Raw genomic sequence first — 112326 nt, forward strand, 5'->3', positions numbered from 1 at the left:
CGAGGCGCTCGACATGGTCGGGCTCGCGGGCAAGGCCGACCGCCTGCCCGGCGAACTCTCCGGCGGTGAACAGCAGCGGGTCGCGCTCGCTCGCGCCTTCGTCAACCGGCCGCTGGTACTGCTGGCCGACGAACCGACCGGCAACCTCGACCCGGAGACCAGCGCAGACATCATGACTTTGCTCGAACGCATCAACCGCACCGGAACCACGGTGGTGATGGCCACCCACGACAACACCATCGTCGACGCCATGCGCCGGCGCGTGGTCGAACTCGATCGCGGGCGCATCGTGCGCGACGACGAGATGGGCGTCTACGGGGTGGGCCGGTAATGCGCGCGGGATTCCTGTTCAGCGAGGTCTTCACCGGCCTACGCCGCAACGTCACCATGACCATCGCCATGATCCTCACCACCGCGGTGTCGCTGACCATGCTGGGCGGCGGTCTGCTGGCGGTGCGCATGGCCGACAAGATCCAGGACTACTACGTCCAGCGCGTCGAGATCCGTTTGTATCTCGACGATCAGGTCTCCAAGACCGATCCGGACTGCACCGGGCAGCCGTGCGCCTCGCTCATGTCGGATCTGAAGAAGCACGACCATGTGGCGAACGTGCAGTTCGTCAACAGCGCGGACGCGGTGAAGGAGGTCAAGGAGACCACCTTCAAGGATCAGCCCGGGCTCGCCGACGAGGTGAGCAAGGACGGGCTGCCCGCCTCGTTCCGGGTGAAGCTCGACGACGTCACCAAGTACCGGTCCATCTACGACGATTTCTCCAAGCGGCCCGGGGTCCAGTCCGTGCTCAATGACATGGACATCGTGGACCGGCTCGTCGGGTTCTTCGTCGGATTGCGCAATGCCGCCTTCGGTTTGGCGGCGCTGCAGGCGCTGGCGGCGCTGCTGTTGATCGCCAACATGGTTCAGGTGGCGGCGCTGGCGCGCAAGACCGAGGTCGGCATCATGCGACTGGTCGGCGCGACGCGCTGGTACACGCAGCTGCCGTTCCTGCTGGAGGCCGTGCTGGCCGCGCTCGTGGGATCCGTACTGGCCGTGGCGGGTTTGTTCGTCGCGCAGCCGCTGGTGATCAATCGGGCGCTGGGCTCGCTGTTCAACGACCAGGTGCTGCCGCGCATCACGGGCGACGACATCGCGGCGGTTGCGATGGTCGTCACACCGATCGGTGTCGGATTCGCCGCTCTGACGGCATATGCCGCGCTGCGGTACTACGTCCGCGAGTGAGTGCGCGAAGTTCGGTCTTTACGGGCCAACGGGGTTCATGCTGTCGGATGGTGTCCGTAGGATTGCGGCCGTGAGCGCGCCGGAGGTCGAATCCGTAACTGTCGGGAACCTGGGTGACGCCGGAAATGATCCGGCGCACCAGGTTTTGCGAAAGACCTTCGGGTACGACAGTTTTCGCGGGCCGCAGCGCGACATCGTCGAGCAGGTGATCGGCGGCGGCGACGCGCTGGTGCTGATGCCCACCGGTGGCGGCAAGTCGCTGTGCTACCAGATTCCGGCGCTGGTGCGGCCGGGCGTGGGCGTGGTGATCTCGCCGCTGATCGCGCTCATGCAGGACCAGGTCGACGCGCTCAATGCCGTCGGCGTGCGCGCGGGCTTCCTGAACTCGACCCAGTTCCCCGACGAACGGCGCACGGTCGAGGCGCAATTCGTGGCCGGCGAGCTGGATGTGCTCTACCTCGCACCGGAGCGCCTGCGGCTCGATTCCACGGCCTCGCTGCTGGACCGGGGCAAGATCTCGGTGTTCGCCATCGACGAGGCGCACTGTGTCTCGCAGTGGGGCCACGACTTCCGGCCCGACTACCTGGGCCTGTCCATGCTGCACGAGCGCTGGCCGGATGTGCCGCGCATCGCGCTCACCGCCACCGCGACCGAGGCCACCCGGAAAGAGATCGCCGAGCGGCTGGATCTCACCCGTGCGAAACACTTCGTGGCCAGCTTCGACCGGCCCAATATCCAGTACCGGATCGAAGGCAAGAATCGGCCGGAGCACCAGCTGCTTTCGTTCATCCAGAACGAGCACGCCGGGGACGCGGGCATCGTGTACTGCCTCTCGCGCAACTCCGTGGAGAAGACCGCCGCCTTCCTGACCGCCAATGGCGTGGAGGCCGTGCCGTACCACGCGGGTCTGGACAACCGCACCCGCGCGACCAACCAGGCGCGGTTCCTGCGCGAGGACGGCCTGGTCGTCGTCGCCACCATCGCCTTCGGCATGGGCATCGACAAACCGGACGTGCGCTTCGTCGCCCACCTGGACCTGCCCAAGTCGGTCGAGGGCTACTACCAGGAGACCGGCCGCGCCGGCCGCGACGGGCAGCCGTCCACCGCGTGGATGGTCTACGGCCTCAGTGACGTTGTGCAGCAACGCAAGATGATCGATTCCTCCGACGGCGACGCCATGCACCGCCGCCAGCTGCAACTGCACCTGGACGCCATGCTCGCGCTCTGCGAGACCGTCCAGTGCCGCCGCGTCCAGCTGCTCGCCTACTTCGGTCAGCAGGGCGAGCGCTGCGGCAACTGTGATACTTGCCTCAACGCCCCCGAGTCCTGGGACGGCACCGTGCCCGCCCAGAAGGTGCTCTCCACCGTCCTGCGCCTCAAGCGCGAACGCGGCCAGAGCTTCGGCGCGGGCCACATCGTCGACATCCTCATCGGCAAGCGCAATCCCAAAGTCGAGCAGCACGCCCACCACGAGCTCAAGGTCTTCGGCATCGGCACCGAACTCCGCGATATCGAATGGCGCGGCGTCATCCGTCAGCTGCTGGCCCAGGGCCTGCTCGCCGTCCACGGCGACTACGGCGTGCTCACCCTCACCGAAGCCAGCAACCAGGTCCTCTTCGAGAAGCGCGAAGTCATGCTCCGCCGCGAGCCCGAACGCGCCAAGGCCGCCCGAACGCCCAAGCCCGCCAAGGCTTCCCGCCTGGCCGCCGCCGACCTCAGCAAGTCCGACACCGACCTGTTCGAAAAGCTCCGCGCCTGGCGCGGAGCCACCGCCAAGGAACAGGGCGTCCCCGCCTACGTCGTCTTCCACGACGCCACCCTGCGCGAAATCGCCACCCGCAAACCCGCCACCCTCGCCGACCTGGCCGGCATCTCCGGCATCGGCGAGAACAAGCGCGCCAAGTACGGCGAGGGCGTACTGGAGGTGATCGCCGCCGCAGGTGGCACCGCGACCCCTGCCGCCCAGGTGGATTCGACGGGCCTCTTCGGTAGCCCGGACGGACCGGCCGAAGCTGGCGCAGGTCGTCCAGCCGCGAAGAGTTCGACGAACGGCCGCCGCTCCGCCGACGCGCGGGGCGAAACATCAAGCCCCGCAGGAGCTTCTGGCAGCGCCGCGGTCTCACCGGCCGTCGGATCGAGATTCGCTGCTGCTTCGAGCCCCACCGCTCGACAGGACGCGAGCGCCGCGCATGGATCCGCCGGGGGATCCACCGCGCCCGAATCGCGGCATACGTCCGGTTCTGGCGCATCCCCCTCCGCGGGCCGCCGTGCGGGTTCCACCCCGCCACCCTCCAATTTCGCTGCGGCCGATGAGATTCCCTGGCCCGACGAAGCCCCGCCGGACTTCGACGACCTGCCCCCGGACTACCAGTAGCACGGATTCCCGCATGGCGTCCGCCCCGTCACGGTCCCGGCCGATATCTCGACATATTCCGGATGTCGCCGACCCTGATCGTTGTGGACGACGGCCCGGGTTGTGTCCGGATGCACCCGATGTTTGCACCCGCGAGATCCTCATCCGAAAGGTCGCCTCATGACAGTCGATATGTCACAAGTCGCGGCGGAGATCCGTGGACATCTGCGGGCCGCTGGATTCCCTGCCGCGGAGGCCGCGGATTCGGCGGTGCTCGCACTGGCCGAGGAGGCGGGCGAGTTCGTGGGGGCTTATCGCCGCTGGTCCGGGAAGGCGCGCCGCACAGGGACATTCGACGAGATGCGGGCCGAGCTGGCGGATGTGGTCATCACGGCGTGGATGGCCGCCGACGCGCTCGGCATCGACCTCGATGCGGCGTTGGCGGACAAGCTCGCGGTGGTTTTCGAGCGCGGCTGGCGCGACCAGCCTACGGCGGGCTGAACAGGCGATTTGGTTGCTGGGCGGCGGCACGATAAGCTTTCGGAGCTGCCGCGGTCGAAGATCGCAGCAAGCGCCCTGGTCCCGTCGTCTAGCGGCCTAGGACGCCGCCCTCTCAAGGCGGTAGCGCGGGTTCAAATCCCGTCGGGACTACTGTGAAAGGCCCTTCAGCGAATGCTGAAGGGCCTTTTCGCTTTTCGGGCGAAGGCTTGCGCCGCTTCGCGATTCGTCAGCGGGTGGTGTAGCCGCCATTGGCGAAGATGGTCTGACCGGTGATCCAGCCGCCGTCGGTGACCAGGAATTCCACCAGCGGGGCAATGTCCTCGATCCGCGTCAGGCGGCCGCCCATGCCCTGCGACTTGTGGAATTCCACCCGCTCCGGAGTCTCCTGGGGGTAGAAGAACGGCGTGTCCATCGGGCCGGGCGCGACATTGTTGACCGAGATGCCGCGGGCCGCGAACTCCTTGGCCGCCGCGCGCGTGAAGTGCTCGACCGGAGCCTTCGCGCCGGCGTAGGTGGAGTAGCCGTCGGTGAACGCCGCGAGCAGCGAGGTGACGACGGTGACGATCCGGCCGCCGTCCGCGAGCCGCTTGCCCGCCTCCTGCAGGAAGAAGTACGCGGCCTTGGCATTGATGTCGAACATCGAATCGTATTCGGCCTCGGTGGTTTCCACGATCGGCTTGCGCAGCACCTTGCCGACGGTGTTGACCGCGATGTCCACCGAGCCGAAAGTCTCGACCGCCGCGTCGAACAGCCGCCCCACGTTCGCGGGAACGGTGAGGTCGGCCTGGAAGGTCGCCGCCTTCGCCCCGGCGCTCTCGATGGCGGCCACGGTCTTCTCGGCGTCGGCCGCGGTGCTCGCGCTGTTGTAGTGCACCAGCACATTCGCGCCGCGCTGGGCCAGCGAGGTGCTGATCAGGCCGCCGAGGTTCTTCGCTCCGGCGGCCACGACCGCCGACTTGCCTGCCAATACGTTGCTCATGGGGTGCCTCCCGCTTGTCGGTCTGTTGCCTTGCCATACCGACGCTAGGAGCGACTGCCACAAATAGAAAACAGAACTTTCGGCAGTATCTACAAATTCTGATTGTCCAGCGAGAGTGTGTCTGGTGCGCTCGCTCGCGGGTCGCCCCCGGTGGTGAGCAGATCGCGGATGGCCGAGCGGGTGTGCGGCAGCCACACCGCCTGCACCGGGGTCAGCGGCGGATCGTCGATCTCGACGATGCGCACCGCGCCGCCCAGCGCGTCGCCGGGAGCCGCGGTGACGAAGGCGACCGCGTCCGGGTAATCGAGGACCGCGGTCGCCGGTGTCGTGCCCTGGATGCGGTTGACGACCAGGGCCGGCTCGAAACCCGCACGGCGACAGGTGCTCACGATGAAATCGGTGTAGTACGACCGGCCCGGCGGAGCCCAGATGATGATCCGCTCGCTGCGCAGATCGCGGATGGTCACCCCGGACCGCCCGGCCAGGCGGTGGTCGCGGGCGACGGCGACCCGCAGCGGGTGATAGGCGATCACCGCGGCCGCCAGCGCCGTCGGCATGGTGATGCCGCGGCGCAGGGCCAGGTCGACACTGCCGTTCGCGACCGCGGGCTCGAGATCCTGGGGGAACATCTCGGCGACGGTGACCGCGACCTCCGGCATCCCGGCACGGACCGGCGCCAGTACGCCGTGCACCTCTTCGGCCGTGATGGCCGGGGTATGCGCGACGACGAACGGCCGTCGCTGCGCGGCCGCCGCGTCCCGGACCTGCCGGGCCAGCACCTGCCCGGCCGCCAGCAATGCCGAGGCCCCGTCGCGCAGTGCCTCGCCCGCGGCGGTGAGCCGGATCTGCCGCCCGGTCCGATCGAACAGCGTCACCCCCAGCTGGGATTCCAGCTTCGCGACCGAGCTGCTGAGCGCCTGCTGACTCAGGTGCAGCTGCTCCGCGGCCCGGCTGAACCCGGAAGATTCCGCGACGCACAGGAATTGCTGCAGTCGCCGCGAGTCCAGCGGCTCCTCGGTCGGTGACATGGCGGGATTGAGCATGCGCGCATGCTACCCGCGCCTACAACCAAAATTTGTGGCCGACGGCGAATCCACCTGCCGAGCGCCGGGTCGTTCTCGACGGCCAGGAATAAATCGGTCGCCCCGGCAATTAAGGTTGAGCGTTATGAAGGAGAAGGGGCGCAAGGTCATCGCCAGCAACAAGAAGGCGAAGCACAACTACTCGATCCTCGAGACCTATGAGGCCGGGGTCGCGCTGGTCGGCACCGAGGTGAAGAGTCTGCGCGAGGGCAAGGCCTCGCTCGTGGACGCCTACGCCTCGATCGACGACGGCGAGGTGTGGCTGCGCGGCCTGCACGTCCCCGAGTACGGGCACGGCACCTGGACCAATCACGCGCCGCGTCGCACCCGCAAGTTGCTGCTGCATCGCCGCGAGATCGACAAGCTGCTCGGCAAGACCAAGGAGTCGAGTCTCACCCTGGTCCCGCTGTCCATGTACTTCTCCGACGGCAAGGTCAAGGTCGAACTGGCCCTCGCCAAGGGTAAGCAGGACTACGACAAGCGACAGGACCTGGCGAAACGCGACGCCGAACGCGAGGTCACCCGCGAGCTCGGCCGTCGCATCAAGGGTATGCGCGGCTGAACACCAGACCCGCCGGTCGACGGCGCGTTAATGGAATGAACCAAGGTTTGTTCGGTGTTAGGATAGGTAGCCCGGTGCGAGCCGGGCAGTTCATCTGAATCGGTGAACACTCTCGGGGCTGAACGGTTTCGACTGCGTACGTTGATTCAGGGGAAGCGTGTCGGTGCAGGCAGGAGACCACCGTATAAGCGTCGCTGTAACCCTATAAGCGCCGATTCTCATCAGCGCGACTACGCTCTCGCTGCCTAAGCAACGAAGCGTGTCTGTCAGCCCGGGTTCGCCCTCGACCCGGTCCCTGGCATCAGCTAGAGGGCTTTACCGTCCGACCCGGTCGCGGGGCCGGACGGGACATCCAACAGCGACTGGGATCGTCATCTCGGCTTGTTCGCGTGACCGAGAGATCCGAGCAGAGACCTAGCGAACTGCACACGGAGAAGCCCTGAAGATGCGGCGGAGGACCCGGGTTCGATTCCCGGCAGCTCCACCGGAAAAGGCCCGGTCCGCCAGGACCGGGCCTTTCTCTATGTCAGCAGTCCGGTTGGAATGGGTAGCAAGTGTGGCGGGTGGGCTGGGGTGATGGGGTGGCGGATTGGGTGGCCCGGGGTGAGGTTTGGGTGGGTGGGGTGGAATCGTCGGTGGAGTGGGGGCCCAAGAAGATGATCAGTAGTAGTGCGCCGCAGCCGAAGACGACGGGGAGGGTGAGGGCTGCCAGGATCAGGTAGATGAGGCGGGGCGCGCGGGCCGGTTGGGGGCGGCGGGGAGCGGTCGGGATCAACGCACGGACGCCGTGGTGAGTTGGGTTACCTCGGCGGGGGTGAGGGTCAGGTCGGCGGAGGCGAGGAGGGCGGGGAGTTGGGCGACGGTGCGGGCGCTGGCTATGGGGGCGGCGATGGCGGGTTGGGCTCGGAGCCAGGACAGGGCCACGGCGGCTACGGGGACGGAGTGGGCGGTGGCGATTTCGTCCAGGGCGGAGAGGACTCGGAGGCCGCGGTCGTCGAGGTAGGCGCGGGCGCCGGCGGCGCGTGGACTCGCGCCCGAGGTGTCGGTGTCGCCGGGGCGGTATTTGCCGGTGAGGAAGCCCATGGCGAGACCGTAGTAGGGGAGTACCGCCAGCTTCTCGGCTACGCACAGGTCGGCGAGTTCGCCCTCGTAGACGGTGCGGTCCATCAGGTTGTACTGGGGCTGCACGACCCGGTATCGGGACAGGCCCTCCCGGTCGGCGATGGCCAGGGCTTCGGCCAGGCGCGGGGCGGTGTGCTGGGATGCGCCGAGGTATCGGACCTTGCCCGCCCGGACCAGTTCGTCGAATGCGCCCAGGGTCTCGGCGAGGGGGACTTCTTTGTCGTCGTGATGCGCGTAGTAGAGGTCGATGTAGTCGGTGCGCAGGCGGCGCAGTGAATCATCGACGGCCGCACGGATATTGGCGGCGCTCAGGCCGGGGCGGGCGGGGGACTTGGCCACCTTGGTGGCGATGTACATCGCGTCCCGGTTGCCGCGCGCGGCCATCCAGTCGCCCAGGATCGTCTCCGATTCGCCGCCGGAATTGCCCGGCACCCACGCGCTGTAGGCGTCGGCGGTGTCGACGAGATTGCCGCCCGCGGCCGCGAACGCGTCGAGTACGGCGAAGGACTGCTCCCGATCCGCGGTCCAGCCGAAGACGTTTCCGCCCAAGCACAGCGGGTAGATATCGAGGTCGGTGGTTCCCAAGAGTGCCATGCCGCCAACCTAGCCCCGGTTCGGCGCGAACGCTCGCCCGTATCCTCGGTCGGTCGGCGGGAAGCTCTCGTTCATCGGGATGGGGTGGATGCGGAATGGGCAGGACCTACTTGTGCCGTGACATCGACGGCGATGTCCATCTGGTTGCGGATGCCGAACTCGTCCAGCGGACATCGGCGTACGTCGTGGCGATGCGGGGCGACGCGGTCCTGCTGGTGCGCGACGGCACCGGCCGCGATGGACGCTGGGACCTCCCCGGCGGCGGTGTCGAGCCGGGGGAGGGGTGGCTCGAGGCTCTGGGCCGAGAGCTGTTGGAAGAGACGGGATTGCGCCTCGTGGGCGAGCCGGCCCATCTCGCCGAGTTCACCGAGTACTTCTTCGACCTGCAGTCGAGGCGGGGCTGGGAGTCGACACGGTGCTACTACATCTGCGATGTCGCCGGTGCTCTCCAGCCCGATGGCAACGGCGCCGATGTCTCCGGATGTAGGTACGTCCCACTGCCGCTCAGCACGATCGAAGTGGGAGCCGTCGCGCGCAAGATGACACAGCTGGCACGTGCAATGCTCCGTCCAGAACCTGATGGGGGCCATGCTCATTCGAACCGGGGACTATTTGACCGTACAGCTCAACTGGCTGCGCGCGTTTGTGACGATTTATCGAGTGGGATCGTTCACGAAGGCCGCCCAGAAATTGGGGATATCGCAGCCCGCGGTCACGCATCAGATCCGCAATCTCGAAAAACACCTCGGGCGAGCGCTGTTCGAGCGCTTGCCCAACGGGGCCCAGCCGACGGCTGCCGCGGATCGGCTGCTGCGGCGATTGCGCGCGGACGAACTGGATCTGGTGCTCTCCACCGTGCGGCCGCGGGAACGGGACATCGCCGCGACACCCTTCGCCGACGAGGAATTCGTGCTGGCCGCCTCGCCCGAACTGGCGGAGAAGATCGGTCCGGCGGTATTGGCGCACCGTGTTCGAGGCCGAGCCGGTCAAGGTGCCGACGATCGTCGTGCCGGGTCTGCGCGGAGGGAGGCGCAACTGTCGGACGAGCTGCGCCTGCTGTGCAGGGCAGGCTGTGGTCCTGAACGCGAGTCGTCAGGCGTCGACCAGTTCCTTGATCGCCAGCTCGGCGAAATTCGGTGCACCGGCATGCCGCGCACCACGCTCGGTGAGCTTGTCCTGCAACAGGAACGGCATCACCTCGGTGAGACTGCCGCCTCCTCGTTATTGGTGAACGACGGAACCTGCTTTCCCGCAATCAGGTACGAGCCATCGCTCAGTACGAAATCTCATAGCCTGCCGCCTCGAAAACCGCTGCCGGATGGGCGACTTCGGGGATATAGAAGCCAGTTCTGCGGCCGGTGTCTCCCAAGGTTTCGTGGCTGGTCAGCGCGAAAAGAACCTTGTCGGTCACGGCCGATCTCCTCAATCGAATTGTGCGCCGGGCAGAATCGAAGCTAGGTGACCGCGCAGACGGCAATCAAATGGGTGATCGCATGTGGTCCATACGAAATCGAATGGGCATATCGGCGTCGGGTTCCGGGTAGAACTGGGCGTACCAGCGGCGGAGGGCCTTGATGCCCTTTTCGTGGGGGAGCAGGACCGGGCGGGGGCGGTGGATCTTGTGGTCCCAGATCGCGAGTTCCTCGCGGACTTCGCCGAAGGCGACCAGACGGAACGCGAGTTTGAGAATCGGTGTCGCGAATGGGATTCGGTTGCGACGGACGTAGTAGAGCATGCGTAGTTCGCTGGTGGTGTCGTCGATCGGGTTGGTGAGGGCGATGGCGGTCATGGTGATCATCGGGCCGGCGGTGCGCACGACCATGACGCCTGGGCCGTACATGAAGACGTCGAAGCTGTTGTCGACCCAGTAGCCGAGCACGGATTTGCGGAAACGGCTGTGGATTTCGGCGCGGGGGCCGTCGGGGATCAGGTCCTGGACCGGGGGCTCGGACTGGCCGTGGATGTGGTGGAAGTGGGATTCGTCGACGATGTTCTCACGCATCTCCTGGATGTGGATGCGCGATCGCAGGGCATCGTCGATGGGACGGGCGTAGGCGCGGTCGGTGGCTTCGGGAATCTCGGGCAGCTCCCACTTCGGTTCTCCCGCACCGAAATAGACGAAGATGAGGCCGCTGTGTTCGCGAACGGGGAAGCCTCCGAGCGTCACCCGCGGCGGACGCGTAGCGAAGGGTGCGGAGGCGCAGACGCCGTCGGCGTCGAAACGCCAACCGTGGAAAGGGCATTCCACCTGTCCGTCCACGACTCGGCCCCCGGCGCCGAGATGCGCGCCGTAATGCGGGCAGTGCGCGTCGCGCACCGTGGCCCGGCCGTCGCTGCCCCGGAACGCGATCAGCGCCCGGCCGAAATAGTGCAGATTCGCGATCTTGCCCGGCCGCAGCTGTGTGCTGCGCAGCAGGGCATACCAGCCCTCGGGCACCATCGGCATCGGATACTGGTCGGCGCGCGGATCGCGCGTCAGCTCGGCGAGGCCGGAGCGATCACGTCGAAAGATCACCCGGGGAACCCTAGCTAGAACCTGTTACAGCGCAATGAACGAGATGCGATATTCACAGCGGGCTCGGCTTCTCCGGCCGCGATCAGTTGGTGCGATTGGCGTAGTCGAGGGGGAGCTTGCCCGGGGCGCGGTCGATGACGGTGTCGTCGTCGGCGTCTCGGGTTTCGAGAAAGGTGATCCGCCCCGTCGAGGCGACCAGGGTCTGGGGATAGGTCGGCCCCTGATCGCGTTCGGCGGTGATCTCGTCGAGGCTGTCCTCGTAACGTCCGAGCGTGCTCTCGGGGTAGTCGAGCATCCACTGCGGATAGCAGATGGTGGTGTGGATCCGGCGCTCGCACAGCCAGGCGATGAGCACGGTGACCGTGCCGGTCGGCTCGACCCAGGCGATCTTGTACATGTCCCCGCTGAGCTGGAGCATCTTCGCCGGCTGCGCGGTGGACCAGCGCCCGAACATCGGCCCCTGCAGGCACCGGAACGCGACGGTCTGCGGATTGCGCACGTAGAGCTCGTACTTCCACCCGTTGTCGTACGCGTAGATCAAGTGCCGCCCCACGATCCCCGACAGGTCACCGGCCATGGCCGGTGCGGCAGCGGCATCCTCGGCGCTCATCGCAAACTCCTCTCGGCCGACCTGCGTCAAGACCCGGGCGTCGTGGCCAGCCTAGCCCCTGACCACGCTTTATCGGTGCAACGCTGCCGCAGGCGGCCGGAGAAGCGAGCCGGTCAGTTCGCGGGAACGCCGTTGAGGAACCCGTCGGCAGCGCCGACCGCCGCACCGACTCCCGCGCCGAGCGCCGCGAACGGCGCCGCGACCATGGCGTAGCCCAGGGCCGCGCCCACGACCGGGACGATGACCAGGCCGATCGGGGCGAACGGGAGACCGGCCACCAGGCCCGCGACCACGCCGATGACCGCGCCCGAGCTCGCGATCGGGGCGGCGGCGGTGGCTCCTACGGCCGCGCCGATCGCCGCGTCACCGAGGACCGCCTTGGCGACATGGGTGGCGTGGGCCGCGTCGAGGCCCGCGGCCTCGAGGGACTGGGTCAGCGCGGATTCGGCTCCCGCGGCGGCGGAGTTGATCTGCTGGGTCTGTTCGGCGGTGAGCCAGACGGGCTGGTCGAGTTGGACTGTGCCGATGCGGATCTGGGAATCGGGGATGTCGGTGGCCGGTTGGACGGCCGCCGGCGGCTCCTCGGCCTGCGCGGGGACGGTGCCGAGCAGGGCGAGGGATAAGGGGAGGGCCGCGGCGACCGCGAACCTGACCGCGCGTCGGGATACGGGACGAACAGGACTGGTGGGCTGATCAGTGCCCATAGGGAACCTCATTCCGAAACATCGATGCCTATCGCATCTGGATTCGAAACCGGAACCCGTTTGGATGCGTCAGCCGCGGCGCATATGCGGACCCGGACCACCCCAGTTGTGATGGCCGTGGTGGCCGTGGTGGATCAGGAGCAGCATGAACGTCAGATAGCAGACGGCGAACAGGACGAACAGCGCACCGCCGATCCACAGCGACAGGATGCCGAGATAGCGGGCACGGCGAGAGGCATACCGCGCGCCGTCGGCATCACCCTCGCTCCACAGCGGAAAAACATTGAGGGCGTGGGTGAATGCCGAGAACGAGAGCGGCCAGAAGAACAGCAGCGACGCCACGGCCCAGCCGATATTGTTGGCCGGGCGGACGGGTGTCGGTGGCTGGACGGTTGCGGGCGCCGGGGTAGTTTCGGGGAGCTCGGTTGTTCGGGGCTCTTCCGGGGTGGCGGCGGGTTCGGGGGTCGTCATGGCGGATTCCTTTTCGAATTGCCTGGTCCGCGAGTTTTCGCGAGCTGTATGGGGTCGATTACGCGCTTGTTGTCTGGTAATCGGCCGTGAACCGCCGGAGAGATTGCTGCGTAGGAGATGCGAGTGATGAGATTCGCCCGTCAGGTTGCTGTTCTCGGTACCGCTTTCGGCTTGTGCTGGTTACCCGCGATCGGGACGGCCGCCGCCGATCCCGTCGTCATTCCCTTTCAGATCAACTCCGCGCCGTACGGGATTCCCGGCGGCAGCTTCGACGCCTTCCCGGCCCGCTGCGCCGCCGTGGTCGGCGAGCAGTCCGGTGCGGTCGTCATCACGGGCGCACAGCCGCAGGGCTGGGGTTGCTCGATCTCCACACCCGTCACCTGGATCAACCTGTCCACGGGCGCGACCGGCAACGCCGTCCTGTCCAACGGCCTGAACGGAATCCCTTCCGCCGCAACGTTGTACACGGGCGTCGGGCAGGTCGCGGTGATGCTGACCCCGGGCGGCACCTACACGCCCGGTTTGGCGACCTTCTACGTGCCGTAATTCGGGGCATTAGTCCATATGACCGGGGTGGTCGTCTTCATAGCCTGAAGGTATGGAGATCGCCGGATACTGCACGCTCTGCAAATCGCGATGCGGCGCTGTCTACACCGTCGAGAACGGCCGCTTGACGGGCGTCCGCCCCGACCCCGAGCATCCCAACGGCAAGTCGATGTGCCCGAAGGGGCGATCGGCCCCGGAGATCGTGCACAGCACGTCCCGGCTCACCACGCCCCTGCGGCGCACCCGCCCCAAGGGGGATCCGGACCCGGGCTGGGAACCCGTCGGCTGGGACGAGGCGCTCGACGAGATCGCCGCCCGGCTGACCGGTATCGCCGCCACCGACGGCCCGGAGGCCGTCGCGTTCGCGCAGGCGACGCCATCGGGCACCGCGGTGGCCGACGGCATGGAGTGGATCGATCGTTTCGTGCACGGATTCGGCAGCCCGAATACCGTTTTCAGCACCGAGATCTGCAACTGGCACAAGGATGTGGCGCACACCTTCACCTTCGGCACCGCCCTGCCGGTGCCGGATTTCGGCGCGACCGATCTGGCGATCCTGTGGGGTTTCAACCCCGCCAAGACCTGGCTGGCCCAGTCCACCGACCTGGCCGAGGCACAGGCCCGGGGCGCGCGGCTGGCCGTGATCGATCCGCGGCGCTCCACCAGCGCGCTGCACGCCGACCATTGGCTGCGGGTGCGGCCGGGCGCGGATGCCGCATTGGCGCTCGGACTCGCCGGGCGGCTGATCGAGCGCGGTGAATTCGACGAGGGATTCGTCCGTGGCTGGAGCAATGCTCCGCTGCTGGTCCGCGCGGACACCGGACGGTTTCTGCGAGCAGCCGAGATCTGGCCCGACGCCACCGGGTACGTGGCCTGGGACGAGTACGACGACGCGCCCGCGGTGTACGACACCCGATTCCCGGCCATGTCCCCGGAACGATTCGCGCTGTACGGAACCCGTCGCGTCGCCACCCGTGCGGGCGTCGTCGACTGCGCTCCCGCCTTCGCGCACTACACGCGCGCCTGCCGGGAGTGGCCGCTGGATCGCGTCGCCCGCGAGACCTGGATCGAGCCCGCCCGCATCGCCGCCCTCGCGGACGCGATCGCGCAGGCCGATTCGGTGTCCTATTACGGCTGGACCGGAATCGGCCAGCACGCCAATGCCGCTCAGACCGAGCGCGCCATCGCCACCCTCTACGCGCTGACCGGATCCTTCGACGCGCTCGGCGGCAATGTCATCCTGCCGCGGCCGCCGGTGAACCCCGTTTCCGCTCGCGCGACGCAACTCGCACCCGAGCAACGCGCGAAAACCCTCGGCTTGGCGCAGCGTCCGCTGGGACCCCCGGCGCAGGGCTGGATCACGGCTCGCGACCTGTGCCGATCCATCCTGGACGGCGAGCCCTACCGAGTTCGTGCCCTCGTCGGATTCGGATCCAATATTCTTCTGTCCCAACCTGATTCGCAACGAACCGCCCGCGCGCTCGCGGCCCTGGACTTCCACGTGCAGGTGGACCTGTTCGAAACCCCCACCGCCCGCTACGCCGACATCCTGCTGCCCGCCAACAGCCCGTGGGAACGGGAAGCCCTGCGGGTCGGCTTCGAAGCGAGCCACCGCGCCCAGGAGCACGTGCAACTGCGGCAGCGGATGGTCGAACCGGTGGGGGAGTCGCGCTCCGATACCGAGATCGTCTTCGCCCTCGCGACCCGCATGGGCATGGGCGAGCTGTTCTTCGACGGCGAGGTCGAGCAGGGCTGGAACCATCAGCTGGAACCGCTGGGACTGACGGTCGCACAGCTGCGCGCACAGCCCGGCGGCGTGCGGTTCCCGTTGGCGCGCGAGTACCGCAAGTACCGCAGCGCCGGTTTCGCCACTCCCACCAACCGCGTCGAGTTCTACAGCGAACGCCTTGCCGCACACGGCTATTCACCGGTACCCGAATTCACCGCGCCCACCGCGCCCGATGCGGCCTTCCCGCTCGTGCTGACCTGTGCCAAGAACGGCTACTTCTGCCACAGTCAGCACCGGCAGGTCAATTCGCTGCGCCGCCGCTCCCCGGAACCGAGCCTGGACATCGCCCCGGCGACGGCCGCCGAACGCGGTATCGCCGAAGGGCAGTGGGTGGTGCTGTCGACCGAACTCGGCACCGTGCGCATGCGGGCCCGCTTCGACGAGTCCTTGGATCCGCGAGTGGTCGTCAGTGAATACGGTTGGTGGCAGGCGAATCCTGACCTGGGCCTGCCCGGCGCGAACCCGATCGGGCCGGACGGAAGCAACTACAACCTGCTCGTGGGCGATGAGGAAGCGGATCCGCTCTCGGGCTCGGTTCCCTTGCGCTCCTTCACCTGTCAGGTCACCGCGGCCGCGGACGACACCTGGCAGGGCACACGCACCTTCACGGTGGCCGCCGCGGAAGCGGTCAGCCCGGGAATCCGCGCCCTGTCCTTGATCCCCGAGGATGGCGCACCGGTGCCGGACTACCGTGCCGGACAGCATCTGACCGTCAGCACGGCGACGAAAAGTGATGTCGCCCGCAGCTATTCGCTCACCGGACCTGCCCGCGCCGAGGGTCGGCCGGGCTACCGGCTCGCGGTCCGCCATGTACCGGGCGGCGTCTTGTCCGGGCATGTCCACGACACCCTCGGAGTGGGTGACCGGCTCGAACTTCGCAGTCCAGCGGGAACTTTCGTCATCCCGACCGACACCGACAACCCGATCGTGATGATGGCGGCCGGTATCGGCATCACCCCGTTCCTCGCCCACTTGGAAACCCTCGCCGCGACCGGTGGCACGACGCCCGAGGTGGTACTGCACTTCGGCGTCCGGAACTCCGCGGACCATCCGTTCCGCGACCGCCTGCGCGACCTCGCGGCCGAGATCGGTCCTCGCCTGCGCATCGTCACCCACTACTCGGCCCCGCTCGCCGGTGATGTGCCGCAACGGGATTACGACATCCACGGCCGCGTCGGCGCCGCCGCCGTCGATACCGGCCTGATCGAACGCCGCGCCCGGTTCTACCTGTGCGGCCCCGCGCCCATGCTCACCACGGTCCGCACCGATCTCCTGTCGCGCGGGGTACCCGCCTGGGAGATCTTCTCCGAACGCTTCACCGCCCCGAATCGGGACTTGGAGGTTCCCGAGAACGCCCGCTACACAGTGCGTTTCACCCGCTCCGACCGTGAACTCACCTGGACGAACGGCGACGGCACGCTACTCGAACTGGCCGAGAAATCCGGCCTGGAGATGCGCAGCGGCTGCCGCGTCGGCCAGTGCGAGAGCTGCCGATGCACCGTGGCCAAGGGCGACGTCGGCCATTTCGTCGACACCGCCCACCTCGAGGACGACGACTGCCTGCCCTGTCAGGCGGTCCCCATCTCCGACCTCGAACTCGATGCCTGAGCGCCTCAGCGCAGATCCTCGGACAGCGCCTCGGCCACTTCGGTGAGCAGCGGCGCGGCCCGCTCGACGAGTTCCTCGGTCATCCGGCCGACCGGACCGGACACCGAGATCGCCAGCCGGGCAGGGGCTTTCGGCACCGCGACCGCGACGCAGCGCACGCCCATCTCCTGCTCGCCCTCGTCCATGGCGTAGCCGGTGCGCGCGGCCTCGGCGAGTTGCGCGGCGAACTCGTCCGGATCGGTGATCGTGCTGTCGGTGTAGCGCGGCATTCCGGTGCGGGCCAGCAGGTTTCGGGTCAGGTCGGGGGGTGAGCCCGCCAGTATCGCCTTGCCGACGGCCGTGCAGTGCGGCAGTGCGCGCCGGCCCACCTCGGTGAACATGCGCATGGAGTGCCGGGACTGCACTTGCGCGACGTAGACGATCTGATCCCCGTCCAGCATGGCCATATTCGCGGATTCGCCGAGCTCGTCGACCAGTCGCTGCAGATGCGGGCGGGCCAGCACCGACAGCATCTGCGAGGAGCTCTCGCCGAGCTTGATCAGCTTGGGCCCCAGCACATATTTGCGTGAGGGCTCCTGATGCAGATAGCCCAGATCCACCAGGGTGCGCACCAACCGGTGAATGGTCGGGAGCGGCAGACCCGACTCCGTGGCGAGCTGGGACAGGCCCATCATGCCGCCCTCGTCGGCCATGAGCTCGAGCAGTCCGAACGCACGCTCGATGGACTGCACGCCTCCGGTGCCCTTGGGCTCTTTTGCTGCGGGCACTTGCCGGTCCTCCCTAGCCGTTTCCGAATGCCGGAATAGTAGCCTGACCCGCATGCGGCTACGCGCGGAGTTCACGACCGAACCGTTCCATGGCGAAGGGGAGGCCCCGCCGCATGCGCTGGCCGCCCTCGAACTCGCCGAATCGGCCGGTCTGGAATGCGATTTCGGTCCGCTGGGCACCTCGGTGTCCGGGGCGGACGACAAACTACTGCCGGTGCTGGGCGAGATCATGGTGACCGCCTTCGCCCACGGCGCGACGAGAGTGACGATGCAGGTCGAGCAGGATGACTGAACGTTCGCCAGGCGAGACGCACCCGGTGCTGGTGACCCTCGCCCCGATTCTGGACAAGACGGGCGGCCGCCTGGTCGCCCCCGAAAACGCCACCGACGACGACATTCCCGTGGTCTGGGAGGGCGAGACGCTGGCCTGCGTGCGCTTCGGCCAGCCCGAACCCGACCCGCTCGGCGGCCTGGAGAAGATCCTGGAGGAGGTCGCGGTGGAGCTCGGCGGCCCGCTGACCGGTCTGCCGCGCGCCGACAAGCAGCGCGCGGTGCGCTTGCTGGAAGAGCGGGGCGCGTTCACCTTCCGCAAGTCCGCGGAGACGGTGGCGGCGGCGCTGGGGGTCACCCGCTTCACGGTCTACAACTACCTGAACCGCGAACGCGCCTAGCCGATCCCAATCGGCCGACAGATATATTTTCAACGGATTGTTGACCGTGCTTTGTGGCGCGTGCCACTGTTCTCGGATAGCGGAATGACCCTTCCGCTATCCGAGAGAGGTTGCGCCAATGGAGACGTTGAAAGAACTCGATTCGACGCCACGCCAAACGGGGGGCTGGGCTAGCTGTGAGTGCTGAATCCACCCCTGCCGGATCCGATTCCACCCCCGCCGCGCCAGACCTGGGCGAGGCGTCCATCTCGGTCGCCTCCGGCACGGTCGCCGAACTCGAGCGGCATCCGGTCGACGTCGTTCCGCCGCCGTTCCAGCTGGTCGCGGGCGGCCTGCAGCACATCGCCGCCATGGTCGCGGGCGTCGTCGCCCCGCCGCTGATCGTCGGCGCGGCGGTCGGTCTGAGTGCGCCCGAGACGGTCATGCTCATCACCGCCAGCCTGTTCACCGCGGGCCTGGCCACCCTGCTGCAGTCGCTGGGCTGGTGGAAGTTCGGTGCGCGGCTGCCACTGATCAACGGCGGCTCGTTCGCCGCGGTCGGCCCGATCCTGGCCATCGCCAAGGAAGCCGCGCCGGGCAAGGCGCTGCCGATCATCTTCGGAGCCACCCTGGTGGCCGGTGTCATGGCGGTCTTCGCGGCCCCGTATTTCTCACGGCTGCACCGGTTCTTCCCGCCCATCGTCGGCGGCACGGTCATCTCGCTCATCGGTCTGTCCCTGCTGCCGGTCGCGCTCGGCTGGATCAGCGGCGCGGGCGAGGGCGCGATGGGCGAGGCGCATGTGCCGATGAAGAACCTGGCCGACGCCGCGTTCGCACTGGTCGTCGTGCTGCTGTGCCATCGATTCCTCAAAGGCTTCGGACGGCAGCTCGCGCTGCTCATCGGGCTCATCGCCGGTTCGCTGCTGGGTTGGCCGCTGGGACTGCTGGACACGGGTCCGGTCGGCCACGCCTCGATCATCGGCTTCGTCCCGCCCTGGCACTTCGGCGCGCCCCAATTCCAGATCGGCGCCATCGTCTCGCTGTGCATCGTCATGCTCGTGGTGATGACCGAGTCCACCGCGACCATGATCGCGCTGGGCGAGATCGTGGAGCGCCCGGTCGACGAGAAGCAGATCGCGGGCGGTCTGCGCGCGGCCGGACTCGGGACCGTGCTGGCCTCGGTCATGGGCGGATTCGCCTGTGGCGCATTCGCTCAGAACGTCGGACTGGTCGCGCTGACCCGCATGTACAGCCGCTACGTGGTGGCCGCCAGCGGCGCGTTCCTGGTCCTGCTGGGCCTGTTCCCGGTGGCCGGCGCGGTGGTCGAGCTGGTGCCCAAGCCCGCGCTCGGCGGGACCGGCCTGGTCCTGTTCGGAACGGTCGCCGCCAGCGGCATCCGCACCCTCGCCAAGGCGGATCTGGGCGACCCGATCAACTCGCTGATCGTCGGTGTCGCGCTGTTCATCGGCATGACCCCGACCGTGGCCCCCTCGTTCTATGCCGGTCTGCCGGGCCCGTTCTCGGTCATCCTGGCCTCGGGCATCAGCGCGGGCTGCCTGACGGCCCTGGTGCTCAACCAGCTCTTCCGATCGCGAACCAGCAATGTTCTGGCAACCGGATCGGTGACCCCGCAGCACTCCTGAACCCCGGTGCTGCGATGATCAGCGGCGGACGTCGATTGCCGGATCGACCGTCCGCCGCTGTCGTCGTTCCGGGCCCAGTTTCAACAGTGCTTGTTGAGTGTCCTGACCAGCAATTTCGGTATATTTTCAACAAAATGTTGACGAACTGTTGTGGCCCGTGACACTCTCTTCTCCAGTGGCGGAATCACCCTTCCGCTATGCGAGAGAGGTAGCGCCAATGGTGACGTTGGTCGAATTCAATTCGACAGCGAGTGAAGAACTCTTGCCGGTCCTGCTGACCTGCTGTGATGCCCCCAGCTGGGCGGACGGCGTGCTGGCGGCCCGGCCCTATGCCGACATCGACGGCCTGCTGGCCCGGGCCGATGAACTGGCGTCCGGTCTCCCGGCCTCCGAGGTGGACCGCGCACTGTCAGCACACCCCCGCATCGGCGATCGGGTACAGGGCAAGGACACCCACTCCGCGTGGTCGCGCCAGGAACAGTCCGGCGTCAGCCAGGACGAATCCGTGGCCGCGCAGCTGCTCGAGGGCAACCTCGCCTACGAGAAGCGCTTCGGCAAGGTCTTCCTGATCTGCGCCACCGGCCTGTCGGCCGAGCAGATCCTCGCGAGCCTCAACGAGCGCCTCACCAACGACGACGAGACCGAAGCGGCCACCGTCGCCGAGGAACTCCGCAAGATCGCCGTACTCCGCCTGCGAAAGGTATTCGACGCGTGAGCACCATTACGACGCACATCCTCGACTCCGCGCTGGGCAAGCCCGCGGCCGGCGTCGAGGTGCGGCTGGAACAGGTCGGCCCGGAAGTCCGGGTCGTGGCCGAAGGCAAGACCGATGACGACGGCCGGATCAAGGATCTGGGCCCCGAGGGTCTCGAGGCCGGTAACTACCGCCTCACCTTCGACATCGAAAGCTATGCCGCCGCAACGAATCAGACCTACTTCTACCCGACGGTCTCGATCACCTTCAAGGTCGCCGGGCAAGCAGGCGAGCACTACCACGTGCCCCTGCTCATGAGCCCCTTCGCCTATTCCACCTACCGAGGAAGCTGAACTCACATGGCAATCAAGCTGGGACAGAACCAGTACGGCAAGGCCGAGAACCGCGTCGTCCGCGTCTACCGCGACACCCCGCGCCACCAGATCCGCGATCTGAACGTCTCGACCTCGCTGCGCGGTGAGTTCTCCGACGCCCACATCACCGGTGACCAGGCCGACGTGCTGCCCACCGACACCCAGAAGAACACCGCCTTCGCCTTCGCCAAGGAGAAGGGCATCCACTCCATCGAGGAGTACGCCCTGACCCTCGCGGATCACTTCATCTCCCGGGCGCCCACCGCCACCGGTGCGCGCATCGAGGTCGAGGAGTACTCCTGGGATCGCATCGAGGTCGACGGCCAGCCGCACGATCACTCGTTCGTGAAGTCCAACCAGGGCATCCGCACCACCGTCGCGAACGTCGACGGCGTCGGCCCGGACCGCGTGGCGCACATCGTCTCCGGCGTGAAGGACCTCGTACTCCTCAAGAGCACCGGCTCGGAGTTCCACGGCTTCTTCAAGGACAAGTACACCACCCTGCAGCCGACCAACGATCGCATCATGGCGACCTCGCTGGTGGCCCAGTGGCGCTACAACCACACCGATGTCGACTGGGACAAGACCTACGACGCCATCCTGAAGGTGCTGCTGCGCCAGTTCGCCGTGGTGCACTCCTACGCGCTGCAGCAGACCCTCTACTCGATGGGCCGCGCGGTGCTCGAGCAGTTCACCGAGGTCGCGGAGATCAAGTTCTCGGCCCCGAACAAGCACCACTTCCTGGTGGACCTGAGCCCCTTCGCCCTGGACAACCCGGGCGAGGTCTTCATCGCCGCCGACCGTCCGTACGGCCTCATCGAGGCCACCGTCGAGCGTGACGACGCGCGCGACGCCGGCAACGCGTGGACCGCCATCCCCGGCTTTTGCTGATCAGCACCGCGCTGAGTTCTTCTTCGTACAGCTAGTAGGAGGTGCGGCTATGGGTGATGACCACAGCCGCGTGGAAGTGACCGTGACTCGTCCAGAGGACCAGCGTTATTCGCTCTGGCAGTCCCTGGTCTACGGAACTCAGCACATCCTGACGATGTACGGCGGTGTGATCGCACCGCCGCTCATCGTGGGAGGTGCGGCCGGGCTCTCGACGGCGGACATGGCCCTGCTGGTGACAGCGGGACTGTTCGTCTCCGGCCTGGCGACACTGCTACAGACCCTGGGCATCGGGCCGGTCGGCTCCAGATTGCCGATCGTGCAGGGTATTTCGTTCGTCAGCGTCTCGACGATGGTCACCATCGCCAGTGAGGGCGGGCTGCGGCCGGTCTTCGGCGCGATCATCGTCGCGGGTGCTATCGGGCTCGTCCTCTCCAGTTTCTTCGCGAAGCTGGTCCGCTTCTTCCCATCCGTGGTGACGGGAACGATCATCACGGTGATCGGACTCTCGTTGCTGCCCACCGCTTTCCGGTGGGCGATGGGCAACAACGCCAAGGCCGCCGATTACGGCTCGATGGGCAATATCGGCTTCGCGGGCCTGACCCTGGTCATCATCCTGGTGATCAGCCGCCTGTTCCAGGGCGCGATCTCGCGACTGTCGATCCTCATCGGCCTGGTGATCGGCACGATCATCGCGGCCATGACCGGCCACACGGACTTCTCCGGAGTCCGCAAGGCCGACATCTTCGCGCTGCCGCCGATCATGCACTTCGGCAGCCCGACCTTCCAGGTCGGCGCGATCGTGTCCATGACCATCGTGATCCTGGTGATCATGGTGGAGACCACCGCCGACGTGCTCGCGATCAGCGAAATCGTCGGTACCGAAGCCGATTCCAAGCGGGTGGCGGCCGGTCTGCGGGCCGATATGCTGTCCTCGGGAGTCGCACCGATCTTCGGCAGCTTCCCGTGCAGCGCTTTCGCGCAGAACGTGGGGCTGGTCGCGCTCACCGGCATCAAGAGCCGATTCGTGGTCGCGACAGGCGGTGTCGTACTGGCGCTGCTGGGCCTGTTCCCCATCGTGGGTGCCGTGGTGGCCGGGATTCCGTATCCCGTCCTCGGCGGCGCGGGCATCGTGTTGTTCGGTTCCGTTGCGGCGAGCGGTATTCGCACGCTGGCCCGGGTCGACTTCACCGACAACCTGAATATGGTCCTGGTGGCCGTAGCGGTCGGGGTGGGCGTGATCCCCATTGCCGCACCGACATTCTGGGACAAGTTCCCGACCGGTATCGGGGTGGTCATGCACTCCGGCATCTCGGCGACAGCCATCGCGGCGATCGTGTTGAACCTGGCGTTCAACGAGATCAAGCGTGGAAACAAGCCCGGCGCTTCGGTGTTCGCGGCGGCCGACGATGCGAAGGACGAACTGGGCGATCGTCTCGAGGACGACATCCGCCGATCGTAGGTCCGCACAGTACTGGCTAGTAGCTCCCGGGACTCCTTGACGGGATTGTTCTGGGAGCATTAGCATTTTCATATCCCAGAAAAACATTTCCGCATTGCGGAAAATAGGGCAGACGCCTGGAAAGACGCAGCTCGAAAGACGCTCTGCGGAAACGACTGGAGGGATTCCATGACTCACTCGCTCAACTACGCCGTGAACTGCTCACTGCTGTTCACCGAGCTGCCGATCCTGGAGCGCGCCGCCGCTTCCAAGGCCGCGGGCTTCGACGCCATCGAATTCTGGTGGCCCTTCGCCGAAGCCGTGCCGTCCGACAAGGACGTGGACGCGTTCGTGGCGTCCGTGCAGGACGCGGGCGTGCAGCTGATCGGCCTCAACTTCTTCGCCGGTGACATGCCCGGCGGCGACCGCGGCCTGGTGTCGTGGCCGGCCCGCGCCGCGGAGTTCAAGGACAACATCGACGTGACCGTCGGCATCGGAGAGCGCTTGGGCATCAAGGCTTTCAATGCGCTGTACGGCAACCGCGTGGACGACGCCACCGCCGAGCAGCAGGACGAGCTGGCCGTGGAGAACCTGGCGGCGGCTGCCATCGCGGCGAACCGCATCGGTGCCACCATCCTGGTCGAGCCCGCTTCCGGTGCTCCCCGCTACCCGCTGCTGAAGGCGGTCGACGGCCTGGCCGTGATCGACAAGGTGCAGGCGGCCTCCGGCGTATCCAACATCGGCCTGCTCGCGGACCTCTACCACCTCGCCGTGAACGGCGATGACGTGGACAAGGTGATCGCCGAGCACACCGCCCGCATCGCGCACGTGCAGATCGCCGACAACCCGGGCCGCAACGAGCCGGGCACCGGCGAGCTGAAGCTTGACGAGCAGCTGACCGCCCTCGAGGCCAACGGCTACCGCGGCTGGGTCGGCCTCGAGTACAAGCCGTCGACCGGCGTCTCCGTCGACTCCTTCGGCTGGCTCCCGCTCGAGCGCCGCGCCGCCAAGTAATCACCGAAGACTTTCCACCACAACGACTTAGGAACTGATCATGAGCAATATCGCTTTCATCGGCCTCGGCATCATGGGCAGCCCGATGGCCGTCCACCTGCAGAACGCCGGCCACACCGTCAAGGGCTTCGACCTGAACCCGTCCAACGCGCAGAAGCTGGTCGACGCCGGCGGCCGCGCCGTCACCTCGATCGCCGACGCCGTGCGCGGCGCGGACGTGGTCGCGGTCATGGTTCCGGACTCCCCGCACGTGCAGGCCGTACTCGCCGGCGAGAAGGGCGTTTTCGAGACCGCCGAGCCCGGCGCGCTGATCATCGACTTCTCCTCCATCCGCCCGGATGTCACCCAGGAGCTGGCCAAGCAGGCCGCCGAGCGTGGCTTCCGCCTGATCGACGCCCCGGTCTCCGGCGGCGAGCCGGGTGCGGTCAACGCCACCCTGTCGATCATGGTCGGCGGTTCGGCCGAGGACTTCGCCTCCGCCAAGCCGTTCCTGGACACCGTCGGCAAGACCGTCGTGCACGTCGGCACCAACGGCGCGGGCCAGACCGTGAAGTCGGCCAACCAGCTCATCGTGGCCACCAACATCCAGGCGCTGGCCGAGGCCGTGGTCTTCCTCGAGGCCTACGGCGTCGACCTGGGCCCGGCCCTGGACGTGCTCGGCGGCGGCCTCGCCGGTTCGGCCGTGCTGAACCAGAAGCGCGACAAGATGGCCAACCGCGAGTTCGCCCCGGGCTTCCGGATCGACCTGCACCACAAGGACATGGGCATCTTCACCACCGCCGCCCGTGAGGCCGGCCTGGTGACCCCGGCCGGTTCGCTGATCGCGCAGCTGGTCGCCTCGGCCCGCGCCAACGGCGACGGCCACCTGGACCACTCTGCACTGCTGCGCGGCGTCGAGCGCCTGAGCGGCAAGCTGGACAAGGAGAACTGACCAATATGGCACGCATGCGTACTGTCGACGCGGCAGTCCTGATCCTGGAAAAGGAAGGGGCCACACAGGCTTTCGGCCTGCCCGGCGCCGCGATCAACCCGTTCTACTCCGCGATGAAGAAGCACGGTGGCATCAAGCACGTGCTGGCCCGCCACGTCGAGGCCGCTTCGCACATGGCCGAGGGCTTCACCCGCGCCAAGGCCGGCAACATCGGTGTCTGCATCGGCACCTCAGGTCCCGCGGGCACTGACATGGTGACCGGTCTGTACTCCGCCTCCGCGGATTCCACTCCGATCCTGTGCATCACGGGCCAGGCCCCGGTCGCGAAGCTCCACAAGGAGGACTTCCAGGCCGTCGACATCGCGTCCATCGCGAAGCCGCTGGCCAAGTGGGCGACCACCGTGCTCGAGCCCGCCCAGGTGCCGGGCGCCTTCCAGAAGGCGTTCTGGCTCATGCGCGAAGGCCGTCCGGGCCCGGTCCTGATCGACCTGCCGATCGACGTGCAGCTGGCCGAGATCGAGTTCGACATCGACACCTACGAGCCGCTGCCGGTCACCCGCCCGGCCGCGACCCCGGCGCAGGCCGCCAAGGTGCTGCAGATGCTGAACGAGGCCAAGCGCCCGCTGATCATCGCCGGTGGCGGCATCATCAACGCCGACGCCTCCGAGCTGCTGGTGAAGTTCGCCGAGCTGACCGGTGTTCCGGTCGTCCCGACCCTGATGGGCTGGGGCACGCTGCCCGACGATCACGAGCTGAACGCGGGCATGGTCGGTCTGCAGACCTCCCACATCTACGGCAACGAGTCGCTGCTGGAGTCGGACTTCGTGCTGGGCATCGGCAACCGGTGGGCCAACCGCCACACCGGCGCGCTCGACGTCTACACCAAGGACCGCACCTTCGTGCACGTCGACATCGAGCCGACCCAGATCGGCCGCGTCTTCGCGCCCGACTACGGCGTCGTCTCCGATGCCGGTGCCGCGCTGGAGCAGTTCATCGCCGTCGCCGAGTCGCTGGACAAGGTCGGCTCGCTGACCGACCACAGCGAGTGGGTCAAGCAGGTGCGCGCCAAGCGCGCCACCGGTCAGCGCAAGACGCACTTCGACAACGTGCCGCTGAAGCCGGCGCGCGTGTACGAGGAGATGAACAAGGCGTTCGGCCCGGACACCCGCTACGTGACCACCATCGGTCTGTCGCAGATCCAGGCGTCGCAGATGCTGCACGTGTACAAGCCGCGGCATTGGATCAACGCCGGTCAGGCCGGTCCGCTGGGCTGGACCCTGCCGGCCGCGCTGGGTGTGGCGACCGCGGTCAAGGACGAGCCGGTCGTGGCCCTGTCCGGTGACTACGACTTCCAGTTCCTGATCGAGGAATTGGCCGTCGGCGCGCAGTTCAACATTCCGTACATCCATGTGCTGGTGAACAACTCGTACCTGGGCCTGATCCGTCAGGCGCAGCGGGCGTTCGAGATGGACTACTACGTCCAGCTGGACTTCGAGAACATCAACTCGCCCGAGGTCAACGGCTACGGCGTGGACCACGTGAAGGTCGCGGAAGGACTGGGCTGCAAGGCGATTCGCGTCTTCAACCCGGAGGACATCGGCCCGGCCTTCGAGAAGGCCAAGTCGCTGATGGCCGAGTACAAGGTGCCGGTCGTGGTCGAGTGCATCCTCGAGCGCGTCACCAACGTGTCCATGGGTGCGGCCGGGATCGACGCGATCACGGAGTTCGAGGAGCTGGCCTCCGCGTTCGCCGACGCCCCGACCGCAACCGTTCCGCTGGACTAGAGGATTCCCATGGCTCGTGTACTGATCGCCTCCGACAAATTCAAGGGCTCGCTGACCGCCGTCCAGGTCGGAGCTGCTGTGCGAGCCGGAATCCGGCGGGCACGCCCCGACGCCTCGGTGTCGGTCGTGCCCGTCGCCGACGGCGGTGACGGCACGGTCGCCGCCGCTCTCGCCGCCGGTTTCGACGCGGTCCCGCTGACCGCGTCGGGTCCGACCGGGGAACCGGTGCTGACCGCCTATGCCCGCCGCGACGACCTCGCGGTCGTCGAGATGGCGGACGTGTCGGGCCTGGTACGGCTGCCGGACGGCCTGCTGCGACCGATGACCGCCACCAGCCGGGGTACCGGCGAGGTGATCGCGGCCGCGGTCGCGGCGGGGTGCCGCCGCATCGTGCTCGGCATCGGCGGCAGCGCCGGAACCGACGGTGGCGCAGGCATGTTGGAGGCGCTCGGCGCTCGCCTGCTGGACGCCGATGGCCGGTCCATCGGCGACGGCGGAGCGGCTCTCACCCGGGTGCACTCCATCGACCTGACCGCGCTGCGGGAGCTGATGGACGGCGTCGAGGTCATCGTGGCCTGCGACGTCGACAATCCGCTCACCGGTCCCACCGGAGCCGCTGCGGTCTACGGGCCGCAGAAGGGCGCCGATCCGGCCCAGGTGGCCGAGCTGGACGCCGCGCTCGGGCAGTGGGCGCAGCGACTGGCCGCGGAACTCGGGTCGGATCGGCGTGAGACGGCGGGCGCCGGCGCCGCGGGGGGCGTCGGATTCGCCGCACTCGCGGTCCTGGGCGCCACGCTGCGCCCGGGCATCGAATTGATGCTGGAGCTGGTCGGTTTCGAGTCGGAGCTGGCCGGAGCGGACCTGGTCATCACCGGTGAGGGCAAGCTCGACGAGCAGACCCTGCACGGCAAGGCCCCGGCCGGTGTGGCGGCGGCGGCACGCGCTGCGGGCGTGCCCGTCGTCGCCGTCTGCGGACGGAACACGCTGCCGGAGGATCGGTTGCGCGACACCGGATTCGCCGCCGCGTACTCGCTGGTGGAGATCGAGCCGGACGAGCAGCGATGCTTCAACGCGGGCGCGATGCTGTTGCAGCAGCTCGGTTTTCGTATCGCCGAGGACTATCTGCCGGGTGTGACCGCCGCGGTGGCCGAACAAGCGGGAGGCGTTTCGTGAAGCTGTTGCGAGTAGGCGCCAAGGGCGCCGAAAAGCCCGCGGCCATCGACGGGCAGGGCGTGCTGCGCGATCTGTCGTCGGTCGCCGCCGAGATCGACGGCGCGCTCCTGGGCGACCCGGCCGCGCTGAGCGTCGTGCAGGCGGCGCTGGCCTCGGGCAAGCTGCCCGAGGTGGATGCCTCCGCCCGCATCGGCGCTCCGATCGCCCGCCCCGGCAAGGTGATCGGTGTCGGGCTCAACTACACCGACCACGCCGCCGCCATCGGCGCGGCGATTCCCGAGCGGCCGGTGGTGTTCCTCAAGCCGGGCACCACGGTCAGCGGACCCTATGACGCCATCGAACTGCCGCGCGGCAGCCAGGCCACCGATCACGAGGTGGAACTGGGCGTGGTGATCGGGCAGCGGTTGCGCGACTGCCCGGATGCCGCCACCGCGCTGGGGGCGGTCGGCGGATATGTCACCGCCAATGACGTCACCGAACGCAATGGCATTGCGGGAGAACCGACCTGGGTGAAGGGCAAGTCCTACGACACCTTCACCCCGATCGGGCCGTGGCTGGTGACGCCGGACGAGATCGCCGCGCCGCAGGAACTGAGCCTGCAGCTGTGGGTGAACGGTGAACGGCGGCAGGCGGGTTCGACCGGGGACATGGTTTCCGGGGTCGGCGAACTGCTGGTGTACCTGAGCTCGCTGATGACGCTGGAACCCGGCGACCTGGTGCTGACCGGCACCCCGGCGGGTGTCGCCGTCAGCCGGCCGGAACCGAAACCGTATCTGCGCGACGGGGATGTCGTGGTCGTGGAGGTCGCCGGATTGGGGCGGCAGCAGACCCTGGCCACCGGCGTGCGCGGGTAGGAATTCCCGAGGGAGGCGTGGCAGGCGCAGCTGGGGTGCCGATACGTCGCCTGCGGGAGTATTCGAACGGCCCGGTCGCTGTGGAGACCGGGCCGTTCGTCCCGTTCCGGCTCGAACTCGTTGTCTAGGACTTGTTGCCGCCCAGGCTGAATCGCACGCCGGTGGGGTCCGTGACGGCGGCCAGCCGGCCATAGGGGGTGTCGTCAGGGGCCACCACGACGCTGCCGCCCAGCTCCGCCACCTTGCGCACGCTGGCGTCGACATCCTCGACACCGAAGTAGACGGTCCAGTAGCCGGGGATGCCGGGCGGCAGGAAGTTGGTCGAGTCCATCACGCCGCCGAGCATGGGGGTGGTGGAATGGATTGTGGTGTAGCGGAATTCGGGGGTGTCGGCGATCGTGAACGGATCCTGCCAGCCGAAGACCTCGCGGTAGAACTTCAGGGCTTCGTCGTAGTTGCGGGTGTGGAGTTCGAACCAGGAGGGCGCGCCGACGTGGTCCGCCCAGTGGCCGTCGCCGACGGTGCCGCGCTGCTCGAAGCCGGTCATGGTGCCGGACTCCCAGACGCCGATGCCCACACCGCCGTTGTCGCCGAACACGGCGAACTTTCCGAGGTCGCCGACGGCCATCGGGGGAACGGCGATCATGCCGCCGTGCGCGGTCACCGCCTGCGCGGTCTTCTCGGCGTCACCGGCCAGGTAGATGGTCCACTGGTTGGGGCCGCCGCTGCCGTCATTGGCCATTCCGCCGGCCACGGCCTTGCCGTCCTTGCGGAAGGTGATGTAGTTGCCGTGCTCCGGCGCGATATCGGCTGTCCAGCCGAACAATTCGCCGTAGAAGGCGATGGCGGCATCGGTGTCGGTGGTGAAGAGGTCGGTCCAGATCGGATCGCCCGGCCGGGTGGTGTAGGACATGGTCACTCCTCGAATAGGCATCTCGGTCCCCGGGAATGCAGACGGGGCGGCATACGGAAATTCATCGGAAGAGCAGACCCCAGCTCAGGGTCCATCCCAACCATACGAAGCCGGTGCAGGTCAGGACGGTAAGAGCGGCCCGGTGGGTTCCCGTCAGCGGGGTTCGGGGGCGGACTGTGGTGAGCGTGGTGACCAGCAACAGGGCGGTGGTCACCAGGGCCAGTAGTTGCAGGCCCAGCCAGGGGAGGGGACGTTCGAACACGATCGGGCCGAGCGCCTGGGCGCTGGTCGCGAAGATCGAGAAGACATACAGAACCGTCGCTAGTGTGGCGAGCAGGCCGGTCGCGGCGAGCCATCGTGGTCCACGACGGGCCGACCGGGCTGTGCGAATCCCCTTGTTCGCGAACGAGATTGCCAGATAGCCGATGAACACGACGACGAGCAGTCCGAGGGCGATGGCCTGGGTTCCCGGCGCGCTCCACCAGCTGTGACCGGGATCGTGGCTGTCGCCGTCCTGCGCGGGCGGTTCGGCGGCCGAGGACGCGGGTGGGGTGCCGTTGGAGACCTGTTGCAGCCAGGTGCTCATGGTGTCGAGGTAGCCGGGGGCGAAATCGCCGCGGGGGATCGGCGGTTCGTAGGACGCGCCGGTGCGGTCGAAGCCGTCGGTGGTGGTGCGGCCGTTGTGGGAACCGTCCACGAAACGAATGGTGACGCTGGGGTCCGCCGTCAGGGCGTCCCGCAGCACCGCGGAGCTCTCCGCGGGGGGTGACTGCACGTCGTGTCGGCCCCAGATCGCGAGAACGGGGATCCGCAGCGTGTGCAGGGCGGGGAGGGGGTCGAAGTCGGCGGCGGGGAAGAATCCGCTCCCATCGATGAGACGGGCGGCTGGGCCGGAGATCGTGGTGGCGAGTGCGGCATCGACCCCTTGGTGTCGTAGCCGATTCGCGAGGTACCAGGTCTGGGTGCGCAAGGGCGTGTAACCCGGTGCTCCGAGGGTGATCAGGAACGCGACGTCGGCCGAGCGTGACGCCGCCAGCGGAGTCACCCATCCGCCTTCGCTGAATCCCCACAGGCCGACTCGATCGGGTCGGACGCCGGGCAGGGTGCGCAGGAGTTCGACCGCGCCGAGGGCGTCGTCTGCCAGCAGGCCCAGGTCGCGGTGGGTCTTCGAGTATCCGTCCGTCCGTTTGTCGTAGGTGAGCACCGTCATGCCCATGGCCGCGAAGGCTTCCGCTTCGCGGCGGTACTCCTGTCGTGGGCCGGGGCCGGATCCGCCGACCAGGACGATGCCGGGGGAGTCGGAATGCGGTGTGGCCGGGGAGATTACGGTGCCGTGCAAGGTGAGGCCGCCGCCTCCGGTGAAGGTGACCTCCTGTCCGGTGGTGTCCGGTGTGGCGGTGGCTGCGGTGGGCGGGATCAGGACAGCGATCAGCATGGCCAGCAGTGCGCAGGGGAGGAGAACCCGCCCGGCTCCGGCCGTCGGTTGGGACTGCATCTTCGGTTGTCTCCGTTATCGGGCCGGATCGATCTCCGGGAAGCTGAACATGCGCAGCAGCACGGACTTCTGGTCGTCGTCGCCTTCCTCGTCGACCGCTTCGAAGCGCTGGACGAGGTCGATGTACGCCTCGAAGAACTCCTCGAACCGCGCTCGATCGACCCTGATCGTGGCCCGGGAGTAGGTGAAAACATCGGCGCGGGAGCCCAATTCGTGGGCATGTCGCTCGAACGACTCGTAGAGGTCCACGACTTCGGCGACATGCTGCCGCGTGATTTCCGCACTGGCCGCACGCATCTCGTCGTCCTGCTCGCTGTACCGCGGCCATCGCCGATCCCTGGGTACCGCCCGCCACCAGCGCTCCTTGCCTGTGGAGAGCTCGGAAACCTCCTCCACGAAGCCATGTTTCGCCATCTGCCGCAGGTGATAACTTGTCAGGCCGGTGCTTTCCCCGAGCTCTTTGGCCAAGCTGGTCGCATTGACCGGCCCACCCCGGAGCTGCTCCTCGATCCGCCGCCGCAGTGGATGCGCCATCAGTCGCAATGCTGCGATGTCGGTCATGAATTCGGTCCGGGGCTCGTCGGCCATGCCCCAACGGTACCGTTGCAAAGATGGTTTGCAAAGAGTCTTTGCAATCCGAGCCCATGTGGCGACAGATTCACGCTTAGCCCTGTCTCGCGGCGAGCGGGTGTAAGTTGGCGTGGATTGCTGTTTGTTTGCTTCGTCGGGTTTTCCGGGTTGCGAGGAGGCTGCGTGGGGTCGGTTATCGATGATGCGCCTTTTACCTCGTTTCATAAGCGGTTGGCGGTGGCTTGTTCGGGTGGGCCGTTGCTCGACGGGTACATCTTGAGCATTGTGGGGACGGCGCTCATCGGGATGACCGCCGAGTTGGACTTGAGCACCGGGGATACGCAGTTGATCGGGGCTGCGGCTCTGGTGGGGATGTTCGTGGGTGGGGCCCTGTTCGGGGTGTTGACGGACAAGATCGGGCGGGAGGTCATGTATACGGCCGACCTTGTGGTCATGGGGGTTTGTTCGATCGCGTCGTTCTGGGCCGAATCCATTTGGCTCATCGTGATTCTGCGGTTCGTCCTCGGGATGGCGGTGTCGGCGGACTATCCGATCGCTACCTCGTTGCTGGGGGAGTGGTTGCCGTTGAAGCAGCGGGGGAAGTTGCTCGGGTTTCAGATCGTGGCCTGGTATGCGGGGTCGGTGCTCGCGTACGTGGTCGGGTATCTGATGCTGACGTTCTTCGGGAACGGAAGCTGGCGTTGGCAACTCGCGAGTGGCGCGGTGTTGTGCGCCTTCTTCCTGGTGATCCGGCAGAGCACGGCTCCCGAGTCGCCTCGGTGGCTGGCTCAGCACGGTAAGGCCGACAAGGCGGCCTCGATGATCGAGAAGTACTTGCAGGTGCGGGTGGATCCGGCTTCATTGGTGGAGGTCGGAGAGGAACCGGCCAAGCATGGATCGCTGCGGGAGTTGTTCGGTCCCGCCTATCGGAAGCGGACCATCTTCTGCTGCGGGTTCTTTCTCTGCCAGGTGGCCGTCCTGTTCGCCATGTTGACCTTCGGGCCGCAGATTCTGGCGGCGTTCGGCATGCCCGCGGGGACCTGGATGGACACGCTCGGGACGGCGTTGATCAGCCTGGTGTTCCTGGTCGGGTGTCTGCCTGCCATGCGGTTGATCGACACGGTGGGGCGGCGGCCGACGATCGTCTGGTGCTTCGGGCTGATGATCATTCCGGTGCTGTTCATCGGGATCTGGCCGGCCATGCCCGCGTTGCTGGCGTTCGCCATGTTGTGTCTCTACGCGTTCTTCTGCGGTGGGCCCAACGTGTTGGACTGGACGTATCCGAATGAGCTGTTCCCCACCCATATTCGCGCTACGGCGGTCGGGTTCGCGACCTCCATCAGCCGGGTGGGGGCGGCGTTGGGGACCTATCTGCTGCCGTGGTCGCTGCATCATCTGGGGATGGGGCCGACATTTCTGTTCGCGGCGGGCCTGACGGCGGTGGGGTTCCTCATCTGTGTGTGGGGTGCCCCGGAGACCAAGGGGGTCCGGTTGGAATCGGCTGCGGCGGTGGCGGTTCCCGTCGGGGTGTCCGGTGCCGAACCGGCATGACAACTGTCATGGCGGGGTCGTGATGGTTGGCAGATTCGGGGCGGGGCCCGCGTCCGTAGCGTCATTCCTGTAGCGATCAACCGATTACAGGAGTTCCGAAAATGGCCGAACACACCACCGTTGTGAACGCGCCGCAGGCGGCGGAGACTCGTCCGAATCTGCTGCGCATGCTGGCTCCGACCGTCCGCGATATCGCGGTGCCGCTGGTCGCCTACTACGCATTGCATGCCGCCGGGTACTCCGACTTCGTCGCCTTGTTCGCCGGTGGGCTCGTCTCGGGGGCCATGGTGATCGTGGAGGTGGTCCGGGCTCGGCGGGTCGATTTCATGTCCGCGCTGATTCTGGCGGGGTTCGCCTTCGGGATCGTCAGCTCGCTGATCAGCGGGGACGCTCGCATGATGATGGCGCGGGACTCGCTCATCACCGCCGTCATCGGCGTGGCCTTCGGGGGTAGCGCGCTGATCGGCAAGCCGCTCACCTACATGGCGGCGCGCAAGGCGTTCTCGGGGAATCCGCAGAAGCTGGCGGAGATGGAGTACAAGTTCGCCAACTTCCCGATGGTTCGGAAGTTCCACAATCGGATCGCGGCCATGTGGGGTGTGGCGCTGATCAGCGAATCGGTGCTGCGGGTGGTGCTCGTCTACCGGCTGCCCATTCACACCATGGCCTGGCTGTCCAGCGTGCTGATGATCAGCGTCACCGCGGCGATGATGGCGATCACGATCCGAATGGTCAAGCGGGTCAAGCGATCCGAGCCTGCCATGGAAGCGGGATACGCTTCGGTGCATGAGTGAGAGTTCGGTTCCGAAAAGCACGCTGACCGGGACCGCGCGGGTCGAAGCGTTCAGCGACGGGGTGATGGCGATAGCCATCACCCTGTTGATTTTGAATATCCAGGTGCCCGAGCATGAGCCCGGGCACCTGCTGCGTTCGTTGGGGCATATCTGGCCCGCCTATCTCGCCTACCTGGCCTCGTTCATGACGATCGGTGTCGTGTGGATGAACCACCACACCTTCTTCGGGCGGCTGCGGCGCATCGACCACGTGCTGCGGTGGTGGAATCTGATGCTGCTGCTGGGGGTTTCGCTGGTTCCTTTTCCGACCATCGTGGTTGCCGACGCGCTCGCACACGGGTCGCATCGGGACGCGGTGGTGGCGGTGGCGCTCTACGGGATCGTCGGGGTGATCATGACCTTGCCGTGGGCTCCGATGTGGTGGCAGCTGGAGCGGCGGCCCGAGATGTTGAAAGCGGGGCTGGGCCCGGACTACGCACGCCGGGAGCGGTGGCGGGCCTGGCCGGGGCTGCTCGTCTATGCGATGACAATCGGGATCGGGTTCCTCTCGCCGATCATCGCTCTGGTGCTGTTTCTGCTGGTGTCGACGTTCTACGGGGTGAACAACAAGGGGTGGAGCTCGCCCAGCGATCCGGATCCGGACGAACAGGACGAAGACTAGACCTTGCCTATTTAAGCGATTGTGATTAACTGCCGGAGTGGACAGCTCGAGCGTGGCCCGCGGGCCGGTGACGCAGATCGCCTGGGTCGTGGCCGACATCGCGGCCGGTGAGAAATTTCTGGGGACGATGCTGGGTATACGTGCCTGGACGCGGATGCCGGACATCCGGTTCGGACCCGAGAACACCAGCTATCGGGGCGAGCCGGCGGACTTCACGGCGCATATCTCCCTGTCCTACAGCGGGGATACGCAGCTCGAGCTCATACAGCCGGTCGCGGGGCGTTCCATCTACACCGAGTTCCTCGAACGCAGCGGTCCCGGACTGCATCACATCTGCCTGGAACCCGAGGACTTCGACCGCGCGGTGGAAGACGCTGCGGCGCAGGGGATCAGCGTGGTGCAGCGCGGCGATATGGGTGGGCAGATGCGGTTCGCCTACCTCGACGGGGCGGCCGCGGGCGTGCCGTACGTCGAGCTTGCCGAGATCGGGCCGAACATGCGGCGCTTCTTCGAACAGATCAAGAAGGATGCACAGTGAGCACAGCGATACCAGAAACCGTTGCGGCGGAATCTGTCACGGACTGGTCCGACGAGGTCGACGTGGTCGTGGCCGGGTTCGGGATCGCGGGCGGGTGCGCCGCGGTCGAGGCGGCGGCCCGCGGGGCCCGCGTGCTGGTGCTGGAACGCGCGGGAGTGGCCGGGGGGACCACCGCGCTGGCGGGCGGGCATTTCTATCTCGGTGGCGGGACGGCCGTGCAGAAGGCCACCGGACACGAGGATTCGGCCGACGAGATGTACAAGTACTTGCTGTCGGTGGCCCGGGATCCGGAACCGGAGAAGATCCGGGCCTACTGTGACGGCAGTGTCGAGCATTTCGACTGGCTGGAGGGGCTGGGGTTCGAGTTCGAGCGGAGTTACTACCCGGAGAAGGCGGTGATTCAGCCGGGCACGCAGGGGCTGATGTACACCGGGAACGAAAAGGTATGGCCCTATCGGGAACAGGCGACGCCCGCGCCGCGCGGGCACAAGGTGCCGGTGCCGGGGGATACGCAGGGCGCGGCCATGATCATCGAATTGCTGGTGAAGCGGGCGGCGGCACTGGGGGTCGAGGTGCGGTACGAGACAGGGGTGACCAATCTGGTTACCGACTCCGCGGGTGCCGTGGTCGGGGTTGCCTGGAAGAACCTCGGGAAAACCGGTGCCGTCCGGGCGAAGTCGGTGGTGCTGGCCGCGGGCGGGTTCGTCATGAACTCCGACATGGTGAGCGAGCACGTGCCGTGGCTGAGCGAGAAGCCGTTCGTGCTCGGCACACCGTTCGACGACGGGCTCGGGCTGCGGCTGGGAGTCTCGGCGGGCGGGGCGACCCGCATGATGGATCAGGCGTTCGTGACCGCGCCGGTGTATCCGCCGTCGAAGCTGCTCACCGGAATCGTGGTGAACCGCAATGGCGAACGGTTCGTCGCCGAGGACTCGTACCACGCGCGGACTTCCGCGTTCGTCCTCGAGCAGCCGGGGGCGGTGGCGTATCTGATCGTGGATTCCGAGCACATGGAGCGGCCGATGTTCCCGCTCGCGCCGTTCATCGACGGGTGGGAGACCGTCGAGGAGATGGCGACCGCGCTCGGAATTCCTTACGAGACACTGCAATCCACACTCTCGCGATACAACGAGAACGCCGCGCGGGGAGAGGATCCCGATTTCCGCAAGGCGAGCGAATGGCTCGAGCCGCAGGATCGGGGGCCGTGGGCGGCGTTCGACCTGACGCTGGGCAAGGCGCTGTACGCGGGGTTCACCCTCGGCGGGCTGCGAACCTCCGTGGACGGAGAAGTACTGCGGGACAACGGTTCAGCGGTTCCAGGGCTGTACGCGGCGGGAGCCACCGCGTCGACCCTGGCGCAGGACGGCAAGGGCTATTCGAGCGGCACCCAGCTCGGGGCCGGATCGTTCTTCGGCCGCCGCGCGGGGCGTCACGCCGCGGGGCGCTCCAGCTGAAGGATCAGCTCCGAGGCGGTGACGGGGTCGAAGACCCCGAAGGTGCCGCCGCGGAGCTCCACCGACAGAATCCGTTGCAGCTCGGGCTCATAGCGGTAGCCGCCCTCCAGACCGGGGTCCAGCAGGACGGCGACCTCGCGAGTCGGGCCGAACCGGCGATACAGCGCCTCCCGGGTGACCTCCCAGCCCAGCTCCTGCAAAGCGAACAATCGATCGGTCCGCACCTGCCGATCGGTGAAGCGGGACAGACGCGCGGACTCCGATTCCTCGGCGGTGAGCGCATATGTCGGCCTGGTCAGCTGCTCGAAGGGCTGGCGCAATCGGTTGTGGCCGAACGAGTCCCGCCACGCCGTGATCGACTCGCCGAGGTGGATCGGATGGGCGATGCCCACCAGCGCATCGCCGGGCAGCTCGACGGTCGCCTCCCCGGCGTCGCGCAACGAGTGCTCGGCGTCGATCCGGAAAGTTCCGGTCACCGCGCCGTTGCTGTCGAATCGCGCCCACACCAGCCGCCGCGCCAACTGGCCCAACGCGGCGTCCTCGACGATCAATCGGCGATGCGCCTGTGCGCGCCAGCGCCGACCGTCCACCATGGCCGCCTCGAAGCGCCGAATCTGGTCGGTGGTCACGGATTTCGGATCGGCGCGGGGTGCTTCGGTGTCGGCGGACGCGGTGAGCCGGACCTGAACGCGGCGGGTCAGCGCCTCGGCCTCCGGCGAAGGATCCTCGTCGTCGGCGGCTTCGCGTAGCCACGGAGTCATCCGGCCCGCTCGCGGGTCGGGCTCCTCCACCCGGAGCCGACTTCGGGCCTCGGCCACGGCCGTGGTGAACGCGTGGCCGTGTTCGATCATCCAGCTGTCGATGAATCGGTCGAGGAACTCCCGTTCCCGCTGCGCCCCGGTCCGATAGGCGACGGCCGCGTGCTGCGCGATGGCGAAGGCGACCGCGGCCCCGTCCGGGGTGCACGGGCCCTCCGGGTGGGCCGTGTATTCCGTTGCCGCCGCGGCGAGTTCGTTCAGGCCGTCCAGTCGCGCGGCCTCCAGCACCGTCGTCACGGCCGCCCGGTGACGGCGCAGGAACTTCCGCACCGCGTCGGTCGCATGCGGATCGGCCCACCGCCGTTCCTCCTCGCTCATACGTCGATCTTGCCGGTCGCCACCGACAGATTGTCGGAGGGTGACGGTAGGGTTGCTCGCTGACGCCCCGATCGGGTCGCGACGACATCATGGGATGGGGGATTTCATGGTTCGGCCGAAAACGGGAATCCGCGCCGCCGCCGCGGGATTCGCAGCATTGCTGCTGACCGCGTGCGGCGGCTCGACGGCGGAGAGCGATCCGTATCAGTGGCTCGAAGAGGTGAGCGGCCCGCGGGTCGATGCCTGGGTGTCGGCAGAGAACGCGAAGACCCTCGGCGTGCTGGAGCAGGATCCGCGCTACGCCGACAACTTCGCGCAGGCCAAGGCGCTGGCGAACGCCTCGGATCGCTTGCCGGTGCCGGAGTTCCACGACGGGATGATCGGCAACTTCTGGCAGGACGCCGAGCATCAGCGGGGGGTCTGGCGGGAGACGACGGTCGCGGATTACGAATCGCCGCAACCGGCATGGCGGACCGTGCTGGATCTGGACGCCCTGGCCCGGGACGAGGGCAAGAACTGGGTCTGGAAGGGGATGCGCTGCGATCCGGTGTCGCATTCGCGCTGCCTGGTGCAGCTCTCCGATGGCGGTGAGGACGCCGTCACCGTGCGCGAATTCGACCTGGGCACCGGGAAGTTCGTGGACGGCGGCTTCGTGCTCGACCGTGGCAAGCAGAACGTCAGCTGGGAGGACGCCGACACCCTGCTGGTGTCCCGGGAATGGCAGCCGGGGGAGAAGACCACCTCCGGGTACGCGTATGTGGTGAAGCGGCTGCGGCGCGGGCAGAGTCCGGATCAGGCGGTGGAGGTGGCGCGCGGGGCGGCGACCGATGCGCTCGCCACCGCGGCGGTGTCGCTGGACAACGGTGACGGGCGGCGGCTGAACCTGGTGGTGCGCAGGCCGTCGTTCTACGAGTCCCAGGTCGGTCTGATCAGTGGCACACGGGTCGCGCTGCCGTCGAAGTCCGTTCTCCAGGGCATGGTAGGCAATCGGGTACTGGTTGCGCTGCAACAGGATTGGGATACCGGTGGGAAGAGTTTCAAGTCCGGATCGCTGATCTCGCTGGACGCCGACGAACTGACCGCGCACCCCGACCGGCTCACGGCCACGCTGGTGTACGAGCCCGGACCGCAGGAGACCTTGAACGAGGTGATGACGACCCACGGCCATGTCGTGGCGACCTCGCTCTACGACGTGAAGGGGCGCGCCACCGTCTACACCCCGCAGCCGGACGGTGGCTGGACCTCCACGCCGGTTCCCCTGCCGGACAATGCGACCATCTCCGGAATCGATGCCGATTCGCACGGCGAAGCGGCCTATCTGTCGGTCACCTCGATGCTCACCCCGTCGACCATCTGGAGTCTCGACGCGAACAGTGGGCGGGTGAGCCAGTTGAAAACCGCACCGGCCCGGTTCGATTCGTCGCGCCTGGCGGTCGAACAGCTGATGGCCACCTCGCCCGACGGCACGAAGGTGCCGTATTTCATCGTGCACCCGGCCGCTCTGCCCTACGACGGCAGCACGCCGACGATCCTGTACGCCTACGGCGGGTTCGCGTCCTCGGTCACGCCGAGCTACAACGGGCTGCTGGGCAAATCGTGGCTCGAGCACGGCGGCGCGTACGTGATCGCGAACATCCGGGGCGGCGGCGAGTACGGCCCCGCGTGGCACGACGCGGCGTTGAAGACGCATCGGCAGCGGGCATTCGACGATTTCGCGGCGGTGGCGCAGGATCTGGTCGCGCGGAAGATCACCTCGCCGCGACGGCTGGGCATTCAGGGCGGGTCGAACGGCGGGCTGCTCATGGGCGTCGAGCTCACCCAGCATCCGGAGCTGTTCAACGCCGTGGACATTCAGGTTCCGCTACTGGACATGCTCCGCTACGAGCGGATCGCGGCGGGCGCATCGTGGGTGGGCGAGTACGGGTCGGTGTCGAATCCGGACGAGCGGGCCTTCCTCGCATCGATCTCGCCCTATGCGCAAGTGAAGAAAGGCGTGAAATACCCCGAGCCGCTGGTCTGGACCACCACCAAGGACGATCGGGTCGGGCCACAGCACGCGCGGAAGTTCGCGGCCCGACTGGCCGAATACGGCGATCCCTATTTGTTCTACGAGGCGACCCAGGGCGGTCATGGCGCGGGGGCGAACAACGACGAGAAGGCCCACACGAGCGCTCTGGAGTACACCTACTTCATGCGGCGGTTGATGGGCTAGCTCGGCTCGCGCAGGATCAGCGAAACCGCCATGGGGACGAGCACTTCCACCAGATCGCTCACCGGCGGCCGGGGCTCGGACAGCAGCCATTCGTGCGCCAGGCCGTTGATCGCGCCGATCAGGGCGCTGGCCGCGAGTTCCGGATTGCCCCGGATGGCGGCGTTGGTGCCGGCCAGCGGCGGCACCGCCAGGCGGATGATGTCGGTCCAGGCGTGGCGGCGCTCGCGGCGGTGCTGCTCCATGCGCTCGCTGACGCCGACGACCTCGACGAAGGCGACCTTGGCTCGATGCGGGTCCGACCCGATGGAGCCGAGGAAGCCCGAGAGGGCCTGCGTCACGGTCTCGGTCGGATCCGGGTCCGATCCCATGGTGCTCAATGCCGTGGCCAGTGCGGCCCCGGCCTGGTCCTGGATCTGGTCGTAGGCCGCGACCAGGACGTCCTCGCGGGTCTGGAACTCCTCGTAGAACTGGCGTTTGGACAGTCCGGCGGCCGCGCACACGTCGGCCAGCGAACAATTGGCGTAGCCGCGCTCACCGAAGATGCGGATCGCCGCGTCGAGGAAACGCTGCCGGCGTTCGGCTTTTCGTTCGGTCACGGCGCGTCCGCCGTACTGCCTACCTTCGATCGTCACTGTCGTTTCTCGATTGCCACGCCCGAAAGGTTACGGGCGCATCAGCGACGCGGACGCAAACCATCCATCATGTGGCCGACCATCTCGTCGAAGAGGGTGTCGGCCTCGGTCGCGTCGACCAGGCCCGAGCCCAGGATGGCGGCCAGTCCGTGCAGTGCCGCCACCGCCGACAGGCAGATGCCGCGCGGCTCGCCGGGTACCACCTCGCCCTGGGCCTGCGCCTCGGCCACCATCTCCAGCGGCACGGTGAACGCGCGGGCGGCGGCCTCGCCGATGGCGGCGCTGGGACCGTTCTTGCGGGCGAACATGAGGGCCAGCAGGGCCGGATTGTCGATGGCGAAGCGCAGGTAGGTCTCGGCCAGGGCGCGCAGGCGCTCCAGGAAAGTGCCGGTGGCGGCGGCTTTTTCGAAGCCCGCGCCGAGCCGCTCGAAACCGGCGACGGTGAGCGCGTCCAGCAGGGCCTGTTTGTCGCGGAAATGCCGGCTGGGCGCGGCGTGGCTGACACCGGTGTCGCGGGCGAGCTGGCGCAGCGACAGGCCGTCGACGCCCGCCTTGCCGAGTGTCTCCTCGGCGCGGCGGAGGAGCTCGGCGCGCAGGTCTCCGTGGTGGTAGGACCGCGCGCGCTCGACCACTTCGCGGGCCTTGCGCTTGGCGATACTCATGGTGAGAGCAGGATATAGGACACAGTCAGGGATGTTGGCATTGACTACTTTGTTGTCGATGCCTACATTTTTTCGCATGGCAGAAGAGAGTGCGCCCACCAGCGTTCCGCTGCGTGGCTGGATCGGCCCGATGGTCGTGCTGACCTTGCTCGCGGCGCTGATCGGCACCATGTACCTCGGCTACACCTCCGACCCGGAGAAGAACCTGCACGACTTCCCGGTCGCCCTGGTCAACCAGGACGTCGGTGACGTGATGGACGGCAAGACCGTCAATGTCGGCGACCAGATCACCGACGCGATCGTGCAGCGGATCCCGTCGGAGAAGATCGATCTGCGCCTCGTCGGGATCAACGACGCCCGGCAGCAGCTGAGCAACGGCCAGGTCTACGGCGCGATCATCATTCCCGGCGACTTCACCAAGCGGCTGTCGATCCTCGGGGCGGCCGCGGTGGTGCCCGGCGACGTGGAGCGGCCGGTGATCACCGTGCAGACCAATCCGCGGGCGGGCACCTACGCCTCCTCGATCATGCAGCGCATCACCGATCGGGCCATGGCACAGGTGAATACGACCGTGGGGGCGCAGCTCACCGATCAGGTGAAGGGCAAGGTGTCCACCGAGCTGACCGGTGCGGCACGACTCGAGCTGGCCAAGCCCATCGATGTGGTCGTCAGTCCGTACCGGCCGCTGCCCGCGGGGACCGGGCAGGGACTCTCGGCCTTCTTCTATACCCTGGTGCTGCTGTTCGCGGGGTTCAGCGGCGCGATGATCATTCACTCGATGGTCGACAATGTGCTCGGTTTCCTCCCGGCCGAGTACGGGCCGTGGTTCCGCGCGCCCGAGCCGGCGGCGATCAGCCGCTGGCGCACGCTACTGGTGAAATGGGCCATCGCCGCGCTCACCGCGCCGGTTCTCTCCGGCATGTTCATGGGCATCGCGACACTGTTCGGCATGCCGATCGACCAGCCGCTGCCGCTGTTCCTGTACGGCACGCTGGCCGTCATCGCCGTCGCGGTCACCGGGCTCTCGGTGCTGGCAGCCTTCGGCACCATGGGCCTGCTGATCAACATGATCGTGTTCGTGGTGCTGGGCCTGCCCTCCTCCTCGGGATCGATTCCGGTCGAGGCGATTCCGCGCTGGATCGCGTCGCTGTCAAGTTTCGAGCCGATGCACCAGATCTATCTGTCGGTGCGTGCGATCCTGTTCTTCGACGGGCATCTGGAGGCCGGGCTGAGCACGGGCATCTGGATGACGCTGTTCGGGTTGAGCTTCGGTCTGCTGCTGGGTGCGGTCGCCACACACACCTACGACCTGCGCGGGCTCTACCGCCTCGGCGTGCCGCACCGCGTGGAATCCAGCCACGCACAGTGACTTTCGGCCCTGTTTGTTGTCGAGCTGTGACAGTGATACTGGCGCTGGGCACCGAATAACTCATCGCCGGGCGATGATTGTGGGGCGGTTCGATGGTGATGGCTTCGTCGCAGTTCGATCAGCTGACTGGACAGTTCCTGCGCGCCGTGCGTGATGCCGGCGGCGGACTCGGGGCGGTGTGCGCCGCGTGCGTGCGGGTGCTGCCGGTGCGCCGTGCCGCCATCGTGCTGGAGGAGCGCGACGCCGGCATGCAACCCTGGTGCGCCAGTGACGAATTCGCCGCGCGGGTGGAGCTCGCGCAGGCCACCGCGGGGGAGGGGCCCGCGGTCACGGCCGTGGTCGGCGGGGTGCCGGTGATGGTCCACGAGCTGAGCGCGGATTGTGAGCACTGGCCCGGCTTCGCGGAGGCGCTGGCGGCCGCGCCGGTCACCGGGTCGATGTTCGCGGTGCCGTTGCGGCTGGGCTCGATTCGGCTCGGCGCGGTGGATCTCTACCGCGATTCGCTCGGGCGGCCGGGGCCGCGGCTGTTGTCGGCGGCCTTGCACATCGCCGATCTGGTGACGGCGAGCCTGGTGCTGGCCACCGGCGACGACGCGCGGCAGTGGGCACAGCCGTTGTCCAGCCGCTGGATTCATCAGGCCGCGGGCATGACCAGCGCCCAGCTGGGTATCGAGATCGCCGACGCCTACGCCCGCCTGCGCGGATACGCGTTCACGCACGGGCTTTCGCTGGTGGAGGTGGCACGGCGGGTGGTGGAGCGCGAGATTCGAATCGAGGCGGAATGAGCGCAACGGTTCCGCGATACCCGGCCCGGCAAATACCATGAGCTGACGGCAAGAGCGGCACAGAAATACTTTCGTGGTGGACTCCGCAGGTCCACCGATGCGGGGTGATGGCGGTGTCCGACAGTGAATTGCTGGTGGCGGTGTTGGCGAGGTTCGCCCGGCTGCTACCCGCGGCCCACGAACTGCCGCAGATTCTGGACGAATTGATGCGCAGTGCCATCGATGTGCTGGAACCGGGCGGTGTGACGGTGGCGTTGTCCACAGAATTGGGAGGCGACCGGTCGGAACTTTTCAGCGGCATCCCGGAGGAGCTGCTGGATCTCGAGGTCTGCCAGCGTGATTACGACCGCGGGCCCGGGGTGGTGGCCTACGCCTGCGGAGCCCCGGTGACCGTGACCGATATCGGCAGCTACGGCGACATGTGGCCCGAGTACGCGAATCTCGCTGGACAGCATCGCATTTCCTCGGTGGCTGCGGTGCCCATGCGGCTCGACGAGACCGAGGCCGGTGTGCTGAGCCTGTATTCGCGCGCTCCCCGGCACTGGACCGGGAAGGATCTCTCGGTGGCGACGCTGCTGGCCGGGATGGCCACCGGCCACATCGTCACCGCGAATCTGGTCCAGCGCCACCAGCGGGTGACCGAGCAGCTACAACACGCGCTGACCACGCGAATCGTGGTGGAACAGGCCAAGGGAGTGCTCGCGCACGCGCATCACACCACGCCCGACGCGGCGTTCGAGTTGATCCGCGCGCACGCCCGCCGCAATCGGGTCACCGTGCACGCGGTCGCCCACGGGATAGTCGAACTGGGCCTGCGTATTTGAGCATCCCGCTGCGGCAACGGGTTTTTCGGAAAGAACTTTAGGTTAAATCGATCGGGCGCTCGGTTGGTCGGCACGGAGTAGGGTGGTGTGCTGGCGGAATCGAAAGCCCCTGTCCCCGGCCGATTTCCGTGCGCGGTTGGCGACCGTCCCAGTCCTCGACGGCTCGTTTGGCAAGTCTGTGCTGCTATCCGTCGATCCTGGGGGCGATCGTGAATTCCTCACGTCCATCGCAAATTTCCGCTGCCCTCCCGGCAGTCCGTCCGCATTCGGCCCACCCCGTCCGACCTGTCACCCGCCGCACCCGGCGAGTCAGCGAATTCGATCAACTCGTCCACCGGATCGCCGAGGGCGACCGCGAAGCCTACGAGGAGCTCTACCGTCGCACCCGCGGCCTCATCTACACCCGGGTCCTGAACATCGTGTGCGACACCGGATATGCCGAGGAGACATGTCATGAGGTTTATCTGCAGGTCTGGCGCAGCGCGGGCGGGTTCGACCCGACCCGCGGCAATGCGCTGACCTGGCTCACCACGCTCGCCCACCACCAGGCCGTGGACCGGGTACGACGCGAGTGCAGCGCGGCGGGACACGAACACCGTTGGGGCGTCTGTGATTACCGCCCCGCCACCGATGTGGTGACCGAGGAGATTCTGCGGCGGCAGGACGAACGGGCGATCCGCCGGGGGCTGGCCACCTTGACGCCGCATCAGCGGGAGTCGGTGGTGCTGGCGTTCTACGGCGGGCTCACATATGCCCAGGTCGCCGCTCGGCTGGGGATCGGTCTGCCCGCGGTGAAGGCGCGCATCCGGTCCGGACTGGCCCAATTGAAGGTTTCTCTGGCATGAGGACTCAGTGTCCGGCGGTCGCCTTGAAGCCGCGCGGTACCAAGATCACCGTGAGCACCGCGACCGCGCCCACCATGGCCGTCGAGATCCAGGAGGTGGTGGTCAACGCCGAATCGTAGGCGTGCTGGGCGATGCTCAGCACCTGGTCGCCGGTGGGGCCGCCGATCTTGTCGGCGACATAGGCCGCACCGCCGACCGAGCCCCGCGCATCGGCCAGATCCTCGCCCTGCAAGGGCAATCCGGTCATGTGGCTGGTGAACAGGCGGCCGTGAATGCTGCCCAGCAGCGCCACGCCCAGGCCGATGCCGAGTTCGTAGTTGGTCTCCTCCACCGCGCCCGCCTGACCCGCGCGCTCGGGCGGGACCGCGGCCACCAGCACCGCGGCGGCCGTGGTGATGGCGATGCCGTCGCCGATGCCGAGGCAGACCAGGATGAGCGCGACGATCGGATAGGTGGTGGTGGGCACCGCGGCCAGCACCGCGAAACCCGTTGCCAGCGCGCCCAATGCGAACCCCATGAGGAATCGCACGCCCACGCGCTGCATGAGCCACGGCGTGGCCAGCGAACCGAGCAGGGTGGCGATGGCGGCGGGCAGCATGCGCTCACCGGCCTGCGACGGCGTGTAGCCGTGGATGTACTGCAGCCACAACGAGATCAGGAACAGCGCCGCGCCGATGGCGAGCATGGCCAGCAGGGTGGCCAGCGCGGCGGCGGTGAAGGCGCGGTTCTTGAACAGGCGCACATCCAGCAGCGGATCCGGCGACCGCAGCTGGCGGTAGGCGAACAGACCCAGCAGCACGAAGGCCGCGACCATGATCACCAGATCGATCGCGGCCGGATTGCCCTTGGCCACATGCTTGATGCCCCACGCGAGGGCGACGACGCCGAGCACCGACAGGACCGCGCTCACCCAGTCCAGACCGCCCTCGTGCGGGGCCTTGTACTCGGGCAGCAGCCACACACCCAGGGCCACCGTGATGATCACGACGGGCACGTTCAGCCAGAACGCCGCCGACCAGCCGAACGCCTCGACCAGGTGGCCGCCGACCAGCGGGCCGATGGCCGCGCCCGCGCCCGCCACCGAGGCCCAGATGCCGATGGCGAGGGTGCGTTCCTTGTCATCGGTGAAGATATTGCGAATCAGGCTGAGCGTGGAGGGCATCACCATGGCGCCGCCGACACCCAGCAACGCGCGGCCCGCGATCAGCTGTGCCGGTTCGGTCGCGGTCGCCGCGACCACCGAGGCGAGTCCGAACAGCATGAAGCCCGCCAGGAACAACCGCTTGCGACCGTATCGATCGCTGATCGCGCCGCAGGTGATGAGCAGGCCACCCAGCACCAGGCCGTAGAGGTCGACGATCCAAAGCTGTTCCATGGGACTGGGTTCCATGGCGTCGATGAGCGAGGGCAACGCGACGTTCAGGATGGTCGCGTCCATGGCCACCAGCAGCAGGCTCGCGCACAGCACGGCCAGCATGGCCCAGCGCGATCGGATCCCGGCCACGTTTCCCGCCTCCTCGATTAGACCTTCGCCAGCTTGTGGCAACAACCTGGCTAAGCCTACTCGAGGGTCGCGGAGCTACTTGTTCACGTGCTGCTTGGCGAGCAGGTCGCGGATCTCGGTGAGCAGTTCCAGCTCGGTGGGATCGGCCTTCACCTCGGTGGGCTTGCTGAGCCGGTTCTTGATCGTGTTCATCGGCAGGATGAGGACGAAGTAGAGGACCGCGGCCACGCAGACGAAGTTGACGGCGGCGCTGATGATCGGGCCGAGCGCCACGAAGGTGGACGGCTTGTCGGCGATGATCTGGAATCCCAGACCGTATTCCTTGTTGCCGCCCAGGATTGCCAGCAGCGGCTCGATCAGCCCTTTCGTCACCGAGGTGACGATGGCGGTGAAGGCCGTGCCCATCACGACCGCGACCGCGAGATCGATCACATTGCCCTTCATCAGGAAATCTTTGAAACCCTTGAGCATGACGCTGCGTTCATCCAATCCGAGACGTATTCGTAATCTTCTGATTGTGGAGTCTAAGGGGCCTCCGCGCGGAAGGTTCTCACCAACGCGGCACACATCGCGAGCATGACGACACTGAACGGCAGGGCTATGAGAATGGCCACGGTCTGCAGGGTGGTCAGCGCCGAAGCGCCGGTGCCGCTGGCCACCAGCAATGCGACCGCTACCGCGCCTTGCGCGCAGGTCCAGAAGGCGCGACTCCAGGTCGGGGGCTCGGGATTGCCGCCCGAGGAGAGCATGTTCACCACCAGCGCGCCCGAATCGGCGGAGGTGACGAAGAACAGCACGATCACCAGGATCGCCAGGCCCGCGGTGACCGAACCGCCGGGCAATGTGTTGAGCAGTGCGAAGAGAGCGCTGTCACGATCGGGTCCGTCCGGGCCGACCAGTCCACCGCCGCCGAACATTTCGCGGTGCAGGCCCGCGCCGCCGAAGACCGCGAACCAGACGAAGGTCAGCAGGGTCGGCACCAGCAGCACGCCCGCCACGAACTCGCGCACCGTGCGGCCGCGGGAGATGCGCGCGATGAAGACGCCGACGAACGGCGCCCAGCTGATCCACCAGCCCCAGTAGAAGACCGTCCACTGCTTGGTCCAGGCCGTTCCCTCCGAACCTTCGGTCGCGCCGGTGTAGAGGCTGATCTTCGGCAGCGTCTGCAGGTATTGCCCGATGTTCTGCACCAGGTCGTTGACGATGAAAAGCGTCGGCCCCGCGATCAGCACGTAGAGCAGCAGCATTCCGGCCACGCCCATGTTCGCCTGCGAGAGCAGCTTGATGCCCTTGTCCACGCCGGTCGCCACCGAGACCGTGGCCAGCGCGGTGACCCCGACGATCAGCACCACCTGCAAGCCCTTGCCCGGTTCGTGCAGCCAGCCTTGGTAATTCAGCCCCGCCGAGATCTGCAGCACGCCCAGCCCCAGCGAGGTCGCCACGCCGAAGACCGTGCCGATCACCGCCACCACGTCGATGACGTCCCCGCGCCAGCCGCGAATACGGTCGCCCACAAGCGATTCCAGCGACCAGCGGATGGAGACCGGGCGGCCCTTGCGGTGGATCGAGTACGCGATGGCCAGGCCGACGACCACGTAGATGGCCCAGGGATGGATGCCCCAGTGCAGGAAGGTCTGCACCATGGCCGAATCCGCGCGCTGCGCCTTCGTCGACCCGACGCCGGGCCGCGGGTCCTGGTAGTGGAACAGCGGCTCGGCCACGCCCCAGAACACCAGGCCGATCCCCATGCCCGCCGCGAACAGCATGGAAAGCCAAGCGCCGATCGAGTATTCGGCCCGCTCCCCGTCGTCGCCGAGGGTGATGTCGCCGAATCGCCCCAGCCCCAGCCAGATCGCGAACACCACGAAAAGGCTCACGATCACGATGTAGTACCAGCCGAAGCCGCCGATCACATTGTCCTGCAGGGCCTTCGCCTGGCGGGCCGCGGTGTCGCGGAAGACGATGGCGTAGACGGTGAACGCGGTGACGACGATGGCGGCGGGCCAGAAGACGCGGGGCTCCACCGCCATTCGATGGTGGGCCGGGACGGGATCGGACGTGCCCTTGCTCGGTGCGCTCACGTGAGGTGTCCTCTGTGTCGGCTCGAATCAACTGTGTCGGCTCGAATCAACGAAACAACCCCGACCCCGAGCCCGTGGGCCCGGAATCGGGGTCGATCGAACTACTTTCCGGCCCGGTTCTTCAGCGCGGTGACGACCTCGTTGACCGCGGCCAGCACGTCCTGTGCGGCGTGGTCGAGATTGGCCCGCACCTGTTCCAGGGTGCTCTGCAGATCCTCCGGGGTGATCTTGTCGGCGAATGCCTTCGCCATATCGGCGAGATCGGCGGCCGCGTTCTGCGCTCGGTCGGCGAGTTCGGCGGCGGCGCCGCTGGCGCGTTCGGCCAGCTGCCCCGCCACGGCCTCGCCCCGCGCCCGCAGGTCGCCGGCGGTGACCCCGAGGTCGGTGGTCAGGTCGTCGGCGGTGGTGCGGAAGTCGTCGGCCAGGCGCTCGGCGTTGTCGCGGAAGTCGTCATTCGTCGGCATCGTCGGGCGGCCCTTACTTCGATCCGCCGCCCAGTTTCTCCTTGACCTTGTCCATGAAGCCGCCGACTTTCTCCTTCACGTCCTCGCCGGCGTGTTCGAGCCTTTCCTTCAGGTGCTCGGCCCCGGACTGGGCGTCGTTCATGGCGCCCTGCACGTTTTCGCGGGCCTGGTCGGCGGCTTCGCGCGCCTGGTCACCGGCCTCGTTCATCTTGTCGCCGAAAGAAGACATCGGAACCTCCTTGCGTTGGTCACGCTCGGGCAGATGCAGCGATCTTTCAGCAACCGATACTAGTCCGTTTGTCCAACTCGTGGGGGCTGTCGGGCGACGGGCCGAGTTGTCAGGCGACCGGGCCGAGCACGCGCTCGATGTAGGCGTTGGTGAAGCGGCCCTTCGGATCGAAGCGGCGGCGGACCTCGGCGAAGCGCTCCCAGTCCGGGTAGCGCTCGCGCAGGGTTTCGGCGGTCTGGAAGTGCCGCTTGCCCCAGTGCGGGCGGCCGTTGTAGCGATCGAAGACGCGTTCGCAGGCACGGAAATACGGCTCGTAGTTCATGCCCTGGTACTGGTGCACGGCGATGTAGCAGGTCTCGCGGCCGCCGGCGGGGGACAGGAAGGCGTCGTCGGGGGCGACCCAGCGCACCTCGATCGGCATCGCGGTGTCGAAGTGGCTCGCCACCTCCTTGATCTCGCGGATGGCGTCGGCCGAATGTTCGCGCGGCAGTGCGTATTCCATCTCGGTGAAGCGGAACAGGCGGGGGCTGGCGAAGACTCGGTAGGAGCGCTCGACCTGGCGTCGGTAGCTGCCCGCGTAGGCCACGGAGCGCTGGACCGTGGGGATCAGGCTCGGGCGGCGACGGGTCAGGCGGCACAGGGCGTCGAAGGTGTAGTTGGTCATGAGAATGTCCGAGAACCAGTCCACGGCCTTGCCGCGCGGCTGCTCGGGCAGGTCGACCCGGTTGTTGCGCTTGGTCATCGCCAGCGGGCTGTGCGCGAACATGTAGAACTCGAAGTGCTCGTTGCCGTCGACGTAGGTGTCCAGGTCGGCCAGGATCTCCTCGAGCGGCAGCGGCCGCTCGACGCCCTCGAGCACGAACGACGGGACCATCTGCAGGGTCACGGCGGTCACCACGCCGAGCGCGCCCACGTTCACCCGCGCGGCGCGCCAGCCGTCGGGATCGGTCTGCTCGTTGAGCTCGACCCGGCTGCCGTCGGCGAGCATGAGCTCCACCGAATGCAGTGCGGCCGAGAGGTTCTGCAGCTTGGACCCGGTGCCGTGGGTGCCGGTCGCGGTCGCGCCCGCGATCGACTGCACGTCGATGTCGCCGAGATTGGGGAAGGCCAGACCCATCGGGTGCAGGGCATTGCTGGCGGCATTGAGCGTGATGCCCGCCTCGGCGCGGACCAGGCCGGTGGCTCGATCGACGCTCAGGATCTTGTCCAGCTTGTTCAGCCGCATCAGCGTGCCGTCGGTGAGCACGGTCTCGGTGAACGAATGCCCCGATCCGGCGACCCGGACGGTGTGGCCGTCGGCCTCGGCTGCTGCGAGTACTGCCGCGACTTCCTCGGGCGAGCTCGGTTCGGCAATGGATGCCGGAGTACAGCGCTGATCCCCGGCCCAGTTCGCCCAAGAGTTGGTCATGCGACCAACTCTAAGGGTTCGGTGTGATGTGCGCTACCGTTTGCGCGGCGGGCACGCCGCGGCTTTCGCCCGTTCCACCTCGTCTTCGGTCAAGGGCGGTTGAGTGAGCGGCATGCGCGGCACGCCGTCGCCGCGGACACCGTTGAGAATCAGCGCCATATAGCGCTCCCAGACATCGGGATTCACCGGCCGGGCGAACCCGGCGATGCCGTCGACCATGTTCACCAGGGCGAAGAAATCACCCGCCTCGATCTCGGGCTGCAGCGCGCCCGCGTCCTTGGCGCGCTGGATGACCGCGGTCATGCCGGGTCGGATGCGGTCCTTCATGACGCAGAAGCGGTCCATGCTGTCGTGCAGTTCGAGGATGACCTCGCCGAAACCGCGGTTGACCGCGATGTGCCGGCACGAGTACTCGAACAGATCGACCAGGCCCTCCCACGGATCCGCGTGGTGCAGCGCCGTGTCCACGGCCCCGGCCAGCTCGGTGACCATGGTGTCGAAGACCTCGGAGATGAGCTCCTGCTTGTTGGCGAAGCGGCGGTAGACCGTGCCGACGCCGACTCCGGCGCGTTCGGCCACGTCGTCGAGCGTGACCTCCAGGCCGCGGTCGGCGAACAACTCGCGGGCGGCCGCGATGATGCGCTGCTGATTGCGGGCGGCGTCCGCGCGCAGACGCCGAGGTGGTGGCGCGGTGGTGACGTGATTCACAGGTTAATCCTAACAGGAATCGGGATTATCCGGAGGCTATGTCTCCGTTTGCCATGGTAGCTTTGACCGGTAAACGGAGACGGCTTCTCCGTTAATCCTAGGGGACGAGGAAAACACCATGACAACAGCACTGGAGAAAGACGTGGCAGTGCCGGTTCCGACCGGGCGGCGCGGGTCCCACGCCCTGCGCTGGTGGGTGCTCGCCGTACTCGGCGTCGCCCAGTTGATGGTCGTGCTCGACGCGACCGTCGTGAACATCGCCCTGCCGCACGCCCAGGCCGACCTCGGCTTCTCCAACGGCGACCGGCAGTGGGTCATCACCGGCTACGCGCTGGCCTTCGGCAGCCTGCTGCTGCTGGGCGGACGGCTCTCCGATCTGTTCGGGCGGCGCACGACCTTCATCGTGGGCCTGGTCGGATTCGCGGCCGCCTCGGCGGTCGGCGGCGCGGCCGGGAACTTCGAGGTGCTCGTCGGGTCGCGCGTGGCGCAGGGCGTGTTCGCGGCGTTGCTGGCGCCCGCGGCGCTGTCGCTGCTGACCGTGACCTTCACCGAACCCGCCGAGCGGGCAAAGGCTTTCGGCATCTTCGGCGCCATCGCGGGCGCCGGCGGCGCGCTGGGTCTGCTGCTGGGCGGTGCGCTGACCGAGTGGGCCTCGTGGCGCTGGGTGATGTACGTGAACCTGGTGTTCGCGGCCATCGCACTGGTCGGCGCGATTCTGTTGCTGGCCAAGCATGTCGCCACCGAGCGGCCCAAGCTGGACCTGCCGGGCACGCTGACCGTGACCGCCGCGCTGTTCGGCATCGTGTACGGCTTCTCGCACGCCGAATCCGACGGCTGGACCAATGGCGTGACGCTGGCCTTCCTGATCGGCGGCGTGGTGCTGCTGGGTGTGTTCGTGGCCATCGAGAGCCGGGTTCCGCATCCGCTGCTGCCGCTGCGCGTGGTGCTGGACAAGACCCGTGCCGCTTCCTACATCACCGTGTTCACCATCGGCATCGGCATGTTCGCGATGTTCCTGTTCCTGACCTACTACATGCAGCAGCAGCTGGGCTACTCGCCGATCATCACCGGCGTGGCCTTCCTGCCGATGGTCGCGGGCATGGTCGCGTCGTCCACCACCGTTCCGGCGCTGCTGATCCCGCGGGTCGGTCCGAAGGTGACCGTGGTGACCGGATTCCTGCTCGCCACACTGGGAATGGTGCTGCTGACCCGCATCGGCGTGGACACCGGCTACGCGAGCCACATCCTGCCCAGCCTGATCCTCATGGGCCTGGGGCTCGGTATGGCGATGTCGACCGCCTTCTCCGGCGCGACCTCGGGCATCGACCACCGGGACGCGGGCGTCGCCTCGGCCATGGTGAACACCAGCCAGCAGGTCGGCGGTTCGATCGGCACCGCGCTGCTGAGCACGCTGGCCGCGACCGCGTTCGACAACTATGTGTCCGACCACGTTCCGCCGTCGGCGGGCGTGCTGGCCGAGGCCGCGGTGAAGAGTTACACCACCACCTTCTGGTGGGCCGCCGCGATCTTCGTGGTCGGCGCGGTGGCGACCGGGCTGATCATGCCCAACAAGGTCCCGGTGCCCGCCGAGGGTGAACCCGTTCTGGCGCATTAATTTTCACTCTTGATCTCGCAGCCCGCTCGCTTCGCGAGCGGGCTGCGTCAGATATGGAAGAAGCCCCGGCTCATGATGAGCCGGGGCCGCTTCTTTCTCGGCTTACCGCGATTCAGCGGCAGTTCGAAGGCGGGGCCAGGCCCGCGAATCGGTCGGCCAGGTAGTTCATGGCGTTGACGGCTCCGGGGAAGATCGCGGTGCCGTGGTCCGCGCCCGGGATGATGTCGAACTGGACCGGGGTGCCCGCGGCGCAGTAGCGGCCCGCGGTGTACTGGGCCAGGTTCAGGGGCACCTGGTCGTTGCCGCCGTGCCATTCGTAGAGGGGCTGGCGGATGAGCTCGGGGACGATCTCGAGCGCGTTCTCGTGGAAGGTGCGGATCAGCACCGGGTCGTTCTCGGCGCCGGCGTGGAAGACCTCGCTGATGTGGTGGTTCGCGCCGACCGAGATGATGTCGTCCACACAGGAATTCGCCATGCGGTCGCGCATCCAGAAGCCGAACGGGGTGAGCGAGTCGTCGAGGCGCATCTCGGCGGGGTACTCGCGCTCCATGCCCTCGGCGACGGCGAAGCCGAGACCGAACAGCGGCTGCGGCGAATCGCCCGCCTCGATGGCCATTTTGCCGGGATTCACCGGGACCCCGCCCTCGGCGACGCCGACGATCGGGAGTTCCGGCGCGTAATCCGGGGCGATCGCGGCCGCGAAACCGGTGGCCATCGCGCCGCCGGAGTAACCGGCCAGGCCGACCGGAGAATCGGCGAGTCCAGCCGGGGCGAAGCGCTTCACCGCGCGGATGCCGTCGAGGGTGATCTGGCCGCCCATGCGGGCCGCGCCGTAGGCGCTGTCGGGTCCCAGGTGGTCGGGAACGGCGATCGCCCAGCCCCGGGCCAGCAGCAGCGGGAAGGCGGCGGTCTCCTTGAGGCTGCCGTCGAACAGGCTGTGCGACGGGGCGCATTGCATGCCTAGGGAATTCACGAACGGCTGATACGACAGCAGCGGTCGCGGCCCGGGGCCGGGGGAGATGAGGGTGGTCACCGCCGGGATGGGCGCACCGGCGGAATTGGTGGAGCGGAACAGGATTTGCCACACCGTGGCGCCGGCCCACGGAGACGGGACCGACCGGACATTGAGGACATCGCCGTTCTGGGCGCCGCCGAGATTTCCTGCGGCGTAGTAGAACCCGTCCGCGTCCGGGAAGGGATATATCGCCCCGGCGTGCGCGGCGGGTGCGGCGGCCATGACGGCCACCAGTACCGTGGCGATTCCGAAGCCTTGGACCAGCATCTTTCTGATCGACTGCCGCACCGCCAACTTGGCTCCTCGAGGCCGATGGGACAACACCGGGCAAGCGGCACTATCCTCGCAGTTCCGGGCTATTGTTCGGGCTCAGCAACACGCCGAATAGCAACTATTTAGCTAATTGGAGGAGGGGTGGTGGCAGCGCAGGGTCGCGTCGGCGCGTTGCCGCTCACCACCATGGCGGGGGTGCCCTCGAAATTCGTAGACTGCTCGAATCGGGTGCGACGCGATGGATATCGGAACCGGCACGACGAGTTGGGGGCAGGCGATGAGTGAGAAGGCCCGGCAGTGGGTCCCGGCCTCACGGCTGACGGTGCTGCTCGGCGAGGACGACCTGTACCGGCATCGTCCCCGCTATCACGAGATCGTGCGGCGCGCCCGCGATACCGGACTGGCCGGGGCGAGCGTCTGGCGCGGCGTCGAGGGGTACGGGGTGTCCTCCCACATCCACACCGCGCGGCTGCTCGATCTGGCCGAGCGGCTGCCGGTGCTGGTGATGATCATCGACGACACCGACCGGCTGCGGGCCTTCGTGGAAAGCAATGCGGATCTGCTGGATTCGGTCACCGTGGCGCTCTCGCCCGTCGAGGTGTTCGACGGGGTCCGGCGGTGACGGTATTACTGGCGGATCGCGCGGTGGGCCATCGATTCGCTAGTGTTCTCCCACTGGGCACGTTCGGGGACGAAACGATTCGATTGGCCGAGGAGGGCGCTTACAGCTATGCGGTGGCGAACATCGTGATGGGCGTCGTCTTCTCCGGCAGTCAGGTGCGGCCGTGATCCTGATGACCAGCCGGGCACAGGCGATACGCAAGGGAGGTGCGAGCATGGCCCACGATCGAGCCGGACGACCGGCGCGGGCCACGGACCTCGAAGACATCGCGCACTTGGTGACGTCCTACTACAGCCGGATTCCCGATCCGGCCGATCCCGCGCAGCTGGTCTCCTTCGGCACCTCCGGGCATCGCGGGTCCAGTCTGGACAACGCCTTCAACGAGGCGCACATCCTGGCCATCACCCAGGCGATCGTGGAATACCGTGCCTCCCGGGGCATTACCGGTCCGGTGTATCTGGCCCGCGACACGCACGCGCTGTCCGAGCCCGCCTGGACCACCGCGCTCGAGGTGCTGGCCGCCAACGACGTCACCGCCATCATCGACTCACGCGACAGGTACACGCCCACACCGGCTTTGAGTCACGCGGTGCTGCGGCACAATCGGGGCGGGACACGGCATCAGGCCGACGGGATCGTGGTGACGCCGTCGCACAATCCGCCGCGCGACGGCGGGTTCAAGTACAACCCGCCGCACGGGGGCCCGGCCGACACCATCGCCACCGACGCCATCGCGGCGCGCGCCAACGAACTTCTGATGACCGGTCTCGCCGATGTGAAGCGGACGTCGCTCGCGCACGCGCTGGCCACCAATGTGGAGCGCTACGACTATCTGGACCGCTACATCTCGGACCTACCCAATGTGCTGAACCTGGACGCCATTCGAGGCGCCGGGATTCGGCTGGGCGCGGACCCCATGGGCGGGGCCTCCGTGGATTACTGGGAGGAGATCGGGCAGCGCTACGACCTCGAGCTCGAGGTGGTGAATCCGTTCGTCGATCCGACGTGGCGGTTCATGACGCTGGACTCGGACGGGCGCATCCGGATGGATCCGTCCTCGCGCTACGCGATGGCCTCGCTGGTGGCGATTCGCGACGACTACGACATCTCCACCGGCAACGACGCGGACGCGGACCGGCACGGCATCGTGACTCCCGATGCGGGACTGATGAATCCGAACCACTACCTGGCAGTGGCGATCGAATACCTGATCGCCAACCGGATGGGGTGGGACGCGCTGACCAAGATCGGCAAGACCGTGGTCACCTCCGGCATGATCGACCGGGTGGTCGGGGTGCTGGGCCGCGACGTGTACGAGGTGCCGGTCGGGTTCAAGTGGTTCGTGCCCGGATTGTTCAGCGGCAGCCTGGCTTTCGGCGGGGAGGAGTCGGCGGGGGCGTCGTTCCTGCGCATGGACGGCACCGTGTGGACCACCGACAAGGACGGCATCCTGCTGGCGCTGCTGGCCGCGGAGATCACCGCCGTCACCGGGCAGAGCCCCTCCACCCGCTACGCCGAGCTCGAAAAGCGCTACGGGTCACCCGCCTACACCCGCGTCGACGCCACGGCGACCGCGGAACAGAAAGCCCGCCTCGCGGCGTTGACGCCGGACATGATCAGTGCGACCGAAATCGCCGGTGAGGCGATCACCGGAATCCAGACCAGGGCCCGCGGCAACGGCGCGGCCCTGGGCGGAGTGAAGGTCACCACCGAGAACGCCTGGTTCGCCGCCCGGCCGTCCGGGACCGAGGACAAGTACAAGATCTACGCGGAATCCTTCCAGGGGCCCGAGCACCTCGCGCAGGTGCAGGCCGCCGCCGAGGAGATCGTCGGACACGCGCTGGCCGGTGAGTAGTCCGGGAGAACCGGTCTCCACACGGCATCGGCTGCCGGTCGAGATCTGGGTGCTGGTCGGGTCGGCGTTCACCATCGCCATCGGGTTCGGCTTGGTCGCACCGGCGCTGCCGCAGTTCGCGCGCAGCTTCGACGTGGGGGTGGCGGCGGCCTCGTTCATCGTCAGCGCGTTCGCGTTGATGCGGTTGCTGTTCGCGCCCTTGGCCGGACGGCTGTTGCAGAAGCTGGGGGAGCGGCCGGTCTATCTGACCGGGCTGCTGATCGTCGCGGTGTCGACGGGCGCTTGTGCGCTGGCGCAAAGCTATTGGCAGCTGCTGGTTCTGCGCTCCCTCGGCGGGATCGGGTCCACCATGTTCACGGTGTCCTCGCTGGGCCTGGTGATCCGCATGTCCCCGCCCGCCGAACGCGGCCGGGTCTCCGGGGTGTACTCCACCAGCTTCCTGATCGGATCCATCAGCGGGCCGCTGGTCGGCGGGGCCCTGTCCTTCCTGGGCCTGCGCGCGCCCTTCCTCATCTACTGCGTGGCCCTGCTCATCGCCAGCCTGATCGTCTATGTGGCCCTGCGGGATTCCCCGCTCGCCCTCCCCGAGAAGGCCAACGGCGCACCCACCATGACCTTCCGCCAGGCCCTCGCCCGCCCCGCCTACCGCGCGGCCCTGTGGGCCAACTTCGGCAACGGCGCAGCCGTTTTCGGCGTCCGCATGGCCCTCGTCCCGCTCATCGTCGTCGAAGTCCTCAAACAGGACGCCGCCCTCGCCGGCGTAGCCCTCACCGCCTTCGCCCTCGGCAACGCCTCGGTCCTGTTCCTCTCCGGCCGCTGGTCGGACACCCTGGGCCGCAAGCCCTTCCTCATCGCCGGCACCCTGATCTGCGCCCTCGGCACCGCCGGCATAGGCCTGGCCCCCACCCTCATCTGGCTCCTCATCGCCTCCTGCGTAGCAGGCATCGGCTCAGGCATGTTCACCCCCGCCCTCCAAGCCGCCGTCGCCGACATCATCGGCCCCGGCACCCGCGGCGGCCCAGTCCTAGCCGGCTACCAAATGTCCGCCGACCTCGGCACCTTCCTCGGCCCCTACGCCATCGGCACGCTCGCCGACCGAGTCTCCTACGGCGTCGCACTCGCAGTCACGGGCGTACTGCTGGCGACCGCGTCCGCGGTGTGGCTCGTGGTACCCGAAACCCTGCGCCGCAAGGAAGCTGCGGTGTCCCCGGTCGTCTAGCACGGGGTGGGTGTTGCACCGGTGCGGGCTTCGGGCAGAGTGTTGCGGGTGAGCAATCCGACTTCGAAGCACACGCCGCAGCCGGTTTCCAGCAAGACCACCTATGCGTTGGCCGGGTTGGCGCTGGTGGTGGTCGTGGTGATCGTGGGGGCGTTGTATCTGTGGAATCGCGGGGGCGGGGACACCGTGCGTAGCGATGGGTACGGGCCGGTGCACGACCCCGGGGTGTCGGTGGCGCTGGATTCGGACGGGGGGATCGTGCTGGGGAAGCCCAATGTCGCGAAAACTGTTGATATCTACGAGGATCCGATCTGCCCGGCGTGCGGGCACCTGGAGAAGATCTATGGGCAGGAAATCGCGCAGCAGGTGGATCTGGGCAAGATCGCGGTGCGGTACCGGCTGGTGAACTTCCTGGATCGCAACTCCAAGAGCAAGGATTACTCGACCCGCGCGATCGCCGCCAACGAGTGTGTGGCGCAGGCGGGCGACGGTCCCGTCTACGGCAAGTTCCACTCGCTGCTGTTCACTACCGAGCAGCCTTCCGAGGGCGGCTCGGACCACGACAACAAGGAACTGGCCGCCATCGCCAAGCAGGCGGGCGCGAGCGACGACGTCGCCAAGTGCATCACCTCGGGCGAGCGCGCCGACGCCGGCCGCGCACACGCCGAAGCATCGATGAAGGCCCTCGACGACCTGATCGGAAAGAACTGGGGCACCCCCTCGATATTCGTCGACGGCAAGAAGGTCGACTGGGGCAACTCGAACTGGGTGCTCGACGCAGCGAAATAGCCACATCGGGAAGACGGAAACAGGGGGCTGGTGAGTGCAATCACCTACCGACCCCCTATCCGTGCCAATATTTGATCCTGACCAGTTCTTTCCGTGAAACCCAGGCATTAGGTTCCCGGTCGAGTTCTATCGTTAGCCCATTGGTTGCCTTCGGTGGCCATCCTTCGAAACGATGAACTCCAGGGGGAATTCAATGATTCGCAAGACCATTGGGGCGGTCGCCGTCGTCGCGTCCGCTATCGCGGGAACCGGCGTGCTCACCGCCTGTGACCCATCCAAACCAGCACCGATCTCTACGGCGAATTCGCTTGTCCAATTGGCGGCTACGCCGACCGCGTTCACGCCCAGCGTTCTGGACGACGGCGGGACATACACCAGCGTGCTCGTGACCGTGACCAACACCCGCAAAGACAAGGCGATCAGCGTCAATCCGCTGTACTTCACGATCACCGACACCGAGGGGAACAAGCACACCGTCGAGCTCGGCATGGAGCAGAATCAGATTGCGGCCGTCGAGCTTCAGCCGGGTGAAAAGGTAACCGGCGCGGTAGCCGCCAAGGGCTCCTTCACCGCGAAGACCGTAGTCTTCGACAATCTGACGGACCAGGTCCGGGCCGACGTTTCCTAGCCGCCACTTCGGGAGGTGCTGGGCCCCAACGGATTCAGGAGTCCAGGGCGGGGCGGCGCAGGCGGCCGGTGTAGTTGCCTGCGCGGCCCAGGGCATCGTCGGCGGCGTCGAGTTCGATGAGTGCTTCGTCGAAAACCTCTGCGGCACCGGCTATGCAGTAGGCAGGGGTGGTGAGTGCGCCGATGCCGGGGGTATCGAGGAGGAGGCCGGAGTCGGGCAGTTCGCGGTAGGCCGTGGCGAGCTCGGCCAGCTCGGACCGTAACTGTCCCAAGCGTTCCCGCAGCAGCTGCCGCCGCTCATCCAACAGCACTGGGTCCCGAAGATCGCTCATGGCACCAGCATGCAATGAGGCACGGCGAATCGGGCTTTTTCGTGCCTCATTGCATGCTCGTGGAGTTGGGCGGGGTGCGGCCCATCGGGGGAACGGTGAGTTGAGCCGCACCCCTGGGAGGGGCCGGGCTGGGGGCTCGGCCCTTGGTCGGGGGTGGGGTGGTCAGCGGGTTGCGGCTCGGTCGGGGATGTCGTTGTCGGGGGTGGTGCGGGAGAGTTGGGGGTGGATGAGGATGTGGGATTCCATGGGGTAGGCCAGGTCTGTGGTGATGGGGCGGCCTATTGGAGGGTCGGGGACGGCTCGCAGGGGAGTGCGGAATTGCGGGGCGTCTATGTCGGTGTGGGGGAAGAGGTAGCGGGCGCCCTCGCGGATGGTTTCGTGGGGTTCGCCGCTGGGGTCGACCCAGCGCATGCGGTCGTTGTCGGCGAGGTAGACGCGCCAGGGGTGTTTTCCCTTGTCCGCCAGGCTCTTCAGGCGGTGGTGGTGGGTGCACAGGACGGCGCGGAAGGCCGTATTCGGGTGGGAGGACGAGCGGCCGGGGTAGGGGTCGAACTGGACCAGTGAGGTTTCCGCGGCGGGCATGGTGCAGCCGGGGAAGCGGCAGAGGCCGTCGAGGGCACGCACTTCACGGGCGGGGGCGGCGGAGAAGGGGCGCAGCGCGGCGACCTTCGGCGGGGTGGATTCGTTCTTGCGCGAATCGGGTTGCAGCGTGCGTTCCCAGGGCGCTTGTGCCGCGCGAGTGACGGTGTCGTGGCCGTTCGGAGGTGAGGATTCGGGGGCCGGTTCGGCTGGTGCTCCGGTGGTTTCGGTGTCCGGGAAATATTCGGGGATCACCTGGAAGCGCGCGTGCTCGGCCAGGGTGCGGGCGAGGTTCGCGTCGACCGGGCCGTAGCCCGCCAGGAAGGCCGGGTCGTCGCGCAGCCCGAGCAGGGTTTCGGCGGAGACGCCGACCTGGATGAGGGGGCGGCGCGGAGTGGCGGGGGTGGCCGCCTTCGGGCAGTCAAGGCCCTTGCCGCAACCGCAGGAGAGGCGGCCGGAGCCGTCCGCCAGAGCGATGAGGGCGTCGGCGCGGCGCTGCGGCATGGAACGGGGATCGTCGTCGCAGACCTGCAGGCTCATTTCGCGCAGGCGCATGGCGAGGGCCTGTGCGCCCGCGGCGGGCAGCAGACCGTCGAAGACCGCCATCCCGTCCTGGACCGCGCGGATGCGAATGTCGCGGTCCTGCTCGCGTTCCTGACGCCGGCGGGTCTCGCCCTCGGGATCCAGCCGCGTCACCCAGCGCTGCGCGGTCTGCCGTAATCGGGCCGGGTCCGAGCGCAGCCCCGCGTCGATCAGCTTGGGCTCCAATACTTCTCGCACCTCGTGCGGGAGTCCGCGCAGACTGTCCACGATCACCTGCACGCGGGACAGGTCGATCCGCCCGGCCGCGAACGCCAGTTTGGTCTGCGGTAGCGAGTCCAGCGCCAGCGAGATGTCGATGAGCGCCGCCGCCACCGGTTCGGATACGTGCACCGCCACCGCGACCTCCGCCGCGGCGAACTCCCCGGCGCGCACCCCGCCCACCCCCGGCGCGGCATTGCCCGCCCGATGCCGGCGATACACCTCCCGCACCGCTGTGATTTCCGCCGCTTGTGCGAACGCCGCCGCTCCATGCGCCCGCCGCAGTGCGTCGATCAGCTCCTCGTCGCCCATCGCCTCCACCTCTCGGCTATCGAACATGCGTTCGAGCCTAGCTCGAGAAGATCGCTGCCGCCAGCCTCTATCCAGGCGATTTGGTTTGTTCGACACCCGTCGTGTAACTTCGTTCAAGCAAGCGGGGCAACGCCCGGCTGGCACAGAAGTGAACACGGGGCTATGGCGCAGCTGGTAGCGCACCACACTGGCAGTGTGGGGGTCAGGGGTTCGAGTCCCCTTAGCTCCACCCGAGACAAACCCCCAGGTCGGAGACCTGGGGGTTTGTCTTTGTTGTACGCACTCAGCCTGTAAAGGCCTCTGAGCGGGTTGAATCTTGGTTGCGAGGGTTCGAGTCTCCTGAGGTGTTGTTACTGTTGGGGCTGGTGTGGTTTTGGTCGTGCCTCTCTCGGTCGCGCATGGCCTGAGCAAGGACGGCGCGGGCGAGTTTGTGCAGATCCGGTTTCCCGCTGCATCGTTTCGACGATGATCCGCCGCTCGGGTCGCGGAGTGCCGCGCTTCTTCAGGATTCGCTCGGTGGCGTGTGGATCGACAGTAGGCTGGGGGTGTTGGCGGCAAACCGCACTGTGTCTTCAGCTGTGGAGTGCTTGCCTTAGTCGTCTGCCACTTTGACGATGGTCTTGCGACAGCGTGCTCGGCAACGAGCTTCCCCTCACGAACCTCGTTGTTGGCCAGGGCTTCGGGCTCTCATGTCCAACCTGTCGAGCGGCTCGTGACGTCGGCGAGCCGCCCGACCGATGGTTAGACTCGATCGGCGAGAGCGAGTGGGTCCATGATCGCGCTCTTGCCCCGCAGGCCTGAAATAAGGAGGATGAAATCCTCACGGGCGCTGAGCTTTTCATTCGGGTCGATGAGGTTCTGTGCCTCGTCGAAGTACTCGCTGATCTGTCGGGTCGGGTCGTAGAAGAATCGCACGTAGGAGATCACCACCTCGAGGAAGTTCCGGTAGGCCTCTTCGTAGGAGGCCCGCAACTCGGATTCGCGGTCGGGCTGGTCCAGCATGACGTCGATGGTGCGGGCGGCCGCCGAAGCGCCCTTCATGGCGAGCATGCAGCCTGTCGAGAACAGCGGATCGATGAATGCCGCGGCATCACCGACCATCAGGCATCCGGGTGCACTCATCTGACGGTTGGTGTAGGACCAATCCTTCGTGGTGCGGGGCTTCGCCACCTCGATTGCACCTTGAAGCCTGGCCTTGATCTCGATAGAGTCCTCGATCCGTAGCTTGAGCACGTCCGTCGGAGTCAATCCGGTCGCCTTGTACTCGGTCGTCGGCGCGACGAAGCCGACACTGCAGGTGTTGTCGCTGAACGGGATCAGCCACAGCCACCCCGGCGGCCGGTTCTCGAGCACGATGTTGCCGGCGTACTTACCATCCGGGTGCACCCCGCCCTGGAAGTAGGTCCAGGTGGCGAGGTTTTTGAGGTCCTCGTGCCATTCGACGACATCCAGTTCTCGCGCAACCAATTTGGCTTGCCCGGAGGCATCGACGATGAACGGAGCCCGGAGTTCGACCGGCGCGTTCGATCCGCCCGAGGAGAAGCGAACGCCCACGCAACGCCCGTTGTCGACGATCACCTCGTGCACGGAGGCCTCCTCGATCACGGTGACGCCGAGTCTGCGGGCGTGTGTCAGCAGAATATTGTCGAACTCGGCCCGCTTCACCTCGTAGGCATAGGAGTGTTCGGTCGCCTCACCGAAATCGACCTGCCACAGCTGCGGATCGCGTCCCCAGATCAGGGAGATGCCGTACTTGCGGATCGCGCCCGAGGCCTCGATCGATTCGGTCGCTCCGAGCTCGTCGAGCACCGGCATCAGGCCCGGAACCAGAGACTCGCCGATGTGATAGCGCGGGAATTTCTCCTTCTCCAGCAACAGTACACGCCGACCCCGCTTCGCAAGCAGCCCAGCGGTTGTCGAGCCCGCCGGGCCACCGCCGACGACGATTACATCATAGTTCTCATGCATGCAGAACTCCTCTATCTGAGAATTGTTGCCTGGTCAGGCAACATCCAAATTTCCGAGCCACATCGCGATGGCCTCACCGCGATGCGAAGCGCCCAGCTTCGAAAAGAGACGATTGATGTGGTTTTTGACGGTCTTCTGACTGATGAACAGCGTCCGCGCGATCTCGTCATTTCGCATCCCGCGAGAGATGTGATCCATGATCTCGCGCTCACGACGCGAGAGTTTTTCCCGTCGATCTCCGTCATCAGCAATTCGAACTCTGTGATGCGCTGCTCGGGCCAGTTGGCTGAGCACCGTTCCGGCCGGCGCGGAAACAGGCGCAAGACCTGCGGCCGCGGCGTCCACGATGTGCGGGACCTCTCCGGACTCGTAGTGGCCGTCGACCAGAATGCTGAACACGTTGTGCCGCAACGCAAACAGGATGATCTCGCGGTTAGCCTCCTCGAGCGCGAGGACGATTGTCGACCGCTGCGCAAGCGTGCTGAGATGTACCAGATCCTGATAATCCGATGTGCTCAAATGCCAGACCAGTACATCCCTTGCTTCCTTCGAAGTTCGTTCGCCGAGGATCGATGTCGGATCGATTTCAGTGCGAATGCATGGCGTGCCTCCCCTGGATGCGGTCGAGAGCAACTCCACGAAATAGCTTGCCCTGGCCGAATCGCGAGAGAGAATGCGGACTTCCAGCCCGGTAAGCTGTTCCACCGCAGAAGTCGCAATCAGCCGAGGCAGTACTTGCGAATCACCGATACCGTCAGGAGATGTGTTGGTGAACATAGACAAGTGCTCCTCGTTTTCGTGCATATCAAGCTTTATTCGGCTACCTCAAACCGCGCTCGAGCGCCGCTCGATCGAGAGGCTCCGAGTGACAGTCGATTTCGATTCCACCCAGCCCAGTAGGGCTGTCGGGAACCAATACTCGAGGACTGCTGGAGTCGAGGTTCGAACGAACCGATTCACGCACCAGCACCCGTGAGATCGGCGCTGAGCAGGTCCACAGGCGTCCGCAGCGGCCGTCGCGCGACATCGGGCAGTTCGCGGCGAGCGATTCCGGTCAGTGCGCCTGCAGGAGGCAATTCGACTACCGCGCTAACGGCGCTGCTCGCCAAGGTTTCCGTGCAGAGATCCCAGCGCACGGGTCGGGTGATCTGTGCGGCGATCCTGGCGAGAGCGTCGTCGCCCGACGTCACGAACTTGCCGTCGGCATTCGACAGGAGAGGTCGAATGGGATTGTTGGCGTGGATGTTTCGGATCTCATATGTGAAGCGTTCCTGCGCCGAGGCCATGAACGAGGTGTGAAACGCACCTGCGACTCGTAAGGCTACGACCTTCGTGCCAGGTGGAGGATCGGCCGACAGTGCACACAGAGCATCGATTCGGCCCGCGACCACCACCTGGCCGGCTCCGTTGTAATTTGCAGGCATCAGCCCGAGCTCGTCGAGTTTGACCAAGACCTGGCTCAGCTCACCGCCGAGAACGGCCGACATTCCGGTCTTCGCGAGCCCGCACGCACTGGCCATCACTCGTCCGCGGACCGCGGCAAGGGCTATCGCGTCACTGGACGAGATGACCCCGGCTCCGACAGCGGCGGCTAATTCACCGACCGAGTGGCCAGCGATGATCGTATCGGAGGTGAGAGTGCCGACGGCTTGTAGTTCCTGCAGCGCGATCAATGACATGGCGACAACCAATGGTTGTGCCACTGCGGTATCGACGATTTCGGAAGCATCGGCGGCGGTTCCCAGTCGCATCAAGTCCATGCCCGCCAGCTGTGACCACTCGGATAGTTGCTTCTCGACCCCGGGGAGCGCCAGCCACGGTGAGAGCATGCCAGGTTTTTGTGATCCCTGGCCTGGACACAGCACCGCGATGGGCGCGACGAACTCAGTGGGTCTGTCGGCAATGACAGCTGATCCATTCATAAAGCATTCTCCGGCGGAGGTTTTCGACTCATTGTTTGATCTCGGCGAGCACAGTGCCCTGGGTGATGGCCGCACCGGCCTCCACCGACAGACCCGTGATGACACCGGCCTTGTGCGCGGTGACCGGGTTCTCCATCTTCATGGCCTCGAGCACCACCACCAGATCACCCGCCTCGACCGACTGGCCCTCTGTGACAGCGACTTTGACCACGGTGCCCTGCATGGGCGCGGTGACCGAATCGCCGGATGGTGTGCCGGACAGGCCTGTTCGTTTGCGCGGCTTGGGCTTCTTGCGCACCACACCCGCGCCATTGGCGGACGCGGCCGCGCCGACGGAGAACTGGCCCGGCAGCGACACCTCGAGGCGACGGCCGCCGACCTCGACGACCACCTTCTGGCGAGGAGCCTCGTCCTCGTCCTCGATGGGCTGGGCACCGGTGTAGGGCTCGATCGGGTTGTCCCACTCGTTCTCGATCCACTTGGTGTAGACGTCGAAGCGGGTGCCGTCACCGATGAACGCGGGGTTCTCGACGATGTGGCGGTGGAACGGGATGACGGTCGCCAGACCCTCGATCTGATACTCGTCCAGCGCGCGGGCGGCACGCTGCAGCGCCTGCTCGCGGTTCTCACCGGTGACGATCAGCTTGGCCAGCATGGAGTCGAACTGGCCGCCGATCACCGAGCCTTCGACCACACCGGAATCCACGCGCACACCCGGGCCCGCGGGCTCGCGGTACACGACGACCGGACCGGGGGCGGGCAGGAAGCCGCGACCGGCGTCCTCACCGTTGATGCGGAACTCGAAGGAGTGCCCGCGCGGGGTCGGGTCTTCGGTGATGGAGAGTTCGTGGCCCTCGGCGATGCGGAACTGCTGGCGCACCAGGTCGATTCCCGCGGTCTCCTCGGTGACCGGGTGCTCGACCTGCAGGCGGGTGTTCACCTCGAGGAACGACACGGTCTCGCCCTGCACCAGGTACTCCACGGTGCCCGCACCGTAGTACCCGGCCTCCTTGCAGATCCGCTTGGCGGACTCGTGGATCTTGGAACGCACCTCGTCGGACAGGAACGGCGCGGGCGCCTCCTCGACCAGCTTCTGGAAGCGACGCTGCAGCGAGCAGTCACGAGTGCCCGCGACCACGACATTGCCGTGCTTGTCGGCGATGACCTGCGCCTCGACGTGGCGGGCCTTGTCCAGGTACTGCTCCACGAAGCACTCACCGCGACCGAACGCGGCGATCGCCTCACGGGTGGCGGACTCGAACAGCTCCGGGATCTCCTCGACGGTGTGCGCGACCTTCATGCCGCGACCGCCGCCACCGAAAGCGGCCTTGATGGCCACCGGCACGCCGTACTCCTTGGCGAACGCGACGACCTCGTCGGCGTTCTTCACCGGGTCCTTGGTGCCCGCGGCCATCGGGGCCTGCGCGCGCTCGGCGATGTGGCGGGCGGTGACCTTGTCACCCAGATCCCGGATCGACTGCGGCGAGGGACCGATCCAGATCAGCCCGGCGTCGATCACGGCTTGGGCGAAATCGGCGTTCTCCGAGAGGAAGCCGTACCCGGGGTGGATCGCGTCCGCACCGGCCTTCGAGGCGGCTTCGAGGATCTTGTCGAACACCAGGTACGACTCGGCCGAGGTCTGGCCACCCAGCGCGAACGCCTCGTCGGCGAGCTTCACGAACGGCGCATCGGCGTCCGGCTCGGCGTACACGGCGACGCTGGCGATCCCGGCGTCCTTGGCAGCCCGGATCACGCGCACGGCGATCTCGCCTCGATTGGCTACGAGGACCTTCCGCAGGCGGTGAAACCCCTCCGCAGCAATGGATTCGACGCTCATGCGGCGGCCCAGCTGTTCGAGGCGATGTAGGCGGTTCGACGCTCACGGCGCAGCCATCGGACCGCTGCGGGTCGCTGTCCGGCAGTGGTGGGTGCGATCTGCATTGTCGCCAATGTTGTTATTACAGCGGCGATTTCGAGGTCGTCGGGGTTGCCCCGCTCGATGACTAGACTCTGTTCGATCATGGTAACTCTCACTCCGTGGGCTACTGAGGGGGATTGCCGTGCTTGCGCATGGGCAGGTCGGCATGCTTGGTCCGCAGCATGGCGAGGCTGCGAATCAGCACTTGCCGGGTGTCGGCGGGGTCGATCACGTCATCGACGAGTCCGCGTTCGGCTGCATAGAGCGGATGGACCAGTTCGCTGCGGTACTCGTCGATCTTCTTTTGCCGCATAGTCTCTGGATCCTCGGCACCGGTGATTTCACGGCGGAAGATCACGTTTGCGGCGGCCTCGGCGCCCATGACAGCGATTTCGTTGCCAGGCCATGCCAGCACGAGATCGGCGCCGATCGAACGCGAATCCATGACGATGTACGCGCCGCCGTAGGACTTGCGCAGTACCACCGAGACCCGTGGGACCGTGGCATTGCAGTAGGCGTAGAGCAGTTTGGCTCCGTGGCGGATGATCCCGCCGTGTTCCTGGTCCACACCGGGAAGGAATCCGGGGACATCGATCAAGGTGACCAATGGGATATTGAACGCATCGCAGGACTGCACGAACCGGGCGGCCTTCTCCGATGCGGAAATGTCGAGCACACCGGCAAGCACGCTGGGCTGATTGGCGACAACAGCGACCACGTGTCCGTCGAGCCGGGCCAAAGCGCACACCACGTTGCGCGCCCACTGTTCGTGAACTTCGAATACCTCACCGTCGTCGACGATCTCCTCGATCACGGCCCGCACATCGTAAGGGCGGCTGCCATCGAGCGGCACCAGGTCATAGAGCCTCTCATTGCGGCGATCGGCAGGATCGACGCAGTCCGTGCTCGGCGCGTTCTCTCGGTTGTTGGAGGGCAGCATCGACAGCAGAAGTCGTACGTCGTGCAGGCAGCCGTATTCGTCGTCGGCGATGAAATGGGTGACACCGGTCCGGGCGTGGACGTCCGCGCCGCCGAGTTCGTTCATCGTGACCTGCTCACCGGTCACCGCGGCCACGACATCGGGGCCGGTGATGAAGATCTGAGCCGTCTCGCGAACCATGAAGACGTAGTCGGTCAGCGCCGGACTGTAGGCGGCGCCACCGGCACACGGTCCGAGTATCACGCTGATCTGGGGAATGACCCCTGAGGCTCTGGTATTGCGGCGGAAGATGCCGCCGAAGCCCGCCAGCGCGCTCACGCCCTCCTGTATCCGGGCTCCGGCGCCGTCGTACAGGCCGACCAGTGGCGCGCCCGCACTGATCGCCAGATCCATGATCTTGTGGATCTTCTCGGCATGGGCTTCGCCGAGTGCGCCGCCCAGGATCCGGAAGTCTTGCGCGAAAACGAATACCGTTCGTTCTTCGATGGTTCCCCAGCCGGTGATCACGCCGTCGGTGTGGTAGCGGCGATTCTCGAGCCCGAATCCTGTTGCGCGGTGCCGCCGTAACGATTCGATCTCTTGAAACGACCCGGGATCCAAGAGCAGCTCGAGTCGTTCTCGAGCAGTCAGTTTGCCCTTGTCGCGTTGGCGCTGGGTAGCCGCCGCTTCGGGACCCATCACCACCGATCGTTTGAGTTCGGCGAGTTCCTCGACCTGTTCGCGCATCGGCAATTCCTCGTTCGTGCTCGGTGTCCAGGCATGCCACAACTCCGGGATCCCGGTGCGCCCATGGATCCCGGAGTTGTCATTCCACTGTCGGGCCGCCCGGCTGAGCGCAACTCGAGCGCCGCTGGACCGCAGCCGGGTCGCACCTGAGCGATACTCGAGTCAGGCTTGGTGTGGATACGGCACGCTCGGGTCGAGATCGCCACGATGCCTCGCCGGAGCTGTCGAGCATCGTCGGTGGAACAGGCTCGACTCGACGAATTGAGGTTGCGCTGTGAGCGTTACGGTTCTGCGCGTGGACGGTGAGCAGCACAGCGGGAGGATGCTGGGGGAATTCCTGCGTGCCAAACGAAGTCGGACGCGCCCCGAGCGCTTCGGGATAACGACAGGCCGGCGGCGCGTGGTGGGTCTCAAACGGGAGGAGGTCGCCACCCTGGCCGGCATCAGCACCGACTACTACCAACGCGTCGAGCAGGGACGGGTGGTGCCGTCGGATCATGTGCTGGCCGCGATCGGGAAGGTCCTCGAACTCGACGAGACCGAATTGTTCTATCTGCGTTCCATCGCTCGCCCCCACCCACCCGGACCGATCATCGCCTCGGTCCCCGACAATATCGATGCCCTGGTGTCGGCTATCAATGACCTGCCCGTCTTCGTTATCGACGGCATGCGCAACGTGCTGCGCTGGAATCGACTGGCGGCGCAATTGATCTGCGACTTCGGGAGCCTGGCTTCGGTGGAGCGCAACATGGCACGGCTGCTGTTTACGGACCCTGACATGCGGACGTTGTACGGGGATTGGGAGACCTACGCCCGCCAGACGGTGGCTGCTCTGCGACGAATGTCTGCGATGGATCCGGACTGGCCGCAGCTGCGAGAGCTGATCGATGATCTGGTCGTCACCGCACCCGAATTCGCACAGTGGTGGGGGCTACACGAGGTCGGCGAAAAGATCGCTGGCACGAAAACCATTCACCATCCGCGGGTGGGTACCCTGCGACTGAACTATCAGACACTCGTGGTGAACGGAGCACCGGACTTCATGGAGATGTTCGTCTATCTCCCAGCCGATTCCGATGCCCACGCCAGACTGCGTCGCCTATCGCCTTCTTAGTCGACCACGGACGTCGACTGAGATCACCTCTGTATCGGCCTCGGAGTCTTACTGTCGCGCAACAGATCCCACACTCCGACTCCGAGGCCGACGACCACGGACGCCAGCCCCGCCACCGAAACCGCACCCCACCCTCCGGCCTTCCACAACACGCCGGCGACCGCGGCACCCAGGGCTCCGGAAGCGAGATTGGCGGTCATGTAGGCGGTCGTCACACGACTGGCGCTCTCGGGAAAGGTTTTGTACAGCACGGATTGGTTCGTGATGTGCTGCCCCTGCATGCCCGCGTCGAGCACCGCGATCCCGACAACGAGCATGACCAGGCCTATCGAGGAGTCGGTCAGGTCCGCGCTCCACAACACCAGCCAGCCAGCACCGATCAACGCCCACGATCCGATCGTCACGTAACCCGTCCAGCCACGATCGGCGAACTTCCCGGCTTTCTGTGCGCTGGCCGCGCCAACGAGCCCCGCGAGCCCGAATGCGCCGATTGCCGTGCCCCGCAACTCATACGGAGGACCCGATAACAGGAAGGTCAGGCTGGTCCACAACAGGCTGAACGTGAAGAACCCCATGACGCCGAGCACCATGCGCCGACGTAGTGCACGGGCCGAGACAATCAGCACCCCAACGGATCGCAGGATCTGCCAGTAGCTCAGCGTGCCGGCCCGGATGGTGCGGGTATCGGCTCCGACCTGCCGCAGAATGCGCAACAGCACCGCGCCGACCACGGTGATGGCCACGGCGGCAACGATATAGGCGGCACGCCAGCCCAGCCACTGGGTCAGCGCTCCGCTCAGGAGCCGGCTGGCAAGGATCCCGATCAGCACTCCACTCATCACAGTCCCGGTCGCGCTGCCTCGGGAATCCTCGGGCACGAGCTGACCGGCGAGCGGCACGAGCACCATGATGAACACACTGGACAAGCCGGCGACCAGCAGGCCGCAGTACAGCTGGATCGCCGTCGTCGCGCTCGCGGCCACGACGAGGGCAATAGTGCACGAGACGAGTAGCCCCCTGATCAGTAGTCGACGATTCACCAGATCGCCGGCCGGAACGACGAACAGCAGACCCAGCGCATTGCCGAGCTGACTCAGCGTGACCACGATTCCGACCAGCGATGCCGGGATGTGGAGCGCCGAACCGATGCTGCCGAGTATCGGTTGCGCATAGTACATATTCGCGGCACCCAAACCTGCTGCGACCGCGAAAATGGTCAGATCGGATTGTCGAAGCGGACGTGTCTCGGCGGACGTGTCATCTGCGTGCGCCTTCTTCCCTGTGACTACCACCAATTCAGTAGGCCATCACGGGAAGGACTTGAAAAGGCTCGGATCTTCCTAGGAAAAAAAGTCCTACCGTTCAAGTGTATGCCGTAGATCACACCCGCTTGAATGGTGGTATGTAGCCGATCTATCGTTCATTTTCAGCGAAGGCCGGACCCGAAATTATCGGCTGCTATACCTCCGCGAATCATTGCGTTCGAATTCGAAGCGAGTCACCATGGGAATTTCCATTCGCAGCGTTGGTGCATATGTGCCCAGCTACGTCGAAACCAATCATGATTTAGCAAGGCAGATTAACACCAGCGACGAATGGATCCGAAGCAGGACCGGTATTGCGCAGCGTTATATCATCGCGCCGGATCAATCGACAACTGATCTTGCCTACGGGGCTGCTCGCGCCGCACTCGAGGCGGCCGGCCGGCCGGATATCGATCTGCTAGTCGTAGCCACCGCTACGCCCGATCGCAGCGTCCCGGCGACCGCGCCACGCGTCGCGGACCGGCTTGGAATCTCGGGAATACCGGCTTTCGATGTCGCCGCGGTCTGTTCCGGCTTCGTTTATGCCATGGCCGTCACCGAGGCGTTGATGCGTACGCTGGCACGGTCGAGGGCGCTCGTGGTGGGCGCCGATGCCTTCAGCCGGATTCTCGGGCCCGACGACCGTTCCACCAGGGCCATCTTCGGTGACGGCGCAGGCGCGTTCCTACTGGTCGCCGATCCGGACAGTGAGGAAGTTCTACTCGGGCGAGACCTCGGTTCGGATGGCTCGGGTCATGACCTGATCACCAGGCCGTCCAGTGGATCGGCGAGTGTCATCGACCACCTGGCCGGGCTACAGCCATACTTCGCTATGTCCGGCAAAGCGGTCTTCATGCAGTCGGTTCGCGCGATGGTTCAGTCGTCTGAGAACGCGTTGAAGGACGCGGGAAGAACGGCATCCGACGTCGATCTCCTGGTTCCCCACCAGGCCAATCTGCGCATCATCAACGCCGTTGCTGATGGGTTGTCGATTCCGGTCGCGCGGGCGGCGGTGAATATCGATCGGGTGGGAAATACTGTCGCCGCCTCGATCCCGCTCGCGGTACACGACGCCCTTCGTGCGGGAAAACTGAGAGCCGGCCAAACGGTCTTGATGACCGCCTTCGGCGGCGGACTCACCTGGGGCTCTCTGGTGCTTTCGTGGCCCGACAACGTAGCCCACTGACCAGACACACCTGACATCTGATCCCACGTGGAAGGAGAGCAAACATGTCCGGATCCGAGGTAACCCAGGAGATCTCCATTGAATCCATCTCGCGAATTGGTGCGACAAAACTTGGAATTCCGCTTCCGGAGTTGCTTCCGGAGATGAAATTCGATGCCCTGGGGCTCGACTCCTTGGCGCTGCTCGAGTTCAACATCGCACTTCAGCGCGCTTACGGTGTGGAACTGGCGGACGAGGACATCGACGGAGGCAATTCGATCACCGATGTCTACCACCTGCTGGTGAAGAAGAACCACCATGGCTAGGCCGATCGTGCGCGAAAGTGCGCAGGTCACCGGGCTGGGTGTGGTCAGCGCGGCTGGTTCCGACCTCGAGACGTTCTGGGGCGCAATACTTTCAGGTCGTCCAACTACCACGGTCGTTCCGGCCTTGCATGACTCGATGATTCGACTCGGTCATGCCGTACCCGACGGCGATCTCGATGACACGGTGGATATCTCGGTCCGCTCCCGTGCGGACCGATTCATACAGCTCGCGATCGCGGCCGCCCGCAAGGCCTTCGAAGATGCCGGTCTCAGTGAGGACGAAGTATCCGACCTCAGAACCGCGGTCGTGATCGGCAATTCGCTGGGCGGGGTCTCGACGATGGAGGTGCTCGACAGGACCGTCCGCGATGAGGGCGAGCGGTTCGTCTCTCCGCTCACTTTGCCCGCGGCGATCAACAACATGGCCGCTGGCTACATTGCGATGGAGTTGGGGTGTCATGGCCCGGCGTACGTGGTCTCCACAGCCTGTGCGTCGAGCACCGATGCGCTGGGGCTGGCGATGAAATTGATCCGGTCCGGAGAGTGCGACCTGGTGATCGCGGGTGGTACCGAGGCCGCGCTGACCGCGCCGGTGACCGCGGCGTTCCACCGAATGGGCGCAATCGATCGCAGTGTCCGCGCTCCCGGCGGCGGCAGCCGCGCATTCGCCTCCGATAGATCCGGCTTCACGCTCGGCGAAGCAGCCGCGATCCTCGTCGTCGAATCGGCGACGAGCGCCGCCCGGAGGGGAGCGCGAACCTATGCGGAGATCACCGGTTATGCGGCCACCAATGACGCCTACCATGTGACCTCCCCCGAGCCCGAAGGCCAGTGGTACCGCCAGGCGATTGTCGGTGCCGTCGCCGACGCTGGGATCGGTCTGCATCAGCTCGACTACTGGAATCTCCACGGCACCGGCACGGTCATGAACGACGCCGTCGAGACCAAGGTGGTCAATTCCCTTGTCGGGGAAAAGGTTCCGGTAAGTACTACCAAGCCGGTGACAGGCCATTGTCTCGGGGCCGCCGGCGCGGTCGAGGCTGTGGTAGCCCTGCTGAGCATCTTGCACGAGGCCATTCCACCCAACGGTAACGGGCTCGATCTGGATCCGGCGCTGAATCCGATCGACCTGGTCACCATTCCCCGTACCGGCCGGGTGAACTACGCGATGTCCAGCTCACTGGGGTTCGGCGGCCACAACGCGGCGGTCGTTTTCGCCAAAACTGAGAGGACTCGACCGTGAATCACCTGATCATCGGAGGCTCTAGCGCACTAGGACGTGTTGTCGTGAAGCAACTCTCGGCTCGTGGCGACGCCATTGTCGCGACGAGCCGCATGCCCGAACCTGACCAGGTCCTCTGCGATGTGACCTCCGAGAACCAAGTCGCCGATGCGATCGCGACAGCCACCGCTCGGCTCGGCTCGCTCGACTCGGTGATCTATCTACCGGGCTTCAGCGCCGATGGATCCTCGACCAGTCTTGCGACCGAACTCATGGTCACCAGTCTCGAGATCAATACCATTGGCGCATTTCGCGTCGCTCGAGAGGCGCTCCGTGCCGCCGGCACCCATCCCTGCGCTCTCACATTCGTCGGTACCACCAACGCGCTGCGCGGGGTCGCGGGGCAGGCCGCGTACACGGCGGGAAAGGCAGCGTTGCTGGGACTGGCTCGATCACTGGCTGGCGAATTCGGCCCGCGAGGTCACCGAATCAACGTCGTCGCCCCGGGATACATCGACGGAGGCCTGACCGTCGGTCTCACCCCGCGTAACCGGGAACAAATCGAACGAATCATTCCATTACGCAGGTTCGCCGACATGGAAGAGATCGCCAACGTGATCGCCTTCGTCGCGAGCTCGAAGTCGACCTACCTCAACGGCGCGGTCATCTACGCCGATGGCGGATTGGCCATGGGCCATTGACCGGCGATCACAACAGATCGGATGCCCAGATGTTGGTGGCACCACATCATGTTCATCGCACCCGCAGCGATCAAACGCTGCTGGCGACCGCGCGCGCGATCGACGCGAACACGAGCACCGCGGAAGTCAAACAGGAGCCGACAAGCGACTCGTACTACCGCGATCACGTCTGCGGGCGGTCGATGGCGCTCATGCGCGGGATAGAAGCGATTCGTCAACTCGAGACGCTGTCGGCGCACCTCTACTACGGGGTGAGTCATGACGCGAAATTCGTGCTGCGCGAATGGGAGTTCTCGGCCAACTGCGTCAACGACGCTCCCTCGTCGGTTGGCTTCGTGTCACTGTTGCGCGACACACCTGCCGACCGCGGTCGCACGGTCGAGTACGTCGGGACCGCGACCCTGGTCGAGATCAAGGTGTGTATGGAACGGCTCGTAGTGTCCTATGTCACGCCTGAGATCTACAAGGCGATCAGATACCGGGGGTCCGCGCCGACGGTGCTCAGTGCCCATACCAACGTTCGAAACTACTGCGCGCCTGCTGATCACGCACGATTGGGGCTCGACGCTCCCGATCATGTCGCGGTCGGCCACGATCGGGCCAATGGCCACCTGTGTGTCGCCGCCGATACCGGCAACCCGGCCTACTTCGATCACGTCCAGGACCACTGGCCCGGCATGGTGCTGACCGAGGCAGCCATCCAAGCGGCACACCTTCATCTTGGACGCGTTCTACCTTGCACCGCGGTCCGGGCGAGATTTGACCGCTACCTGGAGCTTTCCATCCCCGTACATATCGAAATCGGGGACGTGACCGAATCCGGCGGACTGGTCGAGCTGGCCGTCGGATTCGTTCAGGCGGGCTCCACGGGTGCATCCATGAAGCTGACCTTCGAATCCTGAACCGCACCAGCGTATTCCGACAACCCGAAGTTCCAACCGCCCCGCAACCTGGAGGGATCCAATGCAACTCGAACAAATCAAGTTGATCGCTGTTGACACCGACGGTGTGCTCTTCAACGACACGTACAGTCCGGTCATCGAACGCTTCGTCACCAAGCACGGCGGCGCCTACACCGCCGAGGTGGAGCGGGCAGTCTGGGGCTCGCCACAGATCGCGGCCGGTCAGAACATGGCTTTGACGTGCCGTTTGCCCTGGTCCGGAAAGACCACGATCGAGGCGTTCTTCGAAGAACGTGACAGGTACCTGCTCGAGCACCCGGTCCAGATCGCCTCGGGCGTCGAGGCATTCCTGCAGACCTTGGCCTCGACCGGCGCCAGGATCATCAGCTATGGCGGGCGCGACCGCTCGTACTCGTTCGACAAATTCCTCAGCCCCTTCGCTGACTACTTCGATCCCCATATTCCCTACATCGACGTCAATGACTTCCGTCCCGGCATGGCCGAGATCGTCGAAGACATCTGCGGAGTCGAATTCCAGCAGGCACTGTTCATCGATGACATCAACCGCGTCGGGGAGGTGTGTAAGGCCCTCGGTGCCGGATTCATCGGCATCCCGTCCTCGGCGCCGCACAACTTCCAGCGCCGACAGATGACCGAAACCGGTGTCCGGCACATGGTTTCGGAACTGGCAGCGATCGACGCCATCATGCTGTCCAGCATCGACAAGGAACTCGCCGCGGGCAGTCACTGGTAATGCCGGTGTTCGGTGAACGGCTGCGGTGGCCGACCCCGGCCGCCGCAGCTCCATCGAGAATCGGTCGGCAGTTGGCCAACTCGTCGATTGAGCTCTGTTATCTCAGGGCTTCGGCTGCCCCTCTGCTGACATGAACCATCTTCGCGCGCTCGACGACCTTGACCCGCTCGCGGCCCTGCGGCTCGCCCAGGGCGCGCTCGTGCGCGTCGAGGCGGTACCAGCCGGCCCAGGTGGTGAAGGGGATGCCCTTGCCCTCGAGGAACTCGGTCACGGCGTCGGGCTCCGGCTTGGCGGCCGGGGTGAAGTTCGCGGCGTCGTCGAGCAGGCAGGCGATGGTCTCGTTGGCGTCGCCCTTGGTGTGGCCGATGAGGCCGACCGGGCCGCGCTTGATCCAGCCGGTGACGTAGGTGGCGGGCATGTAGCGGTCCGCGCCGTCGGCGTCTTCGTCGACGAGCACGCGTCCGGCCTCGTTGGGCACGGTGCCGGCCTGGTCGTCGAAGGGCAGCAGCGGGATGTTCTGCGACAGGTAGCCCACCGCGCGGTACACGGCCTGGATGTCCCAGTCCTTGAATTCGCCGGTGCCCTTGCAGTTCCCGGTGCCGTCGAGCTGGGTGCGCTCGGTGCGCAGGCCCACGACCTTGCCGTTCTCGCCGAGGATTTCCGAGGGGTTCTCGAAGAAGTGCAGGAACAGCTTGTGCGGGCGGTCGCCGATATCGCGAATGGCCCACTGCTCCAACGTGTTGCAGATCATGTCGACCTGCTTGGAGTGGCGGCGCGCGGCCTCGGAGCCCTCGTCGTAGTCGATGTCCTCGGGATCGACGATGACCTCGATGGTCGGCGAGTGGTCGAGTTCGCGCAGCTCGAGCGGGGTGAACTTGGCCTGGGCGGGACCGCGGCGGCCGAACACGTGCACTTCCAGGGCCTTGTTGGCCTTGAGGCCGTCGTAGACGTTCGGCGGGATCTCGGTCGGCAGCAGCTCGTCGCCGGTCTTGGCGAGCACGCGCGCCACGTCGAGGGCGACGTTGCCGACGCCGAGGACGGCGACCTTCTCGGCGTCCAGGGGCCAGGTGCGCGGCACGTCGGGGTGCCCGTCGTACCAGGACACGAAGTCCGCGGCGCCGTAGGAGCCGTCCAGGTCGATGCCCGGAACCTCCAGGGCGCGGTCGGCATTGGCGCCGGTGGAGAAGATGACCGCGTCGTAGAACTGGCGCAGGTCCTCGAGGGTGATGTCGGTGCCGTAGTCGATATTGCCGAGCAGGCGCACCGAGTCCTTGTCGAGGACCTTGTGCAGGGCGGTGATGATGCCCTTGATGCGCGGGTGGTCGGGCGCGACGCCGTAGCGGATCAGGCCGAAGGGCGCGGGCATGCGCTCGTAGAGGTCGATGCTCACCCCGGTGAAACCGGCCGGGGTGTCGGACTTCATCAAGGCGTCGGCGGCGTAGATGCCGGCCGGTCCTGCGCCCACGATCGCAATGCGTAGCGGGCGGGTCGATCTACGTCGGGTTGGTGTATCTGCGGCCGTGGGGATGGGTTCTACGGGCATTGTTGTCCTATTGATGTGACCGGAAACAGGTGGTGCGGCACCTCGAACTCGAAGTGCCGCACCAGGTCTCGCGCTCGATGCCGTCCGCCGGGCTACCGGGCGCTGATGTCCGCGGGGTTCTTGCCGACCAGTGCGCGTCCGTGCACCATCTGCGGCATCCCCATGCCGAACCCGGCATGCCGACTGCCGACGTGAATGTCACGCCATACCAGCTGAAGTGGGTTGACTTCGGCGAAAGACGCTGTGCCATGGGCAGTTACCAAAACGTCGATCGCCTCGCGGCACGTCTGCGCCACATGGGCGGCGTGCATTCGGATTCGGGCGTTCCGCACCGGATCCGGGCTCTCGCCCGATCTCGCGGCCTGGTCGACTGTCGACGCGATATGGCGGGCATGCAGGTAGGCGGTGTCGAGCATCATCGATGCCTCGGCGAGGTCGATATGGAAGGCGGGGGAGTCGGCCTGGCTGGCGAAATTCGACGAGGTGACCTTGCGAACCGGTGCCTTCTCGAGCACGTAGTCGTACGCGCGATGCACTCCACCGATCAAGGCCCCGATCAGACCGGTCGAGAGCACGCCCCAATAACTCGACCGATACAGGTCGCCGGCGTCGTCGGGCAGTGCGATCGTGCCGCTCATGACAGCGGTCAGGGACACGATCCGGTGTGCCGGGATGAACAGCTCCCGGGCTACCACCGTGTTGCTTCCGGTACCGCGTAAACCGACGACGTGCCAGGTGTCCTCGACCTCGAGTCGTTCGCGCGGCATGAGAACGAGGTGGGGGCCGAGGCTTTCGGGCTCGGAGCCCGAGGGGATGCGCGCGATTACCCAGTCGCAATGCAGGGATCCCGACGCGAACGGCCATTTCCCGTTGACGATGACACCGCCCGCGACCCGCTCAACCTGCGCCGGGGCATCGCCGATCATCAATGCGGTTCGTGCATCGGGATTTTCGGCCCATACTTCATTGCGTGCCCGCTGGGGGAACAGGGCGGCGACGTAGTTTCCCAGATTCAGCACACTGGTCACCCACGCGGTCGAGGAGCAACCGCGGGCCAGCTCGCAGATCACTGCGAGGCTGGTCGACGGAACGGCCTCGTAGCCGCCGAATTCGCGGGGGGTGTACATCCGGAAGAGTCCCGCGTCTCCTATCGCCGCCACTGTGCGGTCGCTGAGACGTCGGTGTGCGTCGTGGCCGGTGGATTCCTCCGCGAGCAGCTCTCGCAGCTTCGACGCCCGGGTCAGTAATTCGTCCGGAGTCGGAAGCGTGAGCGGTGTTGCGGGCCCGGCCGCCAGGTACGTTTCAGTCATTTCAACCATCCATGCATGTTCTGTGGATTTAGTTCTTGCCGGAATTGCTGGTGCGGTATTTTCGTATCGGTGACCGGGCAGGGTTGATGTCAGACCATGGAGACGGTCAATTCGCGATCCAGTCGGGGTAGGCGATCCCGCAGCGCGGATTCATCGATATGGCCGATATTCACGACCAGAAGAGATTCGTACCGGCCGTCGGGAAAGAGTTCCGCGTTGATGCCGTCGCGATCGAATCCGCCGATCGGTCCGGCGGCCAGTCCCACTGCGCGAACGGCCATGATGAAGTACGCACATTGGAGGGTGGCGTTGAAAATGCCTTTGCGGCGGCGCTCCTCGATGTTGGTCTCGTAGTGGCCCTGCAGAGTCGTGTTATAGGGAATCAGTGTTTCGAGGTGGGTGTGGTAGCGCGTGTCATAGGCCAGTACCGCGACCACTGGGGCTGATTTCGATTTGACGTCGTTGCCGGCGGCCAGATGGGGTAGTAGACGTTCGCGGGCTTCCGGCGTGCGCGCGAAAACCACCCGCATGGGTTGGCTGTTGTGGCCGGTAGGGGCCCATCTGGTGAGTTCCCAGATGGCGTGGAGGTCCTCGTCGGTGACCGGTAGCGGCAGGAATCTGCGGGGTGTGCGGGATTCGGTGAACAACAGCGCCAGTCCGTCGTCCGAGAGTGAGAGACGGTTCGGAGTAATTGCGATTGCCTGATCGGACATCTGGGTCTATCTCCAATTTCTGGGTAGCGGGTTGATCTTGCCGTTATTCGTCCTCACCTCGGTGACCATGTTCTTCGCACCGGGTGGCTCGGGGACAGGGTCCGGAGACCCAAATTTCGAGTGATTGGCGCAGCAGCTCGTATCAGCTGGCAATGGGCAGATCGAGGGCGCCGTCGTCGTTCATTATCGAGTACTGTAATTCCTGGAGCTTGCGCGAGGGTTCCAAGCCGAATTCTCCCACCATTGCGCCGCGTATCCGCTGAAATACTTCGAGTGCGCCGGTACGGTTGCCCGACCGATACAGCGCGACCATGAATTGTGCGTGGAAGTCTTCATGGAACGGGTGTTGCGCGGTGAGCGATGCCAGTTCGCCCAGGATCGCCCGGTGGTATCCGAGGCGAAGCTCCATCGCGATCCGGCGTTCGGTGACACAGAGCAAGGAATGCTCGAGTCGTACGACCTCTGCTCGCAACATTGGGCCGTGCTGGACATCGATGAGCGGTGAACCCGCGCACAGCTTCTCGGCCGTTCGGTACAGGGTGGCTGCTTCGGCGGTCCGCCCGGCCCGGTCGGACATCTCGGCGCGATCGGCGAGCTGATGAAAGCCGTGGATGTCGACATACAGATCGTCCGGAGTGAACACGTACCCGCTGTTGACCGTTCGCAGCAGGCGAGCGGCCACCTCTGGTGATTCCATCCCCGATGCCTCTGCCAACAGGCGCCGCAGTTGCAGGACATAGGTTTGTAACGTCGTCGCGGCTCGTCGGGGCGGGCACTCTTCCCATAGTTCGGTGATCAGTGATCCGGTCGAGAGCTGTCGGTGGGGATTGAGTGCGAACAGCGCCAGCAGGCTGCGGGGTTTGGTGGCGCTGGGCACTGCTGATCTGGCTCCGACGGTGAGCCGCAGCGGGCCCAGCATCCTCGCATCGATTGTGTCGACCAGTTCCGAGGTGTGCATTGCGATTTCCCCTTTCGGTGGATATCGATCTGTCCGGAGATCTTGTTGAGGGACCCCGTGGGGCGAGTCCGATCAGCGCCGTCGATGAGTTCCGACGGCACGGGAGACCGAGCGCCCGCCGAAGAAGGTGATGGCCAGCGCCAGTGCGAGGAGGGTGATCACTGCTCCGGCGGCCGCGTTGAGGTGCAGTCCGCGCACGGCGTCTGTGCTGGTGGTCAGGCTGCCCGCAACGGCTACACCGATCGCGCCGCCGACCTGACGGGCGGTGTTGAAGACGGCCGAACCGAGTCCGGCCTGCTCGGGCGGGACAGATTCCATGATCGCCGCGGTGCTCGCCGGAAGTGTGAACGCCGGTGCGACGCCGCCCAATACGAGAAGAGCCAGTGGGAGTGCGTAGTTGGTTCCGGGGTCCACCAGCATCCAGCCGAGCAGACTGAGGGAGCCTGCTGTGAGTCCGACGACCGCCGGTGATCGCGGCCCGATTCGGCCGACGAGCCGACCTGCGGCGGCGGCCAGGAAGATCGCCGGCAGCGCGATGGGCAGCATCGCGAATCCGGTTGTCAGGGGACTGAAGTGTTGAACTCGCTGAAAGAAGATCGGGGTGAGGAACAGGATGCCGAAGAACCCGAGGGTGAACAGTAGTCCGACCGCGGCAGCGGCGAGGAACTCGCGATCGGTCAACGACACGGACTCGTCCCGGCGCTGGTCGAGTGCAAAGGCTGTGCAGGACAGAGCCGCCAGGATGAAGCAGGTCAGCACCAGCCAGTGCCGCCATCCCAGCGATCCGGCTTCGTTCAGGCCGATCACCAGCAGCGCGACGGCGGCAGTTCCCAGCAGCTGGCTCAACCATCCGAATCCGCCGTCACCCGTCGTTCTCGCAGCGGGCACATAGCGTTTCGTCATCCAATAAGCGAGGATCACGACCGGAATGTTGATGAGGAACACCGATCGCCATCCGGCGAATGTGATGAACACCCCGCCCAGGACCGGGCCGGTGGCCGCGGCAACGCCGGCGACCATGCTCCACACCCCGAATGCGTGGGCACGAGCGGCCCGGTCGGTATAGAGGGCGCGCAGCAACGACAACGATGAGGGGATCATCGCGGCCGCTCCGACACCTTGGAGGAATCGGAATCCGACCAGTGCGATGCCGCTCGGGGCGAGGCCGCAAAGCAGTGATCCGATGCCGAATATCAGTAAGCCGCATAGGAATACGGTCCGTGCGGAGTATCTGTCGCCGAGGCTGCCGGCGGTGAGCATCAGAGCCGCGAACACCAGCGTGTAGCCGTCGACCACCCATTGCAGCACCGTCAATCCCGCGTCGAGGTCGTCGCCGATGCGAGGAATCGCGACAGTGACGACCGAGACGTCGAAGGTCACCATGAAGCAGCCGATGCACAGGGCGACGAGGGCTGCCGTCCCTGGCGAGCGCGCGGCGGCGCCGGGAGGCGGGTGGTGAATCTCGGTGGTGACCACGGTGATCGTGTCCTCGAGGGCCTTGTGGCTCTCGGTATTGGAATCGCTCCGCATGGAGCCCTCCCGATTGTGCGTCTAGTAATTAGATGACTGGTAAGAAGTTTCCGAGTGTTAGGCTAACCCGGTGAAAACCAGGGAGCAAGCCCGTGACCGGGTGGACGTGATCATCGACCAGATCGCGGCGATCACCGCGGACAGTGCGACGACGGGTCAGCGCGACGATCTCGCGGCGAAGGCACTGTGCTATCGGCTGAGGCGGCTCGCGCACTATGTCGAGACGCAATTACGCAGGGAGCTGGCGTCTTTCGGCATCGAGTTGTGGGAATTGGAGCTACTGGCGTATCTGCATCGCAGCGGTTCGCCGTACCAGGCGACCGCTGGTGCGCTTCAGGACGCGATGCAGTTGACGACCGGCGCCGTCACCAAACGGGTGACTGCCCTCGAGCGTCGTGGGTGGGTGGAGCGCAACATCGATCCCCGTGATCGACGCCAGATCCTGGTCCGCCTCACCTATGAAGGCGAGCAGCGTGCCATGGAGGTTTTCCGCACCAAAACAGAGACCGAGTCGCGACTGCTGGCCAGCTTGGAGCCGCAGACACTGCACCGCTTGAATTCCGAACTGCATCAACTGCTGTTGGAAATGGAGGGTCCGGTCGCGGACTGAGTCCCGAGCGCCACACCGAGATCGGAGGTGCGTGCCCGAGGTCACATCGGTTCGTCGTAGTCCGGCCGATCTTGGGCCCACAGGCTCTTACTCGCGAGCACCAACGCGGCGAATAGTTGTGTCCATCAGCAGATATGGCAGCCGACAGCGGCTGGGGAACTGATGATGGGAACTCTGATATGCCGCACGAGAGAAGAGTGGTGATCACCGGAATCGGTGTTGTCGCACCACGGGGTATTGGCGTCAAACAATTCTGGGAAACGATTACCAGCGGGCAGAGCGCCACACGCGCGATCACCGCTTTCGACGCAGGCGGCTTCCGGTCCCGGGTGGCCGCGGAATGCGATTTCGACGCCGCGGCCAATGGTTTGACCGTCGAGCAGACGGCGAAGTTGGGGCGGGCCGGCCAGTTCGCCTACGTGGCCGCGCGAGAAGCCCTGCAGCAATCCGGCTTGGAGGTCACCGTCGAACTCGCGCCGCGCGTGGGCGTGGCGTTGGGGAGTGCGGTGGGTTCGGTCCGTGAACTGGATCGTGAATACGGTCCGCTCTCCGACCGCGGAGCGACCTGGGACCTGCACCCCGACCGTATCCCGGACGGGCTCGCCGACTACAACTCGCCCAGCTCCCTGGTGCGCGAAATCGCCTGGCTCGCAGGAGCTGAAGGCCCGGTGGCGATGGTGTCGGCGGGCTGCACATCCGGTCTGGACGCGGTCGGCTACGGCTGCGACCTCATCCGCGACAACAGCGCCGACGTCGTGATCGCCGGAGCCACCGACGCACCGATCACGCCTATTACCGTCGCATGCTTCGACGCCATCAAGGCCACCACACCGAACAACGACGATCCCGAGCACGCGAGCCGCCCGTTCGACGCCAACCGCAACGGATTCGTATTGGGCGAGGGCTCAGCGGTTCTGGTACTCGAGAGCGCCGATCACGCGCATGCGCGCGGTGCGCATGTCATCGCCGAGATCGCCGGATTCGCGGCACGATGCAACGCGCACCATATGACTGCACTGCGCCCCGACGGCCGGGAAATGGCCGCCGCGATCCGGGAAGCGCTCGACCAAGCCGGAATCTCGCCCCAGCAGATCGATTACATCAATGCCCACGGTTCGGGCACCAAGCAGAACGATCGACACGAGACCGCCGCGTACAAGAGCGTGCTCGGCGAGAGCGCCTATCGAACCCCGGTCAGCTCGATCAAGTCGGTGATCGGACATTCGCTCGGCGCCATCGGGTCGATCGAGCTGGCGGCCTGCGCATTGGCGATCGAATACGGCCTGATCCCGCCGACAGCGAACCTGACGACCCCGGATCCGGTATGCGACCTCGATTATGTCCCTGGCCGGGCGCGCGAGGCGAACGTCGAGGTGGCTCTCAGCGTGGGCAGTGGTTTCGGCGGCTTCCAAACCGCCGCGGTCCTGGTCAAGGAAGGCGTGTTGCGATGACCCTGACCACAGCGTCGGATACCCTCCCGGTCATCACCGGGATGGGCGTCGTGGCCCCGAACGGGCTCGGTCGGCAGGCATTCTGGGAGGCGCTGCGTAGCGGCCGCAGCGGCCTGCGTCCGATCGAACGGTTCGATGCCGGGGATTACCCGGTTCGCATCGCAGGCGAGGTCACCGATTTCACTGTGGCGGAACATATCCCGAGCCGATTGATTCCCTCTACCGATCGCAGCACCCAATTCGCGCTGGCGTGCTCCGACTGGGCTCTTGCCGACGCCGGCGTGGTGCCGACGGAGATGGGGGAATTCGATGGTTCGGTGGTGACCGCCAATGCGCTGGGCGGCGTCGAGTTCATCCAGCACGAGTTGCAAAGCCTGTGGAGCAAGGGTCCTCGGCACGTCACCGCGTATATGTCCTATGCGTGGTTCTACGGGGTGAACACCGGCCAGATTTCGATCCGGCACCAATTGAAGGGCCCGAGCGGCGTGGTTGTCACCGGGCAGGCCGGTGGGCTCGACGCACTTGGCGCGGCCCGCAGAAAAGTTCGAGATGGCCGTCGATACGTCGTGACCGGTGGGGCCGATGCGCCGATCTGCCCCTATGGAATCGCCGCCGAGCTCACCACCGGACTGCTGAGCTCCGAGACCGATCCGAGTGCGGCATACCTACCGTTCGACCGACGCGCCTCCGGTCACGTGCCTGGTGAAGGCGCCGCGATGATGATCATCGAGTCGCTGTGGGCAGCTCGTGAACGCGGGGCCACACAGATATATGGCGCGATCACCGGATACGGTGCGACATTCGATCCCGCACCGGATAGCGGTCGGCCCCCGACCTTGGACAAGGCCATTCGTATCGCCTTGGGGGACGCGGGTTTGAGCGCCGCCGACATCGATGTGGTCTTCGCCGATGGAGCCGCCACGACGTCCGGTGACAGCCTCGAGGCCGACGCGATCGTGAGTGTGTTCGGCCCGCGAGGAGTTCCGGTGAGCGTGCCGAAGACGACGACGGGGCGCATGTACGGGGCCAGCGGTGCGATCGATGTGGTCACCGCGTTGCTTTCATTGCGCGCCAATGAGATTCCGCCCACCGTGGGCAGTCGCGAGCTGGTCGCGGAGCACGCGATCGACCTGGTGACCGCACTGCGTTCGACGCCGTTGACCCACGCGCTGGTGCTGGCCCGCGACAGCGGCGGCTTCAACGCGGCTGTTGTCGTCTCCCGACTGAACTGACCGGATCAGTTCCATATTTTCCATTTCCAAGGAGTTTGCAATGACTGTCTCGTTCGATCTCGAAGCCCTGCGAAACATCCTGCGTGCGTGCGCTGGTGAACCGGATGGCATCGATCTCGCATCCGACATCGGTGAGATGACCTTCGAAGACCTCGGCTACGACTCGATCGCCCTGATGGAGACCGCGGCGAGTGTCGAGCGCGAGTTCGGCATCGCCATCGCCGACGACGATCTGGTGGACATCGAGACCCCGACTGCCTTCGTCGACTGGGTTCGCGATCGACTCGATCGCACAGCGGTGGTCGCCGGGGAGAGCCGATGACACAGGCGATCAATCCCGCCGCACTGGGGCGGTTGAACCCGATTGCCGACGGCGTCCATGTCTTCAGTCAGCCCGATTGGGGTTGGGGGTTGAACAACTGCGGTGTGCTTGTCACCGACGAAGCCGTCCTCGTCATCGACACCTGCTTCACCGAGCGGCGAACGGCCCGGCTGCGGCAGGAGATCCGGCGGATTACCGACGCGCCGGTGCGGTATCTGGTGAACACCCATCATCACGGCGATCACACCTTCGGCAACTACCAGTTCCCCGACGCGACCATTATCGGGCACCGTTACTGCCGCGAGAAGGTCCTCTCCGAGAACCTCGCGGTGGTCCCGTACTTCGACACGGTCGAGTGGGGTGATATCCGGATCTCGCCGCCCACAGTCTGTTTCGACCAGCAGATGTCCATCGCGCTCGGAAACGAACAGGTTCAGTTGATCTCGGTCGCGCCCGCACACACCCTCGGTGATGTCGTGGTCTGGCTGCCGCGGCGACGCATTCTTTTCGTCGGCGACGTCGCCCTCAACGGCGCGACTCCGGTGATCACCGACGGTTCCTATGTCGGGACCGTGCGTGCACTGGAGACAGTTCGGGCCCTGGACCCGCAGGTCGTGGTTCCCGGGCATGGGCCGATCGGTGGTCCCGAGATCTTCGACGCGGTGTCGAGGTACTTCGATTTCGTGTATGACGCTGCGCAACTGGGACTTTCGAGCGGTCGGACTCCGCTCGAGGCGGCGCGGGCGGCGGACCTCGGTGAGTTCGCGGGGTGGAGCGACTCCGAGCGGCTCGTGGCCAATATCGCCCGCGTCTACTCGGAGGCGCGGGGTTACCCCGTGGGCACACCCCTCGAACGCAAGGAGATCGCGCCGATGATGGTCGAGTTCGCCGGTCATCCCCTTCACTGCTACGCCTGAGTCCGCTCCAGATTCCACTCGAGCTTTTACGGAGAATTCATGAAAATCGGACGTATCCTGCTGGAGACCGCCGATGGGCCGATGCCGCGGCTGGTCTCGGTACATCCGGAGCGAAAACTCGTCCTGGACCTGGCCGCAGCCTATCGCCGTCAACTGATGGCGGACGGTGCTTCACCACGCATGGCGGTACGAATGGCCGCTGCTCAGTTCCCCGGCAGCCTGACCGAGGCCCTCGAAACCGGTTCGGCCTTCACCGATGCCATCGCACGACTGCATGCGGGACTCGACGAGCGCGACGGGATTCCGCTCTCGGACGTGCGGTGGCTGGCACCGGTGGATCCGCCGGTGCTGCGCGACTTCAACGCCTTCAAGAACCACGAGGCGACCGCCCCGGATGTGTGGTTCGAGGTGCCGCTGTTCTTCAAGATCAATCCGAGCACCATTGTCGGCCCTGACGAATCGGTGGTGTGGCCGTTCGGGTGTGAGCATCTGGATTACGAGCTGGAGCTGGGCTTGGTGATCGGCGGCAGCCACCGCGATCTGACGCCGGAGAACGCTCGCCAGGCATTGTTCGGCGTCACGGTGTTCAACGACTTCAGTGCTCGAAATCTGTTGCGTTACGAGATGGATGGCCGACTCGGGCCGGCGAAGGGTAAGGACTTCTGCACCGCACTGGGGCCCTGGGTGGTGACCGTCGACGAGCTCGATCTCACCGACCTGCAAATGAGGGCGACCATCAATGGCGAGCAGTGGTCCGAAGGCAATAGCGGGAGCCTGGTGTGGAGCATCGAGGAGATCCTGTCCTACGCATCACGCTCCGAGCCGCTGGTGGCCGGTGAGGTGATCGGAACCGGTACCGTGGCCGGAGGCAGTGGCTGGGAGCTGGGTCGCAAGCTCGAGCCCGGAGACGTTGTGACACTGACGATTTCCGGCATCGGATCGCTCACCAATACGGTGGGGAAGCCCGAAACGGGAGGTTGGCGCCCGCAGGCGCGGGAGCGGGCGATGGCCCGATGAGCATCACCAACACCATCGAGGCCAATACGCAGATCGCGCGCCGGCTGTTCGCTGCCCTGCAAGATGTGGATCTGGCCGTGATCGACGAGTTGATCGCCGCGGATCTGGTCGACCACAGCCCAATGTTCGGCAGCCCCGCCTTTGAGCGCGAGAATCTCAAACACGCGGCGGCCAAGTTCAAGACGGCCTTCCCCGACGTCCGGATTCGAACCGCACATGTGCTGGCGGACGGAGATAAGGTCCTGGTTTACGAAGTCGTCACGGGAACGAACACCGGCCCATTCGGAGAATCGGCACCGACCGGCCGAAGTATGCAGGTGCAGGCCGCTCACGTTTTGCGTATCGCGCAGGGACAAGTTGTCGAGCACTGGTCGGTCCGTGAACTGGACAGTATGCGAGCGGCTCTGGGCATCGCGGCAGGAGGGTCGGCTGATGGCAACTGATCTCGTGCAGTACGAGGACTTGTGGCTTGATGTCCACGCTCATCTGATTCCACCATCGTTCGCCGAGGCGTGGAACGCTGCTCCAGCACCATGCCGGGACGGAATGCCGGGCCTGCCGCCATGGTCGTTGTCGGCGGCAGTGGACGCGATGGATCGGATGGGAGTGCGCGCCGCCGCGGTATCGGTCCCGTCACCGGGAGTCGCGCTGGGCAACCCGGCGCGAGCGGCCGAGTGGGCCCGTCGATTCAACACCGAATCCGCGGAGATCGTCTCGAAATCGCTTGGCAGACTCGGCCTGCTGGCCTGCTTACCGTTGTCGGACGGCGATGCCGCGATCGCCGAGATCGAGCATTGGTCGGCCGAGCCCGATGTCCATGGGTTTGTGTTGTTCACCAACTACGACGGACGTTACCTCGGTGATGCGGCGTTGCGCCCGGTGCTGGCAGAGTTGGCTCGCCGTCGAGCAGTGGTCCTTCTCCATCCGACGTCACCGCGCCACGCCGACGCGTTGTGCTCAGGTCGCCCGAGCGCACTGGTGGAGTTCGCATTCGAGACGACGCGGGCCATAGTGGATCTGGTGCTGTCGGGTGCCCTGGCGGAGAATCCGGAGCTGCGGTTGATCATTCCGCATGCCGGCGGATCGCTGAGCGTTCTGGCCGACCGGGTCGCGTTGCTGGCTCGGGCGTTCGCACCGACCGGTGCCGGTTCCACTGGCCCCGACGTCTTGGCCGCGCTGCGATCGCTGTACTACGACCTGTCCGGGCCCGTGCTCACACGCCAATTGGCTGCGCTGCTCGGTATCGCCGAACCGGAGCATCTGTTGTATGGAACCGATTTGCCGTTCATGCCGCCCGAACCTGTCGGCAGATGGCGGCGCGAGCTTGCCGACACGTCCCTGCTGACCCCGGCATCGCGCCAGGCTATGGGGTGGGACAACGCTGCGAAGCTGTTTCCCCGCCTGGCAGCCGCTGCGATCGCGAACAGCCGATAATCACCCCTCGAGAGCCAGCGCCCTTCCGATGTTCGGCACCGGGCGGGCGCTGGCGCAAAGGATTTCAACCGCGACGCGATTCTGCCGCGTTCCTCGCGGACATCAGATACATGCATTCCTCGGCGAACGCGAGGGAACGTAGATGATAAGTGCGCGCACTGTATCCGAGACTGACGTTGTGCCCGGCGCCACGTTGATGGTCGATCGCCACGAACGGCGAGTTGGGAAGATGGTCGCATAGATCGGCCAACGTCTTCGGGTCGTGCCGCCACCATGGTTCGTGCTCGGCGAAGGTGAATCGAACCGGTACGGAAATCTGTTGTGCGACTGCGGGAAAAACTCGTTCCCACGACGATATCTCGTGTATCTCCCGGAATGGGACAGGCGCGACGAGTGCGCGGGCCGACTCGAAGGTCCCGGGTGGGTAGGAGGTCAGCGGTCCCCAGTTCCTCGCTCGGAGGTGCCTCAGGTCGGTGAGAGGCTCGAGCAACTGGGCGTAGCGGTGCCCGCACCCGGAGATATCGACGCCGAGCAGATCGTCGCGCCGGTGGTGGGCGGCCGTGACCAGGGCGAGCTTTGCTCCGAAAGAGTGTGCGTGCAGGAGTATTCCGGCACCGCTGTCGAATCGTGCGGTCAGATCGTTCAATGCCGCGGCCAGGGCCGTTGCCTGGTCGATGAGGGATTGACCGTGGGGGAGACTCGATGCCGAGATCCCGTAGCCGGGTCGATCGATCGCGGCTACGACGAACCCGTGGTGCGCGCCCAGCGACAGCAGCGACACGTCAGGGTGTGCTCGGCCGTCGAAATAGCCCGCCCGCATTCCGGCACCATGGATTGCGACGATCAGGGCACGAGCCGGGCGTCGATCCGGGACGGCGATCAGGCCGGACAGGTCGACGTCGCCGGCGTCGATGGTGATCGATCGGACGTGAGGTGGCGTACGGGGGAGCGGTGGGCTGTCGAGCTCGGTCATCGGTGGCGGCACCTCTCATTGGACTTCGGAAGCCGTTGAATCCCAACCGGTTCTGTCATTCAACTGTGGACCTGCCCGGCTGAGCGGCCCTCGAGCGTCGCTGGACCGGGCAACGCGCTCATGTCAGCGCCGCTCGAGCCGAATTCGACGACCGTGCGGAACAGTCGAACAGTGTCGACCCCGGTACTTCGCCAACGATGTCGAGGTCCGGGATCGGCTCCATCGTGTGCCCAGCCGGTTTGGAAAGTCATCGGAGGTTCGTAGTGTCCCTAGTCAGCAGTGGAACCCGCACAGTGAGCAATGAGACGTATATCGGAGTCCAGCGGTTCTACGCCGAACTGGTGCGGGCCCTCGACAATGACCAGTTCGAGGAGGCAGCGGCAATGTTCACCGAGAACGGGGAGCTGTCGCACACCCCTGGCCGCCCTGCCGCACGCACGCGCCAGGGCATCGTCGACGATCTCATCGAGCACAGCAGGGCGCGCCGGAACTCCGGCGAACAGCGCAAACATTGGTTCGGCCACGTTCGCCTGAGTCGCGTCAACGACACTGTGCTCGCCGCATCGGCCTACGTCTTCGTGATTGGGACCAAGCCCGGAGAACTTCCCAGGCTCGTAGTTTCGGGCATTCTGCACGATGTCATCGTCGAACAAGGCGATGGCTTTCTCTTGAAGAGCCGGACGGTCGTGAAGGACGGCGCGCAGTGAATGGCCCACTGCGGATCACGAAGTCGGGAACCGTTCACGTCGGCGTCGTGGGCGAGAGCGGACTGGACGAACGACGTGTCGCATTGGTGCCGAAGATCATTCCCGCGCTGGTCAAGCAGGGCGTGGAGGTGGTCGTCGAGGCCGGTGCCGGTCTGGGCGCATTGATTCCCGACGAGGCGTACACCGAAGCCGGTGCGACGCTGGGTGATCCGTGGAGCGCCGACGTGGTCGTGAAGGTCGCTCCGCCGAACGACGCCGAGATCGCCAAGCTGTCCTCCGGGCAGACGCTGATCGGCTTCCTCGCGCCCCGCAACGCCGACAACAAGATCGGTGCGCTCAAGAGCGCGGGCGTGCAAGCCTTTGCCGTGGAGGCGATTCCGCGTATCTCCCGCGCCCAGGTCATGGACGCGCTGTCCTCGCAGGCGAACGTGGCGGGCTACAAGGCCGTGCTGCTGGCCGCCAGCGAATCCACCCGATTCTTCCCCATGTTGACCACCGCCGCGGGCACCGTGAAACCCGCCACCGTGCTCGTCCTCGGTGTCGGCGTGGCCGGTCTGCAGGCCCTGGCCACCGCCAAGCGTCTGGGCGGCCGCACCACCGGGTACGACGTCCGCCCCGAGGTCGCCGACCAGGTCCGTTCCGTCGGTGCGCAGTGGCTCGACCTCGGCATCGACGCCGCCGGTGAGGGTGGCTACGCCCGCGAACTCACCGACGAGGAAAAGGCCGCGCAGCAGCAAGCTCTGGAGAATGCCATCAAGGGCTTCGACGTGGTCGTCACGACCGCGCTCGTCCCGGGTCGCCCGGCCCCGCGCCTGGTGACCGCCGCCGCCGTGGAGGGCATGAAGCCCGGCAGCGTGATCGTGGACCTCGCCGGAGAGACCGGCGGCAACTGCGAATTGACCGAACCCGGTAAAACCGTTGTGCGCCATGGCGTCACCATCGCCTCGCCGCTGAACCTCCCCGCCACCATGCCGGAGCATGCCAGCGAGCTGTACTCCAAGAACATCGCCGCACTGCTCGAACTCATGCTGAAAGACGGTGCCCTGGCACCCGATTTCGAGGATCAGGTGCTGGCGGATTCCTGCGTGACACGTGAGGTGGAAGCCTGATGTACACCCAACTGCTGGCGAATATCGCGATCCTGGTGCTGTCCGGGTTCGTGGGCTTCGCCGTGATCTCCAAGGTGCCCAACACCTTGCACACCCCACTCATGTCCGGTACCAACGCCATTCACGGCATCGTGGTGCTCGGCGCGCTGGTGGTGTTCGGCAAAGTGCAGCATCCCTCGGTGCTGATGCAGATCATCCTGTTCGTCGCCGTCGTGTTCGGAACCCTGAACGTCATCGGTGGTTTCGTGGTCACCGACCGCATGCTGGGCATGTTCAAGGCGAAGAAGCCTGCTGCGCAAGAGAAGGCGGGCAAGTAACCCATGGACAATCTGGTCAATATTCTCTACATCGTCGCGTTCGCGCTGTTCATCTACGGTCTGATGGGCCTGACCGGCCCCAAGACCGCGGTGCGCGGCAACCTGATCGCGGCCGTCGGCATGGTGATCGCGGTCGTCGCGACACTGATCTCCATTCGCGACACCAACAACTGGATCATCATCGTCGCCGGTCTCGTGGTCGGTGTGCTGCTGGGTGTTCCGCCCGCGCGCTTCACCAAGATGACCGCCATGCCGCAGCTGGTCGCCGCGTTCAACGGCGTCGGCGGTGGCACCGTGGCCCTGATCGCCTGGGCGGAATTCATCGACACCAAGGGCTTTTCCAAGGTGCACGAGCAGCCCTCGGTGCACATCGTGATCGGCTCGCTGTTCGCGGCCATCATCGGCTCGGTGTCGTTCTGGGGCTCGATCATCGCCTTCGCCAAGCTGCAGGAGCTGCTGTCGGGCAAGCCGATCAGCGTCGGCCGCTTGCAGCAGCCGTTGAACCTGCTGCTGCTCGCCGGAGCGATCGCCGCGGCCGTGGTCATCGGCATCGGCGCGACCAATGACGGTGTGCCGCAGTACTGGATGATCGCGCTGCTGGTGCTCGCGGGCATTCTCGGCCTGATGGTCGTGCTGCCCATCGGCGGCGCGGACATGCCGGTCGTCATCTCGCTGCTCAACGCCCTCACCGGTCTGTCCGCGGCCGCCGCGGGTCTGGCGCTGGACAACACCGCCATGATCGTGGCGGGCATGATCGTCGGCGCGTCCGGCACCATCCTGACCAACCTCATGGCCAAGGCCATGAACCGGTCCATCCCGGCCATCGTCGCGGGCGGATTCGGCGGCGGCGCAGCCGCTCCCGGCGCTTCCGGTTCCGGCGAGCAGAAGCAGGCCAAGGCCACCTCGGCCGCGGACGCCGCGATCCAGATGGCGTATGCCAACCAGGTCATCGTGGTCCCGGGTTACGGCATGGCCGTCGCCCAGGCCCAGCACGCGGTCAAGGAGATGGCGGCGCTGCTCGAGGCCAAGGGCGTCGAGGTCAAGTACGCGATTCACCCGGTCGCCGGTCGTATGCCGGGTCACATGAACGTGCTGCTGGCCGAGGCCGAGGTGTCGTATGACGCCATGAAGGAAATGGACGACATCAACGGCGAATTCGCCCGCACCGATGTCGCCCTGGTGATCGGCGCGAACGATGTCACCAACCCGGCCGCCCGCGAGGACGCCTCGTCCCCGATCTACGGCATGCCGGTGCTGAACGTCGACCAGGCCAAGAGCGTCATCGTGCTGAAGCGGTCGATGAACTCCGGCTTCGCCGGTATCGACAACCCGCTGTTCTACGCCGACCACACCGCCATGCTGTTCGGCGACGCCAAGAAGTCCGTCGGTGCGGTCACCGAGGAACTGAAGGCGCTGTAGATCGGGTTCAACCCGACAGGGCGGCGGGCGCGATACGTCGTCCCGCCGCCCAGCAGGTCACGAGGCAAACGGGAACTCGGACAGGGGAGTTCGTGCCGCTTGGTCGGGCAGTTCCAGGACGCTGTCGGCATTGATGATGGCTTGCTGCAGTACACGCAGATGGCGTGATGGTTCCAGACCGAGTTCGGCGTTCATCGATCGCCGGATTCTGTGGAAGACCTCGAGCGCCCCGGACCGGTTCCCCGACCGGTGCAAGGCGATCATGTACTGGGCGTGCAGGTCTTCGTGGAATTGGTGACGGGCGACCAGTGACGCCAGTTCACCGAGGACGGCCCGATGGCGCCCCAGTCGCATCTCCGCCGCAATCCGCCGTTCGGTCACACACAGCAGTGTCTGCTCCAACCCAGCGACCTCTGCGCGCAGCATGGGTCCCTGTTCGATATCGATCAGCGCCGATCCCGACCACAGCATTTCGGCGGAGCGATAGAGATCGGCAGCCTCCGCGGTCTGTCCGCGCCGGTCCGCCATTTCGGCCTGTTCTGCAAGGCCACGGAATTCATGTACATCCACCCAGCTGCGGTCGGGGGTGAGCGCATATCCGCCACTCACCGTTCGTAGCAATGTCGCCGCAACTGCGGTCGGGCCTTCGCCGATCGCGTCGCCGAGCAGTCGGCGAATTCGGAGTATGTACGTTTGCAGAGTGGATGCCGCACTGCGAGGGGGGTCCTCTTCCCAAATTTCGTTGATCAGTCTTTCGGTCGACAGCTGTCGACCGGCGTTGATCGCAAGCAATGCCAGCAGGGTTCGAGGTTTTGCGGCGCTGAGCGTGGCTCGATTATCATTGACGCTGATATGCAGCGGTCCGAGCATTCTTGCTTCGATGCCGACGTTTGTAACGATCGACTGCATTGTTCCCCCGGGGAGATCTCGATATTTGTTTGTGTGTCTCTGGGGCCGGGCTCGGCTGCTCCAGATTCGCCAATAATCTCAACTGCCAGTTGACATCCTCGGCAACCAGGGGTTGATGCTTATCAGAGTTCATCAACTGACAGTTGACGGGCAACGTGAGGTGAATCACGGTCATCCGGCTCCGTTCCGTTTGCCGACCGGTCGGAATGATGTTCTACTGACCAGATGGACGACGGCAACCTGCAAGGCGTGGACAGTCTTGCGCACCGCTTGAATGCCTTGTTCGCGTCAACTGCCAGTTCACGTGGTCGAGGGCTCAGCAATAACGAGGTTGCTGCCGTGATTAAAACGGCGAACCCCGAAATCCGTGTCAGTGGCGCTTATCTTTCGGCGCTGCGCTCCGGTAGACGGGCCCGCCCGTCAATGGAGTTGCTGATGGCCCTCGCCGAGTACTTCGATGTGTCGATACTTGATATAGCTGGGTCGCCCGGGAGCGGTTCGAAGGCCCAGGGCGCGAGCGATGAGGTTTCCGAATTGGCCGCTCGCTTGAATGAACTCGGTGTTCGTCGTATCGCTTTGCGCGCTGTCGGTCTCAATGAAGACAGCGTATCGACGGTAACCGCTGTATTGGATCATGTTCGCAAGCTTCAGGGGTTGCCCGCGGTAGGTGATTATGAGGATACCGAGACTAACGGCGTCGCGTCGCCGCCGCAGTGAACGCCGCCGACTGCGCGATGTGGAGGCTGCTTGTAGGGTGCGGTTGGATGAGTACGGGATCCGTATCGGTGACAGCCTGACCGATGTACAGGCAAAGATAGCGACCGCGGTATCGCGGGAAATTCAGCTGATTCCCTTTCCGCTCGGTAGTGGCACCGTCCATGGACTTCTGCTATCCACCGATCTGGTGGACTATGTCGTGTTCGAGGAGAACACCACTGAGCTGCATCGGGCACACATCATCCTGCACGAGTTCGCTCACATCATTTTCGGGCACTACCAGACGTCAGATTCGCGGTCTCTGACCGACGAGATCGCATCACTGCTGCCGGAACTAGGCGCGGGGCGAGCAGCCTTGCTCGGCCGTGACGTGTATGACAGTCCCCAGGAAATCGAGGCCGAACTGATGGCGACCATCCTCGGCGACATCCTGAACAATGCAGCGACGCAGGAATATTCGCTACAGCCAGCTGTGGCCGACGACGAGAGGGTCAACAGAATCTTGCAGACCTTCGGCATCCATGAACGCTTCTGATGTTCTCGTTCACAACCCTGACCGCGGAGTGGTCGACACCCTTGTACCTGGTGGGCACATTGTTCTGTTGGTCGGCGGCGGTCGTGCATCTCTACCGGTTCATCGCCGGGGGCCGGGGGCTGGCGTCGGCAAGCCTGCTGGCGGCGTTCGTGTTCAAGGCGATCACCTTCAGCCTCGCGGTGCCGGAGTGCTACGCATTCGTTGACCGATTGCTGCGAACTCCCAATATCTCTCGACTGATCCTGTGTAGCTGTGCTGGAGCAGCATGGGCCGGCGCCACACTGATTGCCCTGTCGCACTGGAGCCGGACCCCATCTCGGTCGATACGTGGTTACGGAATCTGGGCCGCCGTGATGATCGCAGCCCAGACCGTGTTGTGGCTGCTGTGCTCACCGCAGGAACTCGACACCGGCTTCCCGATACCCGACGCCCGGCATCTCACGGAGACTGCGTTTCTCACGCTGCACGATCTCGTGTTGGCCTTTGGGTTGATTCAGGTGATCCAGCGCTGTCGCGAGGTCTTCGCGCTGCCCGTGCAGCCCTGGCTGCGGACCGGTCTCCGCCTGACGATCGTCGGATCGTGGATCTATCTGGTGTTCTGCACGCTGAGGTTGGCGTCGATCGTCTTGATCCATACCTCTGTCGATGTACGTCCCCTGCAATTGTTCACGCCCCTGGTGACCACCACAGCCGCAGTGTTGATGACTGTCGGCTTGACCTTGCCGGCCTGGCGTACAACAACTTCTGAGCTGCGAATGTATGTGAGGCATTACCGGCGGTATCGCGCGATGCGCACGCTGTGGACCGACCTGCGAGCATTCGACGACATGATCATGTTGACGCCCAGCGGTGTCACGTTCGGCTCGATAGGGTTCCGCACCTATCGGCGCGCGGTCGAGATCCACGACGGGATACTCAAGGTCGCACCGCAGGCATTGAAAGCGCATGCACGGCAAGACAAATCCTTTGCCGAAGGCATCAGGCGAACGGCGGTGGTGGTCCATGCGAGGCTTCATGGCGACAGCACCCGAGCGGCCGTGCACGACCAGGCAACGCCTTCGTTCGAATCCGATCGCGGGGAACCGATTCACGTCGAGTTGGACTGGCTGGCCGAAGTCGGGCGAGAGTATTCGAAGATCCGCGACGCGGCGCTCAGCCGATCGGTCTAGGCGTTCTCCGGAATATCGCTGAATTGGGCTCTCCAGTAGACGAGTGGACGCTGTGTGGAAAGGGCTCTGCCGTTGACGAGGCGTCCGACCACCATCTGGTGGTCGCCCATCGGCAGAGCATCCACGACGGCGCATTCGGCCCAGGCGACTGTGTCCTCGAACAGGGGTGCGTCCGTCCGTGGTCCCGGATACCAGTTCGTGCCGGCGAAGCGCTCTGGCACGGGCGATGCGAAGGTCCGCGCGATGTCGGCCGTCCCGGCGGCAAGAATGTTCACTGCGAACGAGCCGCTGTGTTGTATCGCCGCGAGTGTCGAGCTTCGTTCGTGGAGACAGGCCAGCAGCAGCGGCGGCGTTGCCGATAAACTGCACACCGCTGAGCAAGTGAGTCCTCTCGGTTCGCCGCTTCGATCCCGTGTCGTCACGATGGTCACGCCCGCAGCCAGCGAGCCCATTGTCTTCTTGAAGGTGACCTGGTCCACTTCGGTCCACTGCTGGTCGATCGGCGTTGTCATGTGAGTTCCCTTCGGGTCAATTGCGACGGGTTCGTTTCGCGGCTAATTGGCAATGTCGACTTCGGCGGCGCGGCGTGACTCCTCCGCAGTTCTCGACTCCGAGTTCGATAGGTCCGGCTCGAGTGTGTGTGGATTATCGTCAGGATCGTGCCGTCGCGTGATCATGGTCAGTAGCGGTCCGGTCATGGCGGTCGTGAACAACGCCGCGATCACGAGCAGAGAGTAGATTCGAGTATCGATCAAACCCAGGGACAGTCCGACCACAAGAATGATCAATTCGGTCAATCCACGGGTGTTCATCAGGCTCGCAAGAATTCCAGCATCTCTTCGCCGGATGCCGGATACTCGCGCAGAAGCGTACGTGCCGCCAATCTTGCCGAATACTGCCGCGGTGACCACCAGCACCAGATCGAGTAGGTCGGTTCGACTCAGAGCGTTGATATCCACCGCAAGCCCGGCGACCACGAAGAATGCTGGTAGAAACAGAAGACTGACCACGTTCAACCGCTCCATGAGGAATTCTCGATGTGTGCGAGGGAAAGCTGCGCCGAAGAGGAACGCACCGAATATGAGATGAAGGCCGATCCATTCGGTCCCGGCACCACAAAGCAATGCACCGATGACCGCGATCGGCACGAAGACGCTCGGTGCCTTCCGTCGCTCCAGGATGTTCAGCATCTTGCGGGCGGACCAGATCACGCCCAGGGCAGGCACCAGAAGCAGCAGTCGAGCCTGACTTGCCGAGTGCGAGTTGGATAGCCCTGCCAACAAGGCCAGCGCCGACCAGGCCAGGAGGTCGTTGATCGCGGCCGCCGCCAGACTGAACTGGCCGACCCAGCTGCGAATCATGTCGCGGTCGCTCAGGATTCGTGCGAGTACCGGAAACGCGGTCACGGCGAGCGCGGCGCCGATGAAGAACACGAAGCCGACGGGATGTTCCCCGTGATGGCCGAACAGTACGGTCGCCGCGAGCAGCGCACCCAACGCGAACGGCAATAGATAGGCTCCAATCGATACGGCCAGGATCATCCGCCGCCGGTGGGCGAATATACGGCCGTCCACTTCCATGCCGATCTGAAACATGAAGACTGCAACACCTACATTGGCGAAGGCCATCAGGTACTGTCGTACATCGTGTGGGAACAATAGGGTCGACGCGTGTGCTCCGATTACAATGGGGCCGCAGAAGATCCCCGCCGCAACTTCTCCGACGACCGAGGGTTGGCGCAGTAATGTTGCAATCCAGCCGAAGAGGCGCGCTGTCACTGTTATTACAGCGAGGTCGGTTAAAAGCATCACGAGTTGACTACTGGACAATGAAGGCACCTCCCGTTCGTATTTCACGCTATTTGACCATCGCTGCGTGCGATAGGGCGCGTGGGCCCAACCTGATGGTTCAGTTGATGTGTCAATATTTGAGTGGGGTATGGAACAGGCCGCGGACAACACATGCCCGGCTTGGTGAGGGGCGTATAGGGCGCTTCATGGCTGGGCAGTCGGGCCTCATCGGAAAACGTTTGCGGCCCAATGATGTCTGTCGACTCGCTTGGATGCCTTATCGAGAAAAGTCTCCGTACGGGCTCCGCTGCTCACGGCTTTGAGCAGAGCAGTGTTTCGGAGGTTGGCCTATCGTCGGGCATTACTGTGCTGGAGTGCCTCAAGAATCGTGTGGCGTGTGGCGTGTCAGTTTGAGGCCGGCGGCGGATACATGTTCGTGAAAGGCGCGAATGGCCGTCGACACCTCGGCGAGTTTGTCCGGCTGAATCACGCTTCGCAAAGCCACATGGATGTAGGAGTTTTCGGGAATTCCCATGATCGGGGGGCGTGCGTTATGAGGGACACGCTTCGGGATCCGAACCTCATATGGGCCGGACCCGAGGTTTCCCGGGCAGTGGGTCAGATGCTGAAGTTGACCGAAAGGATTCGCGGTGTCTACGAGTATGTTGCGCAGGATCAAACGGGATTTCTCCCGTGAGGAATCTGATCGGGACGCCGCCTCCGATTCGCCGGGTGTGGGATCACCGCGGGCGTCCGTGACTGTCTCGGCGACGGATGCCGCGACGCTCCAACGCTGCGCGGACGGTGGTGGCCTTGACGCCGAGCCGGTCGGCGATCTTGGCGAGTGATTGTCCGTCCTGGTAGCTGACGACGGCCTGATCGATCTCCTCGCTCGACAGTCGGCGCTGCTGGCGTATGGCCGCGCCTCCGGTGCGGAGGATCTCGAGAATACTTCCCTTGGCGAGCTGGTGGTCGAAGGCGAGCTGGTTTGCTGAAGCTCCACCCTCGTAGGCGGCGACGATCTGTTCGCGGTCCGCGGCGGTCAGACGGCGAGCCAGTGCGTGTGCTTTCGGTCCTTTGGCGCTCGGTTCGCGTTTCTGCTGTTCAGAGACTTGCTCACGGAGCTTTTCGAGGGTGGAAGTTAGGGTGCCCTGGTTCGAGTAAGCTCGCATAAGGTCCACCAATCGTGTCATTGCACGAACCGACTCCATTGGGGCTGGTACCGCGGAAGCGGTACCAGCCCTAATGTCGTTTCCGGGTTGGGGGATGCGGAAGGTGGGGACGAGGCGGTCAGGGCCGGTGACGGCGACGTGGGCGACGAGGGTCTCGATGAGCGCTTTGGCTTGGGTACGAGTGCCGGTGCCGATGATTTCGGCGATGTGGTCAGCGATGCCGTCGAGCGTGGCGGTCTTGGGGACGACGGGCTCGTTGTCGAGCGTGATCGCGAGTTCGTCGCGGCGGGTGGTGAGCTGGGTTGTCTTGGTGCGCAATTCGCTGACTCGTAGGGCGAGGAGTTCGGGGTCGAGGATGCCGTTTTCGAAGGCGTTCAGGTAGCGGTCGATCGCTTGGTGGGCTTTGGCGAGTTCGGCGGTGACGGCGTCCAGTTCGACGCGGGTGTCGCTACTGGAATCGTGGTGGCGTCGCTGCTGGGCGGTGATGGCTTGGCTGATCAGGTCGTGATGGGTGCGGTAGAACTTGCCGAGGGCTTCCAGTACGGCAGTGTCGACTGAGTCGGCGTCGAGTCGGGCGAAGTCGCACTTGTCGGCGTCATAGCGGGCGCGGTTGAAGCAGGTGTAGTAGCGGTAAGTGCGAGACCGCCCGGTGGCGCGAGTACCGATCATGACGCGCCCGCACCGCGGGCAGCGCAAGCGGCCGGTCAGCAGGTAGTCCGAGGAGTTGGCGGCGCGGTGGGCGTGAGATTCCCCGCGTGCCTCGAGGACCGATTGGGCGTGGTCGAAGGTGGCGGCGTCGATGAGGGCGGGATGGGTGTCGGTGACGGTGGTGCCGCGGAAGGTCAACTCGCCGAGATAGATCCGGCTGTTGAGAATGCGCAGCACGTGATGCCCGGACCATTCGCGGCCGGTGCTGGCGCGATGTCCGCGCGCATTCAACTCCGCGGCGACGGCACGGGCACCGAGACGACGGCAGGTGTAGAGGTCGAAGATCGTGCGCACGACGACGGCTTCGGCTTCATCCGCGAGGAGGGTTTGGGTGGGTTTGTCGACTCGGTAGCCGTAGGGCCGTTTGCCGCCTTTCCATTTGCCTTTGGCGGCTTTGCGTTCCATGCCTGCGATGACGCGGTCGATGATGGTGTCGCGTTCGAATTGGGCGAACATGCCCAGCATCTGCACCAGCATGCGGCCCATGGGGGTGGAGGTGTCGAATGGTTCGGTGGCGGAGCGGAACACGACTTTGGCTCGGTCGAGTTCGTCGAGCAGGGTGACCAGGTCGCGCAGGTTGCGGGAGAACCGGTCGACTCGGTAGACCACGAGCACGTCGATGACTCCGGCACGTGCGGCTTGTAGGGCACGTTGCAGGCCGGGCCGTTCGGTGCTGGCACCGGAGGCGTCGTCGGTGAAGCTGACAGTGTGTCGCCAGCCGTGTTGGGAATCGATGTAGGAGTCCAGGCGGGCGTTCTGGGCTTCGATGGAGTAGGGCTGGTTGTCTTCCGTGGTGGAGCGGCGGGTGTAGGTGCCTACCCGCACGTCCTGTTCCCATGCGGCAATGTCGGTAGAGATACGCGGAGTTGAGGATTTCTTGCTGCCTGCCATGCTGCGGGTCCTTCCGATCGAGACACGCTTCTCGCCATCTTGGATGTCCGAAACATCCTGCGACGGTCCGGAATTCGGGTTCGGGATTTGGTCCGGTATATCGCCGGGTCTATTGTCCCTCGATCGATTTTCGAATGTATTGGTGTGGCGGGTATTTCGGTCGGGGTGTTTCATGCGGCGTTCCGTTCGCCGCTGTCGGTGTGGTGGCGGTGGGTCCATGCGGTGATGAGGTCAGCGAGAAGGGTGACGGCGTGGTCGTGATGGGTGGTGGTGAGCGGTTCGGTGTCGATTCGTTCGATGTGCCAGGTCTGGTGGACACGGTCGCGGGCGCGCAGCTTGGCAGGTTCGGTACCGGTCAGGGTGCGTTTTCCGGGTTCGGGGCGTTCCATCGAGGCTCCTGTGGGATGTTCGGCGTTTGGAGTGGCGTCACCCTGTACTGGCAGCGGAACCCGCGTTTATCCGCGTCTGGGACCGAAATTGATGCAATTCCGTGTTCCGCGGTCAAAGTTCGGCATCATTCACGAGATCCGTTGGGTCCGGCATTTGGGTTTGGCGCGCCTGTTAACTGCCGAGAAGGGCCCCGATTTCGACGTTTCAGTGCGAAACGGTTCGATAACGATCGGTGTCGCCACACGCAAGCACCCCAGGGACGATTGTCTTGTCCCTGGGGTGTTTTGAATATGGATGGGGCGGTGGGTGGCGCTATCTGCGGTTGATCAGGCCGGTTTGGTCTTGTCCATCGTCGTCGGCGTTGACAGGCACGTTCCATAGGTCGTGGCTGCTGCCGTTCGGGCCTGGTTCGAGGGCCTTCATCAGTTCACCCCCTCCCCGATCGTGATGGTTTTTGGTCGGTCGCTGAGGTTGTCGTTTGTGTACCTGATGCCGGTGTCCGCGCAGATCACGTCGGCGATCTTGACCAGGGCCGGTAGATCGTCGGGCTCGAAATGGTCGACGCTCGGGGCGATCACCTCGTTCACGCATTCGGCGTAGGCGAGATTCATCAGGCGATTGATCACCGCGCCTGGGCGGTTCGGGACGCCGAAGTAGACCAGGACCATCGACCATCCGCGCTCCTCAGCGAGTGTGTGGATCCGTGCCTCGTCCTGCTGCCACCGCTCGTCCGATACATCGGGGCGGAGGAATCCGATCACGTAGTTGGTCATGGTCGTGTCCCGGCGTAGTCGCGGTATACGGGGCGGGTGATCGCGAGTCGGCCTCGCGCGGTGCATCGCCAACGGGCGGGTCCTTGCAGGGTGCCCATCGCCAACCCGGTGCGCGACAGACGCAGCAGTGCCCGGTGGATCGAGGTCTCGGGAAGCCCGGTGGCGCGGCAGAGTTGCCGCACGGTCAGCGCTTGGGGCGGCTCCAGGTTCGACAGTGCACCAAGCACTTTCGCTTCCGCTTCGGTGAAGGCCATCGCTCACCGCCCCCGACTGATCGGAACGTAGATACGTGGCGGTTCGGCCGCCAGCCGCGCCTGAATGTCGGCGACAGTGAGCCGAGCAGCGGGGCAACCGCTGCTGGTGAGAGCGCGGCCGGTCGCGGCAGCGGTGAAGACCAGTAGCGAGACGAGCGTGATGGCAAGAAGGATGTCCATGTCCGGCAGCTCCCGGTACTCGGCGGTCGTTGCAGCGCACCCAGATACCGCGAGCTCGTGGGCACTAGGCCCGCCCGGCATTGGGGCTGATTGCCAGTCCACTGCACGTCGGGCGGTCGGCGGTAGACGTGTGGGACGGGCGGGTGTGTGCACAGGGGGTGTGCGCGATCGCCGATTGATAGCGGTTCGGTGTTACCGGTGCCACACTGCGATTTATGGGACGCCGTGCGAAACAACCGAACCGGCAGTTCGAGGAGCTGGTCGAAGAGGCCGGCGGGGTACGCAAGGCCCTCGCCCGCCGCGTCGTCGACCGGGGCCGAGGTCTTGGGCTGAAGCTCAGCTACGACCACAGTTCGATCGGGCGCTGGTTGTCAGGGGAGCAGCCCCAGCCGCCGGTGCCGCAGCTGATCGCGGACACGCTGACCGAATTACTCGGGCGCACAATCACACCGGCCATGTGCGGCATGTCCAATCCCCGGGATGCGGCCGCGGATCTCGGCCTGGAGTTCTCACTCAGTCTCTCCGGAGCTGTCGACGCCTCGACCGCGTTGTGGCGCAGCGACATCGAACACCGACGCTTCCTGCAAGACACCTCCTACGCGGTCGCGGTCTACCCTGCCGCGTCCATGCGGTGGCTGACACTGCCCGGCCCTGAACACCCCGTATCCATCGGCTCGTCTCGACGGGTCGGGCAGATCGACGTCGACGCCGTGCAGTCCATGGCGGCCGCGTTCCGCGATCTGGACAACAAGGTCGGTGGCGGCAAGGTCCGCTCGACGATCGTGCAGTACCTGCACAGCTCGGTCGCGCCGCTGCTGCGCGGCAGCTTCAACGAACACATCGGCCGCCAACTGTTCGGCTCCACAGCCGAACTCGTCCGCCTTGCAGGATGGGCCGCCTACGACCAAGAAGACCACGGCCTCGCCCAGCGCTACCTGATCCAGGCCCTACGACTCGCCCGCGCCGCCAGCGACGGCGCACTCAGCGCCGAAATCATGGCCGCCATGAGCCACCAGGCCACCTACGTCGGCCGCCCCGGCGATGCCATCGACCTGGCCCGCGCCGCCCAGATCGCCGCGCGCACCGCGGGATTGGCCGCTCTCGAATCCGAATGCCACATGGTCGAAGCCCACGGCCACGCCGCCCGCCAAGACGAAACATCCTGCACCACAGCACTCAACGCGGCCGAACGCGCCTTCGACCGCGCCCGACCCGGTGAACAACCGGTATGGCTGGCCTACTTCGACCAGTCCTACATATCCGCGAAAACCGCCCATTGCTTCCGCGAACTCGGCGACCACACGCGCACAGCGCAATTCGCACAAAGATCATTGACAATGTCGGCTGGCTACCAACGCGGACGCGCATTCAACCTGAGCCTGCTCGCCTCAGCACTGACCGTCACCGACCCACGCGAGGCCGTACGGGTCGGACTCGGCGCGCTCGATATCGCCGCCGATCTCGCGTCCCGCCGCAGCCTGTCCTACCTGCGAGACCTGCGCTACCGATTGCGGCCGTTCAACGACCTGACCGAGGTCGCCGACTTCCGCCAGCAGATCCTCGAACTCACTCGGCGAGGCTGAGCGCCCGATAGATCGCCACCACCGTCGCCGCACCCACGATCTCACCCCGATCGATCATCGCCGCCGCCTCGGCCAGCGGGATCCACCGCACGTCCTCGGCCTCGTTGATGTCGGGTGCGGTGTCGGTCAGATCCGCACCCCGGGCGAGATAGATCTCCTGAGGCTGATCCAGGGTGCCGATCGAGGGCTGATAGGTCACCAGATGCTCCATCGCGCGCGGCCGCCACCCGGTCTCCTCCTCCACCTCCCGCGCCGCCGCCACCGCGACATCCTCGGCATGGTCGACATAGCCGCCCGGAAGCTCCCACACCCATTGATCGATGATGAACCGGTGCCGGTACATCAACAGCACTTCGCGATTCTCGTTGAGTACCAACGTCATCGCGCACCGTGGCATCCGCGCTACGTACTGAGTGAACCGGACCCCGTCCGGCAGTTCGACGTCGACCGTCGAGAGCCGAATGTGCCGATTCTCATCGACCAGGCGCTCCCCGAGGATGTTCCACTGCGTCGCACGCTTCACGCCCCAGACCCTACGCGGTCAACGGTTTGGCTGGGCTCTGCCTCGACCGCTTTCGCGCCTTGCTGCCCCGCCCGACGACTCACGATCGCACCCTCTACGGCTAGATCTTCGAGGTCCGTATCCAACACGATCGTGGTCTTACTCGGGAGAGGATGAATTTCGATCGTTCTGACCGTCGTGGAGCGAGTCTTGTTGCATCTGCTCACTGCCCGTCTCGCGTCCGGCTCGGGCAGTTCCCTCGCAATCCTCAGGCTGAAGGCATCGGACGGCTCGCCGAATCTTCCGGCTCGTCGGTCGTGGCCTTGCTCGCCTCAAAAACGTCCAGCAATGCGACCAGGTATAAGAAGGCCGCCCGAGCCACCGTCAGTGCTTGATGACAGGTTTCACGCATCGCGTCGAGGGTCATGGCCCGCATCGTGGCAGTGGTAGGGATGTCCTGCATCCCGAGGTGAACGAACACGAACCTATGCGTTCCGGCGTTCCGTACGTCTTGAGCGTGTCCGTAGAGGCTGCCCTCTGCCATATCGATCGCAAGTTCAGCCATCGCCAGAACCGGCATGATCAAGCGTTCGTTACTGATCAGGCTTGCTCGAAGCTGGGTGCAGTTCTTGTCCTCGAACCAGAACCTGCGGAACCACACCTTCCGCGGGTCATCACCGATCTGCAGGTGTTCGTTGACCGCGACCGCAGTCTTGTCGAGGACGTCTAGCGCTGCACGGTGGGCGAGAACGAGTTTGGCGGAAACTTCGCCGTGAACTGCTTGATCTAGGGTGTCGGTGTATACACCGGGATCTTCGCTGTGTTGGGTCCGGCCACCGTCTTGTTCGACAAGCTGGTCGGCTTCGAATGCCAGTCGTCGAGCGACGAGGTAGTCGGCTTTCAGGACGTTCAGAATCCTGAAAATGACCAAGGGTCTCGCAGCTGGTGCAGGAGCGGCCGCCGACCGCAAGCCGATGGTGTCCCACCGCCCGGTATGGCCATTGGAGCCTAGACCTTCGAGCGCGGCGACCAAGGCCAGGCGGTGGCGAATAATCCACTGCCCGTACGGATCTGCAGACATGATCGGGTCGTGGACGGGGTGATCGGTACCCAGGAGGTCCATCTCGTCGAAGCGCTGTGCGGCCGGTTCCCCTGCCACGGCGACTGTTCCTGCGCGGTTTGCTTTCGCCATGGCGAGGTAGTGGTCGTAAAGCGAACAGAGGTGGCCTTCGAAATCCCAGCCGGCGCCGATCGCCCTGCTGATCAGAACTGCCGCGTTACCTGCCGCGTTACCGTTCTCCGGATCCGCCTTTAGTGCGCGAACATACGCGTCGTACGCCTCGATCCACCGTCCCGAATGGTCCAAAGTGTTGGCCAGGTTGCACAGTCGCATACCGCGATCGCGGCCGCCATCGGCGAGCGCTGCGGCGGAATCCAGTTCGATTCGCGCGAGCCGAAGTCGTTCCCGGGCATCGAATCGCTGCTGCGCGTAGGTGACGGTGTGGCTGGAATCCCGCGCGTCTCCCTGGACTGGGTCGATCTCGAACTCGGCGATTGCGAGACGACTGTTTGCCAAGTTGTAGATTGCCGCCGACTCGAACCGGGTGTCGATCAACAAGCCGCTCTTCACGATGCGAGTCATCCACTCCTCACCGGAGCCCAGGGCCTCAATGTCCGATGCCCGAACTCCTGCGTTGATCAGCACTCCGGCCGCGTTCATCAAGATCGCGGCCTCCTCCAGGGTAGTCGGCTGCGGACTGTCGCCGAACGCATCCAGCACGATCGCCGTCATAATGACCAGCGCTTTCGTGGCGTCCTCATCGATCTTGCCGTCAAGAAAGATTGTGAGTCCTTCGACAGCCCGGAGCTTGTCTCGATCCATATGCGGAGTGTGCTGGCTCGGTGAAGAAAACGAAAACGAATAACCCCTGCGCCGGTGGGGGTGCCTGTCGTCGCCATTACGACCGCGATGCGTGGCGGTCACAATATCGGATCTACCAGCCATCCAGGTCGGCCCGATCGTCACGCAGTTGTCAATCGGCCGCGCTGGCCGGTTCGGTCAGCGCGGGAGGCGACATGTCAGGATCCAGTACTTCGCAACCGCTACGGTGGGCCTCGATCCCCGAGATCGCCTGCCCGTCAGACCGCGGCCGGTGTTGGTTCCGTCGATCACTGGAGTCCGGACAAGCACTCTCATGCCCACGTTCGCGGTTCGGCGCGGACGAGCTGCTGCCCGATCCTGCTCAAAAACGAATCTAGTTCGGCCACAGCATGATTCAACACCAACGGGCAAGTTCTCCCCCTGATCACGCACCGTGTCGGCAGCAACACGCTGACCGCAGCGAACTCGGTGCGGCTATCTCGCGATCAGCGAGAACGCCATCATGGCCGTTGGGTCGTCTCGCTGAATGCTCCGGAACCCCCCGGCGAGGTCATCAGGCCGTCGATCAAGCTCTCTACGCAGAGCTTTGAGGAACTTAGGTCCGGTCGTACGCGCGCCGATTTCCCATAGGGTGCCGACGACGACATCGACTCCCGCGCAAGCCAGGGCATGTGCGACCGAGGTCGCGGGCAGGAAGGAGTTCGGTCGTCCCGATTCACAGGCGATTACCGCCGCCCAACGCACATGCCGTAGATCGAGCTCGGCGACTTCCCTCAGGGTCAGTCGTGACGATTCCGTCCCCGTGGGGATTCCGGCGAGACTGTAGTCGTGCAGGTCGCTGGACGCATGACAGAAGAACACGAGTCCGGCCTTGCCTCGGCACGCCCGTTGCAGGACTTCGGGAGTGAGCCGACTGACGCGATCATCGCTGCTGAATACGGTGACGCTGTTCGGCGCGTTCTTGAAGGCTCGCACGGTGCCGTCATGGAGTCCCAGCGAGTCATCCATCACCAGAGCCGTTCCGCCAATTGGCTGCTCGTCATCGACCGTGTAATTGCTCGGTGCCGCAACCAGCTGTGGGAAGGGATTCATCCAGGCGATGTCCCTACCTTCGGCGAGAGTCCGCTGGTTGAATTTGAGGGCTGTCCACGGAATCCACGCCGCGAACCGCAGCGGGTTGAGGCGAATCGTGTCGTACTCGGCGATGACCCCGAGAACGGATCTCAGCTCCGCGGAAAGTCGTTGCCGATTCTCGCGTGGCTGGTCGATCTCGTCCACCGGGGGATGAATGCTCAGCCCGGCCAGCGCCATTAACGGCTCTATGGCGACTGGGAAGACATGGACCAGCACGTCGTCCGCGTGTTCGATCAGCACGATGGCGTGGCTGTCGGCAATGAGGATGTGAGCGACCGGTATCCGGTCTTCGACGCTTGGGATGGTGAACCAATTCGACATGTCGCGCGCGAGACCGGCGGCACAACGGTGAGCCGCGGGATCGTCGCTGAACGCGAGTCTCGCGATCGCGTGGGTGATTTCGTCGGCGATATAGGTCATGTACCCGGCCCGCTCCGGACTGAATACCGGGGCGGGAGAGTCTCGAAGCAACAAAGTGATGCGACTGGCGAATTCGATTTCTTCAGAGACCGTCTCGCACTCGCGGAGCCGCAGCATCAGCAGTCCGAGATGAACGTTCCCAACGGGCTGTTCCTTGCAGCGCGCGAGCGCCGCGTCGAGCAGCCGTCGTGCGCGGCGGCTGCGGCCGCCGTCAGACCGGTGATATATGCGCACGAGAAGCCCAGTGACCGCTGCGAATAGGTTCTCCGGGTCCGGACTGTCGGACAGGGCGTCCAACTTCGCCAGCAGCATGTCGGCCTTGTTGCGCACCTTGCGCCACCGAGCGCGGGGCAGTTCCTCCTGACCGAGCCCAGTCCGTTTGAGCAAGGTCGCGACGTCGCAGTCGAACGTGAGTGCGTCGAACTCCAGTAGCAGCAGCCGGTCCTCGGGCCGAATCGTTCTAAGGGCCATCTTGTGGACCTGGACGTTGGCGGCGACCGCCGCCTCGTGTCGCTGGCGTCGCCCGCGTTCGATGATGAGATCGAGACTTCGGTCGATGCCGACCATCGGCCTGGTCAGCTCGACCCACTGATGCAGGCCGCGCAGGAGCTGCCGCAAGAAGTTGACTCGGACCCGGGGATCCACCGGCAGCGCTTGACTGTCGAGTTCCACGGCCCGCACGAGCGCCACGCTGAGCTCGTCGAGTACGGCATCGGGCCGTCCTGCCCCTTGTCGTCGACGACTGGCGGCGGCCGTGCGCTCAGCGAGCTCTCGTGTTGCGTCACGGACAACCCTATTGGCGTTGTTCGCGCCGCCGAAACCGTAGCTGCTCACGAGCGCGGCAGTCTATCGGAACACTGTGTAGACCGACCGCTGGCTCATCGGCATGAGCGCGCACTTGAGTTCGCTAGAGCCAGCTTCGTGGTGGTTGGCCCATCGCTAGTGGCCGCTGACATGCAACAAGTCCGAAGGTCATCGACGATCTTGCGCGGTAACCGTTGCGGTACTCCAGAATTGGGCGTATGTCGTCAGAAGGTCTTGCAGGGCTCAGTGTTGTTTTGGGCATCATTGCAATCGGTGGTGCCGTGATCTCCGGCGTGTTCGTGTTCATGGTCGGCGCAGCCCTGTATGGCACAGCCTGGCTGTATTTTGTCGGCGTTGGACGCCTCCTGCGCAACCGAGCGATCGTCAAGGACGAGTTCTGGGGCAAGTGCATCGCGTTCGGTTCTGCAGGCATGTTCGCTGGTCTGGTGGTACTGACCACTCGTCTTTACGTCGCAGTCACGTCCTAGCAGTGGATTGTGAGCACTGGTCATTCATTGCGGCAATCCTGTGCTCCGGGCCACGCTAAGCAGCAATCCCAAGCACGATCCCAACCGCTGTCACGACAATGCCGAGCATCGCCCAACCCACGGTCGCAGTCGTTGGTCCGCACCGGAGCGCGTGTGACCGTACGAAACTCGGCAATGGCGGACGTCCGGGACGGGTCAGTTCGGCACGGCCGGTTGATCTTCCCAGCGCCGCGCTGGCCGCTTCGGTCAGCGCGGCTCGCGGCAGATTAGTGTGTTGCCTCTGATTTACATGGGCAGGTCGATGAACGGGAAGGTATCCCGGAAGTGTTCGAGTACATCGGGTCTGGCCACCAGTGCCGACTTCGCAGCGGCCGGACTCAAAGGTGGGTCGAACACGTCTTTGCCCCGGTGAAACGCTATGCCGTACAAGGCATCATCTTCTTGCTTGGTGAGCCCTTTGGGAGAGAACCTGATGATCTCCGATACCTTGCCAAGCTCATCACCGACACTCACTAGATCGAACATGTACTGCGGGATGTCCGGCATGTCGTTGGTGATGATCACATGCTCGCACCACCTGCGAAGTTCGTGCATATCGATAGCGTCGTTGTACAGACAGCTCAAGACGAACCCGATCGTTTGGTCGTCCTCCTGTGTCAGCCCCGTAACTGTTCCAGTCATGGCCACCCCGTCCATAGAATTCGGCTGGCCAAGCCTACGGGCCTGGTGCGACATCCTGGAATCGGCAGAATAGTGCGTTCAGCAGACGCGCTGAAGCATCGGGACACGCCACCCGGCGACGTCAGTTTTCGCCGATACCAACGGATCTCGACTGCGTTGGAGGGCGTCACGGTTGGCCGATGGTCGACGTCGGAATTCGCCAGCACAGCCACCGAGCGGAGCGAACGGTCACGGCCCGTCCGGGGATGCGTCGTCCAATTCGATGAAGCTCTCTTCGTCGGCCTGGTCGACCGGGGGTGCGGTCGCGGGCAAATTCGGCGTGGCAGGCCGTGACTGAGCGGGGATGAATAGGTCGTGGACCTGGGGTCGTAGTGGTCGAAGGCGGCCTCGTTGTAGGGCTGGCCGCCGCTGGAGTGGTGCGGGATTCGAGGTCCGCGTTCGGGTAGCTCGGTCAACCGGAGGCGCTCGGTCACCGTGTCGCCACCCCTGCCCGCCCATAAGGCCCAGACGGGTCCGGCCGGGCCGTCGGGGTGGGTGAGGTCGCGGGCGGTGGTGGCGATCACCATGCCCGGGTTGCTGCTGCCGAGTGTGCGGCGCAGCGCGGTCCGGAGCCCGCTTTCACGGCGTGTCGAATGTAGGGAGAACAGCAGGATTCCGAACCTGTCGGTGGGGAAGCTTTGGTAGTCGGTGAGTTTGGCGGCGAGGGTGGACAGGGTTTCGGTGCCGGTGTCGTATTCGAGGAAGAATCGCACCGCGTGTCCGTCCTGTTCCCAGCAGCCGTAGCCGTCGGGACGAATCTGTGGATCGCGCTCGAACGCCGTCCAAAACTGGTCGGCGCATTGGCGTTCCGACCACCACTGCGTCAGCCCCTCCAACACCGTCGCGGCAGGGTTGCGGTGCGCGGCCAGCGCGGCGAAGAACCCGTTGACACCCAGACGATGCCCGAGGGTCGGTGAGCATGCCAGCCGTTCGAGTGACAGCGCGTGGGCGGCCGGGGTCGGTGGCTTCTCGCCGCTCTGGGCCGCGATCAGGCGCGCACCGGAATAGCCGAGCGCGTGGCG

The 112326-nt window shown here is 65.6% G+C and carries 110 protein-coding genes, 2 tRNA genes, 1 other RNA gene and 2 pseudogenes (2 of these 115 running past the window's edge); 65 read left to right on the forward strand and 50 right to left on the reverse strand.

The features are described 5' to 3' along the window. From ftsE to GPX89_RS28910, 5 genes and pseudogenes are all read left to right on the forward strand, one after another. Positions 1-331 carry the end of a cell division ATP-binding protein FtsE gene (gene ftsE, locus GPX89_RS28890; protein ID WP_328602425.1) on the forward strand. The gene continues 359 nt to the left of window position 1, outside the view, so 331 of the gene's 690 nt are visible here — the last part of the coding sequence; the start codon falls outside the window, past its left edge; it ends in the stop codon at positions 329-331. Next, entirely contained in the window at positions 331-1236 is a 906-nt protein-coding gene (ftsX, locus tag GPX89_RS28895; protein ID WP_157390853.1) for a permease-like cell division protein FtsX, read from the forward strand. The genes ftsE and ftsX overlap by 1 nt, the downstream gene beginning before the upstream one ends. Before the next feature lie 109 nt (positions 1237-1345). Continuing rightward, positions 1346-3172 (forward strand): annotated as a pseudogene (recQ, locus tag GPX89_RS28900) (DNA helicase RecQ); the annotation flags it as partial. A gap of 597 nt (positions 3173-3769) precedes the next feature. Then, complete coding sequence (locus tag GPX89_RS28905; protein ID WP_157390855.1) at positions 3770-4090, forward strand: MazG nucleotide pyrophosphohydrolase domain-containing protein; 321 nt, start codon at positions 3770-3772, stop codon at positions 4088-4090. Between the two features lie 77 nt (positions 4091-4167). Continuing rightward, a tRNA-Glu gene (locus tag GPX89_RS28910) sits at positions 4168-4240 on the forward strand. Positions 4241-4316: 76 nt separating this feature from the next. Here the strand turns inward: GPX89_RS28910 and GPX89_RS28915 are convergent. Next, positions 4317-5069, reverse strand: coding sequence for an SDR family oxidoreductase (locus GPX89_RS28915; protein WP_157390856.1), 753 nt, complete (start codon positions 5067-5069; stop codon positions 4317-4319). 89 nt (positions 5070-5158) lie between these two features. After that, complete coding sequence (locus tag GPX89_RS28920; protein ID WP_157390857.1) at positions 5159-6112, reverse strand: LysR family transcriptional regulator; 954 nt, start codon at positions 6110-6112, stop codon at positions 5159-5161. 124 nt (positions 6113-6236) lie between these two features. Here GPX89_RS28920 and smpB point away from each other — a divergent pair, with 124 nt between their 5' ends. Together smpB and ssrA are read left to right on the forward strand one after the other, a co-directional pair. After that, the gene (gene smpB / locus GPX89_RS28925; protein ID WP_157390858.1) at positions 6237-6713 is read left to right on the forward strand and encodes an SsrA-binding protein SmpB; all 477 of its coding nucleotides are present in this window, start codon (positions 6237-6239) and stop codon (positions 6711-6713) included. Between the two features lie 114 nt (positions 6714-6827). Beyond that, positions 6828-7200, forward strand: a transfer-messenger RNA (tmRNA) gene (gene ssrA / locus GPX89_RS28930). A 284-nt stretch (positions 7201-7484) separates the two neighbouring features. Here ssrA and GPX89_RS28935 read toward each other — a convergent pair. Continuing rightward, positions 7485-8429 (reverse strand): aldo/keto reductase, encoded by a 945-nt coding sequence (locus GPX89_RS28935; RefSeq protein WP_157390859.1) that lies wholly within the window; start codon positions 8427-8429, stop codon positions 7485-7487. Positions 8430-8524: 95 nt separating this feature from the next. Between GPX89_RS28935 and GPX89_RS45580 the strand changes: the two are divergent. Both GPX89_RS45580 and GPX89_RS43970 read left to right on the forward strand, forming a co-directional pair. Then, positions 8525-8917, forward strand: a pseudogene (locus GPX89_RS45580) (NUDIX domain-containing protein); the annotation flags it as partial. A 100-nt stretch (positions 8918-9017) separates the two neighbouring features. Further along, entirely contained in the window at positions 9018-9887 is an 870-nt protein-coding gene (locus GPX89_RS43970; RefSeq protein WP_198347640.1) for a LysR family transcriptional regulator, read from the forward strand. A 19-nt stretch (positions 9888-9906) separates the two neighbouring features. On the opposite strand, the gene GPX89_RS28955 is transcribed toward GPX89_RS43970, so the two are convergent. The 4 genes from GPX89_RS28955 to GPX89_RS28970 all read right to left on the reverse strand — a co-directional run bounded on the left by GPX89_RS28955 (position 9907) and on the right by GPX89_RS28970 (position 12729). Continuing rightward, on the reverse strand, positions 9907-10944 hold the full coding sequence (locus tag GPX89_RS28955; RefSeq protein WP_328602426.1) for a Rieske 2Fe-2S domain-containing protein: 1038 nt from the start codon (positions 10942-10944) through the stop codon (positions 9907-9909). An 82-nt stretch (positions 10945-11026) separates the two neighbouring features. Continuing rightward, a complete protein-coding gene (locus GPX89_RS28960; RefSeq protein ID WP_157390861.1) occupies positions 11027-11554 on the reverse strand; it encodes a phenolic acid decarboxylase in 528 nt (175 codons plus the stop codon). Positions 11555-11667: 113 nt separating this feature from the next. Beyond that, positions 11668-12258: a hypothetical protein gene (locus tag GPX89_RS28965; protein ID WP_157390862.1), complete on the reverse strand. Its 591-nt coding sequence runs from the start codon at positions 12256-12258 to the stop codon at positions 11668-11670. Between the two features lie 69 nt (positions 12259-12327). Then, on the reverse strand, positions 12328-12729 hold the full coding sequence (locus GPX89_RS28970; protein ID WP_157390863.1) for a CD225/dispanin family protein: 402 nt from the start codon (positions 12727-12729) through the stop codon (positions 12328-12330). A 126-nt stretch (positions 12730-12855) separates the two neighbouring features. On the opposite strand from GPX89_RS28970, the gene GPX89_RS28975 reads away from it, so the two are divergent. Continuing rightward, entirely contained in the window at positions 12856-13275 is a 420-nt protein-coding gene (locus GPX89_RS28975; protein ID WP_157390864.1) for a hypothetical protein, read from the forward strand. 52 nt (positions 13276-13327) lie between these two features. Next, on the forward strand, positions 13328-16672 hold the full coding sequence (locus GPX89_RS28980; protein ID WP_157390865.1) for a molybdopterin-dependent oxidoreductase: 3345 nt from the start codon (positions 13328-13330) through the stop codon (positions 16670-16672). Positions 16673-16677: 5 nt separating this feature from the next. On the opposite strand, the gene GPX89_RS28985 is transcribed toward GPX89_RS28980, so the two are convergent. Next, entirely contained in the window at positions 16678-17439 is a 762-nt protein-coding gene (locus GPX89_RS28985; RefSeq protein ID WP_328602427.1) for an IclR family transcriptional regulator, read from the reverse strand. A gap of 52 nt (positions 17440-17491) precedes the next feature. Here GPX89_RS28985 and GPX89_RS28990 point away from each other — a divergent pair, with 52 nt between their 5' ends. From GPX89_RS28990 to GPX89_RS29045, 12 genes are all read left to right on the forward strand, one after another. After that, positions 17492-17731, forward strand: a complete 240-nt coding sequence (locus tag GPX89_RS28990; RefSeq protein ID WP_157390866.1) for a thiamine-binding protein — start codon at positions 17492-17494, stop codon at positions 17729-17731. Then, a complete protein-coding gene (locus GPX89_RS28995) occupies positions 17724-18110 on the forward strand; it encodes a helix-turn-helix domain-containing protein (protein WP_157390867.1) in 387 nt (128 codons plus the stop codon). The genes GPX89_RS28990 and GPX89_RS28995 overlap by 8 nt, the downstream gene beginning before the upstream one ends. A 176-nt stretch (positions 18111-18286) precedes the next feature. After that, positions 18287-19732, forward strand: a complete 1446-nt coding sequence (locus GPX89_RS29000; RefSeq protein ID WP_328602428.1) for a nucleobase:cation symporter-2 family protein — start codon at positions 18287-18289, stop codon at positions 19730-19732. A gap of 217 nt (positions 19733-19949) precedes the next feature. Continuing rightward, on the forward strand, positions 19950-20447 hold the full coding sequence (gene uraD, locus GPX89_RS29005; protein WP_157390868.1) for a 2-oxo-4-hydroxy-4-carboxy-5-ureidoimidazoline decarboxylase: 498 nt from the start codon (positions 19950-19952) through the stop codon (positions 20445-20447). Further along, the gene (gene uraH / locus GPX89_RS29010) at positions 20435-20779 is read left to right on the forward strand and encodes a hydroxyisourate hydrolase (protein WP_218003364.1); all 345 of its coding nucleotides are present in this window, start codon (positions 20435-20437) and stop codon (positions 20777-20779) included. The genes uraD and uraH overlap by 13 nt, the downstream gene beginning before the upstream one ends. A gap of 6 nt (positions 20780-20785) precedes the next feature. Further along, positions 20786-21691, forward strand: coding sequence for a factor-independent urate hydroxylase (gene pucL, locus GPX89_RS29015; RefSeq protein WP_157390869.1), 906 nt, complete (start codon positions 20786-20788; stop codon positions 21689-21691). A 49-nt stretch (positions 21692-21740) separates the two neighbouring features. Next, positions 21741-23150: a nucleobase:cation symporter-2 family protein gene (locus GPX89_RS29020; protein ID WP_157390870.1), complete on the forward strand. Its 1410-nt coding sequence runs from the start codon at positions 21741-21743 to the stop codon at positions 23148-23150. A gap of 168 nt (positions 23151-23318) precedes the next feature. Then, the gene (locus tag GPX89_RS29025) at positions 23319-24143 is read left to right on the forward strand and encodes a hydroxypyruvate isomerase family protein (RefSeq protein ID WP_157390871.1); all 825 of its coding nucleotides are present in this window, start codon (positions 23319-23321) and stop codon (positions 24141-24143) included. A 40-nt stretch (positions 24144-24183) separates the two neighbouring features. Continuing rightward, entirely contained in the window at positions 24184-25074 is an 891-nt protein-coding gene (locus tag GPX89_RS29030; protein WP_157390872.1) for a 2-hydroxy-3-oxopropionate reductase, read from the forward strand. Positions 25075-25079: 5 nt separating this feature from the next. Then, positions 25080-26858 carry a glyoxylate carboligase gene (gene gcl / locus GPX89_RS29035; protein WP_157390873.1) on the forward strand — a complete coding sequence of 593 codons (1779 nt, stop codon included), beginning with the start codon at positions 25080-25082 and terminating at the stop codon, positions 26856-26858. A gap of 9 nt (positions 26859-26867) precedes the next feature. After that, a complete protein-coding gene (locus GPX89_RS29040; RefSeq protein WP_157390874.1) occupies positions 26868-28031 on the forward strand; it encodes a glycerate kinase in 1164 nt (387 codons plus the stop codon). After that, a complete protein-coding gene (locus tag GPX89_RS29045) occupies positions 28028-28885 on the forward strand; it encodes a fumarylacetoacetate hydrolase family protein (protein WP_328602429.1) in 858 nt (285 codons plus the stop codon). The genes GPX89_RS29040 and GPX89_RS29045 overlap by 4 nt, the downstream gene beginning before the upstream one ends. Positions 28886-29009: 124 nt before the next feature. Here the strand turns inward: GPX89_RS29045 and GPX89_RS29050 are convergent, their stop codons facing one another. The 3 genes from GPX89_RS29050 to GPX89_RS29060 all read right to left on the reverse strand — a co-directional run bounded on the left by GPX89_RS29050 (position 29010) and on the right by GPX89_RS29060 (position 31881). After that, positions 29010-29798 (reverse strand): VOC family protein, encoded by a 789-nt coding sequence (locus GPX89_RS29050; protein WP_157390876.1) that lies wholly within the window; start codon positions 29796-29798, stop codon positions 29010-29012. Positions 29799-29859: 61 nt separating this feature from the next. After that, the gene (locus tag GPX89_RS29055) at positions 29860-31293 is read right to left on the reverse strand and encodes an alpha/beta hydrolase family protein (RefSeq protein ID WP_157390877.1); all 1434 of its coding nucleotides are present in this window, start codon (positions 31291-31293) and stop codon (positions 29860-29862) included. 15 nt (positions 31294-31308) lie between these two features. After that, on the reverse strand, positions 31309-31881 hold the full coding sequence (locus tag GPX89_RS29060; protein WP_157390878.1) for an ArsR/SmtB family transcription factor: 573 nt from the start codon (positions 31879-31881) through the stop codon (positions 31309-31311). Between GPX89_RS29060 and GPX89_RS29065 the strand changes: the two genes are divergently transcribed. The 5 genes from GPX89_RS29065 to GPX89_RS29085 all read left to right on the forward strand — a co-directional run bounded on the left by GPX89_RS29065 (position 31819) and on the right by GPX89_RS29085 (position 36861). Then, complete coding sequence (locus GPX89_RS29065) at positions 31819-33414, forward strand: MFS transporter (RefSeq protein ID WP_157390879.1); 1596 nt, start codon at positions 31819-31821, stop codon at positions 33412-33414. The two genes, GPX89_RS29060 and GPX89_RS29065, sit on opposite strands and share 63 nt — an antisense overlap. Before the next feature lie 101 nt (positions 33415-33515). Continuing rightward, positions 33516-34208 (forward strand): VC0807 family protein, encoded by a 693-nt coding sequence (locus tag GPX89_RS29070; protein WP_157390880.1) that lies wholly within the window; start codon positions 33516-33518, stop codon positions 34206-34208. Continuing rightward, positions 34201-34869 carry a TMEM175 family protein gene (locus GPX89_RS29075; protein ID WP_157390881.1) on the forward strand — a complete coding sequence of 223 codons (669 nt, stop codon included), beginning with the start codon at positions 34201-34203 and terminating at the stop codon, positions 34867-34869. Before GPX89_RS29070 ends, GPX89_RS29075 begins: the two co-directional genes overlap by 8 nt. 37 nt (positions 34870-34906) lie before the next feature. Next, positions 34907-35407 (forward strand): VOC family protein, encoded by a 501-nt coding sequence (locus GPX89_RS29080; RefSeq protein ID WP_157390882.1) that lies wholly within the window; start codon positions 34907-34909, stop codon positions 35405-35407. Further along, complete coding sequence (locus GPX89_RS29085; RefSeq protein WP_198347642.1) at positions 35404-36861, forward strand: FAD-binding protein; 1458 nt, start codon at positions 35404-35406, stop codon at positions 36859-36861. Before GPX89_RS29080 ends, GPX89_RS29085 begins: the two co-directional genes overlap by 4 nt. On the opposite strand, the gene GPX89_RS29090 is transcribed toward GPX89_RS29085, so the two are convergent. Then, positions 36837-37997, reverse strand: a complete 1161-nt coding sequence (locus GPX89_RS29090; protein ID WP_157390883.1) for a DUF4132 domain-containing protein — start codon at positions 37995-37997, stop codon at positions 36837-36839. The two genes, GPX89_RS29085 and GPX89_RS29090, sit on opposite strands and share 25 nt — an antisense overlap. A 106-nt stretch (positions 37998-38103) precedes the next feature. Here GPX89_RS29090 and GPX89_RS29095 point away from each other — a divergent pair, with 106 nt between their 5' ends. Beyond that, a complete protein-coding gene (locus GPX89_RS29095; protein ID WP_157390884.1) occupies positions 38104-40209 on the forward strand; it encodes a prolyl oligopeptidase family serine peptidase in 2106 nt (701 codons plus the stop codon). On the opposite strand, the gene GPX89_RS29100 is transcribed toward GPX89_RS29095, so the two are convergent. Further along, on the reverse strand, positions 40206-40805 hold the full coding sequence (locus GPX89_RS29100) for a TetR/AcrR family transcriptional regulator (protein WP_328602430.1): 600 nt from the start codon (positions 40803-40805) through the stop codon (positions 40206-40208). The genes GPX89_RS29095 and GPX89_RS29100 overlap by 4 nt on opposite strands. Before the next feature lie 77 nt (positions 40806-40882). Beyond that, on the reverse strand, positions 40883-41503 hold the full coding sequence (locus GPX89_RS29105) for a TetR/AcrR family transcriptional regulator (RefSeq protein ID WP_157390885.1): 621 nt from the start codon (positions 41501-41503) through the stop codon (positions 40883-40885). Positions 41504-41579: 76 nt separating this feature from the next. Here GPX89_RS29105 and GPX89_RS29110 point away from each other — a divergent pair, with 76 nt between their 5' ends. The 4 genes from GPX89_RS29110 (at position 41580) to GPX89_RS29125 (ending at position 45326) form a co-directional block, all read left to right on the forward strand. Next, positions 41580-42872: a YhgE/Pip domain-containing protein gene (locus GPX89_RS29110; RefSeq protein ID WP_157390886.1), complete on the forward strand. Its 1293-nt coding sequence runs from the start codon at positions 41580-41582 to the stop codon at positions 42870-42872. A gap of 98 nt (positions 42873-42970) precedes the next feature. Further along, positions 42971-43657 (forward strand): GAF and ANTAR domain-containing protein, encoded by a 687-nt coding sequence (locus GPX89_RS29115; RefSeq protein WP_157390887.1) that lies wholly within the window; start codon positions 42971-42973, stop codon positions 43655-43657. Positions 43658-43770: 113 nt separating this feature from the next. Then, entirely contained in the window at positions 43771-44481 is a 711-nt protein-coding gene (locus GPX89_RS29120) for a GAF and ANTAR domain-containing protein (RefSeq protein ID WP_198347643.1), read from the forward strand. Between the two features lie 209 nt (positions 44482-44690). Beyond that, positions 44691-45326, forward strand: a complete 636-nt coding sequence (locus GPX89_RS29125; RefSeq protein ID WP_328602431.1) for a sigma-70 family RNA polymerase sigma factor — start codon at positions 44691-44693, stop codon at positions 45324-45326. A gap of 4 nt (positions 45327-45330) precedes the next feature. Here GPX89_RS29125 and GPX89_RS29130 read toward each other — a convergent pair whose 3' ends face one another. The 7 genes from GPX89_RS29130 to GPX89_RS29160 form a co-directional block, all read right to left on the reverse strand. Next, the gene (locus tag GPX89_RS29130) at positions 45331-46830 is read right to left on the reverse strand and encodes an MFS transporter (protein WP_328602432.1); all 1500 of its coding nucleotides are present in this window, start codon (positions 46828-46830) and stop codon (positions 45331-45333) included. Positions 46831-46905: 75 nt separating this feature from the next. Beyond that, positions 46906-47319 carry a large conductance mechanosensitive channel protein MscL gene (gene mscL / locus GPX89_RS29135; RefSeq protein ID WP_407939497.1) on the reverse strand — a complete coding sequence of 138 codons (414 nt, stop codon included), beginning with the start codon at positions 47317-47319 and terminating at the stop codon, positions 46906-46908. Positions 47320-47354: 35 nt separating this feature from the next. Next, entirely contained in the window at positions 47355-48911 is a 1557-nt protein-coding gene (locus GPX89_RS29140; protein WP_198347644.1) for a BCCT family transporter, read from the reverse strand. Between the two features lie 101 nt (positions 48912-49012). After that, positions 49013-49375 (reverse strand): hypothetical protein, encoded by a 363-nt coding sequence (locus GPX89_RS29145; RefSeq protein ID WP_157390889.1) that lies wholly within the window; start codon positions 49373-49375, stop codon positions 49013-49015. 13 nt (positions 49376-49388) lie between these two features. Further along, positions 49389-49604 carry a hypothetical protein gene (locus GPX89_RS29150; RefSeq protein WP_157390890.1) on the reverse strand — a complete coding sequence of 72 codons (216 nt, stop codon included), beginning with the start codon at positions 49602-49604 and terminating at the stop codon, positions 49389-49391. Positions 49605-49713: 109 nt separating this feature from the next. Then, the gene (locus GPX89_RS29155) at positions 49714-51012 is read right to left on the reverse strand and encodes a D-arabinono-1,4-lactone oxidase (protein ID WP_157390891.1); all 1299 of its coding nucleotides are present in this window, start codon (positions 51010-51012) and stop codon (positions 49714-49716) included. A gap of 33 nt (positions 51013-51045) precedes the next feature. Beyond that, positions 51046-51720 carry a TetR/AcrR family transcriptional regulator gene (locus GPX89_RS29160; protein WP_328602433.1) on the reverse strand — a complete coding sequence of 225 codons (675 nt, stop codon included), beginning with the start codon at positions 51718-51720 and terminating at the stop codon, positions 51046-51048. A 118-nt stretch (positions 51721-51838) separates the two neighbouring features. Here GPX89_RS29160 and GPX89_RS29165 point away from each other — a divergent pair, with 118 nt between their 5' ends. Next, positions 51839-53335: an MFS transporter gene (locus tag GPX89_RS29165; protein WP_157390892.1), complete on the forward strand. Its 1497-nt coding sequence runs from the start codon at positions 51839-51841 to the stop codon at positions 53333-53335. 112 nt (positions 53336-53447) lie between these two features. Here the strand turns inward: GPX89_RS29165 and GPX89_RS29170 are convergent, their stop codons facing one another. Further along, positions 53448-54617: a lipase family protein gene (locus GPX89_RS29170; protein ID WP_157391222.1), complete on the reverse strand. Its 1170-nt coding sequence runs from the start codon at positions 54615-54617 to the stop codon at positions 53448-53450. A gap of 283 nt (positions 54618-54900) precedes the next feature. On the opposite strand from GPX89_RS29170, the gene GPX89_RS29175 reads away from it, so the two are divergent. The 6 genes from GPX89_RS29175 to GPX89_RS29200 all read left to right on the forward strand — a co-directional run bounded on the left by GPX89_RS29175 (position 54901) and on the right by GPX89_RS29200 (position 59736). After that, positions 54901-55245: a DUF190 domain-containing protein gene (locus GPX89_RS29175; protein ID WP_157390893.1), complete on the forward strand. Its 345-nt coding sequence runs from the start codon at positions 54901-54903 to the stop codon at positions 55243-55245. Next, positions 55242-55412: a hypothetical protein gene (locus GPX89_RS29180; protein ID WP_157390894.1), complete on the forward strand. Its 171-nt coding sequence runs from the start codon at positions 55242-55244 to the stop codon at positions 55410-55412. The genes GPX89_RS29175 and GPX89_RS29180 overlap by 4 nt, the downstream gene beginning before the upstream one ends. 47 nt (positions 55413-55459) lie before the next feature. Beyond that, positions 55460-57100: a phosphoglucomutase (alpha-D-glucose-1,6-bisphosphate-dependent) gene (gene pgm / locus GPX89_RS29185; RefSeq protein WP_157390895.1), complete on the forward strand. Its 1641-nt coding sequence runs from the start codon at positions 55460-55462 to the stop codon at positions 57098-57100. Beyond that, positions 57093-58319, forward strand: coding sequence for an MFS transporter (locus tag GPX89_RS29190; RefSeq protein WP_328602434.1), 1227 nt, complete (start codon positions 57093-57095; stop codon positions 58317-58319). Before pgm ends, GPX89_RS29190 begins: the two co-directional genes overlap by 8 nt. 48 nt (positions 58320-58367) lie before the next feature. Beyond that, on the forward strand, positions 58368-59108 hold the full coding sequence (locus GPX89_RS29195; RefSeq protein WP_328602435.1) for a DsbA family protein: 741 nt from the start codon (positions 58368-58370) through the stop codon (positions 59106-59108). A 193-nt stretch (positions 59109-59301) separates the two neighbouring features. Further along, the gene (locus GPX89_RS29200) at positions 59302-59736 is read left to right on the forward strand and encodes a DUF4352 domain-containing protein (RefSeq protein ID WP_157390896.1); all 435 of its coding nucleotides are present in this window, start codon (positions 59302-59304) and stop codon (positions 59734-59736) included. Positions 59737-59770: 34 nt separating this feature from the next. On the opposite strand, the gene GPX89_RS29205 is transcribed toward GPX89_RS29200, so the two are convergent. Together GPX89_RS29205 and GPX89_RS29210 are read right to left on the reverse strand one after the other, a co-directional pair. Then, a complete protein-coding gene (locus GPX89_RS29205; protein WP_157390897.1) occupies positions 59771-60067 on the reverse strand; it encodes a hypothetical protein in 297 nt (98 codons plus the stop codon). Between the two features lie 162 nt (positions 60068-60229). Continuing rightward, positions 60230-61786, reverse strand: coding sequence for a DUF222 domain-containing protein (locus GPX89_RS29210; RefSeq protein ID WP_157390898.1), 1557 nt, complete (start codon positions 61784-61786; stop codon positions 60230-60232). Positions 61787-61915: 129 nt separating this feature from the next. Between GPX89_RS29210 and GPX89_RS29215 the strand changes: the two genes are divergently transcribed. Next, positions 61916-61988 (forward strand) — tRNA-Ala (locus GPX89_RS29215). A gap of 512 nt (positions 61989-62500) precedes the next feature. Here GPX89_RS29215 and GPX89_RS29220 read toward each other — a convergent pair. The 6 genes from GPX89_RS29220 to GPX89_RS29245 all read right to left on the reverse strand — a co-directional run bounded on the left by GPX89_RS29220 (position 62501) and on the right by GPX89_RS29245 (position 69233). Next, the gene (locus GPX89_RS29220) at positions 62501-63727 is read right to left on the reverse strand and encodes an NAD(P)/FAD-dependent oxidoreductase (RefSeq protein WP_157390899.1); all 1227 of its coding nucleotides are present in this window, start codon (positions 63725-63727) and stop codon (positions 62501-62503) included. A gap of 33 nt (positions 63728-63760) precedes the next feature. Next, positions 63761-64504: a response regulator transcription factor gene (locus tag GPX89_RS29225; protein ID WP_157390900.1), complete on the reverse strand. Its 744-nt coding sequence runs from the start codon at positions 64502-64504 to the stop codon at positions 63761-63763. A 179-nt stretch (positions 64505-64683) separates the two neighbouring features. After that, positions 64684-65649, reverse strand: a complete 966-nt coding sequence (locus GPX89_RS29230) for an ACP S-malonyltransferase (RefSeq protein ID WP_157390901.1) — start codon at positions 65647-65649, stop codon at positions 64684-64686. Between the two features lie 28 nt (positions 65650-65677). Beyond that, complete coding sequence (locus GPX89_RS29235; RefSeq protein WP_157390902.1) at positions 65678-67486, reverse strand: acetyl-CoA carboxylase biotin carboxylase subunit; 1809 nt, start codon at positions 67484-67486, stop codon at positions 65678-65680. Next, positions 67483-67671, reverse strand: coding sequence for an acyl-CoA carboxylase subunit epsilon (locus tag GPX89_RS46300; protein ID WP_157390903.1), 189 nt, complete (start codon positions 67669-67671; stop codon positions 67483-67485). Before GPX89_RS46300 ends, GPX89_RS29235 begins: the two co-directional genes overlap by 4 nt. 20 nt (positions 67672-67691) lie before the next feature. After that, positions 67692-69233, reverse strand: a complete 1542-nt coding sequence (locus GPX89_RS29245; RefSeq protein WP_157390904.1) for an acyl-CoA carboxylase subunit beta — start codon at positions 69231-69233, stop codon at positions 67692-67694. A 295-nt stretch (positions 69234-69528) separates the two neighbouring features. On the opposite strand from GPX89_RS29245, the gene GPX89_RS29250 reads away from it, so the two are divergent. Further along, on the forward strand, positions 69529-70347 hold the full coding sequence (locus tag GPX89_RS29250; protein ID WP_157390905.1) for a helix-turn-helix domain-containing protein: 819 nt from the start codon (positions 69529-69531) through the stop codon (positions 70345-70347). 23 nt (positions 70348-70370) lie between these two features. Here GPX89_RS29250 and GPX89_RS29255 read toward each other — a convergent pair whose 3' ends face one another. Continuing rightward, on the reverse strand, positions 70371-71639 hold the full coding sequence (locus GPX89_RS29255) for an MFS transporter (protein WP_328602478.1): 1269 nt from the start codon (positions 71637-71639) through the stop codon (positions 70371-70373). A 211-nt stretch (positions 71640-71850) separates the two neighbouring features. On the opposite strand from GPX89_RS29255, the gene GPX89_RS29260 reads away from it, so the two are divergent. The 6 genes from GPX89_RS29260 to GPX89_RS29285 all read left to right on the forward strand — a co-directional run bounded on the left by GPX89_RS29260 (position 71851) and on the right by GPX89_RS29285 (position 76721). Continuing rightward, positions 71851-72837 carry a beta-ketoacyl-ACP synthase III gene (locus tag GPX89_RS29260; RefSeq protein ID WP_157390907.1) on the forward strand — a complete coding sequence of 329 codons (987 nt, stop codon included), beginning with the start codon at positions 71851-71853 and terminating at the stop codon, positions 72835-72837. A gap of 44 nt (positions 72838-72881) precedes the next feature. Continuing rightward, complete coding sequence (locus GPX89_RS29265) at positions 72882-73142, forward strand: acyl carrier protein (RefSeq protein WP_157390908.1); 261 nt, start codon at positions 72882-72884, stop codon at positions 73140-73142. Continuing rightward, positions 73135-74385: a beta-ketoacyl-[acyl-carrier-protein] synthase family protein gene (locus GPX89_RS29270; RefSeq protein WP_157390909.1), complete on the forward strand. Its 1251-nt coding sequence runs from the start codon at positions 73135-73137 to the stop codon at positions 74383-74385. The genes GPX89_RS29265 and GPX89_RS29270 overlap by 8 nt, the downstream gene beginning before the upstream one ends. Further along, positions 74382-75065 carry an SDR family NAD(P)-dependent oxidoreductase gene (locus tag GPX89_RS29275; RefSeq protein ID WP_328602436.1) on the forward strand — a complete coding sequence of 228 codons (684 nt, stop codon included), beginning with the start codon at positions 74382-74384 and terminating at the stop codon, positions 75063-75065. The genes GPX89_RS29270 and GPX89_RS29275 overlap by 4 nt, the downstream gene beginning before the upstream one ends. Then, complete coding sequence (locus GPX89_RS29280) at positions 75062-75967, forward strand: AfsA-related hotdog domain-containing protein (RefSeq protein ID WP_157390911.1); 906 nt, start codon at positions 75062-75064, stop codon at positions 75965-75967. The genes GPX89_RS29275 and GPX89_RS29280 overlap by 4 nt, the downstream gene beginning before the upstream one ends. Before the next feature lie 61 nt (positions 75968-76028). Next, entirely contained in the window at positions 76029-76721 is a 693-nt protein-coding gene (locus tag GPX89_RS29285; protein WP_157390912.1) for an HAD family hydrolase, read from the forward strand. Positions 76722-76818: 97 nt separating this feature from the next. On the opposite strand, the gene GPX89_RS29290 is transcribed toward GPX89_RS29285, so the two are convergent. From GPX89_RS29290 to GPX89_RS29310, 5 genes are all read right to left on the reverse strand, one after another. Beyond that, positions 76819-78264, reverse strand: a complete 1446-nt coding sequence (locus GPX89_RS29290; protein ID WP_157390913.1) for an FAD-dependent oxidoreductase — start codon at positions 78262-78264, stop codon at positions 76819-76821. Between the two features lie 92 nt (positions 78265-78356). Further along, the gene (locus GPX89_RS29295) at positions 78357-79574 is read right to left on the reverse strand and encodes an acyl-CoA dehydrogenase family protein (protein WP_157390914.1); all 1218 of its coding nucleotides are present in this window, start codon (positions 79572-79574) and stop codon (positions 78357-78359) included. Between the two features lie 89 nt (positions 79575-79663). Then, the gene (locus GPX89_RS29300) at positions 79664-80287 is read right to left on the reverse strand and encodes a malonic semialdehyde reductase (protein WP_157390915.1); all 624 of its coding nucleotides are present in this window, start codon (positions 80285-80287) and stop codon (positions 79664-79666) included. A 142-nt stretch (positions 80288-80429) separates the two neighbouring features. Continuing rightward, positions 80430-81245 carry an AfsR/SARP family transcriptional regulator gene (locus tag GPX89_RS29305; RefSeq protein ID WP_157390916.1) on the reverse strand — a complete coding sequence of 272 codons (816 nt, stop codon included), beginning with the start codon at positions 81243-81245 and terminating at the stop codon, positions 80430-80432. Positions 81246-81317: 72 nt separating this feature from the next. After that, positions 81318-82775 (reverse strand): MFS transporter, encoded by a 1458-nt coding sequence (locus GPX89_RS29310; RefSeq protein WP_157390917.1) that lies wholly within the window; start codon positions 82773-82775, stop codon positions 81318-81320. Positions 82776-82845: 70 nt separating this feature from the next. Between GPX89_RS29310 and GPX89_RS45995 the strand changes: the two genes are divergently transcribed. The 8 genes from GPX89_RS45995 (at position 82846) to GPX89_RS29350 (ending at position 89758) form a co-directional block, all read left to right on the forward strand. Then, on the forward strand, positions 82846-83385 hold the full coding sequence (locus tag GPX89_RS45995) for a MarR family winged helix-turn-helix transcriptional regulator (RefSeq protein WP_198347645.1): 540 nt from the start codon (positions 82846-82848) through the stop codon (positions 83383-83385). Between the two features lie 179 nt (positions 83386-83564). Then, positions 83565-84836 carry a beta-ketoacyl-[acyl-carrier-protein] synthase family protein gene (locus GPX89_RS29320; protein ID WP_157390918.1) on the forward strand — a complete coding sequence of 424 codons (1272 nt, stop codon included), beginning with the start codon at positions 83565-83567 and terminating at the stop codon, positions 84834-84836. Further along, positions 84833-86068 (forward strand): ketosynthase chain-length factor, encoded by a 1236-nt coding sequence (locus tag GPX89_RS29325; protein WP_157390919.1) that lies wholly within the window; start codon positions 84833-84835, stop codon positions 86066-86068. Before GPX89_RS29320 ends, GPX89_RS29325 begins: the two co-directional genes overlap by 4 nt. A 40-nt stretch (positions 86069-86108) precedes the next feature. Further along, positions 86109-86390, forward strand: a complete 282-nt coding sequence (locus tag GPX89_RS29330) for an acyl carrier protein (RefSeq protein WP_157390920.1) — start codon at positions 86109-86111, stop codon at positions 86388-86390. Beyond that, positions 86387-87307: an MBL fold metallo-hydrolase gene (locus tag GPX89_RS29335; RefSeq protein ID WP_157390921.1), complete on the forward strand. Its 921-nt coding sequence runs from the start codon at positions 86387-86389 to the stop codon at positions 87305-87307. The genes GPX89_RS29330 and GPX89_RS29335 overlap by 4 nt, the downstream gene beginning before the upstream one ends. A gap of 39 nt (positions 87308-87346) precedes the next feature. Continuing rightward, entirely contained in the window at positions 87347-88324 is a 978-nt protein-coding gene (locus GPX89_RS29340) for a fumarylacetoacetate hydrolase family protein (RefSeq protein ID WP_157390922.1), read from the forward strand. Further along, positions 88321-88767: an ester cyclase gene (locus GPX89_RS29345; RefSeq protein WP_157390923.1), complete on the forward strand. Its 447-nt coding sequence runs from the start codon at positions 88321-88323 to the stop codon at positions 88765-88767. The genes GPX89_RS29340 and GPX89_RS29345 overlap by 4 nt, the downstream gene beginning before the upstream one ends. Then, positions 88757-89758 (forward strand): amidohydrolase family protein, encoded by a 1002-nt coding sequence (locus tag GPX89_RS29350; protein ID WP_157390924.1) that lies wholly within the window; start codon positions 88757-88759, stop codon positions 89756-89758. Before GPX89_RS29345 ends, GPX89_RS29350 begins: the two co-directional genes overlap by 11 nt. A 64-nt stretch (positions 89759-89822) precedes the next feature. On the opposite strand, the gene GPX89_RS29355 is transcribed toward GPX89_RS29350, so the two are convergent. Next, a complete protein-coding gene (locus tag GPX89_RS29355; protein WP_157390925.1) occupies positions 89823-90731 on the reverse strand; it encodes an alpha/beta hydrolase in 909 nt (302 codons plus the stop codon). Between the two features lie 293 nt (positions 90732-91024). Here GPX89_RS29355 and GPX89_RS29360 point away from each other — a divergent pair, with 293 nt between their 5' ends. From GPX89_RS29360 to GPX89_RS29375, 4 genes are read left to right on the forward strand one after another with little or no spacing between them, the layout of a single operon-like run. Further along, a complete protein-coding gene (locus tag GPX89_RS29360) occupies positions 91025-91438 on the forward strand; it encodes a nuclear transport factor 2 family protein (RefSeq protein ID WP_157390926.1) in 414 nt (137 codons plus the stop codon). 14 nt (positions 91439-91452) lie between these two features. Then, positions 91453-92547, forward strand: coding sequence for a Re/Si-specific NAD(P)(+) transhydrogenase subunit alpha (locus GPX89_RS29365; protein ID WP_328602479.1), 1095 nt, complete (start codon positions 91453-91455; stop codon positions 92545-92547). After that, positions 92547-92864: an NAD(P) transhydrogenase subunit alpha gene (locus GPX89_RS29370; RefSeq protein ID WP_157388356.1), complete on the forward strand. Its 318-nt coding sequence runs from the start codon at positions 92547-92549 to the stop codon at positions 92862-92864. The genes GPX89_RS29365 and GPX89_RS29370 overlap by 1 nt, the downstream gene beginning before the upstream one ends. A gap of 3 nt (positions 92865-92867) precedes the next feature. Next, positions 92868-94283, forward strand: coding sequence for an NAD(P)(+) transhydrogenase (Re/Si-specific) subunit beta (locus GPX89_RS29375; protein ID WP_157390927.1), 1416 nt, complete (start codon positions 92868-92870; stop codon positions 94281-94283). Positions 94284-94340: 57 nt separating this feature from the next. Here the strand turns inward: GPX89_RS29375 and GPX89_RS29380 are convergent, their stop codons facing one another. Then, complete coding sequence (locus GPX89_RS29380) at positions 94341-95192, reverse strand: AfsR/SARP family transcriptional regulator (protein ID WP_157390928.1); 852 nt, start codon at positions 95190-95192, stop codon at positions 94341-94343. Positions 95193-95417: 225 nt separating this feature from the next. Here GPX89_RS29380 and GPX89_RS29385 point away from each other — a divergent pair, with 225 nt between their 5' ends. From GPX89_RS29385 to GPX89_RS29395, 3 genes are read left to right on the forward strand one after another with little or no spacing between them, the layout of a single operon-like run. Then, positions 95418-95909 carry a helix-turn-helix domain-containing protein gene (locus GPX89_RS29385; RefSeq protein WP_157390929.1) on the forward strand — a complete coding sequence of 164 codons (492 nt, stop codon included), beginning with the start codon at positions 95418-95420 and terminating at the stop codon, positions 95907-95909. A gap of 37 nt (positions 95910-95946) precedes the next feature. Then, a complete protein-coding gene (locus tag GPX89_RS29390) occupies positions 95947-96444 on the forward strand; it encodes an ImmA/IrrE family metallo-endopeptidase (RefSeq protein ID WP_157390930.1) in 498 nt (165 codons plus the stop codon). A 50-nt stretch (positions 96445-96494) separates the two neighbouring features. After that, positions 96495-97613 carry an MAB_1171c family putative transporter gene (locus GPX89_RS29395; RefSeq protein ID WP_157390931.1) on the forward strand — a complete coding sequence of 373 codons (1119 nt, stop codon included), beginning with the start codon at positions 96495-96497 and terminating at the stop codon, positions 97611-97613. Here the strand turns inward: GPX89_RS29395 and GPX89_RS29400 are convergent. The 7 genes from GPX89_RS29400 to GPX89_RS29430 all read right to left on the reverse strand — a co-directional run bounded on the left by GPX89_RS29400 (position 97610) and on the right by GPX89_RS29430 (position 103771). Next, a complete protein-coding gene (locus GPX89_RS29400) occupies positions 97610-98125 on the reverse strand; it encodes a flavin reductase family protein (RefSeq protein WP_157390932.1) in 516 nt (171 codons plus the stop codon). The genes GPX89_RS29395 and GPX89_RS29400 overlap by 4 nt on opposite strands. Positions 98126-98167: 42 nt before the next feature. Then, on the reverse strand, positions 98168-99469 hold the full coding sequence (locus GPX89_RS29405; RefSeq protein WP_157390933.1) for a cation:proton antiporter: 1302 nt from the start codon (positions 99467-99469) through the stop codon (positions 98168-98170). 674 nt (positions 99470-100143) lie between these two features. Continuing rightward, positions 100144-102174 (reverse strand): recombinase family protein, encoded by a 2031-nt coding sequence (locus GPX89_RS29410; RefSeq protein ID WP_157390934.1) that lies wholly within the window; start codon positions 102172-102174, stop codon positions 100144-100146. Between the two features lie 170 nt (positions 102175-102344). After that, positions 102345-102563: a hypothetical protein gene (locus GPX89_RS29415; RefSeq protein ID WP_157390935.1), complete on the reverse strand. Its 219-nt coding sequence runs from the start codon at positions 102561-102563 to the stop codon at positions 102345-102347. A gap of 423 nt (positions 102564-102986) precedes the next feature. After that, positions 102987-103337, reverse strand: coding sequence for a type 1 periplasmic-binding domain-containing protein (locus tag GPX89_RS29420; protein WP_157390936.1), 351 nt, complete (start codon positions 103335-103337; stop codon positions 102987-102989). Then, positions 103334-103591, reverse strand: coding sequence for a MarR family transcriptional regulator (locus tag GPX89_RS29425; protein WP_157390937.1), 258 nt, complete (start codon positions 103589-103591; stop codon positions 103334-103336). Before GPX89_RS29425 ends, GPX89_RS29420 begins: the two co-directional genes overlap by 4 nt. A 3-nt stretch (positions 103592-103594) precedes the next feature. Continuing rightward, on the reverse strand, positions 103595-103771 hold the full coding sequence (locus tag GPX89_RS29430) for a hypothetical protein (RefSeq protein ID WP_157390938.1): 177 nt from the start codon (positions 103769-103771) through the stop codon (positions 103595-103597). A gap of 215 nt (positions 103772-103986) precedes the next feature. Between GPX89_RS29430 and GPX89_RS29435 the strand changes: the two genes are divergently transcribed. Continuing rightward, complete coding sequence (locus tag GPX89_RS29435) at positions 103987-105354, forward strand: hypothetical protein (protein WP_157390939.1); 1368 nt, start codon at positions 103987-103989, stop codon at positions 105352-105354. On the opposite strand, the gene GPX89_RS29440 is transcribed toward GPX89_RS29435, so the two are convergent. From GPX89_RS29440 to GPX89_RS46000, 3 genes are all read right to left on the reverse strand, one after another. Continuing rightward, a complete protein-coding gene (locus GPX89_RS29440; protein ID WP_040860747.1) occupies positions 105338-105877 on the reverse strand; it encodes an NUDIX hydrolase in 540 nt (179 codons plus the stop codon). The two genes, GPX89_RS29435 and GPX89_RS29440, sit on opposite strands and share 17 nt — an antisense overlap. Before the next feature lie 247 nt (positions 105878-106124). Beyond that, positions 106125-107738, reverse strand: a complete 1614-nt coding sequence (locus GPX89_RS29445) for an LA2681 family HEPN domain-containing protein (protein ID WP_157390940.1) — start codon at positions 107736-107738, stop codon at positions 106125-106127. A gap of 474 nt (positions 107739-108212) precedes the next feature. Beyond that, positions 108213-110126 carry a CHAT domain-containing protein gene (locus GPX89_RS46000; protein ID WP_157390941.1) on the reverse strand — a complete coding sequence of 638 codons (1914 nt, stop codon included), beginning with the start codon at positions 110124-110126 and terminating at the stop codon, positions 108213-108215. 188 nt (positions 110127-110314) lie between these two features. Here GPX89_RS46000 and GPX89_RS29455 point away from each other — a divergent pair, with 188 nt between their 5' ends. Then, entirely contained in the window at positions 110315-110584 is a 270-nt protein-coding gene (locus GPX89_RS29455; RefSeq protein WP_157390942.1) for a hypothetical protein, read from the forward strand. A gap of 285 nt (positions 110585-110869) precedes the next feature. On the opposite strand, the gene GPX89_RS29460 is transcribed toward GPX89_RS29455, so the two are convergent. Together GPX89_RS29460 and GPX89_RS29465 are read right to left on the reverse strand one after the other, a co-directional pair. Next, on the reverse strand, positions 110870-111148 hold the full coding sequence (locus tag GPX89_RS29460; RefSeq protein WP_157390943.1) for a hypothetical protein: 279 nt from the start codon (positions 111146-111148) through the stop codon (positions 110870-110872). 113 nt (positions 111149-111261) lie between these two features. Further along, positions 111262-112326, reverse strand: the 3' portion of a protein-coding gene (locus GPX89_RS29465) for a replication-relaxation family protein (RefSeq protein WP_198347646.1). 138 nt of this gene lie beyond the right edge of the window; only the last 1065 of its 1203 coding nucleotides appear in the window; its start codon lies beyond the right edge, outside the window; its stop codon occupies positions 111262-111264.

The sequence above is a fragment of the Nocardia terrae genome (assembly GCF_009760405.1).
Classification (GTDB): domain Bacteria; phylum Actinomycetota; class Actinomycetes; order Mycobacteriales; family Mycobacteriaceae; genus Nocardia; species Nocardia terrae.

What these genes read in the sequence shown, in the direction of transcription:
- ftsX (WP_157390853.1), top strand. Translation starts at nt 331, where the DNA reads ATGCGCGCGGGATTCCTGTTCAGCGAGGTCTTCACCGGCCTACGCCGC.
- GPX89_RS28905 (WP_157390855.1), top strand. Translation starts at nt 3,770, where the DNA reads ATGACAGTCGATATGTCACAAGTCGCGGCGGAGATCCGTGGACATCTG.
- GPX89_RS28915 (WP_157390856.1), bottom strand. Translation starts at nt 5,069, where the DNA reads ATGAGCAACGTATTGGCAGGCAAGTCGGCGGTCGTGGCCGCCGGAGCG.
- GPX89_RS28920 (WP_157390857.1), bottom strand. Translation starts at nt 6,112, where the DNA reads ATGCTCAATCCCGCCATGTCACCGACCGAGGAGCCGCTGGACTCGCGG.
- smpB (WP_157390858.1), top strand. Translation starts at nt 6,237, where the DNA reads ATGAAGGAGAAGGGGCGCAAGGTCATCGCCAGCAACAAGAAGGCGAAG.
- GPX89_RS28935 (WP_157390859.1), bottom strand. Translation starts at nt 8,429, where the DNA reads ATGGCACTCTTGGGAACCACCGACCTCGATATCTACCCGCTGTGCTTG.
- GPX89_RS43970 (WP_198347640.1), top strand. Translation starts at nt 9,018, where the DNA reads ATGCTCATTCGAACCGGGGACTATTTGACCGTACAGCTCAACTGGCTG.
- GPX89_RS28960 (WP_157390861.1), bottom strand. Translation starts at nt 11,554, where the DNA reads ATGAGCGCCGAGGATGCCGCTGCCGCACCGGCCATGGCCGGTGACCTG.
- GPX89_RS28965 (WP_157390862.1), bottom strand. Translation starts at nt 12,258, where the DNA reads ATGGGCACTGATCAGCCCACCAGTCCTGTTCGTCCCGTATCCCGACGC.
- GPX89_RS28970 (WP_157390863.1), bottom strand. Translation starts at nt 12,729, where the DNA reads ATGACGACCCCCGAACCCGCCGCCACCCCGGAAGAGCCCCGAACAACC.
- GPX89_RS28975 (WP_157390864.1), top strand. Translation starts at nt 12,856, where the DNA reads ATGAGATTCGCCCGTCAGGTTGCTGTTCTCGGTACCGCTTTCGGCTTG.
- GPX89_RS28980 (WP_157390865.1), top strand. Translation starts at nt 13,328, where the DNA reads ATGGAGATCGCCGGATACTGCACGCTCTGCAAATCGCGATGCGGCGCT.
- GPX89_RS28990 (WP_157390866.1), top strand. Translation starts at nt 17,492, where the DNA reads ATGCGGCTACGCGCGGAGTTCACGACCGAACCGTTCCATGGCGAAGGG.
- GPX89_RS28995 (WP_157390867.1), top strand. Translation starts at nt 17,724, where the DNA reads ATGACTGAACGTTCGCCAGGCGAGACGCACCCGGTGCTGGTGACCCTC.
- uraD (WP_157390868.1), top strand. Translation starts at nt 19,950, where the DNA reads ATGGTGACGTTGGTCGAATTCAATTCGACAGCGAGTGAAGAACTCTTG.
- pucL (WP_157390869.1), top strand. Translation starts at nt 20,786, where the DNA reads ATGGCAATCAAGCTGGGACAGAACCAGTACGGCAAGGCCGAGAACCGC.
- GPX89_RS29020 (WP_157390870.1), top strand. Translation starts at nt 21,741, where the DNA reads ATGGGTGATGACCACAGCCGCGTGGAAGTGACCGTGACTCGTCCAGAG.
- GPX89_RS29025 (WP_157390871.1), top strand. Translation starts at nt 23,319, where the DNA reads ATGACTCACTCGCTCAACTACGCCGTGAACTGCTCACTGCTGTTCACC.
- GPX89_RS29030 (WP_157390872.1), top strand. Translation starts at nt 24,184, where the DNA reads ATGAGCAATATCGCTTTCATCGGCCTCGGCATCATGGGCAGCCCGATG.
- gcl (WP_157390873.1), top strand. Translation starts at nt 25,080, where the DNA reads ATGGCACGCATGCGTACTGTCGACGCGGCAGTCCTGATCCTGGAAAAG.
- GPX89_RS29040 (WP_157390874.1), top strand. Translation starts at nt 26,868, where the DNA reads ATGGCTCGTGTACTGATCGCCTCCGACAAATTCAAGGGCTCGCTGACC.
- GPX89_RS29050 (WP_157390876.1), bottom strand. Translation starts at nt 29,798, where the DNA reads ATGTCCTACACCACCCGGCCGGGCGATCCGATCTGGACCGACCTCTTC.
- GPX89_RS29055 (WP_157390877.1), bottom strand. Translation starts at nt 31,293, where the DNA reads ATGCAGTCCCAACCGACGGCCGGAGCCGGGCGGGTTCTCCTCCCCTGC.
- GPX89_RS29065 (WP_157390879.1), top strand. Translation starts at nt 31,819, where the DNA reads ATGCGCCATCAGTCGCAATGCTGCGATGTCGGTCATGAATTCGGTCCG.
- GPX89_RS29060 (WP_157390878.1), bottom strand. Translation starts at nt 31,881, where the DNA reads ATGGCCGACGAGCCCCGGACCGAATTCATGACCGACATCGCAGCATTG.
- GPX89_RS29070 (WP_157390880.1), top strand. Translation starts at nt 33,516, where the DNA reads ATGGCCGAACACACCACCGTTGTGAACGCGCCGCAGGCGGCGGAGACT.
- GPX89_RS29075 (WP_157390881.1), top strand. Translation starts at nt 34,201, where the DNA reads ATGAGTGAGAGTTCGGTTCCGAAAAGCACGCTGACCGGGACCGCGCGG.
- GPX89_RS29090 (WP_157390883.1), bottom strand. Translation starts at nt 37,997, where the DNA reads ATGAGCGAGGAGGAACGGCGGTGGGCCGATCCGCATGCGACCGACGCG.
- GPX89_RS29095 (WP_157390884.1), top strand. Translation starts at nt 38,104, where the DNA reads ATGGTTCGGCCGAAAACGGGAATCCGCGCCGCCGCCGCGGGATTCGCA.
- GPX89_RS29105 (WP_157390885.1), bottom strand. Translation starts at nt 41,503, where the DNA reads ATGAGTATCGCCAAGCGCAAGGCCCGCGAAGTGGTCGAGCGCGCGCGG.
- GPX89_RS29110 (WP_157390886.1), top strand. Translation starts at nt 41,580, where the DNA reads ATGGCAGAAGAGAGTGCGCCCACCAGCGTTCCGCTGCGTGGCTGGATC.
- GPX89_RS29115 (WP_157390887.1), top strand. Translation starts at nt 42,971, where the DNA reads ATGGCTTCGTCGCAGTTCGATCAGCTGACTGGACAGTTCCTGCGCGCC.
- GPX89_RS29145 (WP_157390889.1), bottom strand. Translation starts at nt 49,375, where the DNA reads ATGCCGACGAATGACGACTTCCGCGACAACGCCGAGCGCCTGGCCGAC.
- GPX89_RS29150 (WP_157390890.1), bottom strand. Translation starts at nt 49,604, where the DNA reads ATGTCTTCTTTCGGCGACAAGATGAACGAGGCCGGTGACCAGGCGCGC.
- GPX89_RS29155 (WP_157390891.1), bottom strand. Translation starts at nt 51,012, where the DNA reads ATGACCAACTCTTGGGCGAACTGGGCCGGGGATCAGCGCTGTACTCCG.
- GPX89_RS29165 (WP_157390892.1), top strand. Translation starts at nt 51,839, where the DNA reads ATGACAACAGCACTGGAGAAAGACGTGGCAGTGCCGGTTCCGACCGGG.
- GPX89_RS29170 (WP_157391222.1), bottom strand. Translation starts at nt 54,617, where the DNA reads ATGCTGGTCCAAGGCTTCGGAATCGCCACGGTACTGGTGGCCGTCATG.
- GPX89_RS29175 (WP_157390893.1), top strand. Translation starts at nt 54,901, where the DNA reads ATGAGTGAGAAGGCCCGGCAGTGGGTCCCGGCCTCACGGCTGACGGTG.
- pgm (WP_157390895.1), top strand. Translation starts at nt 55,460, where the DNA reads ATGGCCCACGATCGAGCCGGACGACCGGCGCGGGCCACGGACCTCGAA.
- GPX89_RS29200 (WP_157390896.1), top strand. Translation starts at nt 59,302, where the DNA reads ATGATTCGCAAGACCATTGGGGCGGTCGCCGTCGTCGCGTCCGCTATC.
- GPX89_RS29205 (WP_157390897.1), bottom strand. Translation starts at nt 60,067, where the DNA reads ATGAGCGATCTTCGGGACCCAGTGCTGTTGGATGAGCGGCGGCAGCTG.
- GPX89_RS29210 (WP_157390898.1), bottom strand. Translation starts at nt 61,786, where the DNA reads ATGTTCGATAGCCGAGAGGTGGAGGCGATGGGCGACGAGGAGCTGATC.
- GPX89_RS29220 (WP_157390899.1), bottom strand. Translation starts at nt 63,727, where the DNA reads ATGCATGAGAACTATGATGTAATCGTCGTCGGCGGTGGCCCGGCGGGC.
- GPX89_RS29225 (WP_157390900.1), bottom strand. Translation starts at nt 64,504, where the DNA reads ATGTTCACCAACACATCTCCTGACGGTATCGGTGATTCGCAAGTACTG.
- GPX89_RS29230 (WP_157390901.1), bottom strand. Translation starts at nt 65,649, where the DNA reads ATGAATGGATCAGCTGTCATTGCCGACAGACCCACTGAGTTCGTCGCG.
- GPX89_RS29235 (WP_157390902.1), bottom strand. Translation starts at nt 67,486, where the DNA reads ATGAGCGTCGAATCCATTGCTGCGGAGGGGTTTCACCGCCTGCGGAAG.
- GPX89_RS46300 (WP_157390903.1), bottom strand. Translation starts at nt 67,671, where the DNA reads ATGATCGAACAGAGTCTAGTCATCGAGCGGGGCAACCCCGACGACCTC.
- GPX89_RS29245 (WP_157390904.1), bottom strand. Translation starts at nt 69,233, where the DNA reads ATGCGCGAACAGGTCGAGGAACTCGCCGAACTCAAACGATCGGTGGTG.
- GPX89_RS29260 (WP_157390907.1), top strand. Translation starts at nt 71,851, where the DNA reads ATGGGAATTTCCATTCGCAGCGTTGGTGCATATGTGCCCAGCTACGTC.
- GPX89_RS29265 (WP_157390908.1), top strand. Translation starts at nt 72,882, where the DNA reads ATGTCCGGATCCGAGGTAACCCAGGAGATCTCCATTGAATCCATCTCG.
- GPX89_RS29270 (WP_157390909.1), top strand. Translation starts at nt 73,135, where the DNA reads ATGGCTAGGCCGATCGTGCGCGAAAGTGCGCAGGTCACCGGGCTGGGT.
- GPX89_RS29285 (WP_157390912.1), top strand. Translation starts at nt 76,029, where the DNA reads ATGCAACTCGAACAAATCAAGTTGATCGCTGTTGACACCGACGGTGTG.
- GPX89_RS29290 (WP_157390913.1), bottom strand. Translation starts at nt 78,264, where the DNA reads ATGCCCGTAGAACCCATCCCCACGGCCGCAGATACACCAACCCGACGT.
- GPX89_RS29295 (WP_157390914.1), bottom strand. Translation starts at nt 79,574, where the DNA reads ATGACTGAAACGTACCTGGCGGCCGGGCCCGCAACACCGCTCACGCTT.
- GPX89_RS29300 (WP_157390915.1), bottom strand. Translation starts at nt 80,287, where the DNA reads ATGTCCGATCAGGCAATCGCAATTACTCCGAACCGTCTCTCACTCTCG.
- GPX89_RS29305 (WP_157390916.1), bottom strand. Translation starts at nt 81,245, where the DNA reads ATGCACACCTCGGAACTGGTCGACACAATCGATGCGAGGATGCTGGGC.
- GPX89_RS29310 (WP_157390917.1), bottom strand. Translation starts at nt 82,775, where the DNA reads ATGCGGAGCGATTCCAATACCGAGAGCCACAAGGCCCTCGAGGACACG.
- GPX89_RS29320 (WP_157390918.1), top strand. Translation starts at nt 83,565, where the DNA reads ATGCCGCACGAGAGAAGAGTGGTGATCACCGGAATCGGTGTTGTCGCA.
- GPX89_RS29325 (WP_157390919.1), top strand. Translation starts at nt 84,833, where the DNA reads ATGACCCTGACCACAGCGTCGGATACCCTCCCGGTCATCACCGGGATG.
- GPX89_RS29330 (WP_157390920.1), top strand. Translation starts at nt 86,109, where the DNA reads ATGACTGTCTCGTTCGATCTCGAAGCCCTGCGAAACATCCTGCGTGCG.
- GPX89_RS29335 (WP_157390921.1), top strand. Translation starts at nt 86,387, where the DNA reads ATGACACAGGCGATCAATCCCGCCGCACTGGGGCGGTTGAACCCGATT.
- GPX89_RS29340 (WP_157390922.1), top strand. Translation starts at nt 87,347, where the DNA reads ATGAAAATCGGACGTATCCTGCTGGAGACCGCCGATGGGCCGATGCCG.
- GPX89_RS29345 (WP_157390923.1), top strand. Translation starts at nt 88,321, where the DNA reads ATGAGCATCACCAACACCATCGAGGCCAATACGCAGATCGCGCGCCGG.
- GPX89_RS29350 (WP_157390924.1), top strand. Translation starts at nt 88,757, where the DNA reads ATGGCAACTGATCTCGTGCAGTACGAGGACTTGTGGCTTGATGTCCAC.
- GPX89_RS29355 (WP_157390925.1), bottom strand. Translation starts at nt 90,731, where the DNA reads ATGACCGAGCTCGACAGCCCACCGCTCCCCCGTACGCCACCTCACGTC.
- GPX89_RS29370 (WP_157388356.1), top strand. Translation starts at nt 92,547, where the DNA reads ATGTACACCCAACTGCTGGCGAATATCGCGATCCTGGTGCTGTCCGGG.
- GPX89_RS29375 (WP_157390927.1), top strand. Translation starts at nt 92,868, where the DNA reads ATGGACAATCTGGTCAATATTCTCTACATCGTCGCGTTCGCGCTGTTC.
- GPX89_RS29380 (WP_157390928.1), bottom strand. Translation starts at nt 95,192, where the DNA reads ATGCAGTCGATCGTTACAAACGTCGGCATCGAAGCAAGAATGCTCGGA.
- GPX89_RS29385 (WP_157390929.1), top strand. Translation starts at nt 95,418, where the DNA reads ATGGACGACGGCAACCTGCAAGGCGTGGACAGTCTTGCGCACCGCTTG.
- GPX89_RS29400 (WP_157390932.1), bottom strand. Translation starts at nt 98,125, where the DNA reads ATGACAACGCCGATCGACCAGCAGTGGACCGAAGTGGACCAGGTCACC.
- GPX89_RS29410 (WP_157390934.1), bottom strand. Translation starts at nt 102,174, where the DNA reads ATGGCAGGCAGCAAGAAATCCTCAACTCCGCGTATCTCTACCGACATT.
- GPX89_RS29415 (WP_157390935.1), bottom strand. Translation starts at nt 102,563, where the DNA reads ATGGAACGCCCCGAACCCGGAAAACGCACCCTGACCGGTACCGAACCT.
- GPX89_RS29420 (WP_157390936.1), bottom strand. Translation starts at nt 103,337, where the DNA reads ATGACCAACTACGTGATCGGATTCCTCCGCCCCGATGTATCGGACGAG.
- GPX89_RS29425 (WP_157390937.1), bottom strand. Translation starts at nt 103,591, where the DNA reads ATGGCCTTCACCGAAGCGGAAGCGAAAGTGCTTGGTGCACTGTCGAAC.
- GPX89_RS29430 (WP_157390938.1), bottom strand. Translation starts at nt 103,771, where the DNA reads ATGGACATCCTTCTTGCCATCACGCTCGTCTCGCTACTGGTCTTCACC.
- GPX89_RS29435 (WP_157390939.1), top strand. Translation starts at nt 103,987, where the DNA reads ATGGGACGCCGTGCGAAACAACCGAACCGGCAGTTCGAGGAGCTGGTC.
- GPX89_RS29445 (WP_157390940.1), bottom strand. Translation starts at nt 107,738, where the DNA reads ATGGATCGAGACAAGCTCCGGGCTGTCGAAGGACTCACAATCTTTCTT.
- GPX89_RS29455 (WP_157390942.1), top strand. Translation starts at nt 110,315, where the DNA reads ATGTCGTCAGAAGGTCTTGCAGGGCTCAGTGTTGTTTTGGGCATCATT.